Genomic DNA, 115343 nt, shown 5'->3' with positions numbered 1-115343 from the left:
TGCTGGGCTCGGCCCTGATCATGGTGGCCTTGCTGCTGCTGGTGCACAAGACCCGCCTGGGCATGGCCATGCGCGCCACGGCACAGAACCGTGAAGTCGCAGGCCTGATGGGCGTGAACATCAACACCGTCATCTCGGCCGCCTTCCTGATCGGCTCGGCCCTGGCCGCCGTCGCCGGCGTGATGATCACCAGCTATTACGGCGTGGCACAGTACACCATGGGCTTCATGCTGGGCCTCAAGGCCTTCACGGCCGCGGTGCTGGGCGGCATTGGCAACCTAGGCGGCGCCATGCTGGGCGGCCTGCTGCTGGGCCTGATCGAGGCCCTGGGCTCCGGCTATGTCGGCAACCTGACCAATGGCGTCTTCGGCAGTCACTACCAGGACGTCTTCAGCTTCATCGTGCTGGTCGTGGTGCTGATCTTCCGCCCCTCGGGCCTGCTGGGCGAACGTTCGGGAGACCGCGCATGAACCACGCACTTGCTGCTTCCAAAGACCGCACGCCGGTCAAAGTCTGGTTGGGGGCCTTCGCCATCGGTGCTGTGCTGCTGATGCTGCCCTTCCTGCTGGGCGCGACCGCCGGCCAGGGCTGGATCCGCATCCTGAACTTTGCCCTGCTGTATGTGATGCTGGCCCTGGGCCTGAACATCGTGGTGGGGTTTGCCGGCCTGCTCGACCTGGGCTACATCGCCTTCTACGCCGTGGGCGCCTATGCCTGGGCCCTGCTGGCCTCGCCCCACTTCGATTTGCACCTGCCGTTCTGGGTGGTCCTGCCGATCGGTGTGGCGCTGGCAGCGATGGCCGGGATTGCGCTGGGCTTTCCCGTGCTCAAGCTGCGCGGGGATTACCTGGCCATCGTGACGCTGGGCTTCGGTGAAATCATCCGCATCTTCATGAACAACCTGGATGCGCCGGTCAACATCACCAACGGCCCGCAAGGCATCAACCGCATCGACACCATCAAGGTGGGTGAATGGGCGCTGGGCCGCCCGGAGACCATCCTCGGGTTCCGCATCACCGGCCCCGAGAAGTACTACTACCTGCTGATGGCGCTGGTGATTCTGATCATCTTCGTGTGCATCCGCCTGCAGAACTCGCGCGTTGGCCGCGCCTGGGAAGCCGTGCGCGAAGACGAAATCGCCGCCAAGGCGATGGGCATCAACACCCGCAACATCAAGCTCATGGCATTTGGCATGGGCGCCAGCTTTGGCGGTGTGGCCGGTTGCCTGTTTGCCTCGATGCAGGGTTTTGTCAGTCCCGAGAGCTTCGGCCTGAGCGAATCCATCGCCATCCTGTGCATGGTGGTGCTGGGCGGCATGGGCCATGTGCCTGGCGTGGTCGCCGGCGCCCTGCTGCTGTCGATCTTTCCCGAAATCCTGCGCAATGTGGTGGTGCCGATTCAGCAGACCCTGTTTGGCGATGTGCTCGTGGACCCCGATGCCATCCGCATGCTGCTGTTCGGTATCGCGCTGGTGGCCGTGATGATTTTCCGCCCCGAAGGTCTGTGGCCCTCGCAGGTGCGCAAACGTGAACTCAACCGTGGCAAGGAGCAGAAAGCATGAGTGCAGTGCCACCCACTTCCAGCACAACCCCGCGAGAGCCCTTGCTCGTCGCCAAGGGGCTGAGCAAACGCTTTGGCGGCCTGCAGGCCCTCAAGGACGTGAGCTTCGAGATCCGCAAGGGTGAAATCTTCGGCCTGATCGGCCCGAACGGTGCCGGCAAGACCACGCTGTTCAACGTGATGACGGCGCTCTACATCCCGGAGTCGGGCAGCTGCCTGTTCAACGGTGTCGAGCTCACCCGCCTCAAGCCCTACCAGATTGCCGCGCAAGGCATGGCCCGCACCTTCCAGAACATCCGTTTGTTCGCCTCGCTCACGGCGCTGGAGAACGTGATGATCGGCCAGCACCTGCGCACCAAGGCCGGCCTGTGGGGCGCGGTCACGCGCAACCAGGCCACCCGCGCCGAAGAGGCACGCACGGAAGCGCGCGCGCTGGAGCTGCTGAACTACGTGGGAATTGGCCATGTGGCCAACGAAGTGGCGTCCTCGCTGTCGTACGGTGACCAACGCCGCCTGGAAATTGCCCGCGCCCTGGCCACCGGTCCCTCGCTGCTGGCACTGGACGAGCCTGCTGCCGGCATGAACCCGTCGGAAACCGTGGTGCTGCGCGCGCTGATCGAAAAGATCCGTGATGACGGCATCACCGTGCTGCTGATCGAGCACGACATGAAGCTGGTCATGAACATGTGCGACCGCGTGCTGGTGCTGGAATACGGCCAGGTCCTGTCCTATGGGCAGCCCCATGACGTGCAGCACGACCCGCGCGTGATCGAAGCCTACCTGGGCAAGGGCGCCGCGCAGGATCCGCTGCTACACCCCCCAGCCACCCCACAGAACCCGTCCACCCATGACTGAAGCCACATCCTCGACCCCTTTGCTGGATGTGCGCGGCATTGATGTTGCCTACGGCGGCATCCGCGCCGTGCGCCAGCTGAATCTGCATGTCCACCCTGGCGAGCTGGTGGCACTGATCGGCGCCAACGGCGCCGGCAAAAGCACCACGCTGCGCGCCATCTGCGGGCTGGTCCCGCTGGCGGCTGGCAGCATCCATTACCAGGGCCAAAGCTTGGCGGGCCAGCCCGTGCACAGCATGGTGCGCCAAGGCCTGGTCATGGTGCCCGAAGGGCGCGGCATCTTCCCGCAGCTGACGATCGAAGAAAACCTGTACATGGGGGCCTACACCCGCACGGACAAGGACGGTGTGGCCCAGGACCTGGAGGGCGTCTTCACACGCTTTCCGCGCCTGGCCGAGCGCCGCAAGCAAACCGCGGGCACCCTCTCGGGCGGCGAGCAGCAGATGCTGGCCATGGGCCGGGCCATCCTGTCCCAGCCCAAGCTGCTGTTGCTGGACGAGCCGACCATGGGCCTGGCACCGATCATGGTGGACAAGATCTTCGAGGTGATTGCCGACATTTCGCAACGCGGCGTGACCATCTTGCTGATTGAGCAGAACGCCCGCCTGGCGCTGGAAGTGAGCCAGCGCGGCTATGTGCTGGAGTCGGGGGAGCTCACCCTGCAGGGCCCGGCGCACGATCTGCTGCACGACCCCAAGGTGCGCGCCGCCTACCTGGGCGAATAAACGCCCTCCACGGCACGACCACAGGCTTCCCGACGGAAGCCTGTTTTTCATTCACGGTCTTGTTGGTGGGGCCTTGGTCCGTCGCTCCAACCGCCACTGCCCGAGATTCAAAGCCTGGGCGCTTGCGGCGCTGGCGCAGTTACCGTGTGGCGCAACTGCTGTTCCAGTTGGCCCACGTAGGCCGCCGTGCTGTTGTCGCTTTCCTGCGCACGGGCCTGCAGGTGGGCCTCCAGCGTGTCCATGCGGTCCATCAAGCGCCGCTCTTCCTCCTGGTGCAGGCTCTCTATCGCCGCCCGCAGCTCGGTGAACCGTGAGGCTTCCGCCTTGTCGGCCAGCTCACGCTGGGCGTGCATTTCCTTGGCGTGCGCACGCGCCTCCAGCAACCATGCCCCCTGCATTGCGATCACATAGGCAATGAAGACGATGGTCATCAGGGCTGTTAAACCCATCAGGATCAAGCCCAAGGGGAGGTCCACCGTGGTGAAGCCCAGGGATGTGGGTACGGTTTGTGCCAGGTACGGAAAGTTGAAGAAGCCCAGAAAGCCGATGATCAGAATGATCAAGGTCAGCAGTGCAATGCGAGATTTCATGAGTGTTACCTTTGCGCTGTTTGGCCTGTGTTTGTACCGCAACTGGCCGCACCTGTTCGCCAGCGTGCGGCACATTCAGGCTCAGCTCTGCTCCTACACACCGGCATAAAAAAAGCCACCCGAAGGTGGCTGGCAGGCGCACAGCGCCCACCGGGCAGCAAGCCCGGACCATCAATTGGTCTTGGCCAGCTGCTCCAGGATGGCGGGATTTTCCAGCGTGCTGGTGTCCTGGGTGATCGACTCGCCCTTGGCGATCGAGCGCAACAGTCGGCGCATGATCTTGCCGCTGCGGGTCTTGGGCAGGTTCTCGCCAAAGCGGATGTCCTTGGGCTTGGCAATCGGACCGATTTCCTTGGCCACCCAGTTGCGCAGCTCGTTGGCCAGGGCCTTGGCTTCTTCGCCGGTGGGCACGGGGCGCTTGAGCACCACGAAGGCGCAGATGGCTTCCCCGGTCAGATCGTCCGGACGCCCCACCACTGCGGCTTCGGCCACCAGATCGGTCTTGGCCACCAGAGCAGATTCGATCTCCATGGTCCCCATGCGGTGGCCAGAGACGTTCAACACGTCGTCGATACGGCCGGTGATGCGGAAGTAGCCTCGGTCTTCGCTGCGTACCGCACCATCGCCGGCCAGGTAATAGCCCTTGAGTTCTTCAGGGAAGTAGCTCTTCTTGAAGCGCTCGGGGTCGCCCCAGATGTTGCGGATCATTGACGGCCAGGGCTTCTTCACCACCAGGATGCCGCCGGCACCGTTGGGCATGTCGTTGCCGGATTCATCAACGATGGCAGCGGTGATGCCGGGCAGCGGCAGCGTGCACGAGCCAGGCACCAGCGGCGTGGCACCGGGCAGCGGCGTGACCATGTGGCCGCCGTTTTCGGTCTGCCAGAAGGTGTCCACAATCGGGCAACGCTCGCCGCCGATGTTCTTGTAGTACCACATCCAGGCTTCGGGGTTGATGGGCTCGCCCACGCTGCCCAGGATGCGCAGCGACGACAGGTTCCAGTTCTTGGGGTGCACCTTCTCGTCGGACTCGGCAGCCTTGATCAGCGAGCGGATGGCCGTGGGCGCGGTGTAGAACACGGTGCAGCCATGGCGCTCGATCATCTGCCAGAAGCGGCCGGCGTTCGGGAAGGTGGGCACGCCTTCGAACACGATCTGTGTGGCACCCGCCGCCAGCGGTCCATAGGCCACATAGGTATGCCCGGTGATCCAGCCGATGTCGGCCGTGCACCAGAACACGTCCGAAGCCTGCATGTCGAAGGTCCATTCGACCGTCTGCTTGGCCCACAGCATGTAGCCACCCGTGGAGTGCTGCACGCCCTTGGGCTTGCCAGTGGAGCCGCTGGTGTAGAGGATGAACAGCGGGTGCTCGGCCCCCACGGCCACAGGGGGACACTCGGTGCTTTGGCCATTCAGCAAGGCCGTGAAGGTGATGTCACGGCCCGCCACCATCTTGCAGGCCGTCGCCGTGCGCTCATACACCAGCACATGCTTGACGGCTTCGCAGCCGCCCATGGCCAGGGCCTCATCCACAATCGCCTTGAGCGGCAGCTCCTTGCCACCACGCATCTGGAAGTTGGAGGTGATCACGGCCGACGCACCGACGTCCACAATCCGTTCCTGGACGGCCTTGGCCGAGAAGCCGCCGAACACCACGCTGTGCGTCGCACCGATGCGGGCACAGGCCTGCATGGCCACCACGCCCTCGATCGTCATGGGCATGTAGATCAGGACGCGGTCGCCCTTCTGGATGCCCAGGGACTTCAGTCCATTAGCGAATTGCGCCACGCGCTGCAGCAGTTCGCGGTAGGTGACCTTGGTGACCTGGCCGTCATCCGCCTCGAAAATGATGGCGGTCTTGTGCTCGACCGCAGTGCCCATGTGCTTGTCCAGGCAGTTCGCGCTGGCATTCAGTTCGCCATCGGCAAACCAGCGATAGAACGGCGGGTTGCTTTCGTCGAGCACCTGGGTGAACGGCTTGCTCCACACCACGTTCTCGCGCGCCAGACGGGCCCAGTAGCCCTCGTAATCCTTCTGGGCCTCGGCACACAAGGCCTCATAGGCCGGCATGCCGGAGATACGGGCATTCTTTTGGACCGCCTCCGAAGGAGGAAACACGCGGTTTTCCACCAATACGGACTCGATCGCAGAGCTGGGTGCATTCATGGTTTTGTCTCCTTGCTATCTGGTGATTGTTGGGGCAAATGTCGGGTTCAGCACTTACATACCACTGACGCCCCCCAGTCGATTAGTCAAGCAAAAATAATGGCTTAGCTAGGGTTTCCCCTTGAAGTCAGCGCATACAATTCCTGCCCGGCGCCTTGGCGCCTTTTTTGCGTCTTTTCCTTCAACCACCCACCATCATGGCCTCCTTAGACCCTCATTCTGAGTCGCCTGTCTCCACCCCACCCAACTCGCCCATGCGCCCCCTGCCCAGTCTGATCTTTGCCAGCCGCTGGCTGCAATTGCCCCTGTACCTTGGACTGATCGCAGCCCAAGGCGTGTACGTCTGGCACTTCCTGGTGGAGTTGTGGCACCTGATTGAGGCCGCCTTTGGCAGCCAAACGGCGCTGCAGGCCCTGATCCACAACATCGGCTACAAGCCCGAGGCCCCGATGACGGGCCTGAACGAGACCATCATCATGCTGGTGGTCCTGGCCCTGATCGATGTGGTCATGATCTCCAACCTGCTGATCATGGTGATCGTCGGCGGCTACGAAACCTTTGTGAGCCGCCTGGGCCTGGACAGCCACCCGGACCAGCCAGAATGGCTGGACCACGTGAATGCCTCCGTGCTGAAGGTCAAACTGGCCCTGTCCATCATTGGCATCAGCTCCATCCACCTGCTCAAGACCTTCATCAACGCCGGCAACTACGATGTCAAGGTGCTGATGTGGCAGACCATCATCCATGCAGTGTTCCTGCTCAGCGCTTTGGCGATTGCCTACACCGACAAGCTGATCCACAGCAACCACCACCCCAGCCACTGAGGCATTTCCCCCTCGATCCCGCCAAGCCCGGAGCCTCCACTCCGGGCTTTTTGTTTTTATCGGCTGTTGACACCGGCTCGGAGCCGCTTGCCACCAATTGCCAACGGATATCGCCAGGGCTTTCGTCAAGGCATGTGGACACTCTTGACATCCATATGCCGAATAGTTAGAATAAGCAGCTTATTAACAACCTGCCATGCAGGTAATCCGAATCTTGATGGCTCGGATTAACCCGGCAGTTGCCTGTTTCCGCAACGGTGCAACTGCCACAGCGCCGAACTTTCGGCCCTGATGCACGGACATGTTTGGATCATGTGGCGCGCCTGTCGGTGCGCGGCCTCTGCCCTCTCTTGCGGCCCTTGCGCACTTTTCAGCGTGCCATTCGGGCCCAGTCTAAAACCCTTCATGACGGCCAGGTTGCTGCAACCCGGCCCGTGCATCGGTCGGCATGACTTTCGGCTTCGCGTGTAGGCCGTCCAAGCCTCGCTTGTGACGCGGCTGCACTGTGTGTAACCCCCAAGAACAACTCAAGGGAGGACAACCAGTGGCCAAACAAATTCGCATCGAAAACGTCTTCAAGGTCTTTGGCGATCAGCCAAAACAGGCCTTGGACCTGGTGCGCCAAGGGCTTTCCAAGCAACAAATCCTCGAACGTACCGGTCAATCGATCGGCGTGTTCGACGCCGACTTCACCATCGAAGCCGGGGAGATCTTCGTCGTCATGGGCCTGTCCGGCTCCGGCAAGTCGACCCTGGTGCGCATGCTCAACCGTTTGATCGAGCCCACCAGCGGCCGCATCGTGGTGGACGGGCAGGACATCAATGGGCTGAACGACCAGGACCTGCGCGCGCTGCGCCGCAAGGACATCTCTATGGTGTTCCAGTCCTTCGCCCTGATGCCGCACATGACCGTGCTGGACAACACGGCCTTCGGCCTGGAGATGGCCGGCGTCGACAAGGGCACGCGCCAGAAGGCCGCCCAGGAAGCCCTGGAGCAGGTTGGCCTGGGCGCCTGGGGTGCCAGCTACCCGGACGAGCTGTCCGGCGGCATGCAGCAGCGCGTGGGCCTGGCCCGCGCCTTGGCCTCCGACCCCAGCATCCTGCTGATGGACGAGGCGTTCTCCGCCCTGGACCCCATCATCCGCACCGAGATGCAGTCCGAGTTGCTGCGCCTGCAGGAATCCAAGCGCCGCACCATCGTCTTCATCTCGCACGATCTGGACGAGGCCATGCGCATCGGTGACCGCATTGCCATCATGAAGGACGGCCAGGTCATCCAGGTCGGCACGCCCGACGAGATCCTGCGCAGCCCGGCCAACGACTACGTGCGCAGCTTCATCAAGGGCGTGGATGCCGCCGCCGTGTTCAAGGCGTCGGACATTGCGCGCCAGGCCCTGACCATCGTGTCCGAACACAACGATCGCGGGTGCCGCGCGGCGTTGCGCCTGATCGAGGACTCGGACCGCGACCACGCCTACGTGCTCAACGCGCGCCGGCGCCTGCTGGGGGTGGTCTCCGCCCAGTCGCTGCGCGACGCCCTGCATGGCCGCGAGGGCATGCTGGGCCTGCAGCACGCCTTCATCGACAACGTGGTGCCGATCGATGCCGCCACGCCGGTGGCGGACCTGTTCGGCCCCATGGCCTCCGCGCCCTGCCCGCTGCCGGTGCTGGGCGAGGACCGCAAATTCCTGGGCGTCATCAGCCGCACCACCATGATGCGCTTCCTGGACCGCGACACCCCGCCGGTGCCACCGCCACAACCGGTGCAGCCGCCCGTCACGCTCAACCCCATGTTCCCCACGGGGGAGGCGGACACCCCCGCGATGCTGCACGAGCATTCGGACGCGCCCGCCACCGACAAGGAGAACAAGCATGAGTGAAGTGAACCCAAACACCGCCGCCACCCAGGACCCCTGGAGCACCAGCGCCGCACCCGCCGCCGATCCCTGGTCGGCCGCCAGCACCCCGGCCGCCGCCACCGATCCCTGGGGCGCCGCATCCGCTGCGCCCGATGCTGCTGTGCCCGCCACCGACTGGCTGACCAGCCCGGCCAGCACCACGCCTGATGCACCGCTGTCCCTGTGGGAGCAGCTGCAGACCGATGGGCTGCCGATCGAGGCCTGGATCAACCAGGGCCTGGGCTGGGTGGTGGACAACTTCCGCCCCTTCTTCCAGGCCGTGCGCGCCCCGATCGATGCCACCCTGTCGGGGGTGGAACAACTGATGCTGGCCCTGCCCTGGCCGCTGCTGACCCTGTTCGTGGCCCTGGTGGCCTGGCAGTTTGCCGGGCGCGGCCTGGCGATCGGCACCGCGCTGTCGCTGATTGCGATTGCAGCCCTGGGCATCTGGCCCGAGGCCATGGTCACCCTGTCGCTGGTGCTGACCTCACTGGCCTTCTGCATCGTGATTGGCCTGCCGCTGGGCGTGCTGATTGCCGCCAGCGACCGCGCCCAGCGCTGGACGCGCCCGGTGCTGGACGCCATGCAGACCACGCCCGCCTTCGTCTACCTGGTGCCGGTGGTGATGCTGTTTGGCATCGGCAACGTGCCCGGGGTCATCGTGACCATCATCTTCGCGCTGCCACCGCTGGTGCGCCTGACCAACCTGGGCATTCGCCAGGTCCGCCCCGACCTGATCGAGGCCAGCCGCGCCTACGGTGCCTCACCCTGGCAGTTGCTGTGGAAGGTGCAACTGCCGCTGGCCATGCCCAACATCATGGCCGGCATCAACCAGGCGCTGATGCTGTCGCTGTCCATGGTGGTGATCGCTTCCATGATCGCCGTCGGCGGCCTGGGCCAGATGGTGCTGCGCGGCATCGGCCGCCTGGACATGGGCCTGGCCACCGTCGGCGGCCTGGGCATCGTGCTGCTGGCCATCGTGCTGGACCGCATCACCCAGGCCATGGGCGAACCCCAGCGTGGCGGCCTGCGCTGGTGGCACCGCGGCCCGCTGGGCTGGTTGCTCAAGCTCCGCAAAAATTCCTGAAACGATAGCTGCCTGCGCTTATTCCATGAGCGCAAGCAGCACTTTTTACCTATTTTTCAACCAGGAGGACGAGACCATGACATCCATCACCCACGCCACGCGCACCCTGGCTGCTGTCGCTGCCAGCACCCTGGCCCTGAGCTGCCTGAGCGTCCAGGCCAATGAACGACCCGGCCAAGGCGTAAAGGTGCAGCCCCTGAAGAGCTCCATCGCCGAAGAAACCTTCCAGACCCTGCTGGTCATGAAAGCCCTGGAACAGCTGGGCTACGACGTGCAGCCGATCAAGGAAGTCGAGTACCCCACGGCCCACCTGGCCATCGGCAATGGTGACGCCACCTTCATCGCCTCGCACTGGAACCCCCTGCACGCGGATTACTACAAGAACGCCGGCGGCGATGCCAAGCTGTACCGCAAGGGCGTGTACTCCGACAATGCCGCCCAGGGCTACCTGATCGACAAGAAGACCGCCGACGCCTACAAGATCACCAACGTGGAACAGCTCAAGGATCCCAAGATCGCCAAGCTGTTCGATGCCGACGGTGACGGCAAGGCCGACCTGACCGGCTGCAACCCCGGCTGGGGCTGCGAAGCCATGATCGAGCACCACCTCGACGCCTACAAGCTGCGCGACACGGTCACCCACCAGCAGGGCACCTACTCGGCCCTGATCGCCAACACCATCACGCGCTACAAGGCCGGCCACCCCATCCTGTACTACGCCTGGACCCCTTACTGGGTCAGCAACGTGCTGCAGCCCGGCAAGGACGTGGTCTGGCTGGAGGTGCCCTTCTCCTCGGCCCCGGGTGCGCAAAAGGACGTGGACACCAAGCTGCCCAACGGCAAGAACTACGGCTTCGTGGTGAACAAGCAGCACATCGTGGCCAACAAGGCCTGGGCCGAGCAGAACCCTGCCGCGGCCAAGCTGTTCGAGGTCATGCAAGTGCCCGTGGGCGACATCAATGCCCAGAACCACATGATGAACCAGGGCCAGAACAAGCCCGCAGACATTGAGCGCCATGTCAACGGCTGGATCAAGGCCCACCAGTCCACCTTCGACGGCTGGCTGCAACAGGCCCGTGCCGCAGCACGCTGATTTCAGGAGGCTTCGGCCTCCTTTTTTGATGCACCCCACCTGCGTCGTCCGCGGGTGTGGGCAGCCGGGAAGAATGCGCCCATAATCGGTCACCCTCTGTTACTCAGCCTCCCTTCACATCCCCATGAGCGACACCCCTTCCCTGGTGCAAGGCACTGACGAACTTCTGGTCAGCCTGTGCAACTCCGTCACACGCGTCCTGAACGTCGCCACCACCTGCCACATCCAGTATTCCGGCATGGTGCAACGCATCAAGAAAACCTACCTCAAGCCCGATATCGGCTGCTTCGTGCTGTTCGACGGGGGGTTCTCAGGCCTGGTGATCATCAACTTCTCGGCCGCGGCCGCCATGGAGCTGTACCGCAGCTACCTGCTGAACATGGGCATGTCGGAAAGCGATCTGGCCAGCTCCCACACCTCGGATGAAGTCAGCAATGTGATGGGCGAGCTGATGAACCAGGTGGTGGGCGACTTCACGGGCAAGGTGCGCCGCGAGCTGCAGACCCACATCACGCAGAACCAGCCCAAGATGCTGGTGCTCAACAAACAGGTGCAGCTGAGCGTGGATGCCAATCTGGACAACCCGGAAGCCCGCCGCGTCACCTTCTACACCGCCAGCAACAACATCTTCTATCTGGAACTGGCCGTGGACAGCACCGAATTCATCAAGCTGCACGACTTTGATGCCGCAGAGGTGGTCGATCCCGACGCCATCATTGCCCAGGCCGCACAGCCCCGCCGCACTGACAGCAGCGCCGCCGCCGATACCGCCGACGTGGAAACCGAGGCCTTGCTCAAATCCCTGGGCATGTAAGCTGCCATCTGGCCCCGTGCCCAGCCCCGCCATGCGGGGCTTTTTGATGCATGGGCCGTGAACATCCACGCTGCAGGCCCCAGGTTTGCATTTGCGCAAACACCACACACGGCCAATTTGCAATAATTTGTGTCGGTTCTTTTTCCATCTCCTCTCTGCGTCTGCCATGTCACTGACCTTGGATGCGGTCCAGCAAAGCTCCAGACTTGCGACCGCACATGCCGATCTCGAGCGCTTATTGCGCGAGCAGCAGACCTTGCTGGACAGCGCGGGTGTTGGCATTGCCTTCATCAAGCACCGTGTGGTGGCCCGTTGCAACCACCATTTCGCCAAGATTTTTGGCTTTGCGCACTCGCAGCAAGCGATCGGCATCAGCAGCACCACCCTGCATGCCTCGCGGGAAGACTTCAAGGCCCTGGGGCGTGCCGCCGTAGACAGCCTGATCGATGGAAAAACCTTCAAGACCGAACGCCGGCTGCGACGCCGCAGCGGTCACCTGTTCTGGGCCAGCCTGACCGGCCACCTCATCAACCCAACGGCCCCGCAGGAAGGCTCCATCTGGATCATTGACGACATCGATGAAGAATGCCGTCGCAAGGCCCTGCTGACCGCCACCCTGCGCGAGAAGCAGTTGCTGTTCGAGACCGCGGCCGTCGGCATCGTGTACTGGCGCCGCGGCACCCCCAGCCGCTGCAACCCGCACCTGGCCAGCATGCTGGGCTACGAGGCCGAAGAGCTGATCCAGCTCGCGAATGTGCCGGCGACCCTGCGCCATGCCACCTCGCCCCTGGAAGTCTTGAGCGAGGTGGCCGCCAGCAGCCACGGCAACTTCGAAGGGGAAATCACCCTGCGCCACAAGCAGGGGCAGCTCATCGAATGCGAGGCACGCAGCCGCTGGGTGGACCCGTTGGACCACAGCCAGGGCGAAGTCTGGATCCTGGTGGACATCACCGAACGCAAGCACATCCAGGCCATCCTCACACAGACGCAGGCCGAGCTGGAAAGCCTGGTGCACGAACGCACCAACGAGCTCAGCGTCACCATCCAGACCTTGCACCAGGAGGTGGAGGACCGCAAGCGTGTGCAGGAGCGCATCCACTGGATGGCGCACTATGACCCGCTGACCGGCCTGCCCAACCGGGCACTGCTGGCAGAGCGCAGCAAGGCCGCAATCGCCACGGCCCAGGCCAACAGCAGCCCCCTGGCAGTGATCTTTCTGGACCTGGACCGCTTCAAGCACGTCAATGACTCGCTGGGCCACAAGGTGGGCGACGCCCTGCTCGAGCAGATCGCCAAGCGCCTGCGGGCCGTGGTGCGCGAAAAAGACACCGTGGCCCGCCTGGGCGGCGATGAGTTCGTGCTGTTGCTGCCCGGCGCCAACGCCCAGGGGGCAGCCCGCGTGGCTGGGAAGTTGCAGGAAGCCTCGCGCCAGCCCTACCAGATCGGCCACCACGAACTCAGCATGGCCCCCTCCATGGGCATCGCGCTGTTTCCGCAGGATGGGCAGGACATCGACAGCCTGACGCAATCTGCCGATGTCGCGATGTACCACGCAAAACTAGAGGGGCGCAACACCTACCGCTTCTTCACGCCGCAGATGCATGCCAAATCGGTGCGCGCCCTGCAGCTGGAAAACGCCATGCGCCGGGCGCTGGAGCGCAATGAGTTCACCCTGCACTACCAGCCGCAAATCTGCCTGCACACCGGGGAGATACGCAGTGTCGAAGCCCTGCTGCGCTGGCAACAGGCCGAGCTGGGCGCCATTTCCCCGGCCGAATTCATTCCGGTGGCAGAAGACAGTGGCCAGATTCTGCAGATCGGGGAATGGGTCCTCAAGAATGCCATAGCGCAATTGCAAGCCTGGCACCAGGCAGGCTTCCCGCACCTGAAAGTGGCGGTCAACCTGTCGGCCATCCAGTTCCACCAGCCCCAGTTGCCAGAGCTGGTGGGGCGCATCCTGCAGGAGTCCGACATTCCCGCCACCGCCCTGGAGCTGGAACTAACCGAGGGCGTTGCCGTGCACGACCCCCAGGCGGCCACCCAGACCATGGACGCCCTGCGGGAGCGAGGCGTCTGGCTGTCGATGGACGACTTCGGTACCGGTTATTCATCACTGAGCCAGCTCAAACGCTTCCAGATCTACAAGCTCAAGATCGACCAGTCGTTCGTGCACGACCTGGACCATGACAGCAACGATCGCGCCATCGTGAGCGCCATCATCCGCATGGCACAGGCACTGGGCATGCAGACCACAGCGGAAGGCGTGGAAACCGCGGCCCAGCTGGAGTTCCTGCGCGAACAAGGCTGTGATGAGGCCCAGGGCTACCTGTTCAGCCGCCCCCTGCCAGCGCCGCAGATTCACGCGCTGCTGAGCTCCTACCAGCCCTGGATCACACCCCAAGCGTCGAACACACAGGCGCGTTGAACGCCGTCTGCCCCTAACAGCACAGGCACCCCATGCCCTTGCAGGCCGGACTGGCAGTCGACGGACAGAGCGGTCAGGGGCTGGCTTCCAGCGGCGCCCATAGGCGCGGACCGCCGGCATCCAGGTGCGTCAGGTACACCCGCACCTCGAATTCCAGCTGGTGGTACTCAGGCTCCAGGTGGCAGCACAAGGCATAAAAATTCTTGTCGTGATCCGACTCACGCAAATGCGCCAACTCATGGGCCACGATCATTTTGAGGAACGGCTCGGGCATCTGCTTGAACAGCGATGCGATCCGGATCTCGTGCCGCGCATTCAAGCGCCCGCCCTGCACCACCGCCTTGCGGGTGTGCAGGCCCAAGGCATTGCGCATCACGTGCAGCTTGTTGTCATACGCCACGCTGTGCAGCACGCCCGCCTTGCGCAGGCGTGAGGTCTTCAGCGCATCCACATAGGCATACAGCGCCTTATCCGAGCGCAATGCATGGGCCTGCGGATGGCGACGCAGCAACCACTGCTCAATGCCCTGCGGCACAGCCAGCAACTGGGCCACCTGCTGCTGCAGCCCCGCAGGGTAGGCCTGCAGATAGGGCAATGAAGATGCCACCAAAGTGCCTCAAGAAAAAACCCGGCACAGCCGGGTTGGGTGGGTCAGGGGAAGGATCAATGCAAGTGGCGCGGACGACGACCACCGCTGCCCCCGCCATTGCGGGGACCGTTGTTGCCGCCGCGGGGAGGCAGCTTGCCGATCTCCAGCGAGCTGATCAGGCTGTCGAAGCGCTGCATGAACAGCTTGTCGATTTCGGCCACAACACCCACCAGCTCGGAGGCATCGAAGTGGCGCTCCATGGTGTGAATCACGTCCTGCACCAGCATGTCACGCTGAACTTTCATGATGGCAGCAGGATTGGGCCCCACAAACAGCATCACGAAGTCATCGCGGGCCTCGTCGGAGCGGTCGCCATCCTCCTCGTCAAACTCAGCATCGTAGAAGGTCACTTCAATGGCTGCACCCGTTTCGGCCAACTCGTTCAGCCCCATGCACATGTCGTCCAGGGACTGTCGGAAGTCCTCGTCACCAGACACCGTCCAGCACATTTGCAAGAGCGCATCCTTGGTGTTGAACTGGATGCCCGGCTCTTCTTCATACGCACTGGCCGCGCCAGCCGCCAAAGAGCGTGCCCCGGCATACGACCACAGCGGCTTGAGCGCTTCCTGCAACTGATCAAACGTCACATCTGCACGCAGTTGCACCTGTCCATGCACATGGATTTCAAAGGGCGCGTTATAGCTTGGCATTGTTTTCTTCACACGAGCGTGCGCCTGCAAGACGCGGACGCACAAAATAATCTGTGGAGGATTGTCGCACGCCTACCCACCCTCACCGAGCGATCTGCAGATTGCCCGCAATTTCCACCTGCACACCACGAGCCACCACATGGTCAAGATGCCGTGACACGCAAAACGCTCCCATCTTGCATGGAAGCAGCAAGGCCTCATGGCGATGCGGCCAGCGTGTCGGCATCACTCGGTGAGCGCCACCTCCTTCAAATACACCAGGTTCTCGCCACCATTTAAGGCAGCCCTAAATTGAGAAGGGCAAATGGGAAATGGGGACGCACACCAGCGTCTGCAGCGACCGTTGACGCAAAAAAAGACCCCTACTGGGGCCTTGGCTGGTTTGGCTTGTGCAGATTGCCGCACAGCTTTGCATGTTCATGGTGCCCCGGGCCGGAATCGAACCGGCACGCCGTTTTAATAGGCGGCGGATTTTAAGTCCGATGTGTCTACCAATTTCACCACCGGGGCACTGTTGCAAGCCCGCGAGCATAACCGATCTTCTAGCCATGCTTCGGACTGCACACACATGAAAAAAGGGAAGCTGTTGCTTCCCTTTTTGAATTGGAGCGGGAAATCGGGTTCGAACCGACGACCTATACCTTGGCAAGGTATCGCTCTACCAACTGAGCTATTCCCGCATTTTGGAGGCGCGATCCGGAGTCGAACCGGACTAGACGGATTTGCAATCCGTTGCATAACCGCTTTGCTATCGCGCCTGAACTGGAGCGGGAAATCGGGTTCGAACCGACGACCTATACCTTGGCAAGGTATCGCTCTACCAACTGAGCTATTCCCGCAAATCTTTCAATTACTTGAAAGAGCCAAAAAACCTGGAGCGGGAAATCGGGTTCGAACCGACGACCTATACCTTGGCAAGGTATCGCTCTACCAACTGAGCTATTCCCGCGAATCTTTCAATTGCTTGAAAGAGACAAAAACCTGGAGCGGGAAATCGGGTTCGAACCGACGACCTATACCTTGGCAAGGTATCGCTCTACCAACTGAGCTATTCCCGCTTATCAACGAAGCCCTAAATTCTACAACAGAAACTCAAGCACCGATGCGATGGAATGAATTGTAGCGCAATTTTTTGACACTCCAGAAAACAGCGCTACAAAATTTCATCAATGCTTCACCGCTCGCGTCTTCTTGGCCGCAGGCTTGCGCACCACAGACTTGGTGGCAGCCACGCCAGCCGGCGGGACAGCTGCTACGTCCTCATCCAATGCGACGGGCATGCGCTCCAGGGCGACCCTGAGCACCTCATCGATCCAGCGCACAGGAATGATTTCCAGCTCGGTCTTGACGTTCGCAGGTATCTCTTGCAGGTCTTTCACATTCTCCTGGGGGATGAGGACCGTTTTGATGCCACCGCGCAATGCGGCCAGCAGCTTTTCCTTCAAGCCGCCAATCGCGGTCACTTCCCCTCGCAAAGTGATTTCACCGGTCATTGCCACATCGGCCCGCACCGGAATGCCCGTCAATGCCGACACGAAGGCAGTCGTCATGGCAGCACCTGCGCTGGGACCATCCTTGGGGGTTGCGCCATCGGGCACATGCACATGGATGTCGCGCTTTTCAAAAGCAGCGTCTTCAATCCCTAGCATGCGGGCACGGCTGCGCACCACGGTTCGTGCAGCCTCGACCGACTCTTTCATGACATCGCCCAGCGAGCCCGTACGCAGGATGTTGCCTTTCCCCGGCATGGTAGCCGCCTCAATGGTCAGCAAATCACCCCCCACCTCGGTCCAGGCCAGCCCCACCACCTGCCCCACTTGATTGAGCTGCTCGGCACGTCCGTAGGTGAATTTGTGGACACCCAAATAGTCATCAAGATTTGCCGCCTTGACAATCACCTTGGGCTTGAGCTGCTTCAGCTGCAAGCCCTTGACGACCTTACGGCAGATTTTCGACAGCTCGCGTTCCAAAGAGCGTACCCCCGCTTCACGCGTGTAGTAGCGAACGATGTCACGGATGGCATCGTCCTTGACCTCGAGCTCACCTTCTTTCAGGCCATTGTTGGAGATCTGCTTGGGCAGGAGGTACCGCTTGGCAATATTGAGCTTTTCGTCTTCCGTGTAGCCAGACAGACGAATCACTTCCATGCGATCCAGCAGCGCTGGAGGAATATTCATGGAATTGGACGTTGCCACGAACATCACGTCGCTCAGGTCGAAATTGACCTCCACGTAGTGATCACCAAAGGCATTGTTTTGCTCCGGGTCCAACACCTCCAGCAAAGCGCTGGAGGGGTCCCCGCGGAAGTCCATGCCCAGCTTGTCGATCTCGTCGAGCAAGAACAGCGGATTGCGTGTTCCGACCTTCTCTAAGCTTTGCAAGACTTTGCCGGGCATCGCACCGATGTAGGTGCGGCGGTGCCCACGAATTTCCGCCTCGTCGCGCATGCCGCCCAGAGCCATGCGCACATACTTGCGCCCCGTCGCCTTGGCAATCGACTGCCCCAGCGAGGTCTTGCCCACACCGGGCGGCCCGACCAGGCACAAAATGGGCGCCTTGACCTTGTCCACACGCTGCTGCACGGCAAGATATTCCAGAATGCGATCCTTGACCTTTTCCAGGCCAAAGTGGTCAGCGTTCAGCACCTCTTCAGCATTCGCCAGATCATGCTTGATCTTGGTTTTTTTCGACCAAGGCAAGCCCGTCAACACATCGATGTAGTTGCGCACCACCGTGGCTTCGGCAGACATGGGCGACATCAGCTTGAGCTTCTTGAACTCCGCTTCGGCTTTCTTGCGCGCCTCTGCAGGCATCCTGGCAGCCTTGATCTTCTTCTCGATCTCCTCGAGATCGGCGCCATCCTCGCCCTCCCCCAACTCCTTCTGAATCGCTTTGACCTGCTCGTTCAAATAAAAATCGCGCTGGTTCTTCTCCATCTGGCGCTTGACGCGACCGCGAATCTTCTTATCGACATTCAGGATATCGACTTCGCGCTCCAGTTGCTCGAAGAGATTCTCCAGCCGCTCTTTCACGTTTGCCAGATTCAGAACCAACTGCTTGTGGTCCAGTTTCAAAGGCAAATGCGCCGCAATCGTGTCGGCCAAACGACCCGCATCATCAATCCCGGCAATCGATGTCAGGATTTCAGAGGGAATCTTCTTGTTCAGCTTGACGTACTGATCGAACTGCTGCGACACCGCGCGGCGCAACGCCTCCACTTCACTCGCATCCGCCACAGGCTCGCCAGCATCCATGGGCACACAAGCAGCCACAAAATGCGTCTCCTGATCCTGCACATCCAACAACTTGGCGCGCTGCTGCCCCTCCACCAGCACCTTGACCGTGCCGTCGGGCAGCTTGAGCATTTGCAAAATGGTTGAAATGCTTCCGACCTCGAACAGATCGGAGACTGCGGGCTCATCCTTGGACGCTGTTTTCTGCGCCACCAGCATGATGCGACGATCCGCCTCCATGGCCAGCTCCAGAGCTTTGATGCTCTTGGCACGACCCACAAACAGCGGAATCACCATATGCGGGAACACCACCACATCGCGCAAAGGCAACAGTGGCAGTTGCGCACGCTCGGTGACTGACAACTCCGTTGATCCAGACATGGAACTCCTTACTCGCCAGCGCCGCATTGCGGACGCTGACTAATCAATTGCACTGCTGCAGGCAGCTTGCACCTGCCAGCTTGAGCCACGGCACGAACACCCGTACGCACCAGTAGCTCTATCCGATTTCACTCAAGCTTTCTTCGCGGCTTCTCGGTACACCAGCAAAGGCGTCTTGCCTTCAGCGATGGTGGACTCCTCCACCACCACCTTCTCTACATTTTCAAGATTCGGCAACTCGAACATGGTGCTCAGCAAGGACTGCTCAAGAATGGAGCGCAGTCCACGTGCACCGGTCTTGCGGGCGATCGCCTTGCGCGCAATCGCACCGAGCGCGGCAGGACGCACTTCCAGTTCCACACCTTCCATGGCCAGCAGCTTGCTGAATTGCTTGACCAGCGCATTCTTGGGCTCGGTCAAGATGCGCACCAAAGCTTCTTCATTCAATTCGGTCAGCGCCGTCACAACCGGCATACGCCCCACGAGTTCGGGGATGATGCCGAACTTGATCAGGTCTTCCGGCTCAATCTCGCGGAACAGCTCGGTCAACGAACGATTGGCCTTGCTGCGCACGGCGGCGCCGAAACCGATCCCCGATGCCTCGGTTCGGTTTTCAATCACCTTTTCCAGGCCTTGGAACGCACCGCCGCAAATGAACAGGATGTTGGTGGTATCAACCTGCAGAAAGTCTTGGTTGGGGTGCTTGCGCCCACCTTGGGGGGGCACACTGGCCATGGTGCCCTCGATCAGCTTCAGCAATGCTTGCTGTACGCCTTCACCCGACACATCCCGAGTGATGCTGGGGTTGTCGGACTTGCGCGAGATCTTGTCGATTTCATCGATGTAGACGATGCCGCGCTGGGCGCGCTCAATGTTGTAGTCGCAGCTTTGCAGCAGCTTCTGAACGATGTTTTCAACGTCCTCACCCACGTAGCCTGCCTCGGTCAAGGTCGTTGCATCGGCCATGACGAAAGGCACATCCAACTGCCGCGCCAAGGTTTGCGCGAGCAAGGTCTTGCCCGAACCCGTGGGACCGATCAGCAAAATATTGCTTTTCGACAGCTCCACATCGTCCTTGCCGGCCTTGTCCTTGTGATTCAGACGCTTGTAGTGGTTGTAGACCGCCACCGCCAACGTGCGCTTGGCCTGCTCCTGGTCGATCACATAGTTGTCGAGATTGGCCTTGATTTCTGCAGGCGTAGGCAGATCTCCACGCGCTTCGCGTGGGCTATTGCCCGGCACTTCATCGCGGATGATTTCATTGCACAAGTCAATGCATTCATCGCAGATGAAGACGGACGGACCAGCAATCAGCTTTTTGACCTCGTGCTGGCTCTTGCCGCAGAAGGTGCAATAGAGGTTCTTTTCGCTGGATGTGCCTTTTTTCTCGGCCATGGGGGCTACGCCTTGTTTACGTCAATAGAGAGAGGATGATAGCAATGAAAAAACGGCGCTATCCGAAGGGGAAAGCGCCGCCTGCTGCCTAGCAGCGCCGTGTGTTACACGCGCTTTTCGATCACGCTGTCGACCAAGCCATAGTCTTTGGCTTCGTGCGCTGACAGGAAGTAGTCACGCTCGGTGTCGTGCTGGATTTTTTCCAGTGGCTGGCCAGTCTGCTCGGCCAAGAGTTTGTTCAGACGCTCGCGTGTCTTCAGAATTTCGCGGGCATGGATCTCGATTTCCGTGGCCTGGCCCTGGGCACCACCCAATGGCTGGTGGATCATGACTTGCGAGTTGGGCAAGGCGAATCGCTTCCCCTTGGCGCCCGCGGACAGCAAGAAAGCGCCCATGCTGGCGGCCATACCGCAGCACAGCGTGGACACATCGGGCTTGATGAAATTCATGGTGTCAAAAATCGCCATGCCTGCACTGACCGAACCGCCGGGGCTGTTGATGTAGAAGGAAATATCCTTGTCAGGATTCTCGCTCTCCAGGAACAGCAACTGCGCCACCACCAGATTGGCCGTCTGGTCATTCACCGGACCCACCAAAAAAATCACGCGCTCTTTGAGCAAGCGGGAATAGATGTCATAGGACCGCTCACCACGGCCTGACTGCTCAATCACCATGGGCACCATACCCAAACCTTGCATATCCAATGCGCTCATGTTTTCTCCATACGATGGAACAGAACAAATACTGTAACCAAGAAATGAAATGGGGCCTGCACTCGAAAGCACAAGCCCCGGAATCAGAACTTTTTAGGCCACACCCACCTTCTCAAGGCAGATGTGGCAGCAAGCCAGCTTGATTACGCTTGACCCATCAGTTCTTCAAACGACACAGCCTTGTCGCTGACCTTGGCCTTGCCCAGCACAAATTCGGTCACGTTGTTTTCAATCACAACAGCTTCCACTTCCGCCAGACGTTGGCGATCACCGAAGTACCAACGCACCACCTCTTCAGGCTTCTCATAGGAAGCAGCCAGCTCGTCCACGTGGGCCTTCAGTTGCTCAGGAGTGGCTTCCAGCTTGTTGGTCTTGACCAGTTCAGCCACCACCAAGCCCAGGCGCACACGGCGCTCAGCTTGGGGCAGGAAGATGTCTTCAGGAATTTCAGCCTTGTCCGCATCCTTGATGCCGCGTTGCTTCAGGTCAGCGCGCGCGCCTTCCATCAGACGGGCCACTTCAGCTTGCACAGACGCCTTGGGCAGATCCAGCTCGGCAACCGACACCAGGGCATCCATCACAGCTTGCTTGTTGCGGGCCTGCAGGCGGAACTTCACTTCACGTTCCAGGTTCTTCTTGATGTCTGCGCGCAGAGCTTCCACGCTGCCATCAGCAATGCCCAGCGACTTCACCAGCGCCTCGTTGACTTCGGGCAGGTGCGCAGCTTCCAGCTTGTTCACAGTCACCAGGAAGTCGGCCGTCTTGCCAGCCACATCCTTGCCATGGTAGTCCTCAGGGAATGCCAGAGGAAAAGTCTTGGACTCGCCCGCCTTCATGCCACGCACAGCGTCTTCAAACTCCTTGAGCATCTGGCCTTCGCCCACCAGGAACTGGAAGCCTTCAGCCTTGCCGCCGGCAAATGCTTCGCCATCGATCTTGCCTTCGAAATCCACGGTCACGCGGTCGCCATCCACAGCGGCTTCGTCGGCTGCACGCTGGGCGAAAGTGCGGCGCTGCTTGCGCAGGATGTCCAGGGTCTTCTCGATGGCAGCATCATCCACCTCAGCGGTCAGCTTTTCCACTGCTGCGCCGGCCAGATCACCGATCTTCACTTCAGGAAACACTTCGAACACGGCTTCGAAATCGGCATGACCTTCGGCAGCGCCTTCCTTTTCGGAAATACGAGGCTGACCTGCCACGCGCAGACCGGTTTCGGCCACAGCCTGGGCAAAAGCTTCGCCCACCTTGTCGTTCAGCACTTCATACTGAACGGAGTAGCCATAACGCTGCGCAACCACATTCATGGGCACCTTGCCAGGACGGAAACCGTCCATCTTCACAGTGCGTGCAACCTTCTTCAGACGCGCTTCAACTTCGGTCTGGATCGCAGCGAGGGGCAGGCTCAGCGTGATTTTGCGCTCAAGCTTCTCGAGAGTTTCAACTGTAACGGCCATGGTGATTCCTAATTCGGGGAAAGTAGTGGACCGAGCCGGCTGCAGTTCACAGCCTGCACCGTATTCCGCATAGTCTCACTGGAATGTGGTGCGCGGGGCGGGACTCGAACCCGCACAGTGTTGCCACCGTCAGGACCTAAACCTGGTGCGTCTACCAATTTCGCCACCCGCGCGGTCTGGATAACAACGGACCGGCATACACCGACCCGCGTCATAGGTCAATCGGCGATTTTAACCGCTAAAACTTCGCAGCAGAACGACAGCGCCCATCATTTTTCAGGGAAAAAGTGGACATCCGGGCGTTTTACGCGGAACCACGCCGCATACATTGCCGGCAGGGCGAACAGCGTCAGGACCGTCGCCACGATCAGACCGCCCATGATGGCCACCGCCATCGGCCCCCAGAACACGCTGCGTGACAGCGGGATCATGGCCAGGACCGCAGCGGCGGCCGTCAGCACGATGGGGCGCAAGCGCCGCACCGCGGCTTCCACGATGGCATCCCAGGCCGGCACGCCCCGCTCGCGGTCCGATTCAATCTGATCGATCAGGATGACCGAATTGCGCTGAATCATCCCCATCAGGGCGATCACACCCAACAGGGCCACGAAACCAAACGGGCGGTTGAGCAGCAGCAAGGCAGCCGCCACACCCGCAATCCCCAGCGGGCCGGTCATGAACACCAGCAAGGCACGGCTGAAGCTGTGCAATTGCAGCATCAGCAAGGTGAACACCAGGAACAGCATGACAGGAATGCCGGCTGCAATCGAGGAAGCCCCCTTGGCACTTTCCTCCACCGCACCGGCCACGACGATGCGATAGTCCCCCCAGCCTTCCGCCGTCCACTGCACCTGCAAACGGTCCAGCTGCGGCTTTAGCGCCTGTGTCAGCGTCGCGCCCTGCAGCCCCTCGCGGACATCGCCCTGCACCGTGATGGCATAGCTGCGCGCATCCCGCCACAGCACCCCCGGCTCCCAGGCAAACACCGGCTGGGCAATCTGCAGCAAAGGGATCGACTTGCCCGATGCCGTGGGCACATAGGCCGCCGCCAGGTCCGACAACGCATCGCGCTCTTCGAGCGGCTGGCGCAAGACGATGTTGATGAGCTTGTCGCCCTCGCGATACTGGCCGATCGTGGTGCCCGAGAACATGGTCTGCATGGCCTGGGCGATCGACTGGCTGCTGACACCCAGGGCACGCGCCTTGTCTTGGTCGATCTCAAGGCGCATGGCCTTGACCGACTCGTTCCAGTTGTCGTTGACCCCACGCAGATCGGGGTGCTGCTGCATCACGGCCTTCACGCGGTCCGCCAGCACACGCAGCTGCTGCGCATCCGGCCCCACCACCCGGAACTGCACAGGATAGGGCACGGGCGGCCCACTGGGTAGCAGCTTGGCGCGCGACCGCACCTCGGGAAATGCCTGCGCCAGCTCTGCCGGCAAAGCCCGCATCAAATGGTTGCGCGCCGCCAGGTCATCCATCATCACGATGAATTGCGAGACATTGGTTTGCGGGAACACCTGGTCCAGCGGCAGATAGAAACGCGGCACACCCGAGCCCACCCACACCGTCACGCTCTGCACCCCGGTCTGTGCCCGCAGGAAGGTCTCCATGCGCTGGGCCACCTGCTCATTGCCGGCAAACGAAGTCCCCTCGGGGAACCAGGCGTCCACCAGGATCTCCGGCCGGTTGGAATCCGGAAAGAACTGTTGCTGCACCCGCGTCATGCCGAACAACCCCAGGCCAAACACCGCTGCCGTGACCGCGATCGTCAGCCAGCGGTGCCCGACACACCATGTCACCGCCGCACGAAACCATTCATAGAAGGCACTGTCGAACACCTCGTGCGGATCCTGGGCAAATCCGGCCTGCACCGTCCGCTGCGGCTCTTTGAGGAACAGGCTGCCCAGGTAGGGCACGAAATACACCGAGGCCACCCAGCTGATCACCAGGGCGATCACGGTGACCGCGAAGATGGCAAAAGTGTACTCCCCGGTCATGGACTGGGCCATGCCGATCGGCAGGAAGCCGGCCGCCGTGATCAGGGTCCCGGTCAGCATCGGCTTGGCTGTGATGTCATACGCGAAGGTGGCCGAGCGCAGCTTGTCATAACCCTCTTCCAGCTTGCGCACCATCATCTCGACCGCAATGATGGCGTCGTCCACCAGCAAGCCCAGGGCGATGATCAGCGAGCCCAGGGACACCTTGTGCAAGCCGATCTTCCAGTACCACATGGCCAGAAAGGTCGCTGCCAGCACCAGGGGAATGGTGACCGCCACCACCAGCCCCGGCCGTGGATCGATGTACCAGCGGCGCCACCACACGGTGGCCTCCGCACGTTTGTGCAGCCCCAGGCTGACAAAGCTCACCGCCAGCACCACCACCACCGCCTCGACCAGCACCTTGATGAACTCATTGACCGATTCGGTCACTGCCCTCGGCTGGTCCTGGATGTTGACCAGCTCCACCCCGACCGGCAGCTTGGGGCCGATCTGCGCCACCGCCTGACGCAGGGCGTGGCCCAGGCCCACGATGTCTCCACCCTTGGTCATCGAAATGCCCAGGGCGATCACTTCGCGCCCTTCGTGACGCACCTTGACACTGGGTGGGTCCTCGTAGCCGCGCGTCACACTGGCAATGTCACCCAGCTTCAGCAGCACACCGGACGGCGCACGCACCGGCATGGACCGCACCTGCTCCAGCGCATCAAACTGACCGGCCACGCGGATCTGCACCTGCTCCTGCGGCAGCTGCAGCACGCCGGACCCCTCGATGGCGTTTTGCTGGTTCAACTGCCCCACCACCTGATTGACGTCCAGCCCCATGGGCGCCAGGCGCTTCTGGGACAGCTCAACGAAGATGCGTTCGTTCTGCACGCCGAACAGCTCGACCTTGGCCACATCCTTGACCCGCAGCAACTGCTGGCGCACGTCATCGGCAAAGGTCTTCAGCTCGGCGTAGCTGTAACCCTCGCCCGACAGGCCATAGATGACCCCGTAGACATCCCCGAACTCGTCGTTGAAAAACGGCCCCTGCACCCCCTGCGGCAGGGTGTAGCGCATGTCACCGACCTTCTTGCGCACGGTGTACCAGAGGTTGGCCACATCCTGGGGGCGCGAGTTGTCCCGCAGCTGGAAGATGACCTGGGACTCCCCGGGTTTGGAGTAGCTGCTGATCTTGTCGGCGTAGGGCACCTCCTGCAGGGTGCGCTCGATCTTGTCGGTCACCTGCTCCGCCACCTGCTGGGCCGATGCCCCAGGCCAGTAGGTGCGCACCACCATCGCACGGAAGGTGAACGGCGGGTCTTCATCCTGCCCCAGCTGGAAATAGGCGGCCCCGCCCAGCAGCAGGATCACCACCATCAGGTAACGCGTCAGCGGGATGTGCTGCAGCGCCCAGCGCGACAGATTGAAGCCCTGCTTGTCCGGCGCCGGTTGCGGCGCTTGGTCTTGGTCACTCATGGTTGGCTCCAGGCTCAGTGCGCGGCTTCAGGGTGGCGTGGCTGGTAGACGCTGACCTTCTGGCCCTGCGTCAACACGTGGGTGCCCGTCACCACCACCTGCATGCCCGGCTCCAGGCCCGAGGCAATCACCACCTCGCTGCCCTCGACGCTGCCCACCTCCACACGCTGCGCTTGCACGGTGGCACTGGCAGGATCGAAGCGCCAGACCATGGACGCACCCTGCTGCTGCCACAACGCCGTGGTCGGCAGCTTCAAGGCGACCTGGGCTGCCGCCGCCCCGGAATCCATGGACACATAGGCCGTCGCGCCCAGGTCCGGCTGGGGCTGGCCTTGCAGGCCCACCTTCACGCTGTAGGTGCGTGTGACCGGGTCGGCGCTGGCGGCCATCTCGCGCACCGTGGCCGACAGTCTCTCGGCCGTGGACCAGATGCGTACCTGCACTGCCTGTCCCACTGCGATCTGACCGCGCGCACCTTCGGGCACGGCGATCACCGCATCGCGCGGCCCATCGTGGGCCAGTTGCAGCACCGCGGTGCCCGCGGACACCACCTGCCCCGGCTCGGCACTCACCGCAGTGATCACCCCGGCGGCCGGCGCCAGCAACCGGGCATAGCTGCTCTGGTTGCTCTGGGCTGCAGCCTGGGCCTGGGCCTGCTCCAGCTGCGCCTGGGCCGATTGCAGGCTGGCGCGGCGGCGATCCAGCTCCACCCCGCTGATGAAGCCCTTCTCCTTCAGGGCCGAGAAGCGCTGCCAGTCCGCCTGCGCCAGGTCCCGCTGCGTCCGTGCGGCGGCCACCTGGGCCTGCGCGGCCTGGGCGGCCAGCGCATAGTCCTGGCCGTCGATTTCGGCCAGCACCTGCCCCTGGCGCACCACATCACCGACATTCACGGCACGCCGCACCAGCTTGCCCGCCACCTGAAAGCCCAGGCGCGATTCGGTCTGTGCCCGCACATCCCCGGCATATTCCACCCGGGTCTGCAGCGGGCTGGCCCCCACCTCCAGCAACTTCACCGCACGCACCGGCTCAGGCGCCGGCGCCTGGCGCGAACAGGCCGACAACGTCAACGCCACCAGCGCGACAACGCAAAGGCCCAGGCTGGGCCGCAACCGAAGAGTAGAAACCATGGAGGGGGAAAAGATAAGTTACTGACTGATTGGTTAGCAATCTAGGAGAGCCCCCGCAACCTGTCAAGCGACAATCACGGCGTGAACACGCCCGCCCCCTCCTCCAGCCCGCAAGCCGCCCCGGTCACGCACTACGAGAACTTCCCCGTCGCGTCCTGGCTGTGCCCGGCCCCGCTGCGCCAGCCGATTGCCGCAATCTACGCGTTTGCGCGTGCGGCCGACGATCTGGCCGACGAAGGCACGGCCACGCCCGCCCAGCGTTTGCAGCAGCTGCAGGCCTACCGCAGCGAACTGCACGCCACGGCCGGCGGCCAGCCCCCGGCGCCGCACTGGGCGCACATTTTTGCGCCGCTGCAACACCAGCTGCAACAGCGGCAACTACCGGTCGGGCTGCTGGACGATCTGCTCAGCGCCTTCATCCAGGACATCGAGAAGACGCGCGATGGCGCCACCTACGCCGACCGGGAGGCACTGCTGGACTATTGCCGCCGCTCCGCCAATCCGGTGGGCCGCCTGCTGCTGCACCTGTATGGCGTGCACGATGCGCAGGCCCTGGCGCACAGCGACGCCATCTGCACGGCGCTGCAGCTGATCAACTTCTGGCAGGACCTGAGCGAAGACATTCCGCGCCAGCGGCACTACCTGACCGATGCCGACTGCCAACGCTGGGACGTCACCCGGCAGGACCTGGCACGGCAACAGCTCACCCCGTCCATACAAAAACTCATAGCTGACAACGCAGCATGGGCAAGGGCCAGCATGCAAAAAGGCTTGCCACTTGTGCACCGCCTGCCCGGGCGCATCGGCTGGGAGCTGCGCCTGGTGGTGCAAGGCGGCTTGCGCGTGCTGGACCGGGTGGAGGCACAACAAGGCGCCAGCCTGCACACGCGCCGTACCCTGGGCAAGGTCGACCTGCCGCGCATGCTCTGGCGTGCGCTGTGGATGTGATCGCACGCCCCATGCAAAAGGCCGGTGCATGCACCGGCCTGGAACTTCAGAGGGGCCGCGGTTTTACGCGGCTTCGTTCACCGACTCGGCCGGCGCCAGCACAGGCGAAGCCAGCGTGCGCTGCCCCTGGGACACCGCAGGCCTGGCCGTGGCCGCGGACGCACCGGGGCGGCTGTAGCTGCTGATGTACGGCGTGCCCGTGGTGGCGCCGGCTTCCAGCACAAACTGGGTCGACATTTCCGCCATCTGGCGCGCCTGCTCCTGCAACGCGCTCGAGGCGGCCGAGGTTTCCTCCACCAGGGCGGCGTTCTGCTGGGTCACGTCGTCCAGGTTCGAGACCGCATCGTTGATCTGCGCCAGGCCCTTGGACTGCTCGCGGCTGGCATCGGCAATCTCGTGCACGATGCTGGACACCCGCGCAATGCTCTGCACGATGTCCTCCATGGTCTTGCCGGTGCGGTGCACCTGGTCGCTGCCCACACGCACGCGGTTGACCGAGTCGTTGATCAGCACCTTGATTTCCTTGGCCGCCTCGGCCGAGCGGCCCGCCAGCGAACGCACCTCGCTGGCCACCACGGCAAAGCCACGACCTTGTTCACCGGCGCGTGCGGCTTCCACGGCCGCGTTCAGCGCCAGGATGTTGGTCTGGAAGGCAATGCTGTCGATGACCCCGATGATGGCCTCGATCTTCTTGGCCGAGGTGTTGATGTCCTCCATGGTCGCCACCACCTGCGACACCATCTCGCCGCCACGCTGCGCCACCTCGGTGGCCCCCGAGGCCAGCTCGCTGGCGCGCGAGGCGCTGTCCGCGTTCTGCTGCACCGTGCTCGACAACTCCTCGGTGGCCGAGGCCGTCTGCTGCAGCGAGGCCGCCTGCTGCTCGGTGCGCATCGACAGGTCACCCGTGCCCGCCGCCACCTGGGTCGAGGCGCCGGCAATCGCATCGGCACCGCTGCGCACCTTGTAGATGATGTCGTGCAGGTGCGTGCGCATGTCTTCCATCTGCACCAGCAGTTCGGTGATTTCATCCTTGCCGCTGACCGCCACGCGCTGAGAGATGTCGCCCGCCGCAATCGCCTGGGCGGTGTGGTGTGCGGACTTGAAGCCGTGGCTCATGCGGCGCAGCAGCGACACCGACAGCAGCGTGGCCGGCAGACCGCCCAGCAGCACGCACAGCACGAACACCAGGATGCTGAAGTGGTAGCGCTCGGACGCCGCCTGGTAGGCCACGTCCGCCTGGGTGATCTGCAGGCCCTTGAAGGCGCCGACCAGGGCCACCAGCATGTCACCCTCCTCGCGCCCCAGGGCCAGGAAGCGCGACATCTGCTCGCTGCTGAAGTCGCCGCTCTCCATGCCACGCACAATCTCGCCCAGCTTGGCGTTCCAGGCGTTCTGCGCACGGATGGCCTCCGCGAACATTTCCTTTTCCATGGGCTCGGTGACGATCTTGGCCAGTTGCTGCTGCCACTCCACGCCCTTGTCGAGGTTGTGTCGGATCAGCTCCAGGTGACTGGACGTGGGGTGGTCGTGCAGGGCCGACAGGGGGTTGTCGGGGGCGTGCTGGAACGACAACAGGGTCTGCATGCGCATCTGCGACACGCTTTCGTTGATCGAGTCGGCCAGCAAGATGCGCTGCAGCGACTCGTCGTGCAAGGAACGCAGGCTATCCCGAGAGCTCATCAAGCCATACCAGCTCATGCCGATGACCACCGCCATCGATGCGAAGTAACCGAAAAAGACCAGCATGTACCGCTGTGTCAGACGCAGGGAATTGAAGCTCGGCATCTCGTATGCTTGTATCAAATTGCAACCCTATGATCTTAGGGGCTTGCCTGAAAAATAAGCACACCCTTCCATTGATGCAGATCAAGCCGCACACTAATCCAGCGCACAGCGCCGCGGCCCTGCCCAAGCATGTGACAATCGCCCGCCATATGAATCCGGAAACCTACGTCCAAGAAAAAGCCGCCGCCTCGGGCAGCAGCTTTTATTACGCCTTCCTCTTTCTGCCAGCCAATCGCCGGGCCGCGATCACCGCGTTCTATGCGTTCTGCCGCGAAGTGGACGATGTCGTGGACGAGGTGCAGGACGTGGGCGTGGCCGCCCAGAAGCTGGCCTGGTGGCAGCAGGAAGTGGCCCAGGCCTTTGGCGGACAGCCCAGCCACCCGGTGACACTGGCCCTGATGCCGCACGTGGCCGAGTTCGGGATCGAGCAGCGCCACCTGCAGGCGGTGATCGAGGGCTGTCAGATGGACCTGGAGCAGACCCGCTACCTCGACTTTGCCGGCCTGCAGCGCTATTGCCACCTGGTCGCCGGCGTCGTCGGCGAAGTGGCAGCCCGTATCTTCGGCCAGACCGACCCGGCCACCACCGCCTACGCCCACAAGCTGGGCCTGGCCTTCCAGCTCACCAACATCATCCGCGACGTGGGCGAAGACGCCATGCGCGGGCGCATCTACCTGCCCATCAGCGAGCTGCAGCAGTTCGACGTCAAGGCCCACGAGATCACCAAGCGCGAATACTCGGACCGCTTCACGGCCCTGATGCGCTTCCAGGCGCAACGCGCCCACCAGCTCTACGACGAAGCCCTGGCGCTGCTGCCGGCGGCCGACCGCCGCACCCAGAAGCCTGGGCTGATGATGGCCAGCATCTACCGCACCCTGCTGCGCGAGATCGAAGCCGGCCAGTTCCAGGTGCTGCACCAGCGCATTGGCCTGACGCCGCTGCGCAAGCTGTGGCTGGCGTGGAAGATGCAGGCCCTGGGCCGCATGTAAGGGCCATGCCCCAGCCGCAGCGCATCGCCATCGTGGGCGGCGGCTGGGCCGGCATGGCCGCCGCCGTCGCCCTGCAGCAGCAGGGCCACCAGGTGCAGGTCTGGGAAGCCAGCCGCCAATGGGGCGGCCGTGCCCGCGCCCTGGACATTCCCGCACCCGACGGTGGCCACTGCACGGTCGACAACGGCCAGCACATCCTGATCGGCGCCTACCAGGCCTGCCTGCAGCTGATGCGCACCGTCGGCGTGCCGGCCGCAGCCCTGCAGCGCCTGCCGCTGGATCTGCGCTACGCCGATGGCCAGGGGCTGCACCTGCCCGACTGGGCCCCGCCCTGGGACGCGGCCTGGGGCATTGCCCGCGCCCGCGGCTGGCACTGGCGTGAGAAGCTGGCCCTGCTGCGCACGGCCCAGCGCTGGCAGCGCCAGCAGTTCCAGTGCCCGGCCAGCGCCAGCGTGGCCGACCTGTGCCAGGGCCTGCCGGCGCGCCTGCTGCAGGACTTTGTCGATCCCCTGTGCATTTCGGCCCTGAACCTGCCGGCCAGCGCCGCCAGCGGGCAGATTTTCTTGCGGGTGCTGCAGGATGGGCTGTTCAGCGGACGGGGCGGCTCCAACCTGCTGATTCCGCGCACCGACCTGTCCACCCTGTTCCCGGCCACAGCCGCCGCCTGGCTGCAGCAACATGGCGCCCGGCTGCGCCTGGGTGAGCGCGTGCAGGCCCTCAGCCCCCCGACAGACCATGGCGCCGCCTGGCAGGTGGAGGGCGAAAGCATGGATGCCGTGGTACTGGCCACGCCCTGCGCCGAGGCGGCACGCCTGGTGCAAGGCCTGCAGGGGGTGCCCGCGCCGCTGTCCGGGCGCACCACCGCCTGGGCCAGCGGCGCACAGGCGCTGCCGCACACGGCGATCGCCACGGTCTATGCCCACACGGCGCAGGGCCCTGGCCTGCCGGCGCCCATGGTGGCCCTGCGCAGCCAGGCGGACGCCCCCGCGCAGTTCGCCTTCGACAAGGGACAACTGGGAGGGCCGGCCGGCCTGCTGGCCCTGGTGGTCAGCGCCAGCCAGGGCGACAAGGCACTGCTGCAGTCGCAGGTGCTGGCGCAGGCCCGCACGCAGCTGCGCCTGCCCGATCTGCAGCCGCTGAAAACCGTGGTCGACAAGCGCGCCACCTTTGCCTGCACGCCCGGCGTGCAGCGCCCCGCTGCCGACATCCTGCCGGGCCTGTGGGCCTGCGGCGACTATGTGCAAGGCCCCTACCCCGCGACGCTGGAAGGTGCGGTGCGCAGCGGCCTGCAGGCGGCTGCGGCGGTGAGCAATTTTCTAAAAACATAGCTGGCAGCGCGCAAAGACAAAGCACTTCAGGCCTTTTATGGCCCAAAGTGCTTGATTTGCATGCGCTGACAGCTATGGTTTGAGAAGCGATCATTTTTCCAGGTACCACTGGATCACGACCTTCGCCAGAAAGCCGATGAAGCCCACGGACAGGCCCAGGAACAGCACAAAGGTGCCGAACTTGCCGGCCTTGGACTGCCAGGCCAGGTGACCAATGATGAACAGCATGAAGAGGATGAAGGCCCCCACGCCGTAGGTCAGGAAAAATTCCGAAATTTGTTGTTCTGTAAAACCGAAGATCACAACACAGGTCCTAGAAACCTCTCCGCCCTGGCACGCCGTGCGCCGCCTCCCGCAGCGCAAAGTCGGAGGCATCCACCAGATCGCGGTAGGCATGCCAGCTTGCATGGCCCAGCATGGGCATCACAAACACCAACCCCAGCAGCAACGACGCCAGGCCCAGCAAGGTAAACATCAAAATCAACCCCGCCCACACGGCCATGGGAATGGGGTTTTGCAAAATCACCAGCCAGCTAGTGAGCACCGCCTGCGGCAAAGAAACCTTGCGATCAAGCAACAAAGGCATAGAAACCACGCTGGAAGCGAAGATGGGGGCCGCCAGCAGGCTGCCCAGCGCCAGCCACAGATGGAACAGGCTGCCATCCGCCGCCAGCACCACGTGCTGCATGAAGTCCAGCGGTGTGGCGATGCGCACGGGGGACATCAGCGTGATCAGCGAGGCCGACACCAGCACCCAGCCCGTGGCCGAGATGGACAGCAAGACACCGAACTGCACCAGGCACCAGTAGTCGTTGCCGAGCTTGCTGTGCCCCTGTTGCCAGTGGGACCAAGTATGCCGCACCAGGCGCCAGCCCACCGGCTCGCCACGCTCCAGGGCACGGCTGATGGCGTACAGGCTGGTGGCCACCACCGGCCCCATGACCAGAAAACCCGACAAGGCGCCGGCCATCAGCCAGAAGCGGTCATGCCCGATCCACAGGATCAACAGACCGAACAGCGTCAGGCACAGGCCATGCGCCAGGCTCAGTGCCGGGGCACGGCACATGTCCTTCCAGCCCAGGGCCAGCCAGTTCAGGGGCTGCATCAGGCCGACGGACAGGGGGACGGGCAGATCCATGCTGGGGTTGCGCGACAAAGTGCTGGGCATACGCTGGCTCCTGCGCCCCGCTGGGGGCAAAACCCTCAGGCAGCCAGCATGTCACACAGCGCTTGCAAGCTGGCCACCGTGGTGGGTGGGTGCTCTTTCTCTATTGGCCAATCTAAGCCGCTGCGGTTCAGCCAAACAGCGTGCATACCCGCATCCCGGGCCGCCACGGCATCCAGTTTGGCGTCGTCTCCTACATGCAGCACGGCCGAAGGCGGCACATCAACGGCCGCCGCCGCCAGGTGAAAGATGCGCGCATCGGGTTTGGCAAAGCCGGTGCGCATGACGTTGAAACTGTCGCGAAAGAAGCGGCCGATCCCGATGTGGTGGATGTCGGCATTGCCATTCGTCACGGCCACCACGGGCCAGCGTTGAGCGAGGAACTGCAGCGCCGGCAAAGCGTCGTCAAACAGCTGCACGCGCTGGCGCTCGGCAAAAAAAAGATCAAACGCGGGGGTCGCCAAATCCTCATCGTCGCCGGCCTGGCGCAGCGCCAGCCGGATGGACTCGCGGCGCATCGCGCTCAGGTCGTGGCGCAGGTCGGGGCGCTCCTGCTCCACGCGCTCGCGGATGGCACGCAGGGCCTTGGGGGTGTCAAACAGTTGTGCCGTCTTGGCTGCACGCTCTTTCAACCATAGCAACAGCACTTCTTCAGCGCGGTGGATGGTGGGCCAGATCGGCCACAGCGTGTCGTCCAGATCCAGGGTGATGGCGCGGATTTGCGATGGGTCAAGCATGGGCCGAGGTTACTGCAAGCCGCCACACGCAACAGCCCCCGCGGTGCGGAGCCCACCCGGGTTTTGCGACAATCACTGCATGCTCTCCCGCTTTGCCCCCGAACCCCAGCTCCCTTCCGGCCAGCCTGAACGCACGGGCGTGCTGCTGTGCAACCTTGGCACCCCCGATGCCGCCACCGCCCCGGCGGTGCGCCGCTACCTGGCGCAATTCCTCAGCGATGACCGCGTGGTGGAAATTCCCAAGCTGCTGTGGTGGCCCATCCTGCACGGCATCATCCTGCGATTGCGCCCTAAGGCCTCGGCCGCCAAGTACGCCACCGTCTGGGACCAGGGTGGTGCCACGGGCTCGCCGCTGCTGTACTTCACCGAGCGCCAGGCCACCCTGCTGCGCGGCTGGCTGGGCGAAGCCGGCGCGAATGTGCTGGTGGCACCGGCCATGCGCTATGGCAATCCGTCCATCCCGGCGCAGCTCGACGCCCTCAAGGCCCAGGGCGCCACCCGCATCCTGATCCTGCCGCTGTACCCCCAGTACTCCGGCACCACCACGGCAAGCGTGTGCGATGCGGTCTACGACTGGGCCAAGACCCAGCGCCACATCCCCGAGCTGCGCTTCGTGCACCGCTACCACGAGCACCCGGGCTACATCGAAGCGCTGGCACAGACCGTGGAGCAGCACTGGCGCGAGAACGGCCGGGCGCAGAAACTGTTCCTGAGCTTCCACGGCGTACCCGAGCGCACCTGGCAGCTGGGCGACCCCTACCGCGACGAGTGCTATGCCACCGGCCGGCTGCTGGCCGCGCGCCTGGGGCTGGACGAGAGCCAGTATGTGCTGACCTTCCAGTCGCGCTTTGGCAAGGCCAAGTGGCTGGAGCCCTACACCGAGCCGACCTTGGTTGCGATGGCCCGCCAGGGCCTGGAGAGCGTGGACATCATGTGCCCCGGCTTCACCAGCGACTGCATCGAGACCCTGGAGGAAATCAACCAGGAAGCGCGCGAAGCCTTTGTGCACGCAGGTGGCAAGGACTACCGCTTCATCCCCTGCCTGAACGACCACGCCACCTGGATCGGTGCGCTGCGCGACGTGGCACGCCAGCACCTGCAGGGCTGGCCGGTGCAACCGGTGCCCCCCACAGCCCCCAGGACCTGAGGAGACCCCAGGCCCCGAGCATGCCAGGGCGGCGGGCGTGCACGCTAATTGCTTGCATGGCGGTACACACTTTCTGTACCCATGACTGCCACACCCCACCCCTTGCCCGCCCAGGGCCTTGCCCCGACGCACGAGCAACTGTGCCGCCACCTGCGCCACACCCAGCGGGTGGCCGAGCGGGCCATGGCCCTGGGCCACCACCCGTTTGGCGCCATCCTGGTCGGCCCGGACCAGGAGACGGTGCTGATGGAGCAATGCAACATCGACACCGTCAACCACGCCGAGTCCACCCTGGCGCGCATGGCGGCCACCAACTTCACGCCCGAATACCTGTGGAGCTGCACGCTCTACACGAACGTCGAACCCTGCTGCATGTGCGCCGGCACGGCCTACTGGGCCAACATCGGGCGCGTGGTGTTCGGCATGACCGAGCACGCGCTGCTGCAATGCACCGGCAACCACGGCGAGAACCCGACGATGAGCGTGCCCGCACGCTACATCTTTGACCACTGCCAAAAGCCCGTGGCGCTGATCGGCCCGGTGCCCGAGCTGGCCGCGGAGATCGCCGCCCAGCAGCAGCGCTTCTGGTCCCGCCGCTGACCGCGCGCGGTCATCCCCGGCCTGCGCCCTGCATGGCACATTCCGACATTTTTTGCAGGAGCGCCGAATTAAGCTGGTGCAGTTGCGGGCCTGTTGCACCGGTGCGGTGCAGACCACGCGATTGCCCCTAGAATCACGCTCCGAATCCACGGCCTGCACTTTCCTGCAGGCCTTTTGCTGCGCCCCATCCAGCGGCGCCGGCATCTTTCGGTGATTGCTTTTGCCCCCATGGCCTGCGCGCCCTGGGGTTTGGCCTGTTGGGGGCACATGCCCGTGCCCCAGCAAAAAACAGGACAACAACAGCCATGACCTCCCCCTCTTCGACTGCAAGCGGCCAGCCCACGGCCGTCAACAGCTACAGCTGGAAAGCCCTGTGCGGCTCTGCCGTTGGCTACGCCATGGACGGCTTTGACCTGCTGATCCTGGGCTTCATGCTCACAGCGATTTCGGCCGAGCTGAACCTCACCCCCGGCCAGGCCGGCTCCCTGGTCACCTGGACCCTGATCGGTGCCGTGTTCGGCGGCATCGTGTTTGGCGCGCTGTCGGACCGCTATGGCCGCATCCGCGTGCTGACCTGGACCATCGTGCTGTTTGCCGTGTTCACCGGGTTGTGCGCCTTCGCCACCGGCTACTGGGACCTGCTGGTCTACCGCACCATCGCCGGCATCGGCCTGGGCGGTGAATTCGGCATCGGCATGGCCCTGGCGGCCGAGGCCTGGCCGGCCCGCCACCGTGCGCGCGTGTCGTCCTATGTGGCCCTGGGCTGGCAGGTGGGCGTGCTGGGCGCCGCCTTGCTGACCCCGCTGCTGCTGCCACTGATCGGCTGGCGCGGCATGTTTCTGGTCGGCGTGATTCCCGCGCTGGTGGCTTGGTTCATCCGCCACAAGATCCACGAACCCGAAGTCTTTGTGCGCAAGCCTGCTGCCCCGAAAGCGTCGCGTTTCGAAGCCTTCCGCCTGCTGGTCAAGGACAAGGCCACCGCCAAGGTCAGCCTGGGCGTGATCGTGCTGACCTCGGTACAGAACTTCGGCTACTACGGCATCATGATCTGGATGCCCAGCTTCCTGTCCAAGCAGTTGGGCTTCAGCCTGACCAAGTCCTCGATGTGGACCGCCGTCACCATCGTCGGGATGATGGCCGGCATCTGGATTTTTGGCCAGCTGGCCGACCGCATCGGCCGCAAGCCCAGCTTCCTGCTGTTCCAGCTGGGCGCCGTCATCATGGTGCTGACCTATGCGCAGCTGTCCGACCCCATCGCCATGCTCTGGGCCGGGGCCGTGCTCGGCATGTTCGTGAACGGCATGATGGGCGGCTATGGGGCCGTGATGAGCGAGGCCTACCCCACCGAGGCCCGCGCCACGGCGCAGAACGTGCTGTTCAACATCGGCCGCGGCGTTGGCGGTCTGGGACCGGTGGTGGTGGGGGCGGTGGCCATGGGCTACGGCTTCCAGATGGCGATCGCCCTGCTGGCCGCCATCTATGTGATCGACATGATTGCCACGGCACTGCTGATTCCCGAGCTCAAGGGCAAGGAACTGCACTGAGCCCTACGGCGTCATCCCACAAAAAAGGGCATCCTCGGATGCCCTTTTTTCATCATCGGCGGGTCACCCAGGCCATCAATCGGCCTTGATGTTGGCAGCCTTGACCACCTTGCCCCACAGGTCCCAGTCGCGCTTGACCATGGCCCCCAGGGCCTTGCTGTCCATGAAGTCGGCCGTGGCCCCCTGGTCCAGCGCCTTTTTCTGGAACGCCGGGTCGTTGAGCATGGCGCGCACATCGCCTTCCAGCTTGCGCACGATGGCCTCGGGCGTCTTGGCCGGCGCAAACAGCGCAAACCAGGACGTGGCATTCACCCCGGGCAGACCGGCTTCGGCCGTGGTGGGTACCGACGCCAGGCTGGGCAGGCGCGCCTGGCTGGTCACGGCCAGCACCTTCAGCTTGCCGGCCTGGATGTGGGGCATGAAGGGCGGCGCCGTGCCGAAGGTCAGGTCCACCTGGCCGCCCAGCAGGTCCTGCAGCGCCGGGCCGGTGCCCTTGTAGGGCACGTGCACCATCTGGATGCCGGCGGCCTGCTCCAGCTGCACGCCGGTGACGTGCTGCAGCGAGCCGTTGCCCGAGGAGGCGTAGTTCAGCTTCATCGGGTGGGCCTTGGCATAGGCTACCAGCTCCTGCAGGGTGTTGACCGGCAGGTCCCCGCGCACCACCACGATCTGCGGGGCCGACAGCACGTTGGCCACAGGCACGAAATCGTCACGTTCCCAGCTGGACTTGCCCAGGTGGGGCGAGATCACGTGGAAGCCCGAGTACTGCATCAGCAGGGTGTAGCCATCGGCCTCGGCGCGCTTGACCTGCGCGGCCGCGATGTTGCCGTTGCCACCCCCCTTGTTTTCGACCACCAGGGTCTGGCCCAGCATGGGCCCCAGCGCCTGGGCGGCCATGCGTGCGGCCAGGTCGGTGGTGCCGCCTGCCGCGGCCGGCACGACCATGGTGATCGGCTTGTGGGGGTAGGCCGTCTGCGCCAGGGCCGTGCCAGCCACGGTCGTGGCCAGTACCGAGGCCAGCGCCAGGCGTCCAAATTGCTTGCGAGTCATCGACATGGTTTCATCTCCTTCTTTGTTGTCATACGCCTGGGCAGGAGTGGCCTGCCCAGGCTGCTAGCGCGCCATAGCCCGGGCGCGAATTTCTGGCAGGGACGCCGGTGCCGGGTGCAGCTGGTGCGCCGGCCCGGCCTTGACGATGGGGCTGGGGATGTCGTGGCCCAGCAAGCCCGGCAGCCCGGCAGCGATCTGCGTCAGCGCCGCCAGGTCCACCCCGGTGTCATAGCCCATCAGTTGCAGGGCATGCACCAGCTCCTCGGTGCAGGCGTTGCCGCTGGCGCCAGGGGCATAGGGGCAACCGCCCAGGCCACCGACCGAGGCATCGAAGCGGTCGGCCCCGGCGTCGATCGCGGCCAGCACATTGGCCAGCGCCATGCCCCGCGTGTCGTGGAAATGCAGGGTCAGCGTGGTGGCCGGCCAGCGCGCCTTGAAGGCCTGGACCATGGCATGCACCTGGCGCGGATGGGCCATGCCCGTGGTGTCGCACAAGGTGATGCCCTGCACGCCAGCCGCCACGAAACGCTGCACCCAGGCGAACACCTCGTCCACCGGTACATCGCCCTCCATCGGGCAGCCAAAGCTGCACGACAGCGACACATTGACGGCCACGCCCGCCTGCTGGGCGGTGGCGATCACGGCCTGCAGCCCGACCCAGGACTGCTCGCGCAGCATGCGCAGGTTGCACAGGTTGTGGGTTTCGCTGGCCGACATGACCAGGTTCAGTTCGTCGGCGCCGGCGGCGATCGCGCGCTCCGCGCCCTTGACGTTTGGCACCAGGCAGGTCAGCACAGTGCCCGGACAGCGCGTGGTGCGGGCCAGCACCTCCTGTGCATCGGCCAGGGCCGGGATCGCCTGGGGCGAGACAAAGGCGGTCACCTCCACCTTGGCCATGCCGGTGGCCACCAGCGCATTGACCAGCGCGATCTTGTGTTCCGTGGGCACGAACACCGACTCCATCTGCAGGCCATCGCGCGGCCCGACCTCCTGGATGAACAGGCGCCGCCCGGCCCCTTGCCACACGCTGGGGGCGCTCATTGGATCACCCCCTGGCTGCGCAACTGCGCAATCTGCGCGGCGTTCAGGCCCATGCTGGCCAGCACGGCATCCGTGTCATCGCCCAGGTGCGGCGCACTGCTGCGCACCGTGCCCGGGGTGGCCGACAGCTTGGGCACGACACCCGGCACCTCCACGGTGTAGCCGTCGCGCGTGGCCTGCTGCAGGATCATGTCGCGCGCACGGTAGTGCGGGTCCTCGCAGATGTCCTTGGCGGTGTAGACCCGGCCAGCCGGCACACGGGCCTGGGCCAAGACGTCCAGCACCTCGGTGATGCTGCGGCTGCGGGTCCAGTCGCCGATGGCGGCATCGATCTCCTGCACCCGCGCCACCCGGCCGGCGTTGTTGGCCAGGTCGGGGGCCTGGCCCAGGTCCTCGCGGCCAATCGCCTGCATCAGGCGCTTGAAGATGCTGTCGCCGTTGCCGGCCACCAGCACCCAGCCGTCGGCGCAGGGGTAGGCATTCGACGGCGCGATCCCCGGCAGGGCGCTGCCGGCGGACTCGCGCACGGCACCGAAGGCGCTGTACTCGGGCACCAGGCTTTCCATGACGTTGAACACCGCCTCGTGCAGGGCCACGTCGATCACCTGGCCCTGGCCGCCGTTGACCTTGCGGTGATACAGCGCCGTCAGCACGCCGATCGTGCCGTGCAGCGCGGCCAGCGTATCGCCGATGGACACGCCGACACGCACCGGCACCCGCCCGGGCTCGCCGGTCAGGTGGCGCAGGCCGCCCATGGCCTCGCCCACCACGCCAAAGCCCGGCAGGTCACGGTAGGGCCCGGTCTGGCCATAGCCGGAAATGCGCAGGATCACCAGCCCGGGGTTGATGGCATGCAGCGCCTCGGGCGACATGCCCCAGCCCTCGAGCGTGCCGGGGCGGAAGTTCTCGATCAGCACGTCGGCTTCGCGCAGCAGCTGGCGCGCCAGGTCCTGGCCCTGCGGCTGGCGCAGGTCCAGCGCCACCGACTTCTTGTTGCGCGACTGCACCTGCCACCACACGGAGGTACCGTCCTTGATCATGCGCCAGTTGCGCAAGGGATCGCCCGCGCCGGGCGCCTCGATCTTGATGACCTCGGCGCCGAATTCGCCCAAGGTCTTGCCGGCAAACGGGCCGGCAATCAGTTGTCCCATCTCCACCACGCGCACCCCGGCCAGGGCGCCTGGCTGGAGGGTGGTGGGGGCCATCGTGCTGTCTTGCATCTGCTTTCTCCGTGCTGGCAGCCCTGCACCGTGTGCGGGCTGCCGTCGCATGATGCAAAAGTCCAGGCCCGGCGCAAAACGCTGATTGGCGAAGCTGCCATCGCATTTCAGCAAAGCAACACTCCATACTGGTAATTACCCTTAATAGAAATCACCACATTGGCCATCGGCAATGCCCATACAGCAAAGCAAAATGTAGGAATGCGCCTAGACCCCACCTCCCTGCGTCTGTTTGTGGCCGTGATGGAAGAGCAGGCCATCGCCCGGGCCGCCGTCCGCGAGCACATCGCCACCTCGGCCGCCAGCCGCCGCCTGGCCGAGCTGGAAAACCAGCTCAAGGTGCGCCTGTTCGAGCGCAGCAACCGCGGCATCGCCCCCACCCCGGCGGCCTACACCCTGCTGGACCTGGCGCGCAGCGTGCTGGGCGAGATGGACGGCATCGCCCGCCAGATGCGCGAGTATGGCAGCGGCATGCGCGGCCACGTGCGCATGGTGGCCAACATCTCGGCCATCACGCAGTTCCTGCCGGCCCAGCTCAAGGGCTTTCTGGCCCAGCACCCCGAGGTGCAGGTCCACCTGCAGGAAAAAATCTCCACCGACATCGCCCTGGCCGTGGCCCAGAACACGGCGGACTTCGGCATCCTCAACGCCGGGCGCTATGGCGGCGAGCTGACCTACATGCCCTACCGCCGGGACGAGCTGATCCTGATCGCCCCCCAGGGCCACCCGCTGACGGCCCAGACCCGCGTGCGCATGCGCGAAGCGCTGGCCTACGACTTTGTGGGCGCCCACACTGGCAGCGCCATCAACGGCGTGCTGACCCGCAGCGCGGCGCAGCTGGACCTGCCGCTCAAGCTGCGCATCCAGGTGACCAGCTACGACGCGCTGTGCCTGATGGTCGCCGCCGGCCTGGGCGTGGGCGTGCTGCCGCGCCAGAGCGCGGCGCTCTACCAGGGTAGCCTGCCGATCCAGGCCCTGCGCCTGGACGAGCCCTGGGCCCAGCGCGAACTGGTGCTGTGCCTGCGCCATTACGCCTCGCTGCCGCCGGTGGCGCGGGCCCTGGTGGACCACCTGGTCGCACCGGCTTCGGGCGCACCGCAGGGGCCCGGCCTTATTCCCTGACGGCATAAGTTTGAAAGCGATGGTTCGTTCAAGCAACCTGTCGCTGGCACGACAATAAGGCCCTTCGTCACTTCCGTGGGTGCCTGCTGCGCCAGGCACACATGCCATGACCTCTTCCAAGCTGATTGCCTTCTCCCTGTGCCTGGGTGCCAGCGGCTGGGCGCTGGCCGCTGAGCCACTGCTCACCCCCCAAGCCCTGTCGCCCCTGCTGCAACAACCCGGCGTGCGCGTGATCGACATCCGCGATCCCAAAGCCTTTGCTGCCCAGCACATTCCCGGCGCCGTGAACGCGCCCTACGGCCAGTGGCGCGGCCCGGCCACCAACCCGGGCGAGCTGCCCGACCACGACAAGCTGGTCGCCCTGGTGCAAAAACTGGGGCTGACCGCCGCCACCCATGCCGTGGTGGTCTCCACCGGCAAGGACGCCACCGACTTCGGCGCCATGGCCCGCGTGTACTGGACGCTCAAGTCCCTGGGGCTGACCGAGCTGTCCATCGTCAACGGCGGTATGCAGGCCTGGCAGCAGGCCCAGTTGCCGCTGTCGACCACCCCGGTGCAGGTGGCGCCCAGCACCTACGCCCCCACGTTCGACGCCACCTGGCTGTCGACGCGCGAGGACGTGCAGCAAAGCCTCAAGCTGAGCAACGCCGTGCTGGTCGATTCGCGCCCCGACGCCTTCTACCAGGGCAAGACCCAGGCGCCCGCCGCCAAGCTGGCCGGCACCCTGCCCGGCGCCGTGCAGCTGGACTTCAACCAGTGGTTCGAGCCCAAGACCGCACTGTTCGTCGACAAGGCCAAGGCCCAGGCGATTGCCGCACAGATCCAGGTGCCCAGCGGCCAGGGCGCCGTGGCCTTTTGCAACACCGGCCACTGGGCCGCGACCGACTGGTTCGGCATGAGCGAAGTGGCCGGCATGCCGCACGTCAAGCTGTACGCCGGCTCCATGGTCGACTGGACCCAGCAGCCCGATTACCCGGCCCTGCAGAACGCCCCCGGCCGTGGCGAGCAGCTGATGCGCGCCACCCAGCAGTGGTGGCAACGCAAGTTCAACTGATTCCACACCACATAAAAAGAGAGCAGTTGGCGCTGGCTCCACAAGCACCTCCGGTATCAACCAGCGGAAAGTGCAAGCGCAGCGCACGCTAACCGCTCCTGTTTTTTCAAGAGAGGCTGTCTTCGAATGAAGCGATTACCCTTGGCCATCCTCATGGCCGTGTTCTTTGGCTGGCTGCTGTGGTCGGTGTCCGTGCGCCAGGCCGCGCTGTTTGCCGTCGGCATCGGCCTGGGGGCCGTGCTGGCCGGCAAGCGCTTTGGCTTCACCACCGGTTGGCGCATGCTGGTCGAGGACAAGGACCCGTCCGGCGTCTTCGGCCAGCTGCTGCTGCTGGCCCTGGCCGCCATCCTGGCCATGCCGCTGCTGGGCCACTTTCCCGAGCTGACCGCCGCCCTGGGCCCACCCAGCGTGAGCCTGATCGTCGGCGCCTTCGTCTTCGGCCTGTGCATGCAGATTGCCGACGGCTGCGGCAGCGGCACGCTGTACAAGGCCGGCCTGGGCATCCCCATGAACGCCGCCATCCTGCCCGTGTTTGCCATCGGCAGCTTCCTGGGCAGCCTGCACCTGGGCTGGTGGCTGGACCTGGGCCGCGCCCAGCCCGTGGGCCTCGTGAGTGCCTGGGGCTGGCCCACCGCCCTGCTGGCCACCCTGGCCGGCCTGGCCGCCGTGGCCGCCGGCGTGAGCGCGTACTGCAAGCGCGCCAACCACCGCGCCGGGCGTGAGTACAAGCCGCTGTTCGTGCGCAAATGGGTGGTCGGCGCCGTGCTGCTGGCCGTGCTGGCCACGCTGAACCTGGTCATCGCCGGCCAGCCCTGGGGCGTGGTCTACGGCTTTGGCCTGTGGGCCGCCAAGGTCGCCAACGCCACCGGCGCGGTCGACGTGGGCAGCAGCTGGTTCTGGAGCCAGCCTGGCAACGCCCTGCGCCTGCAGGAGACGGTGCTGCTGGACGTGACCAGCATCACCAACATCGGCATCCTGGCAGGTGCCCTGTGGATCAGCGCCGGCACACCGGCCAGCGCCAAGCCGCTGACGGGCACGCAGTGGGCCGTGGCCCTGGTCGCCGGCCTGGTGCTGGGCTACAGCTCGCGCCTGGCCTTTGGCTGCAACGTGGGGGCCATGTTCTCGGGCATCTCCACGGGCTCCATCCACGGCTGGATCTGGGTGCCACTGGCGTTTGCCGGCACCATCTTCGGCCTGCGCATCCGCCGCCATTTCGGCTTCTGACCCCGGAGGACAAGACCATGAGCCAATCGACCGTGCTGCGCACTGCGTTCTGGGTGATCCTGGTGGCCTTTTTGGCCTGGGACTACACCCACTCCCAACCCGTGGACCTGCGCTTCGAAGCCCCGCTGATCGCAGCCGGCTCCGGCGTTGCCGTGCAAGGCGGCCACTGCTCCATGCCGGATTGAACGCCGCACGCCCACCCTGCCCAAGGCCGCTGCATGCGGCCTTTTTTCATACCTTGATGGCCGGACAGACCGGGGCCATCGGCGCCAGCGCCACCGGGCACCACCGGTTGAACACCCCCAAATCGGGCCGAAAAAAAACCATGCAAATTACTTGGTCTTACCCGATTTGCAACCACGCCGCCACACCATCGCCAATTTCGATTTCACACCCCGCGCAAAAGAAGACGGAAATGCCCAGCCCGTGCGCGCCAGCGGATATAAGCGAAAAGTTACAAATAGGAGCACCCCGGGCGCGACAGCGCGTGCGTTGCGTCATGTGAGCGTCTCCTCATCCATTAACAATCTGCCACAATTTGTCACACAGAACCCGCAGGGCACAGTCTTTGCATCAGGTTCCATGGTGCACATCAAGGAATGTGCAGTTTCTGGAAGACCTTGGTTAGGAACACGTAAGCAATGAGAAATATGAGTATTCGGGGCAAGCTGTGGTCACTCGTCGCGGGCCTTTTGCTGTTGACAGCGGCCATGACCGGCATGCTGGGCTATCAGCTCTTCAAGAGCAATCAACACCTGTCCAGCATCTACAGCAACGAGGTTGTGCCGATGAAGGAGCTCAAGCAGATCTCGGACGGCTATGGCATCAAGCTGGTGGAAATCACCAACAAGGTCTACAACCAGCAGATCCTGGCCGATTCGGGCAAGGAACAGCTGACCGAGGTGAAGAAGAACGCCGAGGCGGCCTGGCAGGCCTACCTGTCCACGGTGCTCACCCCCGAGGAAAAGGAACTGTCCGACCGCGTGGGCGTGCTGCTGGACGCCATCACCCCGCGCATTGACGACGTGCTGCGCCTGTTCGAGCGCCAAGACCACGACTCGCTGGGCTCCTTCATCGAATACCGCCTGTTCCCCAGCGTGAGCCCCTTGGCCGCGGCCTTGCAGCAGCTGTCGGCGATGCAGGAAGCGCAGGCCCAGAGCGCCTACAACGAGGCCCAGTCCAGCCTGCGCCAGGCCGTGATTGCCGCCGGCGTGACGGCCGCCATCGTGCTGGTGCTGGCCCTGGCCGGCGCCACACTGCTGATCCGCACCATCACCCGCAGCCTGGACCGCGCCGTGCAAGTGGCCGAGACCGTGGCCCAGGGCGATCTGAGCTCCAGCATCCAGGTCACGTCCAAGGACGAGCTGGGCCGCCTGATGCTGGCCCTGCAGACCATGAACGGCAACCTGATCGGCATCGTGAACCGCATCCGCGAAAGCAGCGAATCGATTGCCACCGGCGCCAACCAGATCTCCACCGGCAACAACGACCTGTCGCAGCGCACCGAAGAGCAGGCCAGCAACCTGCAGCAGACTGCCGCCAGCATGGAAGAGCTGACCTCCACCGTGCGCCACAACACCGACAACGCCCAGCAGGCCACCCAGCTGGCGCGCGGTGCCGCACAAAGCGCCAACGCCGGTGGCCAGGCCATGGAACAGGTCACCCAGACCATGGAAACCATCGCGGCCAGCTCGCGCAAGATTGCCGACATCATCGGCGTGATCGACGGCATCGCCTTCCAGACCAACATCCTGGCGCTGAACGCCGCGGTGGAAGCTGCGCGTGCTGGCGAACAAGGCCGTGGCTTTGCCGTGGTGGCCGGCGAGGTGCGCTCCCTGGCCGGCCGCAGCGCCGAAGCCGCCAAGGAAATCAAGCAGCTGATCCAGCAAAGCGTGAACCAGGTCAACGAAGGCACGCGCCTGGTGGACACTACGGGCCAGACCATCAACGAGGTCGTTCGCCAGGTGCAAAGCGTGGCCACGCTGATCCAGGAAATCAGCAACGCCAGCAACGAGCAAAGCCAGGGCACCAGCCAGGTCAGCGATGCGATTGCCCAGCTGGACCAGGTGACCCAGCAGAACGCCGCCCTGGTCGAGGAAAGCGCCGCCGCCGCCAGCAGCCTGAACATGCAGGCGGCCGAGCTGAACCAGCTGGTGGCCGTCTTCAAGACCGGCACCGGCACCTCGGCGCGCTTCGCGGCTGTGGCGCCCAAGCTGGCCCCCGCCGGCAGCGCGGCCCCTGCCCGTCAGGTGGCTGCCACTTCGCAGGCCGGCAACGAGCCCGCCCTGCTGAACTGAGCCCCGGCACAGTCCAGCCTTTCCCGCACGGCCACCCGGCTGTGCGGGCCTCCGCCCCACCCGCCACCCCTGCCGTGTTGCGCAGGCACCGCGCCCACCAGGCCACAGCCTGCGCGCAGCTTCAGCACCCAAAGTGCCAATGACGCTGGTGCAGCAAGCGCTGACAGCTCTCAATTTCAAAGCACATCCGGCCGCTGCTGTGCACGCACCGCTGGCGGCATAAGCACATCACGGATGCGTAGTTGGCGCAGCCAGGGTTCTTCTCCACAATCGTTGCACCTTCTACAACGATTGAACCCGGAGACCCTTGTCATGCGCATTGAAACCCTGGCCGTCCATGCCGGCTACAGCCCCGACCCCACCACCAAGGCCGTGGCCGTCCCCATCTACCAGACGGTGGCTTATGCCTTCGACAGCGCGCAGCATGGCGCCGACCTGTTCGACCTGAAGGTGCCGGGCAACATCTACACCCGCATCATGAACCCCACCACCGACGTGCTGGAAAAGCGCGTCGCGGCGCTGGAAGGCGGCATTGCCGCGCTGGCCGTGGCCTCGGGCATGGCCGCCATCACCGCCGCCATCCAGACCCTGGCCGAAGCGGGCGACAACATCGTCAGCGCCAGCACGCTCTACGGCGGCACCTACAACCTGTTTGCCCACACCTTCCCGCAGCAGGGCATCGAGGTGCGCTTTGCCGATCCGCGCGACCCGGCCAGCTTTGGCGCGCTGATCGATGCCAAGACCAAGGCGGTGTTCATCGAGTCCATCGGCAACCCGCTGGGCAATGTCACCGACATCCGCGCGCTGGCCGATGTGGCCCATGCGCATGGCGTGCCGCTGATCGTGGACAACACCGTGCCCAGCCCCTACCTGCTGCGCCCGTTTGAATTTGGTGCCGACATCGTCGTGCACTCGCTGACCAAGTACCTGGGCGGCCACGGCACCAGCGTGGGCGGCGCCATCGTGGACAGCGGCAAGTTCCCCTGGGCCGAGCACAAGGCCCGTTTCAAGCGCCTGAACGAGCCCGACGTCAGCTACCACGGCGTGGTCTACACCGAAGCCCTGGGCCCTGCGGCCTTCATCGGCCGCGCGCGCGTGGTGCCGCTGCGCAACATGGGCGCGGCCATCTCGCCGCAAAACGCTTTCCAGATCCTGCAAGGCATTGAAACCCTGGCCCTGCGCATGGACCGCATCTGCGAGAACACGCAAAAGATTGCCGAAACCCTGCAAAACCATCCCAAGGTGGAATGGGTGCGCTATGCCGGCCTCAAGGACCACCCGGACCACGCCATCGTGCAAAAGCAGTCGGGCGGCCGCGCCTCGGGCATTCTGTCGTTCAGCCTCAAGGGCGCAGAAGGCCGCGCGGCCGGTGCGCGCTTCCTCGATGCCCTGCAGCTGTTCACGCGCCTGGTGAACATTGGCGATGCCAAGTCGCTGGCCACGCACCCGGCTTCCACCACGCACCGCCAGTTGGACGCGGCCGAACTGGCCAAGGCCGGTGTGACCGAAGGCATGGTGCGCCTGTCCGTGGGCATCGAGCACATCGACGACCTGCTGGCCGACCTGGACCAGGCCCTGGCCCAGGTCTGAGGACTGGGGCTCAGGCCTCAGGCACCTGTGCAGGGCCCTTGGCCTGTGCGCAGGTGGGCGGCGGCAGGCATTGCGCCAGGATGAGCTCCTTGAGCCGCTCTGCCGCCGGGGGCAGCGCATGGCCGCGCGGCCAGATCATGTTCAGGTGCGTGCGCAGCTTGGCATCGGCCAGCGGCACCAGCACAGGCAGGCCCTGCACGCCCAACTGGGCAAAGCTGTCGGGGGCAAAGGCCACGCCCAGGCCTTTTTGCACCATCAGCAGCATGGGCAAGGTTTCCACCCCCCAGTAGGCCACTTCCGGCGTGAACCCGGCTTCCTGGCAGGCGCGCAGCAACATGTCCGAAATGCCGGTGCCCAGCAGCGAGCTGTGCAGCAAAAAGCGCTCTGCGCGCAACGCCCCCAAGGCAATCTGGGCCTGCCCGCACAAGGGATGCTGCGGCGGCAAGGCCACCCGCAAGGGTTCGTTCATCACCTCCTGGTTCTGCAGCTCCGGCGCCGCAAATTGGCTGCGGCAGATGACCAGGTCCAGGCTGCGCTCGCGCAGACGCTGGAGCAGATAGCCGGTTTCCCCCTCGTGCACATGGACCGTGATCTTCATCGCACTGGCCAGCAATTGCTCCATCACGCGTGGCATGATGAACAGACTGGCCGCCGTGGCGCAGCCAATGTGCACCGTGCCACGCGATCCCTGCGCGGTTTCGCGCAACTCGCGCCGCATGGCCTGCAGATTGGCTTGCAGCGCCTTGGCACGCAGGTAAAACAGCTCACCCGTGGCGGTGGGCACCAGCCGGTGGCCACTGCGGTCGAACAGGTTCACCCCCAACTCATCTTCCAGCTTGCGCAGCAGGATGCTCAAGGGCGGCTGGGTCATGTGCAAACGCTCGGCGGCGGCAGACACGCTGCCTTGCTCGTAGACGGCGACAAAGCATTTCAGGCGGTGCTCATCCATATCTTTTATATATAAACAATAGATTCAATATATATTAGACCTTATCGACATGCGTTCCTATACTCCGCCGCGTTGCCTGCCTTGCATCCAGGCGACACATACAACAAGGAGACACGCATGCACCCGAACCGCCGCCAGATCATTGGCTGGACCCTCGCCGCCAGCCTGGCCCCCATGCTGGGCCTGTCCACCGCCCACGCACAGGCCGATTGGCCACGCCGCACCCTGAAAGTGGTGGTGCCCTACCCCGCCGGCGGCACCGCCGACGCCATGGGACGCCTCGTAGCCCACAAGCTGGGCAAGGCCTTCCCCAAGGTCAGCGTGGTGGTCGAGAACATTTCCGGAGGCGCCACCGTGCCCGGCGCCCTGGCCGTGATGCGCGAGCCCGCGGACGGCCACACCGTGTTCCTTGCCAGCGACAACACACTCAACATCAACCACTGGCTGCTGAAAGACCCGCGTTACGACGGTGACAAGGACTTCACGCCCATCACCGTACTCAACACCTACCCGCACTGGCTGATCGTCAACGGCCAGGGGCCCTACAAACAGCTCAACGACCTGGTGCAAGCCATCCGCGCCAAACCCGGCCGGGTCTCCATCAGCGTCAACACCATTGGCGGCGCGGCCTACCTGGCGCTGGACAACTGGCGCCGCGAGAACGGCCTGAACTTCGAGATCGTGCCCTACCGTGGCTCGCCCCCTGCTGTGGCCGACCTGATTGGCGGCCATATCGATGCGCACGTGGACGTGGTGGGCTCCTCGGTGGCCCACGCCCGCAGCGGTCGCGTGCTGCCCGTCGCCGTGCTGCAAACCAGCCCGCTCAAGGAGTTCCCCAAGGCCGTGCCACAAAGCGACCTGGACCCCAAGGCCTTGCACGTGCAATCCAATCTGTCCGTGGTCGTGCGCAGCGGCACCCCGCAGCCCATCATCGACAGGATCTATGAGGTCCTCAAGGCCGGCGCCAGGGACGAGGACTTCACCAAGACCATGCAGCTACTGAGCCTGGACACCGTGCTGCTGGAGCCCGCCAAGGCCAAGGAATTCCTGCTGCAGGAAACCCGGCGCTACGGCGCACTGGTGGACAAGTCGGGCCTGGAAAAACAGTAAGCAGGGTGCACCATGAAATTTGTTGTTGCCCTGATTCGCCACGAGACCAATACGTTCTCCCCTGTCCCCACCGAGTTGAGCGATTTCCGCCGAGGCACCACCACCCACGGACCCGCCTATGGCGAAGCTGCCCGCCAGGCATGTGAGGGCACGAACAGTGCCGCCGCTGCCTACCTGGACCTGGCCCGTGGCATGGGCGCCGAGGTGGACTTTGCCGTCTGCGCCAACGCCGTGCCCAGCGGGCTGGTGACGCGCGCAGCCTTTGAAAGCCTGTGCGATACCGTGGTGCACAGCGCCCGCCAAGGCTGCGACGCCATCCTGCTGGACCTGCACGGCGCCATGGTGGTCGAGGGCTATCCCGACGCCGAGGGGGAGCTGCTGCGCCGCCTGCGCGCCAGCACCCCGGCAGGCCTGCCGATCGGCGTAGCCCTGGATTTCCACGCCAACTTCAGCCGCGAGCTGATCCGCCACGCCACCGTGGTGGCCGGCTACTGCACCTACCCCCACGTGGACGTGTATGAAACCGGCGCCCGCGTGGGCCGCAGCATCCGCGCCCTGCTGGAGCAGCGCAGTGCGCCGGTGCTGCTGTGGCGGCGGCTGCCGATGCTGACGCACATGCTGCGCCAGACCCCGGCGATGCAACCCATGAAGGACATCATGGACCGTGCCATGCAGGCCGAGCGCGACGGCGAGGTGCTCAATGCCTCGGTGTTTGGGGGTTTTCCGCTGTCAGACATTCCCTGCGCCGGCTTGTCGGTGGTGGTGGTGGCCGAGCGTGAACGCCTGGACGCCGGCGAGAAACTGCTGGACGAGCTGTGTGCCCTGGCCTGGTCGCGGCGGGCAGACTTTGTCTTCCCAGCCACCCCGGTGGCCGAGTCGATTGCATACGCTAAAACGCTGGAGCAAGGCCCGGTGATCCTGGTGGACCACGGTGACAACTGCGGCGCTGGCGGCACCACCGACATCATGATCGTGCTGCAGGAAGTGCTGGCCCAAGGGCTGGAAGACGTGGTGGCCGGCCCCTTCTGCGACCCTGCCACGGTGGCCCTGCTGTTTGAACACGGTGTGGGTGCCGAGGTGACCGTGGATGTGGGCGGTAAGACCGACATGCCCGCACTGAACCTGACCGGGCAGCCGCTGCGCCTGACCGGGATGGTGGAACGCCTGACCGATGGCAACTACACCGTGACCGGCCCCATGTACACCGGCATGCGTCTGAGCCTGGGTCGCACCGCCGTACTGCGCGTGGGGACGGTACGCATCTTCATCTCGGAACGCCCCCAGGAGCCCTACGACACCGGCGTGTTCACGCATGCCGGCGTGGACCCTGCGCACTCCAAGTATGTGCTGCTCAAATCACGCCAACACTTCCGCGCAGGCTTCGAGCCTTTTGCCCGGCACATCGTGCTGGTCAGCGGCCCCGGTGTGTGCAGCTCGGACTACAGCCTGTTTCCCTTCAAGCACCTGCCCCGCCCCATGTACCCACTGGACGCCGACGCCTCGTTGGCCGACTCCGAGAGCTGGTGCACTGCCAGCGTCGCATGATGTGGGATCTGCTCTACCCGGCCTGCACGGTGCTGGCAGGCTATGTGGTGCTGGGCATCACCGGTTTTGGATCGGCCTTGGTCATCGTGCCCCTGCTGGCCTGGCACTGGCCGTTGCCCGAAGTGGTGGCGCTCACCCTGCTGATGGATGTGCCCGCGTCCTTGCTGCATGGCGGGCTCAACCTGCGCCAGGTGCAGTTGACCGAACTGCGCCGCCTGCTGCCCGGCATGGTCGCCGGAGCCATGGCAGGCCTGTGGCTCAGCCAGGTGTTGGCCGCCAGCTGGCCCTTGCTGGTGCTGGGCCTGTATGTGGCAGCCGTGGGCTGGCAATCGCTGCGCCCATTTGCAGCGCAGCGCCAGCCGCTGGGTCCCCGCTGGGCACCGGTCATGGGAATAGCCATCGGCAGCGTGGAAATGCTGTTCGGCACGGCCGGCCCCCTGGTCGTGACCTGGCTGAGCCGCCGCCTGCCCGATGTGCAGGTGCTGCGCGCCACCGCCCCCGTGGTGATCGCCGTCAGCGCGTGCGCCGTGCTGCTCACCCTCGGGGTTTCCGGGCGCCTGTCCCAGCCCGGGCTGTGGCTGCGCTGGATCGCGCTCCTGGGCGTCGCCGGGATTGGCGTGTTGCTGGGCAACCGCCTGGCACGGCGGGTGTCGCCCCTGGCCTTGCGCCGGCACATTTGCGGCCTGCTGGTGCTCAGCGGTTTGAGCCTAATGGCCCACGCCCTGCTGGAATCAATCTAGTGCCGCACGGTTGCAGGCATAAAAAAACCGCTGCCATGGCAGCGGTTGGAAGCCCTTGGAGAGAGCTGGAAATTTAGAAGCGGTAGCCGACGCCCACGCCAAGCAGGATGGGGTCGATCTTGAACTTGCCGATGCCGTTGTTGATGGTCGTGTCGATATACACCTTCTTCACGTCGAAGTTCAGCGACCAGTTCTTGTCCAGCGCATAGTCAAAACCGACTTGCAGAGCACCACCCCAGCTGTTGCGCTTCACATCCAGACCGGCGGGCAGGTCAACATTCGAGAAGCGTGTGTAGTTGATACCAGCACCCACGTAAGGCTTGAAAGCACCAAAGTTGGTGAAGTGGTACTGGGCCATCAGGCTGGGAGGCAGGTGCTTCAGCGAACCAATCTTGGCGCCATTCAGTCGCACGTCCTGCTTTTGAGGGTAGGTCAGGACCAGTTCAGCGGCGAAGTTGGGGGTGAAGTAGTAGCTGATGTCCAGCTCAGGAATCACCTTGTCGTTGATGCTAACGCCAGCAGCACCGGCAGCACCGCCGTTGTCGCTTTCCAGGTGCACCGCGCGCACGCGCACTTGCCACTTGCCATCTTGCTGCTGCGCCATGGCAGCACCGGAAGTCATTGCACACAGAGCGGCCACGGCCAGCAGAGTCTTTTTCATAGTAGGTGTTTGGTCAAAGTCCGGGGACAACCCCCGTGACAGCCATTGCATCACTGCGCCCCACCCTGGGGTTTGCCTTAGGTCAACCCGGTCACCAGCGCGATTTCAGAGTTTGCAGAAATGTTGGAATTAAGCAACAACCCCTGCCACAGCAACACCCCCACTTCTATACCCATGCGCAGGGCTAGTGCGTATCCGCGGTGCCGCGTAGGCGCTGTACCGCTTGCACCAGCACCACGATCACCCCACCAATGAGGGCCCCCACCCCGACATGGACCAGCAGCGGCACCAGCAAGGCCACGACGCCACCCAGCGGGGCAATGCTGGCATCCAGCCAGGTCTGGATCGGCCGCAGGCCGTGCACCAGCAGGCTGCCTCCCACCAGGAACATGGCCGCCGTGCCCACGATCGACAGGCCCTTCATCAGCCAGGGGGTGAAGGCAATCAGGCCGCGGCCCAGGGCCTGCAGGCTGGCACGGTCCTTGGACATCCAGGCGTTGCCAACATCGTCCATGCGCACAATACAGGCCACAAGGCCATACACGAACACGGTGATGGCCAGGGACACTGCCACCAGCACGCTGAACTGCTTGACCAGCGGTTCGTTGGCCACGGTGCTCAGCGCAATCGCCAGGATTTCGGCCGAGAGGATGAAGTCCGTGCGGATGGCACCCTTGATCTTTTGCTGTTCATAGGCCGCGGCATCCATGCCACGCTGCTTGGCCTCACGCACCGAGGACTGCGCCACGCCCTGGGCCTGGGCTTCCTGGGCCTCCTGCACGGGATCGTGGCCGTTGCGGCGCTGGTGCAGGGTGTGCAAGATCTTCTCCACCCCTTCGAAGCACAGGAAGGCGCCGCCCACCATCAGCAACGGGGTGATCAGCCAGGGCATGAAGGCGCTGATCAGCAAGAAGGCCGGCACCAGGATCACCTTGTTGAGCAGCGATCCCTTGGCCACGCCCCAGACCACGGGCAGTTCGCGGTGGGTGCGCACGCCGGTCACCTGCTCGGCGTTCAGGGCCAGGTCATCACCCAGCACGCCCGCGGTCTTTTGCATGGCCACCTTGGTCATGCCCGCCACGTCGTCGGCCATGGCGGCCGATTTGCGCGCGGCCACCTTGCTCATCAGGGCCACGTCGTCCAACACGGCGGCAATGTCATCCAACAGCATCAACAGTCCAGCACCGGCCATCTCGACTCCTTGGTGAATGTCCGCCGCACGCTTGCTTGCGCGGCATGACGTGAATCTTCAAAACATGGCAGCCGCCCCGCCACAGCCGGGCGGCTGCGGGACTCAGGGCTTGTCGTAATACGCCTGGGCCGCGTCGCTCAGCAGGTTGGGATGCATGCTGACCGCATACGGCAGGCCCAGGAAGTTGCGCCAACCGCCCCGGTCGGCCTCGGTGAGCTTGCCGTCCTTGTTGACGTCCAGCGCCACCGGCACCACGCCGTAGAAGCTGCCGCCCACGCCGTCCAGCTTGAGCTTGTCGCCCTTCTTGTCCGTGCTGAGCACGCGGCCACTAGTGGCATCCACGGCCACCAGCGGTTCGCCGACAAAGCCTTCGCGGATCACATACACCTCGGTATAGCCCTGGCCGGCCCAGCGCTGATCGACCAGCAGGTCGGGCCGCGCTAGCACATTGGCCGCCTCGGCCGCGCAGGCGCCCGTGCGGCACAGCACGGCCACCGGGGCATCCTTGTACGGCAGCACCGCCTGCACGGCCTGCCAGAAGTCCGCCGCGCTGACGCGCACCTCGGTGCCCGGCACCGCGCCATAGCGGCATTGGCTGCCATCGTCCAAACGGATCTGTGCCTCGGCCGCCCCAAACGGGTGGGGCTGGCACTGCTGGTACAGGCGCGGAAACGGCAGGTGGCGCGCCCCCTCGGGGTGGCCCAGGCGGTATTCCGTGGCATCGCGCACATCGATCAGCGCCATGCGCTGGCTGGCCGGCAGTTGCGTGCCCACATAGGCCCGGGCCGCGCTGATGTCACCCGCGTAATGGCGCACGGGGGCGTACAGGGGCTGCGCCGGTGCCGCCTTGGCCACGGTGGTGGTGGCCGTGCTCTTGCCGCCGCCATACCAGCCTTGGACATAGGCACAGCCTGAAGTGAGCAGCACGGACGACAAGGCCAACGCCTTCAGGACCCAGGAAGAAGAGGTTTGCATACACATGGTGAAAGAAGAACCCGCGGACACGAAGACTGTGCCTGCGCTGTGGCCGCCATCATAGAGGGGCGCCGGGCCTGCGCCACCGCATCGCCGCCGTGGGCATGGCTGGGCCTGCACCAGGCCGCCACCCCGTGCTGCGCCGCCGGCACCCCGCCCACCGATGTATTGGCAGCCATGCTGGCCCTGCTGCGCTGGCTGGATCCGGTGTTGCCCAGGTTGCAATTTAAAAAAAAGAGAGCAGCTTGCGCTGCCCCAATCTGCTGTTCAACGCCATTCAGGCTTGAAGTGCTTGAATGACCAGCGCAGCACGCTCTCTTTTTGATTCAGTGGCCATAAAAAAAAGGCCCTGCCAGCGGCAGAGCCTTGTGTGCCAAGCGAGCAAGCTGCCTAGCAGCTTGCGGTGGCCATCAACCCAACCACTTGCGGGCGTTGCGCCACACGCGCATCCAGGGGCTGAAGGCGGACTTGTCGCCCGAGGTCCAGCTCATCTGCACGTTGCGGAACACGCGCTCGGGGTGCGGCATCATGGCGGTAAAGCGCCCGTCGGCCGTGGTCACGGCGGTCAGGCCACCGGCCGAGCCGTTGGGATTGAAGGGGTACTGCTCGGTCGGCTGGCCGTGGTTGTCCACATAGCGCATGGCCTTCACGACTTGGTCTGCATTCCCACGGAACTGGAAGTTGGCGTAGCCCTCGCCATGCGCCACGGCGATCGGCAGGCGCGAACCGGCCATGCCCTGCAGGAAGATGGAGGGCGACTCCAGCACTTCCACCATGCTCAAACGCGCCTCGAAGCGGTTGCTCTGGTTTTGTGTGAAGCGTGGCCAGTCCTGTGCGCCGGGGATGATGTCTGCCAGCTCGGCAAACATCTGGCAGCCGTTGCACACGCCCAGACCGAAGGTGTCCTGGCGGCCAAAGAAGGCCTGGAACTGCTCGGACAGGCGGTCGTTGAAGGTGATGGAACGCGCCCAGCCAATGCCCGCACCCAGGGTGTCGCCGTAGCTGAAGCCGCCACAGGCGACCACACCGGCAAAGTTCTTCAACTCTGCGCGGCCAGCTTGCAGGTCGCTCATGTGCACGTCGAAGGCGTCAAAACCGGCTTCGGTGAAGGCGTAGGCCATTTCCACATGGGAGTTCACGCCCTGCTCGCGCAGCACAGCCACGCGGGGCTTGGCAGCCACGTTGATGAAGGGCGCCGCCACGTTGTCCTGGGGGTCGAACGTCAGGTGCACGTGCATGCCGGGGTCGGTGGGCTCACCGGCGGCGGCGTGTTCGCTGTCGGCACACACGGGGTTGTCGCGCTGCTGGCAGATCTTCCAGCTCACGGCATCCCAGACCTGGTGCAGGTCGGAGAGTGTGGCGCCAAACACCTTCTGCGCATCGCGCCAGACCTGCAGCTCGCCCTTGCCGGCGTCCACGGGGGACGATGCGGGGCGGGTCTTGCCGATGGTGTGGCTGCACTGGATCAGGCCGTGCTCGCGCAGCACGTGCATGACTTCGGCGCGGTCGGCGGTGCGGATCTGCAGCACCACGCCCAGCTCTTCGTTGAACAGGGCGCGCAGCGTCAGGTCCTCGCGGCGGCCGGCCACCTGCTTGCCCCAGTTTTTGCCCTCGCCGCTGTCCATGCGGCTGTCGCTGATGCCGTCGCCTTCGGTGATCAGCATGTCCACGTTCAGCGCCACGCCCACATGGCCGGCAAAGGCCATCTCGGCCACGGTGGCCAGCAGGCCGCCGTCGCCCTTGTCGTGGTAGGCCAGGATCAGGCCCTTGGCGCGCAGTGCGTTCACCGCATCGACCAGGGCGATCAGGTCCTTGGCGTCGTCCAGGTCGGGCGTCTCGTTGCCCGACTGGTTCAGCACCTGGCCGATGATGGAGCCGCCCATGCGCATCTTGCCGCGGCCCAGGTCGATCAGCACCAGGGTGCTGTCCTCCACCTCGGCGTCCAGCTGCGGGGTCAGCGTGGTGCGCACGTCGTCGATGGCGGCAAAGCCGGTGATGATCAGGCTCACGGGCGAGGTGACCTTCTTGGTCTGGCCGTTCTCGTTCCACTGTGTGCGCATGGACAGGGAGTCCTTGCCCACGGGGATGGAGATGTTCAGCGCGGGACACAGCTCCATGCCCACGGCCTTGACGGTGGCATACAGCGCGGCGTCTTCGCCGGCTTCACCGCAGGCGGCCATCCAGTTGGCCGACATCTTGACCTTGGGCAGCGCGATAGGCGCGGCCAGCATGTTGGTGATGGCTTCGGCCACGGCCATGCGCCCCGAGGCCGGGGCGTTGATGGCCGCCAGCGGCGTGCGCTCGCCCATGGCCATGGCTTCACCCTTGAAGCCCTGGTAATCGGCCAGGGTCACGGCCACGTCGGCCACCGGCACCTGCCAGGGGCCGACCATCTGGTCGCGGTGGGTCAGGCCGCCCACGGCGCGGTCGCCGATGGTGATCAGGAAGCGCTTGGACGCCACGGTGGGGTGGGCCAGCACGTCGATCACGGCCTGCTCCAGCGCCACGCCGGTCAAGTCGATGGCGGGCAGCGTGCGTTCCACGCTGGTCACGTCCTTGTGCATCTTGGGCGGCTTGCCCAGCAGCACGTTCATGGGCATGTCCACGGGGAACTTCTGGTCGCCCGCGGCGACGGCCGTGTCTTCCAGCACAAGCTGGCGCTCTTCGGTGGCCACACCGATCACGGCGAACGGGCAGCGCTCGCGCTCGCAGAAGGCCGTGAACTGCGCCAGCGATTCGGGCGCGATGGCCAGGACGTAGCGCTCTTGCGATTCGTTGGACCAGATTTCCTTGGGCGACAGGCCCGACTCTTCCAGCTTGACGGCACGCAGGTCAAAGCGCGCGCCACGGCCGGCGTCGTTGGTCAGCTCGGGGAAGGCGTTGGAGATACCGCCGGCGCCCACGTCGTGGATGGCCAGGATGGGGTTCTCCGTGCCCTGCGCCCAGCAGTGGTTGATGACTTCCTGCGCCCGGCGCTCGATCTCGGGGTTGCCGCGCTGCACCGAGTCGAAGTCCAGTTCCGCCGCGTTCGTGCCCGAAGCCATGGAGCTGGCCGCACCGCCGCCCATGCCGATGCGCATGCCGGGGCCGCCCAGCTGGATCAGCAGCGTGCCAGCGGGGAATTCGATCTTCTTGGTCAGCTCGGCGTCGATCACGCCCAGGCCGCCGGCAATCATGATGGGCTTGTGGTAGCCGCGGGTGATGTCACCGACCTGCTGTTCGTACTCGCGGAAATAGCCGGTCAGGTTGGGGCGACCAAACTCGTTGTTGAACGCCGCGCCGCCCAGGGGGCCTTCGATCATGATCTGCAGCGGGCTGGCGATGTGCTCGGGCTTGCCGACTTCGCTGCCCCACAGCTTGGAGACGGTGAAGCCGGTCAGGCCGGCCTTGGGCTTGGAGCCCCGGCCGGTCGCGCCTTCGTCACGGATTTCGCCGCCGGCGCCGGTCGAGGCACCGGGGAAAGGCGAGATGGCCGTGGGGTGGTTGTGCGTCTCCACCTTCATCAGCACATGGTGGGTGGCAGTCTTCTTTTGATAGCTGGGAGCGCTGACTGTGCCTGCCTTGGCATCGAATTGGGCCACGAAACGCTCGACCGCATGGCCTTCCATGATGGAGGCGTTGTCGGAGTACGCCACCACGGTGTGCTGGGGCGAGACGGCTTCGGTGTTGCGGATCATGCCGAACAGCGACTTGTCCTGCTCCACGCCGTCGATGGTGAACTTGGCGTTGAAGATCTTGTGGCGGCAGTGCTCGGAGTTGGCCTGCGCAAACATCATCAGTTCCACGTCCGTGGGATTGCGCTTCAGGTCATTGAAAGCGTTGACCAGGTACTCGATCTCGTCGTCGGCCAGGGCCAGGCCCCACTGCTTGTTCGCGGTTTCCAGCGCCGCGCGGCCACCGCCCAGCACGTCCACAAACTCCATGGGCTGGGCCTGCAGGGTGGAGAACAGCTGCTCGGCTTCGGCACGGGTGGCGAAGACCGATTCGGTCATGCGGTCGTGCAGCAAGGCCGCGATCTGCGCGGTCTGCGCTTGCGACAGCTCGGGCTTGCCACCCAGCAGGCCGGACTTCACTTCCACGCGGTACTCGGTCATGCGTTCGACGCGGAACACCTCCAGGCCGCAGTTGCGCGCGATGTCGGTGGCCTTGGAGGCCCAGGGCGAGATGGTGCCCAGGCGCGGGGTGACGACCAGGGCCACACCGTCGCTCCCGCCGACATACGGGTCGCCATACGTCAACAAGGCCGCCAGACGCTGAGCTTGCTCGGCAGTCGGGGCGGCCTCGGTGGCAACCAGGTGCACAAATCGGGCGCTGATGCCCGTGATCTTGGGGTGGATGGCGACCAGATCGGTCAGGAGTTGCTGGGCGCGGAACGAGCTCAGGGCGTTTCCACCCTCAAACTGAGTCAAATGCAAGGTCACGAGGCGGCCTGTTTATGTGAAGGCTGGTCAAAAGCGTCCCGCCCTGAGGACAAGCACCAAGGCAGGGACGCTGAATTGAGAGAGCTGCGATTTTACCGGGTCGAATACCCTATATATGGAAAGCAATATGAGCAGGGGGAATAGGCGCAGGCTTTGCACGCAATCGCCAACACCCTGCTAGCAACTTCCCCAAGCAGGCCTGCGCCGCCACCGAAAGCCGGCCGATGGAATAATCCAGGGCATGAGCATCACCATCAAAACCCCGCAAGACATCGAGCGCATGCGCGTTGCAGGCCGACTGGCTTCGGAAGTGCTGGACTACATCACCCCCCACATCAAGCCCGGCATCACCACCGCAGAGATCGACCGCCTGGGCGCTGAGTGCATGGCCCAGCAGGGCACCCGGTCCGCCACCATCGGCTACCAGCCCCCGGGCTACCCGCCCTACCCCGGCCACCTGTGCACCTCGCCCAACCACGTGGTGTGCCACGGCATCCCGAACGACAAGCCGCTGAAGAAGGGCGACATCATCAACGTGGACGTCACCGTCATCACCGAAGACGGCTGGTACGGCGACAACAGCCGCATGTTCATGATCGGCGAGGGCACCATCGCCGGCAAGCGCCTGTCCAAGCTGACCTTTGAAGCCATGTGGCTGGGCATCCAGCAGGTCAAGCCCGGCGCCACGCTGGGCGACATCGGCCACGCCATCCAGACCTACGCCGAAAAGCACAACCTGTCGGTGGTGCGCGAATACTGCGGCCACGGCATCGGCCAGAAATTCCACGAAGAACCCCAGGTGCTGCACTACGGCAAGCCCGGCACGGGCACGGTGCTGGAAGAAGGCATGGTCTTCACCATCGAGCCCATGCTGAACCTGGGCAAGCGCGAGGTGAAGGAACTGGGCAACGACGGCTGGACCATCATCACCAAGGACCGCAGCCTGTCGGCCCAGTGGGAGCTGATGCTGGCCGTGACCAAGACCGGCTACGACATCCTGACCTGGTCCGAGGGCTCGCCCACGCCACCCGACTTCATCACCGGCATCCGCACCTGATGCGGCCCCGGCCCTGGCGCCCTGTGACAAGGCAGTCCCGCTGCAGGCGGACTGCCTTTTTTCATGGCGGGATCGTGCACACTCGGGTTCCAGGTCCATGCCGCCGCCACGCCTTGCATATTTCTTGCTTGCCTGTGGTCCAGTTTTTGCCTGACAGGTCTTTCTTGCCATGAACATCGAACTCGGCGCCCTGCGCACTGCCTACCGCCAGGACAAGGCGGCCCTCACCGACGCCTTGCGCACCCCTGCCAGCAGCACCCGGGGCATCCGCAGCGTGCTGCAAAAGCTCTCACGGCTGACCGACCAGCACCTGTGTGCCATCCGCGCGGCCAGCGGGCTGCCGGCCGAGGTGGCCCTGGTGGCCGTGGGCGGCTATGGCCGCGAGCAGCTGTTCCCCGCCTCCGACGTGGACGTGCTGTTGCTGCTGCCCGGCCACAGCACCGAGGGGCACGCCCTGCTGAAGGAGGACCTGGAGCGCTTCATCGGCGCCTGCTGGGATGCGGGCCTGGAAATCGGCTCCAGCGTGCGCACCACCAGCGAATGCGTGGCCGAGGCCCAGAACGACGTGACCGTGCAGACCTCGCTGCTGGAAGCCCGGCTGATCGACGGCGATGCGGCACTGTTTGCCGAGTTCCAGCGCCAGTACCGCGCCTCGCTCAACCCCAAGGCCTTCTTCACCGCCAAGACGCTGGAGCTGCGCCAGCGCCACATCAAGCACGAGGGCACGCCCTATTCGCTGGAGCCCAACTGCAAGGAATCACCCGGCGGCCTGCGCGACCTGCACACCATCCTGTGGGTGGCGCAGGCGGCCGGCCTGGGCAGCAACTGGCGCGAACTGGCGGCCAGCGGCATTGCCACCGAGTTCGAGGCCACGCAGCTGGAGCGCAACGAGGCCACGCTGAGCCTGATCCGCGCCAAGCTGCACGCCCTGTCGGGCCGGCACGAGGACCGGCTGATCTTCGATTTGCAGACCGCCGTGGCCGAGTCCTTCGGCATCCAGAGCCACACGCCCGTGGGCGAGACCATGCCCGTGCGCGCCAGCGAGGTGCTGATGCGCCGCTACTACTGGGCGGCCAAGGCGGTGATGCAGCTGCAGCAGATCCTGCTGCTGAACATTGAGGAGCACCTGTACCCGAACAACGCCGAGCTCAAGCGCATCGACGACCGTTTCTTCGACAAGGACGGGCTGATCGAGGTGGCCAGCGACGACCTGTACCAGAAGGACCCGCAGGCCATCCTGGCCACCTTCCTGACCTACCAGAAGTCGCCCGGCCTGCGCGACCTGTCGGCGCGCACGCTGCGCGCCCTGTACAGCGCGCGCGACCTGATGGACAACACCTTCCGCCAGGATCCGGTGAACCGCGATACCTTCATGCAGATCCTGCAGGAACCGCGCGGCCAGACCCATGCCTTCCGGCTGATGAACGCCACCTCGGTGCTGGGGCGCTACCTGTGGTCCTTCCGCCGCATCGTGGGCCAGATGCAGCACGACCTGTTCCACGTCTACACCGTGGACCAACACACGCTGATGGTGCTGCGCAACATGCGGCGCTTCTTCATGGCCGAGCACGTGCACGAGTACCCGCTGTGCTCGCAACTGGCCAGCGGCTGGGACAAGCCCTGGCTGCTGTACCTGGCAGCGCTGTTCCACGACATCGGCAAGGGCCGTGGCGGCGACCACTCTGAGATCGGCGCCATCGAGGTGCGGCGCTTTGCCCGCCAGCACAACATGGCCGCCGAGGACGCCGAGCTGGTCGAATTCCTGGTGCGCGAGCACCTGCAGATGAGCACCGTGGCGCAAAAGCAGGACACCAGCGACCCGGACGTGATCCGCGCCTTTGCCGAGCGCGTGGGCACCGAGCGCCGCCTGACGGCGCTGTACCTGCTGACCGTGGCCGACATCCGCGGCACCAGCCCCAAGGTCTGGAACGCCTGGAAGGGCAAGCTGCTGGAAGACCTGTACCACGCCACGCTGCGCGTGCTGGGCGGGCGCGCGCCCGATGCCGCCGCCCTGGTGGAGGCGCGCAAGCGCGAGGCCCAGGTGGCCCTGGCCCTGACGGCCCAGCCCTACGAGTCGCACAAGGCGCTGTGGGACACGCTGGATGTGAGCTACTTCATGCGCCACGAGCCGGCCGACATCGCCTGGCATGCGCGCCAGCTGTCGCGCCACGTGGGCAGCCCCGTGCCCGTGGTGCGCGCGCGCCAGTCCCTGGTGGGCGAAGGCGTGCAGGTGCTGGTGTACGCCCCGGACCAGTCCGACCTGTTCGCCCGCATCTGCGGCTACTTCGACAACGCCGGCCTGATGGTGGTGGACGCCCGCATCCACACGGCGCGCAATGGCTATGCGCTGGACACCTTCCAGATCGCCTCCGAGCAGCTGCAGATGCACTACCGCGAGCTGACGACGCTGATCGAAAACGGCCTGCCCCAGGCCATCCTCAGCAAGGAGCCGCTGCCCGAGCCCGGCAAGCGCCGCCTGTCGCGGCGCGTGCGCAGCTTCCCCATGGTGCCGCGCGTCACGCTCACGCCGGACGACAAGGCGCAGAACTGGCTGCTCAACATCTCGGCCAGCGACCGCGCCGGCCTGCTGTATTCCGTGGCGCGCATCCTGGCGGCGCACGGCCTGAGCGTGCAGCTGGCCAAGGTCTCCACCCTGGGCGAGCGCGTGGAAGACAGCTTCCTGGTGCAAGGCCCGCGGCTGAACAGCAACGCCCAGCAGTTGCTGATCGAAACCCAGCTGGTGCAGATGCTGCAGGAGTGAGCCACGGACCGCACGCGACCCGAAGAAAAAAAGAGCGCCTGGCGCAGTCTTGACAAGGATTTCGGAGGATTTTGATTCTGAAAGCCTTACAGGACGTGCGCCAGGCGCTCTGTGATTGGAAGTGACTCCACCGGCACCGGGCCCCTGCAGGCCCGTGCGTCACACCACTCAATAGTGCGGTGGCAGCTCGTCGCGCAGGTTGCGTGGCGCGCCCTGCCCGCCTTCCGGCACCTGCTGGCGCAGCTGCCGCACCTCGTTGATCAGCGCGTCGATCTGCTGCTGCTGGCGGTAGATGGTCATGTTCAGCTGCTCCAACAGATCGTCGGTGTAGCTGGCCTTGACCTCCAGGTCCATGATGCGCGCCTCCAGCGCCTCGGGCGTGGGCTGCTCACTCATGCCCGCAGCGCCTTGGCCAGGCGTGCCACGCCTTCGCGGATCTTGTCCTCGTCCGCCGTCGCAAACGACAGGCGGAAGGTGGACAGGTCGGGGTGCTGGCTGAAGAACGGGGCGCCCGGCACAAAGGCCACGCCCTGCGCGATGGCCTGCTTGGCCAGCACGTTCGCATCGGCCAGCGCACCGTGCGCGCCGGTCAGGCGCACCCACAGGAACAGGCCGCCCTGCGGCTCGGTGAATGCCACGGCATCGCCCAGTTCGCTGCGCAGCGCCGCAATCATGGTCTGGGCACGCTGGGCGTAAACCTTGCGCACCTTGGCCAGCGTAGCCGGCATGTGGCCGGCCAGCAGGTAGTGCGCCGCGGTGGCCTGGGCAAAGGTGCTGGTGTGGGCGTCGCTGAACTGCTTGCACATCACGGCCTTGGCCAGCAGCTCGGGCGGTGCGATCAGCCAGCCGATGCGCAGGCCGGGGCTGAGCACCTTGGACAGCGAGCCGCAGTGCGCCAGCCAGTCGCGGCTGCCGGGCACCTCACTGGACAGCGCCAGCAGGCTGGCGGGCGGGGGGGCGTCGAAGTACAGGTCGCCATACGGGTCGTCCTCGACCACCAGGGTCTGGTACTTCACGGCCAGCTCCAGCACGCGCTGGCGACGCTCCAGGCTCAGCGTGGCACCGCTGGGGTTGCCGAAGGTGGGGATCAGGTAGACCAGCTTGGGCTGGTGCTCGGCGATCAGCTTTTCCAGCTCGTCCACGATCACGCCCTGGCTGTCGATGGGCGCGCTGATCACTTCAGCGCCGTACAGGCGGAAGCACTGGATGGTGGCCAGGAAGGTCGGGCCTTCGACGATCACCTTGTCGCCGGGCGAGATCATGCACTTGCCCAGCAGGTCCAGCGCCTGCTGGCTGCCCGTGGTCACGACCAGGTTGTCGGCGTACACATCCTTGGCGCCCTTGGCCGCGGTGAAGGCGGCCAGCTGTTCGCGCAGCGGCATGAAGCCTTCGGTCGCGCCGTACTGCAGGGCCAGGCCGGCGTCCTGGGCCAGGGCCTTCTGCGCGGCGTCCTGGATGCCCGCCACGTCGAACATGGCGCTGTCGGGAAAGCCCCCGGCAAAACTGATGATCCCGGGCTTGCCCAGCAGCTTGAATAATTCACGGATCGCGGATGTTTCTACGTTGTCCAAACGTTGTGCAAACTGCATGGAGCATGTCCTCTCGGTAAAAATCCAGTGCCTGGTGCCGGGGCTGTGCACCAGGCCGGCGGCGGCCTGCCGCCTATGCGCTGCATTATCGCGCCTGCCACAGGCCGCGCCGCGCCATGGCCGGCCACCGCCGCCCGGCGCTTGAAGGAAAATCCGCAGTTGCCATCCCCACCGAGCGCCATGAAAAAATCCGAGATCGTTCCCTTCTTCACCCTGCTGCGCGACGCCAACCCCAGCCCGCAGACCGAGCTGGAATACACCACCGTCTTCGAGCTGCTGGCGGCCGTGCTGCTGTCGGCCCAGGCCACGGACGTGGGCGTCAACAAGGCCACGCGCAAGCTGTTTCCGGTGGCCAACACGCCGCAGGCCATCCTGGACCTGGGCCTGGAGGGGCTGGAGGGCTACATCAAGACCATCGGCCTGTACCGCAGCAAGGCCAAGCACCTGATGGCCGCCTGCCGCATCCTGGTTGACCAGCATGGCGGCCAGGTGCCCGCCACGCGCGAAGCCCTGGAGGCCCTGCCCGGCGTGGGCCGCAAGACGGCCAACGTGGTCCTGAACGTGGCCTTCGGCCAGCCGACGATGGCGGTGGACACGCACATCTTCCGCGTCAGCAACCGCACCGGTCTGGCCCCCGGCAAGACCCCGCTGGAGGTGGAAAAACAGCTGCTCAAGCGGGTGCCGGACGAATTTGCCGTGGACTCGCACCACTGGCTGATCCTGCTGGGACGCTACGTCTGCCAGGCGCGCAAGCCCAAGTGCTGGGAATGCCTGGTCGCGGCGCACTGCGACTTCAAACCCAAGACCGCCGCGCCCACCGGACGCGCCTAGGCCCGGGCCCGCAACGCCTGAACGCCCTCCGCACCACGGGCCCAGTGCTGCGGGTCCAGCCCATGAAAAAAGCCCCGCACAGCGGGGCTTGGAGGGGTCGACGGCAGGCCGTTCAGTGGGCCGCGAAATCGTGGCGTTGCACGGCACGGCGGGCCGCCCAGTACTGCAGCGCACGCGGCACGATCAGCACCAGCAGCACGATCACCACCAGCGTCAGCGACATGGGGCGCTGCAGGAAGATCCAGAAGCTGCCCTCGCCGATCGACACGGCGTTGCGCATCTGCGCTTCGGCCAGCGGGCCCAGGATCATGCCGACCACCACGGGGGCCGTGGGGAAGTCGAAGCGGCGCATCAGCACACCCAGCAGACCGATGCCATACAGCAGGAACAGGTCGAACGTGCTCTGGCGCATGCCATAGGCACCGACGGTGGCGAAAATCAGAATCCCGGCGTACAGCTGGGGGCGGGGAATCTTCAGCAGCTTCACCCACAGGCCCACCATGGGCAGGTTCAGCACCAGCAGCATCAGGTTGCCGATGTACAGCGAGGCGATCAGCGCCCACACCAGGGCACCGGCGCTGCTGAACAGCTGGGGCCCGGGGTTGATACCGTAGTTCTGGAACGCGCCCAGCAGCACTGCCGTGGTGTTGCTGGTGGGAATGCCCAGGGTCAGCAGCGGAATCAGCGCCGCCGTCACCGTGGCGTTGTTGGCCGCCTCGGGACCGGCCACGCCTTCGATGGCGCCCTTGCCGCCGAACTCGGCCTTGTCCTCGCCTTTGGCCAGCTTCTTCTCGGTGGCGTAGCTCAGGAAGGTCGGGATCTCCGTCCCGCCGGCGGGAATGCAGCCAAACGGCGTGCCGATGATGGTGCCGCGCAGCCAGGCCGGCACGGAACGCTTCCAGTCACGGCGCGTCATGTGCACGCGCGTCACCTTGTTCTGCGACTGGTCGACCTTGCCTTCGTACAGGGCGGCGTACAGCACCTCAGCCACGGCGAACAGGCCCACGGCCACCAGCACGATGTCCACGCCGTCCATCAGTTCCATCTTGCCGCCGGTGTAACGGGCCGAACCGGTGATCTGGTCCATGCCCACGCACCCCAGGGCCAGGCCGACGAACAAGGCCGTCATGCCGCGCAGGCTGCTTTGCCCCAGCACCGCGCTCACGGTGGTGAAGGCCAGCACCATCAGCATGAAGTACTCGGGCGGGCCCAGGCGCACGGCAAAGTCCGCCACAGTGGGCGCGAACAGCGTCACCACCACGGTGGCCACCGTGCCCGCCACGAAGGAGCCGATGGCCGCCGTGGCCAGCGCCGCGCCGGCGCGGCCACTCTTGGCCATCTTGTTGCCCTCCATGGCCGTGACCATGCTGGCGGTTTCCCCCGGCGTGTTCAGCAAGATGGAGGTGGTCGAGCCCCCGTACATGGCACCGTAGTAGATGCCCGAGAAGAAGATCATGGAGGCGGTGATTTCCACCTTGGCCGTGATTGGCAGCAGCATGGCCACGGCCACGGCGGGGCCAATGCCCGGCAGCACGCCCACGGCCGTGCCCAGGGCGCAGCCCAGCAGCGCCCACAGCAGATTGATCGGAGTGGCCGCCGTGGCAAACCCTTGCATCAGTGCGTCGAACATGTCCATCACAGCCACCCTGTTTCCGTCAGACCTGGCAGGTTGATGGCCAGGAACTGTGTGAAGGCCCAGAACACCGGGGCCGCAATCGTGAAGCCCACCAGCACGTCCTTGAGCAGGGCCTTGCCGCTCAGGGTGCCCGTCTGGCCCTGGGCCCGGCGCAGGCCTTGCACGGCCAGGGTGAAGCACAGCGTGCAGCTGATGATGAAGCCCAGGTGCTCGATCAGTCCGGCATTGAGCAGCAGACCCGCAGAGACCCAGACGAAGGGGCCGACATCGGCCTTGGCACTGCCGCCGGGCTCACCTGCCTTGCGGTAACCCCCAGTCAGGGCCTCCCACACCAGCCAGACGCCGCACAGGGCCAGCACTGCGGCACACAACCAGGGCAGAAAACTGGGGCCTACGCCGCCGTAGCCGGCGTCGCCGGCAATCTGGCTGGCACCGACGCCCATGCCAACGGCGACCAGCACCACCCCCACGCCCACGGCGGCTTGCCAGCGCGCGGACGGAATTGCACTGTGCCAGGCCGGCTCGGCGGGCACAGGGTTCAAGCTCTCAGACATGCAGAGCTCCTTTAAGAGAGAAATCAGGCTCTAGCGCTTCAACAGCAAGCGCTTTCAGCTATCAAATCCTGCAGCACGGCGCACGCAGCGTGCCGCAGGACCGCGCGTTACACCATGCCGGCGCGGGTCATGGTGTCTTGCAGGCTGCTGAACTCCTTGTCCACAAAGGTGGCGAAGGCATCGCCGGCCAGCCATGCCGGGGTCCAGTCGTTCTTCTTCAGGGCTTCCTGCCAGGCCGCGCTCTTGGTGGCCTTTTCCAGCTTGGCGATCAGCTCGTCGCGCTGCTGCTTGCTGATGCCGGGGGCGCCGTAGACACCGCGCCAGTTGCCGATTTCCACGTCAATGCCCTGCTCCTTCAGCGTGGGCACGTCCAGCGACGGCAGGCGCTCGGCCGAAGTCACGCCCACGGGCTTCATCTTGCCGCTGGCGATGTACTCGGCAAACTCGCTGTAGCCGCTGCCGCCGATGGTGACGTTGCCACCCAGGATGGCCGAGATCGCCTCGCCGCCCCCACGGAAAGCCACGTAGTTGATCTTGGCGGGGTCCACGCCCACGGCCTTGGCAATCATTGCAGCCGCAATGTGCTCGGTCGATCCGCGCGAGCCACCACCCCACTTCACACTGCCGGGGTCTTTCTTGAGCTGGGCGATCACCTCGCCCATGTTCTTGAACGGCGAATTGGCGGGCAGCACGAACACGTTGTATTCGCTGGTCAGTCGCGCCAGGGGCGTCACCTGCTTGAGGGTCACCGGGGGCTTGCCGGTGATGATGCCGCCCAGCATGACCGCGCCCATCACCATCAGGGCGTTCGCATCGTTCTTGCTGCCGTTGACGAACTGCGCCAGGCCGATGGCACCGGCCGCGCCGCCCTTGTTGTCATAGGTCACCGACGAGGCCACACCCGCATCCTGCAAGGCCTTGCCCAGAGCACGGCCCGTGGTGTCCCAGCCGCCACCGGGATTGGCGGGCAGCATCATCTTCATGGCCGCAGCCTGGGCCCAGCTGGTGGGGACAGTGCCGGCCACCGCCAGGGCAGCCATGCTCTTCAAGAAAGTATCGCGTCGCATCATCTTGTCTCCTGTTTATAGGTTCGTCGTCAGGAAAAGCAGCACCAGCCGCAACCTGCACTGCTTGGGCAGCATGATGCGGCGACTGCCTGTCAAATGGCTGTCCTGCAGGGGCCGTGAAAACCCCAAGCTGCACAGCAACAAAACCCGGTCGCCGCAGTGCTAACGTGCCGCCCATGCACATTCTCCTGGTCGAAGACGATCCCGCGATGCAAACCAGCCTGCAGCGCGCCCTGGCGCGCCGCGGCATCCATGTCAGCCTGTGCGCGGACGGGCTGCAGGCCATCCCGCAGTGGCAGGCCCTGCAACCCGACGTGGTGGTGCTGGACCTGACGCTGCCCGGCCAGGATGGCCTGCAGGTGCTGGAGCACCTGCGCGCGCTGCGCGCCACCACGCCGGTGCTGATCCTGACCGCGCGCAGCACCGTGGGTGACCGCGTGCTGGGCCTGAACGCCGGGGCCGACGACTACCTGGCCAAGCCCTTCGACCTGGACGAACTGGAAGCACGCCTGCGTGCCCTGGAGCGGCGCGCCCAGGGTGCGGGTGGTGCCTCCGCCCCGACCGACCATGACAGCTTCGGCACCCTGCGCCTGGACCGCGCCAGCGGCGCCATCTACCACCTGGGCCTGCCCATGGACTTCACGCCGCGCGAGCGCGCGCTGATGCTGGCCTTGCTGGCACGCCCGGGCCAGGCCATCGCCAAGGAGCGCCTGTACGAGCTGGTGTTTCCCGGCGAGGTCGACGTCAAGTACGAAGCCATCGAGGTGGTGGTCTACCGCCTGCGCAAGAAGCTGTCCGGCACCGGCATGGACCTGGTCACGCTGCGCGGCCTGGGCTACCTGCTCAAGCCCACGCCCTCGGGGGCTGCGGCATGAGCGAGCCCCAGCACCGCGGCATCTGGTCCTTGCGCAGCCAGTTGCTGGTGGGCATCTTGCTGCCGGTGATTGCCTGCATCGCGCTGAACATGCTGTGGTCCTACCGTGCCTCGCTGCAGGCGCTGCACACGGCCTACGACCGCACGCTGCTGGCCTCGGCCAAGACCATCGGCGAGCAGCTGGACGTGGACGGCTACGACGAGCACGCCCGCATCCACGCGCTGGTGCCCTACTCGGCGCTGGAGGCCTTCGAGGCCGACACCCACACGCGCCTGTACTACCGCGTGTCCAGCCTGGATGGGCAGCTGATCTCCGGCTTTGACGACCTGCCCTTCTGGCGCGGCACCATCCCGGCCCAGCCGCCCTACGCGGCGCTGGTGGACTTCTACGACAGCAGCTACCGCGACCAGCCGGTGCGCATCGCCGTGCTGCTGCAACCTGTGGCCAGTGCCACAGGGCGCAGCATGGCCGTGATCCAGGTGGCCGAAACCCTGCAACTGCGCCACAACCTGGCCTGGAACCTGCTGATTGAAACCCTGTGGCAGAACGCCGTGCTGCTGGGCCTGCTGGTGCTGACCATCATGATCGTCGTGCAGCGCGTCACGCGCGCGGTGCGCGAGGTCGGCCACGCCATCGGCCAGCGGCCACGCCATGATTTCCACCCCCTGCACCGCGACGCCGTGCCGCGCGAGCTGCAGCCCTGGATCGACGGCATGAACCAGGCCATCGAGCGCCTGCGCGAACTGCTCAGCCACCAAAAGCGCTTCGTGCGCGATGCCTCGCACCAGCTGCGCACCCCGCTGGCGGTGCTGAAGGTGCAGGTGCAGTCGGCCCGCCAGGGCGACATGCCGCCCGCCACGGCCTTGCAGGAAATCGAGGCCACCGTGGACCGTGCCACGCAGCTGGCCAACCAGATGCTGTCACTGGCCAAGGTGGAACAGCTGCGCCAACAGCCGCAGGCCGCCACCGCCACCGGCTGGGATGCCATCGTGCGCGAGGTGGCGCTGGACCTGGCCCCGCTGATCGCCGACAAGCTGCTGGACTTCGAGCTGCGCGCCGACACCCCCGTGCCGCTGTCCGCGCACGAATGGATGCTGCGCGAGCTGGTGCGCAACCTGCTGCACAACGCCATCCGCCACGCACCACCGGGCAGCGCCCTGCTGGTCACGCTGACCCCGCAGGCCGACAGGCAGCACGCCTGCCTGCACATCATCGACCAGGGCCCGGGCCTGTCCGAAGAGCTGCTGCAGCGCCTGTACCAGCCGTTCTCGGCCGGGGACACGCGCAACGGCTCCGGCCTGGGGCTGGCCATCTGCCTGGAAATCGTCCAGGCGCTGCACGGTCGCCTGGAGCTGCACAACCGCCAGCAGGGCGCGCGCATCCTGGGCCTGGAGGCCGTGGCCTGCCTGCCCATGGCCCCGACCGAAGGCGTCTGAGGGCGGCCGCCCGCGCCCGCAATACCCTCGCACTCTGAGCGGTTATCCCCCAATTTTTGCGGGCTGGGGGAACGGTGGCCCCAACGCCCGCGCGGCCCACGGGCCTGCAGCGCTATGCATTGCGAAGCACTCTGCTGTAAGACATAAATCCCAAGAAATCCCAAGCCCATCCTACGCATCGCGCTATCAAAAATATCAGCAGAATGCCTGTTTCGCCGCGCAGGCCGAATGCATGCGCGCAGCCTCAACAACATTCGATAGCACAGGCAGGAAACAGCAATGGGTGAAGCGCAGCAGGACAAGGCAGCACGGGTCGTGGTCGTGGGGGGCGGGGTCGCGGGGCTGGAAATCGCCTCGGCACTGGGCAAGCTGCGCGACCCGCACACCGCCTCGGTGACCCTGGTCGATGCCGATTCCGCCCACGTCTGGAAGCCCATGCTGCACACCATTGCCGCCGGCACGCGCGATCTGGCGCAGCAGCAGACCACCTACCTGGCCCAGGCCACGGACGCCCGCTTCGCCTACCAGCCCGGCGCCATGGAAGGCCTGGACCGCGCAAGCAAGGAAATCATCCTGTCCGCCATCTGTGCCCCCGACGGGCGTGAAATGGTGCCCGCGCGCCGCATCGGCTACGACAAGCTGGTCATCGCCGTCGGCAGCGGGGCCAACGACTTCGGCACGCCCGGCGTGCTGGAGCATTGCTACATGATTGATTCGCGCCGCAAGGCCGATGACTTCAACCGTGAAATCCGCCTGCGCATGGTGCGCGGCATGACCGAGGGCGAAACCCTGCAGGTGGCCATCGTCGGCGCCGGCGCCACCGGCGTGGAGCTGGCGGCCGAGTTGGTGCAGCTGTCCGAAAGCGCCGAAGCCTATGGCGCGCTGGGGCGGGCCGCCAAGTTCCGCATCGTGCTGATCGAGGCCGGGCCGCGCATCCTGCCCAGCTTCCCCGAGGAGATCTCCCAGGCCACCCAGCAGCGCCTGGAGCACCTGGGCGTGCGGGTGCTGGTCGGCCGCCGCGTGCAGGCAGCGCTGGCCAACGGCCTGCTGCTGGATGGCGACGAGGTCATCCCCGCCGGGCTCAGCGTCTGGGCTGCTGGCGTGAAGGCGCCCAATTTCCTGGCCCAGCTGGGCCTGCCCGTCACGCGCGGCAACCAGCTGATCGTGAACGACGATCTGCAGACCGCCGACCCCGACATCTACGCCGTGGGCGACTGCGCCAGCTACACCCTGCCTGGCCAGAGCACGCCGCTGCCGCCCACCGCCCAGGTGGCCCACCAGCAGGCACGCTACCTGATCGAGCTGCTGCCCAAGGTGCTGGCCAGCCGCCAGCCGTACGCCGGCCAGGGCTTTGCCTACCGCGACTTTGGGGCGCTGGTCTCGCTGGCCAACTACGACGCCTACGGCTCGCTGGGCAAGTTCGGGCTGTTCAACGGCGGCATGATCAAGGGCCGGCTGGCCATGCTCAGCCACATCTGGCTGTACCGCTCGCACCAGGCGCGCCTGTACGGCTTCTGGCGCGGCGGCCTGCTGTGGCTGGTGGATTTGATGAACTCCCGCCTGCGCCCCACCATCCGGCTGGATTGATCCCAAACGCCCCTACCCCCCAGCACATCGAAGATTGGCGTCCGTGACACAACGTAAAGCCGCAGGCAGTCCCCGCGTACGACCAGGCCCAGCAGCGACGTATCAGGGGTCACGCTAGCGGGTATAAAAAAAGGAGCTGACCGCGCAGCCCCTGCGGGCCTTGCAGAACGATTCGTTCTGAAAGGCAGGCGGGAGGCGCGCAGTCAGCTCCCTTTTTTGAAAAAGCTTCAGCCGGCCTTGGTAGCCACGCCGGCCGAGGTGAAGCTGGCCATCTCGCGCAGGATGGCACAAGCCGCCGGCAGCAGCGGCCAGGCCGCCGCGGCCCCGGAACCCTCGCCCAGGCGCAACTGCCAGTCCAGCAAGGGCCGCGCGCCCAGCGCCTGCAGCAGCAGGGTGTGGCCGGGCTCGCCCGAGCGGTGGGCGTACACGCAGCGCTGCAGCACCGCAGGCTGCAGGCGGCTGGCCACCAGCACCGCCGCCGTGGTGATGAAGCCATCGACCACAATCACGCGCCGCTCGGCCGCGGCCTGCAGCACGGCACCGACCATGGTCGCCACCTCCAGCCCGCCCATGGCGGCCAGCACCGGCAGCGGCTCGGTCACGGCGGCATGCGTCTGCAGCACCTGCTGCAGCACGGCGATCTTGCGTTCCACACCCTGCGGATCCAGGCCCGTGCCCATGCCCGTGACCTCCGCCACGGACACACCGCACAGCCGCGACAGCAGCAGCGAGGCGGTGGAGGTGTTGCCAATCCCCATCTCGCCCAGCAGCAAGGCATTGCCCGGCAGGCGCTTGACCAGTTCCACCCCGTTGCGGATGGCCAGCGCGCATTCCTGTTCGGTCATGGCCGGGCCCTGGCTGCAGTCCTGCGTGCCATAGGCCACCTTGCGGCGCCACAGGCGCGGCTGGCCGGCCTTGGGCAGCTTGTCCTCGGGGTCCTGCTCGCGGGCGGCAAAGTCGCGCGCCACGCCGCAGTCCACCACATTCAGGGCAATCCCATGCTGGCGCGCCAGCACGCTCACGGCCGCGCCGCCGGCCATGAAGTTCTCCACCATCTGCCAGGTCACGTCCACGGGGTAGGCCGACACCCCGCGCGCCGCCAGGCCATGGTCGGCCGCAAACACCACCATCTGCGGCGCCTCCAGCACCGGGGCATCGCTACCCAAGATGCAGGCCAAGCGGTGCGCCAGTTGCTCCAGCACGCCCAGGGAGCCCACGGGCTTGGTCTTCACGTCCAGCAAGCCCTGCACATGGGCGGCAAATGTGGCGTCCTCGATCGAAGCCACGTCAGGAATCACGGTCGACATTTCCATCCCTCATCACACACAAAAAAGGCGCTCCAGCGCCCGGGCCCAAGTATGCGCCTGCGCCCATGGCCTTGCCCCGCACCACATCAATCGCGGGCAAGAAAAAACCCGGCCAGGCCGGGTTGGGGGTGCTGGGCAGCGCAGGCGCTTACTTGCGCATCGGCTCCATGGGCTGGGGCATCGGCTGCTGCATCATGGGTGCGTGCGGCATGGGCTGCTGCATCATGGGAGGATGCTGGGCGGGCGGTGCGGCGGGCACCTCGATGGTCTGGGTGTATTCGCGGATCACCCCTCCCCCCTCGACGCTGCCGGAGAGCTGTGGCTGCTGCACGCGTGCCACGCAGGCGCTGCGGTCCAGCTCGGTCTTGAAGATGTCGCAGCGGCGCAAGGCGTTGCGCTGCAGGTCATCCATGCCCATGCCCGGCGGGTTGACCGGCCCCTGCCCGCGGCGCTGTTCCGCCGCGACGGCCGCGGCCTCGCGCTGCTGCGGGCTCATGGCCGCACCCTGCCCCCCGTGCGGCTTGGCGCCATGGTGCGGCATCTTGGCCGGGTGGTGGGGCATGGCGGGGTGCTGCGCCCCAGGTGCGGCCGGTGTCGCGGTTTGCGCCTGGGCCAAGCTTGCACCAGCCAGTGCCACCACGCACAGTCCCAGACGCCAGGAAGGGGTCCATTGCAACTTCATCAAAGCATTCTCCTTGGATGACAAACAATGCCAACAGCATGCCTGCCATGGCCCGGCATGGACTATCAGCCCAACCCGCCCAGCCTTGCAGGCACAAGCCTACAGCCGTAGCACCCGCTTACACCTCTTGCGCAAACCAGGTCTGCACGCCCTCCGCCAGGCGGGCAAACACCACCTCCAGCGACGGGGCCTGGGCGCCGAACAAGGCCTGGACAAAGGCCGTGTTCTCCAGCATGCCGTGCCAGTAGGTGCCCCAGATGTGGCCGGGGCCGTTCTGCCAGACCAGGCCCGGCACCACCTCCCGGGAACGCTGCGGCTGGCCGGCCTCCATGTCGGTGCGCAGCTGCGTCTGGCCGTGGTGGATTTCATAGACGTCCAAATCCATGCCCGCCAGGGACGACCAGGGCCCGTGCAGCGCCGGCAGGTGCACGCGCACGCGGCGCACGGTCTTGTCCGGCGCAAACAGCGTGACCAGGGGCAGCAGGCCCAGGCCGGCGGCGTTGCCGTCCACACCGTGCAGGTCAATCAGGGCCTCGCCCAGCATCTGCAGGCCCCCGCAGATGCCCAGCACCCGGCGCCCGGCATGGGCATGGGCAACCACGGCGGCGTCCAGCCCCTGGCCGCGCATCCAGTCCAGGTCGGCCGCCGTGGCCTTGGAGCCCGGCAGGATCACCCAGTCCGCGCCCTGCAACTGAGCCGGGCTGCGCGCCCAGACCACGCGCACGCCGGGCAGGTTCAGCAACGGCTGGAATTCATCGTGGTTGCTCATGCGCGGATAGGCCACGATGGCCACCGTGGTGTGGATGGCCCCGGCGCCCGTGCTGCGGGCATCGAACACGCCGTCCTCCTCGGGCAGGCCATGGTTCCACTGCATGGGGATGGTGGCCACCGTGGGCACGCCGGTGCGCTCCTGCAGCATCTGCGGCGCCGGGGCCAGCAGGCGTGCATCGCCCCGGAACTTGTTGAGCACGAAGCCGCGCAGCAGGGCCTGCTCCTCGGGCGGCAGCAGGGCCCAGGTGCCGTACAGGTGGGCGAAGGCGCCGCCCCGGTCGATGTCCGCCACCAGCAGGCAGTGCGCCTGACCGTGCCGGGCCACGCGCATGTTGACCACATCGCTGCTGTGCAGGTTGATCTCGGCCGGGGAACCGGCCCCCTCGATCACCACCACATCGTTCTCGGCCCGCAGGCTGTCCAGGGCCTGGGCGATCTGCGGCCACACGTGCTGGCTGCGACCACGCCAGGGCATGGCCGACAGCGCGGCATCCACCTGGCCCAGCAGCACCACCTGGCTGCGCGTGTCGGCCTCGGGCTTGAGCAGCAGCGGGTTCATGCGCACATCGGGCACGCAGCCCGCGGCCAGGGCCTGCAGGTACTGGGCCGTGCCGATCTCGCCCCACTGCCCATCCGGCGTGGCCACCACGCGGGCGTTGTTGCTCATGTTCTGCGCCTTGAAGGGCGCCACCTTGTAGCCCTGGGCGCGGTACCAGGCACACAGGGCCGTGGCCACCCAGCTCTTGCCGGCGTTGCTGCTGGTGCCCAGCACCATGACACACAGGGCCTGGGTCTGCCCGGGCTGCGGCCGCGGCAGGCGGACGGGATCGAATGCGGTCGGACTCATGCCAATTCCTTGAGGTTCATCGCCGCCCAGGCCTGTGCCAGGGCCTGCTGGGAGGCCGGCGGCAGCACGCCCAGGCGCACGCAGCCGGGCAGGCCAAAGCTGTGGGCATCGCGCAGCTTGATGCCTTGCGCGCGCAGCACGGCCAGGGCCTGCGCCATGCGCGCCTGCCCGTCCTGGGGCCAGTGCGCCACGAAATAATTGGCCCGGTGGCCCGGCAGCACCTGCCAGCCCAGCCGGGCGCACAGCTGCACTTGCTGCGCCTTCCAAGCCCGCAGCTGCACCAGGCTGGCCTGCAGCCAGGCCTGCACCTGCGGGGTGGTCCAGGCCTGCAGCATGGCCACGCCGTGGGCCCCCACCACCCAGGAGGGGGCCAGGTCGCGCAGCGCCGCCAGCTCCTGCTGCGTGGCCTGCACGGGCGCAATCGCGTAGGCGGCGCGCACCCCGGTCATGCCCAGGGCCTTGTTGGGGGTCCACATCTGCCACACGTGGTCCAGGTTTGGTCGCACAACGGCCGGCTCCAGCTGCAGCGGGGCATAGGCACAGTCCAGCACGCGCCAGGCCCCCGCCGGATCCGGCGACGACCACAGCGGCCAGACGTCCTCGTCCAGGCCCAGGGGGCTGGACGGGGCACAGGCCCAGTGCAGCCCGGGGCCACCCGCATGCGGGCTGCGCGGCACCACCGGCAATTGCCACAGGCGCGCGGCATGCGGGTAGTCGCCATAGTGGTGCGGCGGCAGGCTGACCTGGCGGGCCCCGCTGCGCACGGCATGCAAGGTCAGGCGGTGGATGCATTCGCTGGCACTGCCGGCCAGCAGCACGCGCGCCGGGTCCACGCCGTGGAAAGCCGCCAGGGCCGCGCGCAGGTCGGTGTAGGCCGGGTCCGGGTACTGGGCCACGTGCGCGGCCTGCAGCGCCGCCACGGCCTGCGGGCACGGGCCGCAGGCATTGCGGTTGGTGGAAAAATCGTGCGCCGGCACGCCCAGTGCGTCGGTGCCCCCGTGGATCAGCGCCTCAGCCATGGACGATCCCCCCCAGGCCCAGCAGCACCACCAGCGCGGCGATCGCGCAGGCCCCGACCACGCGCGCGGCCAGGCCCACGGCCTGCTGCACCTGCGCAGCCTGGGGCACCTGGCCCTGCGGGTTCAGCACATAGACGCCGGGCTTGCCCAGGCGCACGCCCAGGGCCAATGCCATGCAGCCCATGGGCCAGCCGCCATTGGGCGAAGGCGTGATGGCCGCATCGCGGCGCAGCGCGGACCAGGCCACGCCATGCGCCACGCCGGCCAGCAGCAGGGCCGTCAGGCGCGCGGGCAACCAGTTGAGCACATCGTCCGCACGCGCCGCCCATTTGCCGGCCCACTGCCAGTGGCGGCGCTGGGCGCCCTGCCCGCGCCAGCCCGGGTAACCCCACATGGCATCGGCGGTGTTGGCCAACCGGTACAGCGCCGCGCCCGGCAGGCCGGCCAGCAGGAACCAGAACAAGGGGGCGATGACGGAGTCGTTAAGGTTCTCGGCCAGGGTTTCGATCACGCTCTCGCGCACCGTGCCCGCGTCCAGCTGCGTGGTGTCGCGGCTGACCAGCCAGGACAGGCGCTCGCGCCCTGCGGGCAGCGACTGCTGTAGGGCGGCTTCGACGGCCAGCACCTCGTCCTGGAGCATGCGCCACGCCAGCAGCGGCTTGAGCAGCACGCCCAGCACCAGGCCCTGCCCCCACCAGGCCTGCGGTGGCAGCAGCCACTGGCACAGGGCATAGACCACAAAAAAGAGAGCTGCCAGCGCGCACCACGCGGTCATTCCCAGCACAAAAGCACCGTAATCCCTGGTTCTTTCAGCGCGGGGCGCTATCCATTTACCCAAGGCCCCCAGCAGCTTGCCCATCAGCACCACGGGGTGCAGCCACACGGGCGGCTCGCCCCACAGGCGGTCCAGCAGCAGGGCCACCAGCACCGCCAGCGCGGCCGACATGAGTTGCTGCGCCCAGAAAAGCTGCGAGGCGCCCTCGGCGCCCCACAGTTGCCAGGCCCAGGCCAGCGGGCTCAGGGCCACGGCCAGCACGGCCGTCACATCCATAGCGATCATTCCATCTCGGCCGGTGGCGGGGTCTGCGGCGCCTGCCCCCAGCGTTCTTCAAACAGCATGTCCTGCAGGGGCGCGCGGGCGGCCCATTTTTCCTGCTGCAGCATGGGTTCGGCGTAATAGGCCTGCACCGGCCCCAGGCACAGCACGGCCAGCGGATAGCTGCCGGCCGGCATCTCCAGCAGCTGGGCCAGGGCCTGCGGGTCGTAGATCGACACCCAGCCCATGCCCAGCCCTTCGGCACGCGCGGCCAGCCACAGGTTCTGGATGGCGCAGGCGGCCGAGGCCAGGTCCATCTCGGGCATGGTGCGGCGACCGAACACATGGGCCTCGCGCCCGGGCGGCAGGGCCACCACCAGCAGCTCGGCGGCGTCCAGCACGCCCTGCACCTTGAGCTGCATGAAATCTTCCTCGCGCTCGCCCAGGGCCTGGGCGGTGAGCACGCGCTCCTGCTCCACCAGCGTGTGGATGCCTTCGCGCAGCGCGCGCTCCCGCACGCGGATGAAGCGCCACGGCTGCATGAAGCCCACGCTGGGCGCATGGTGGGCGGCGCGCAGCAGGCGCAGCAGCACCTCGTCACTGACCGTGCCGCCGGCAAAGTGGCGCATGTCGCGCCGCTCGTGGATGGCGCGGTAGACGGCCGCCCGCTCGCTGTCCGTGAACGCGGTGGCGGCAATCGTGCGGTAGTGGTCGAGGTCGTGGGTGTCGTTCATGCTGCGATTGTCAGTCTTCGATGCCGCGCTGCGCAGGGACCCCCGCCTGGAAGGCGTGCTTGATCATCTGCATCTCGGTCACGGTATCGGCCATATCGATGATTTCCTGCGGACAGCGGCGGCCCGTCAGGCAGACGTGCACGTCCTTGGGGCGCGCACGCAGAGTGTCGAGCACCTCCTGCAGGGGCAACCAGCCATAGATCAAGGGATACGTCACTTCGTCCAGCACCACCAGGAAATAGTCACCCGACAGGATGTCGGCCTTGGCCTTGTCCCAGCCTTCACGGGCCAGCTGCGCCGACTGCTCCAGGTCCTTGCTCTTCCAGCTGAAGCCATCACCCAGGCCCTGCACCGGCAGGCCCACCTGGTCGGCCAGGCGGTGCTCGCCAAAGCGTGCCGTGGGCACCTTCATGAACTGGTAGACCTTGACGGCCTTGCCACGGCCCGTGGCACGGAAGGCCAGGCCAAAGGCCGCCGTGGTCTTGCCCTTGCCATTGCCGGTGTTGACGATGACCAGGCCGCGGCGCTCGCCATCGGGCTTCTCGTAGGGTTTGGTGGAAGGTGGGGTTTCGATTTGCATAACGGAAGGGTCCCCGCGTGCAGCGCACGCCGGGTGAACAAGGCCCTGGCATCCAGGGGAAAAGCAGGGCACGGTGTGCCCTGCGCGGGTCACTGGGGTCCACCGGCCGCGCGCAGGGCGCCGCACCGGTGGAACGGGGCACGGACGCACAAGATCTGTGCGCCCGCCGGCTTCAGGCGGCTTGGTAGACGCGGCGCTCCAGCACGGCGCTGCCCTGCAGGCGGCGCCAGGACTTGGCGGCGGCCAGCACGGCCAGATCGATCAGGGGCTCGAGCAGTACCACGGTCATGTAGGCCGCGCCAAAGCTGCCGATGCTGGCGAGGTTCTCTGCGCCCACGCCATGGCCGTAGATCGCCCAGAAGCCCACCCACAGCACGATGCCGCCCTGGTAGGCCACCGACAGCTTGAAGGTCTGGGCATAGCTCAGGTCCACATAGGCCATGTCGGCCGGAATCACCCGGCGCGCCAGCACGGCCGTGGCGAACAGCGGCACCAGCAAGGTGGTCACGTTCATGCCGTACTGCGGCAGATCCTGCGGCGCGAAGAACAGGCTTTGCACCAGCAGGCCGGCCGCCAGGCCGATGGCCGCCGGCGCTGCGCCGAAGATGAGCAGCAGCGTGGTGCCCAGGATCAGGTGCACCTCGGACACCCCGACCGGGTGGTGCGGAAACACTTCAAAGAAGGCAAACACCAGGGCCGTGGCCACCACCGAGCGCAGCAACAGGGCCTGCACGCTGTTGCTGCGCACCATGTCCCAGGCCAGCTTGGCGGTATAGGCCAACGCCGCCGTGGCCGTGGCATAGCTCAGCAGAATCTTGGTTCCATCGACGAGACCGGGTTCGATATGCATCGCAGATTTCCTTTCAGAGTGGGTGCTTGCGAAGAAGCGGGAGGGACGAAAAAAACAGGGTTCAGCCGGGCAGTGCCATCCACATGTCCTCGACCTGGCGGATGCGGATGCGGTGGTCGAACACCGCCTCCAGCGCGGCATGCGTGGCCGCATCGTGCGTGGCGCCCTGGTGCAGCACCCGCCCGGTCTGCATGACCAGCATGTGGTCGGACTGCAGGGCAATGCCCAGCTCGTGCAGCACGCTGACCACGGTGTGGCCTTGGCGCACCAGTTGCTGCACGGTCTGCATCCAGTCGCTCTGGTGCGGCGGGTCCAGGTTGGCCAGGGGCTCATCCATCAGCACCACCTGCGCCTGCACAGCCAGGGTGCGGGCCAGCAGCACGCGCTGGCGCTCGCCCCCGGACAGTTCGGCCAGCGGGCGATGGCGCCAGCCCCAGGCCTGCGTCATCTCCAGGCACTGCCGCACCACGGCGTGGTCGTGGGCACTGGGGGGGGCCAGCCAGGCCTGGTGGGGCAGGCGCCCCAGCATGACCACGTCATAGCTGCACAGCTCCTGCGCCACCGCCTCGTTCTGCCCCATCCAGGACAGGGTGCGCGCACGCTGCCGGCCCGACCATGCGGCCAAGGGGCGACCCAGCAAGTCCAGCTGGCCCTGCCAGGCCTTGCGCGGCTGCAAACCCGCCAGGGCACGCAGCAGCGTGGACTTGCCGGCGCCGTTCGGGCCGACCACGGCGGTCCAGCGCTGGGCCGGCACCTGCACCTGCACACCGTGCAGCAGCGGCTGGGCACCGGCGGACACCCGCAGGTCGCGCGCCTGCAGGGCGGGGGATGGCGTCAAGATGGGCTCCTCGGTCATGGTCTAGCCCCGCACCTGCCGGGCCGCATGGCCCCGGTGCATCAGCCACAGCAGGTAGCTGCCGCCCAGCAAGGCAGTCAGCACGCCCACGGGCAATTCCTCGGGCGCAATCACCCAACGCGCCAGAATGTCGGCCACCAGCAGCACCACGCCGCCCATCAGGCTGGCCAGCCAGATGCTGCGGGCATGGCCCACGCGCACCATGCTGCGCACCAGGTGGGGCGCGGCCAGGCCCACGAAGGCGATCAATCCGGTCTGCGCCACCGCCGTGCCCGTGGCCAGCGCCATCACGGCGATCAGGCCGGCACGCATGGGCGCCAGCGGCAGGCCCAGGCTGGCGGCAGTGGATTCGCCCAGCGTCAGCGCATCCAGCACCCGGGACAAGGCCCAGGCCACACCGCTGCACAGGACCCAGGCCCCGAGCAGCAGTGCGCAGGCCGGCCAGCCGATGAAGGCCGTGCTGCCCAGGCCAAAGGCCTTCATGGGCTGCAGGATGTCGGGGTAGCGCAGCTCCAGCATGTCGCGCACGGCGCCCAGCACCACGCCCACCACCACCCCGGCCAGCAGCATGCGCAGGCTGTTTTGCACACCCTGCGCCAGCACCAGCGTCAGCACCACCGCTGCGGCCGCGCCGGCAAAGGCCATGCCGGTCATGCCCAGGCGCTGCATCCAGGCCATGCCGATGGCCGCGGTACCGCTGAGCACCATGGCCAGCGCACCGCCCAGGGCCGCGCCCGAGGCGCTGCCCAGCAGGTACGGGTCGGCCAGCGGATTGCGGAACAAGCCCTGGGCCACGGCCCCGGCCAGGCCCAGCAAGGCCCCGGCCAGCCAGGCGCCCAGGGTGCGCGGCAGGCGGATGTCCCAGACGATCTGCTGCACCACCGGGTCGTCCCGCAGCGACCACATGCTTTCCCAGCCGGTGCTGCCCACGCTGGCGCCCAGCAGCAGCAGCACGGCGGTCAGCGCCAGCAGGCCCACGGCCAGCCAGCGGCTGCGCGCAGCTTCGTGCGACAGGGCGCCCTGTGGCGGGTTACGGTGCATGGCGGGGGGCCTTGTCACGCAGGCAGCGGGCGATGATGCGCGCGGCCTCGTCCATGCGGGGGCCGGGGCGCACGACGATGCTGGACTCGCGGGCATCGAAGGCGCAGATGCGCTGCTGCCGCACCGCCTCCAGCGTGGTCCAGCCCGGGTAGGTGTGCGCCAGCTGCATGCTGTGGTTGCCCATCATGATCACGTCGGGGCGGGCGCGCACAATGAATTCGGGATTCAGGCGCGGAAACGGCCCCATCGCATCGGGCACCACGTTGCGCATGCCCAGGCGCGTCAGCAGCTCGCCGATGAAGGACGACGGCCCGGCCGCAAACGGGCCGCGGCTGACCTCGAAGTACACCCGCCCGCCCTGCACGCCGGCAGGCAACGTGCGGGCCGCGGCATCGATGCCGTCCTGCATGCGTTGCCACTGCTGCTGCACCTGCGCCGGCGGCAGGCGCAGCAGGTGGCCCACGCTGTGCAGCACGCGCTGCACATCGGCTTGGGTGCGCGGCTCCAGCGCCACGGTGCGCAGGCCCAGGGCCTCCAGGCGCTCCACCACGCGGGCCGAGTTGGACAGCAGCACTACATCGGGCTTGAGGGCGACGATGGCCTCGACGTTCGGGTCCAGGCCGCCGCCCAGCACGGGCAGCCTGCGCTGCAGGTCTTCGGGCCAGTTGGAATAGCGGTCCACGCCCACCAAACGGTCGCAGGCGCCCAGGGCGCAGACGGTTTCCGTCAGCGACGGCAGCAGGCTGACGATGCGCTGCGGCGCCTGCACGCGCGCCACCGGGCGGCCGCGATCATCCTGGGCCCCCAACGCGGCCAGGTCGGTCGCCGGATCGGCGGCCTGGACCTGGCCCAGGCTGGCCGCCCACAGGCCCAGCGCCAGCCACAGGCTGCGGCGTGACAGCCGGATCATTTGAGCTGCAGCGGCAAGCCGGCCGCCATCAAGGTGACGTGGCGGCACACCTGCGCCACGTCCTGGTTCAGGCTGCCCAGGGCATCCACGAAGGCACGCACTTCGCGCCCCATGGGAATCACCCCCAGGCCAATTTCGTTGCCCACCACCACCACCGGGCCGGGGCAGGTGGCCAGCACTTCCAAAAACAAAGCACGCTGCGCGCTCCAGTCCTGGGCTGGAGCCTGATCAGACCCAAAATCCACGCCCTCCATGGGCATCATCCAGTGCGTCAGCCACAGGGTCAGGCAATCGACCACCACCAGGGTCTGTGGCTGGCTGCAGGCCCGCAGTGCCTGGGCCAGGGCCCGCGGGGCCTCCTGGGTGCGCATGCCGGGCACGCGGGCGGCACGGTCGTCCTGGTGGCGCTGGATGCGCTGGCGCATCTCGGCATCCCAGGCCTGGCCCGTGGCCAGGTAGACGGCCTCGCGCCCCGGGGCGCCGTCCAGCCAGGTGCGCGCCGCCTGCTCGGCCCGGCGGGTCTTGCCGCTTTTCTGGCCGCCCAGGATCAATTCCTGCCAGGGCAGCGCGGGGGTGGAGGGTTGCATCGGAGAAGTCATGGTGTGGAGCGCAAATTATGGCTGTGCGGCCGTGTCCCATTGCACGGGCTCGGCCCCCAGCAAGGCGGCCACGGCACGCGGGTGCGAGGGAAACCAGGCATGGAAATAACTGGCATGGACGCTGCCGTGCTGGTAGATGGCCTCGCCCTTGTCGGGCGCCACCGGCTGCCGGGGGCGGCTGGTGCGCGCCACCTCGGCCGCCTGGCAGGTGAAGCGCGAGTAATGGAAGGTGTGCCCACGCAGCACCCCACCCTGCAGCGCGCACTGCTGCATGCCCAGGCCGGCCAGGCGTTCCTGCATCCGCGCCTCGCCCGGCAGGATGCCCCACAGCGGCTGGCTTTGGTCCTGGGTATCGGTCATGCGCTGGCCCAGGGCCAGCATGCCGCCACATTCGGCCCACACGGGCTTGCCGGCCTGCACGTGCTGCTGCAGGTCGGCCTGCAGCCCGGTGTTGGCCGCCAGGGTGGCGGCGTGCAATTCGGGGTAGCCACCGGGCAGCCAGACGGCATCGCACACCGGCAGGCGCTCGCCCGCCAGGGGCGAGAAGAAGGCCAGGTTGGCGCCCATGGCCTGCAGGCAGTCCAGGTTGGCGGGGTAGATGAAGCTGAACGCCGCATCGCTGGCCACGGCCACGGTGTGCCCGCGCAGCCAGGGCTGGGGGGCTGCCACGGGCTGCGCCGGGGCTGCAAACGCCACCGACCAGCGCTGCCAGTCCTGCCAGTCCATGCGCCCCAGGGGCGTGTCGGCCAGGGCATCGGCCGCGGCATTCAGGCGCGCCATGGCATCGGGCAGCTCGTGGGCTGCCACCAGGCCCAGGTGGCGCTCGGGCAGCAGCTGCGCGTCCTTGCCCGGGCCCATGCGCTGCAAGCCGCCCAGCCACAGCTGCGGGTCGCGCAGGCTGCTTTGCAGCATCTGCGTGTGCATGCCGGTGGCCACGCGGTTGGCCAGCACGCCGGCCCAGGGCACGCCCGGCTGGTACTGCTGCATGCCCAGCACCAACGCGCCAAAGCTGCCTGCCATGGCCGAGGCATCGACCACCAGCAGCACCGGCACGCCCAGCTGGGTGGCCAGATCGGCCGCGGTGGGGCTGCCGTCAAACAGGCCCATCACGCCTTCGATCAGGATCACATCGGCCTGCGCGGCCGCGGCATGCAGGCGCGCGCGCACCTCGTCCATGCCCACCATCCAGCCATCGAGGTTGTGCACCGTGGCCCCGCTGGCCAGTTGGTGCCAGTACGGGTCCAGGTAATCCGGCCCGCACTTGAAGACCCGCACGCGGCGCCCCTGGCGGGCATGCCAGCGCGCCAGCGCCGCGGTGATGGTGGTCTTGCCCTGGCCCGAAGCGGGGGCGGCAATCAGCACCGCCACGCAGTGGTGCACGGGAGGGGATGGAGGAGTGATCAGTGGTGACATGCAAGCTCTCGGGGGTGCCCGCCAGGGCCACGGCGGGCAGATACAGCGTCGGCGGTTACCAGGGCATCCATTTCACGCCCAGCCACAGCGTACGCCCGGCGGTGGCGTAGTCCTTGACCAGGGTGTAGTCACGGTCCAGCGCATTGTCGATGCGCGCGGTCAGCGTGAAGTCCCTGGCCAGCTGGCGCGAGGCGGACAGGTTCACCAGGGTGTAGCCACCCAGGGACTTGACGGCCTCCGCATCGTCGTTGAAGCGGCGGCTGGCCGCCTGCAGCTCGGTGCCCAGGGTCCAGCCCGCCAGGGTGCCCTCAACCCCCAGGGTCGCATAGCGCTGCGAGCGGCGCTGCAGCAAGCGGCCGGTCTGGGCGTTGCGCGGGTTCTGGAAATCCACCGACGCATACCACTTCACCACACCCGCGCGCCAGTTGCCGGCCAGGGTGATGCCTTCCAGCTGGGCCTCGTCCACGTTCAGGTAGCAGCCCTGGCTGAGCGCCACCGGGCAGGTGCCCTGCTTGGCGGCATAGACCACCAGGTTTTCAATCTTGTTGCGGTAGGCCGTGGCGCTGAACGCGCGGTCCTTGTCGCCCCAGCGCAGCCCCAGTTCCATGTTGCGGCTTTCCTCGGGCTTCAGGCTGGCATCGCCGTTCTGCGAGAAGCGCTGGAACAGCGTGGGCACGCGAAAGCCGGTGCCCACCGAGGCCGTGGCCTTCCAGTGCGGGGCGAAGTCCCAGCCATAGGCCAGTGTGGCCGTGCGCTTGCCGCCAAAGTCGCTGTCCCGGTCATGGCGCAGGTTCAGTTGCACGGCGTGCTGCTGCCAGTGCAGGCCATAGCCCAGGCCCAGCGCGTTCTGGTGGCGCGAGCGCGCGTCACCGCCCACCAGGCTGGTATTCTCCAGCGTGTCCTCGCGCCGCTCGGCCAGCACCGAGAAAGTGCCCACGCGGCTGCGCCATTCGTTGTGCACCAGGTAGTTGCGCAGCAGGGTTTCGGTGCGGTAGTGCGTGGCCGTCCAGGTGTCGTAGCCGTGGCGCGACTGGCTCACGGCCACACGCGTGCGCCACGCGGGCGTCCAGTCACCCTGCCAGTTCAGGCCATAGGCATCCAGGGTGCGGACCGCACGGTCGTTGCCCTGGGCGCGGCTGTCGTAGCCAGCGTTCGAATCGCTGGTCAGGGCAGTGACGTCCAGGCGCTGGCCCGCGCTGAGCTGCAGGCCCACGCGCGCATTCGCCGATTTGCGCACGTAGCCGTCCTTGTCCACGTTGCGGCGGGTGCCCCCGGTCTTGGCATCGAAGCCCTCGCTGTCGGCATAGGACAGGCCCAGGGCATAGTCCCAGGCGCCCTGCCCGCCGCTGAATCCGGCCGTGCCCTTCTTGGTGCCGTACGAGCCCGCGCCCACGGACACATGGGGCTTGAAGCCGGTCTCGCCACGGCGGGTGAAGATCTGCACCGTGCCCGCCATGGCATCCGAGCCATACAGCGCACCGACCGCGCCGCGCAGCACCTCGATGCGCTCGATCGATTCCAGCGGCAGCGTCTCCCAGGGGGCGCCGCCGGAGCCATTCTGGGCATCGATGCGGATGCCGTCGACATACACCGCCGTGTGCTGCTTGTGCGCCCCGCGCAGGAACAGGTTGGTGTCCGAACCCGGGCCACCGGTGCGGGTGATCTGGATGCCCGGCACCTTGGCCATGACATCTTCCAGCGCCAGGGCGCCGCTGCGCTCCAGGGCCTCCCCGTCCAGCACCGTCACATCCGCCAGCACTTCGCTCAGGCGCTGCTCGGAGCGCGTGGCCGAGACCACCACCTCATCCAGGGCCGCCGCGGCCGCCGGCAGCACCAGGCCCGCCAGACAGACCACCGCCAGAGAGACCGGGCGCCACGCCATCGCCGGCATCCAGGCACGCTGACGCCGTTGTTCGAACACATTCATTGGAAACATCACCAGATTCCACCCGTGTCAGCCTCCCCGCCGACAATGGGCAAACATGCCTGCCCTGGGGGCAGACACACGAATGTTGGCCGGTATCCGGGCTGGTCCCTCAGTCCATCGCCTTCCCACGTGCTTGTTCAAGGCACCCAGTGGCTGTGTTGATGGAGGGGCGCTATGACGGGCGCCAGGGACTCACCGTTGCGGGGGCAGCGCAGGCTAGGTCAGGTCGAAGGCCGACCCACCATCCTGCTTCCCGTTGAACTGCAATCTTGCGAACCAAGTTGCGAGCACCAACAATGCAAGCTGGCGATTCTAACTGGACGTGACGGGCCATGGTGCACCGCACAGCAGTGCCGCAGCCAGGCGCAGGGCTGCACAAAAAATGAGCAGCATCCGCACAAAAACAAAGGGCTTCAGATACAAACCTATCTGAAGCCCTTATTCATTCAGCGCCAGGCGCTATCTTTTCAAATCCTGCCCAGCGCCCGGTCCACGCCCAGGTTGGCCAGGGCATCGGCCCGCTCGTTGCCCGGATCGCCCGCATGGCCCTTGACCCAGCGCCACTCGATGCGGTGTCCCGCACCGCTGACCAGCGCATCCAGCGCCTGCCACAGCTCGACGTTCTTCACCGGCTGCTTGGTCGAGGTCTTCCAGCCCTTGGCTTTCCAGCCGTGGATCCATTCCGTGATGCCCTTTCGCACGTACTCGCTGTCCAGGAACAGCGTCACATCGCAGGGGCGCTTGAGGGCGCGCAACGCTTCGATCACGGCGGTCAGCTCCATGCGGTTGTTGGTGGTCTCGCGCTCGCCGCCAAACAACTCCTTGGTGTGCGGCCCGGCCTGCATCAGCACGCCCCAGCCGCCCGGCCCCGGGTTGCCCTTGCAGGCCCCGTCCGTGTAAATCACTACTTGGTTCAAATTTCTTTCCTTTGTGGTGCTTGCTGGCACGCGGCCGCCGGGCGGGCCTGCGCCGCGGGCGCACGTTTGCGCCACGCAGGCTCCAGCAGGCGCATGCCATGCACCTTTTTCACAGCCAGCACGCAGTATGCACCGCCCAGCACCGGCCAGGCCTTGTTGCCCAGCCTATCCATCCAGCGCCAGCGCTGCAGCCAGGCTGGCGCCTCCAGCGCCGGGGCGTGGCAACCGAAATCGGCGGCCACCACGTCCATGGCCAGCACCTGCAGCCAATCGCGCACGCGCCAGTACGGCAGGCCGCGCCAGGCGTTCAACCCAGGCTCCGGCACACGCTCCAGCCCATGCTGAAGCCCCCACAGGCTATAGGGGTTGAGCCCAAACAGCAGCAGCCGCCCTTCGGGCACCAGCACGCGCACCGCTTCGCGCAAGGCAGCATGCGGGTCCTGGCAATGTTCGAGGGTGTGGGGCAGGACCAGCAGGTCGACGCTGGACTCGGCGAACGGCAGTGCCTCGGGGGCGCACAACAGTTGTACACCTTCAGGGACTTGGCAAGCCCCGGGTTCAAGGTTCCAATCGGTGCTTTGCGCGGCCACCCAGCGGTTGGGCATGCGGTTGTGGCGCAGCGCTTGCAGCAGGGGCCAGCCCAGTTGCACGCTGTGATAGCCGAAAATATCCGCCACCGCCTCATCACACCGCTGCTGCTCCCAGTCGAGCAGATAGCGGCCAAATGCCTTGGCCATCCACGGATGGCCCTCTTGCTTTGCATCGTTCATGAACCTGTTGCCGTTGCCTGCGTTTTCTGACAATTACATCTGGCTGCTGCACGACGGCCAGCACGCCGTGGTGGTGGACCCTGGCGACGCCGGGCCCGTTCAAGCGGCGCTGCACGCCCAGGGCCTGCAGCTGCAAGCCATTCTAGTGACCCACCACCATGCCGACCATGTCGGCGGCGTGGACGCGCTGTGCCGCGCCACCGGCGCCACGGTCTACGGCCCGGCCTACGAGCCCCTGCCCGAGCCCGTGGTGCGCGTCGACGCGCACAGCCGCATCCGCCTGCTGGGGCAGGACTGGCAGGTGCTGGAAGTGCCCGGCCACACCGCCGGCCACATCGCCTGGTACTGCGCCCCCGCGGATGCGGCCCCGCTGCTGTTTTGCGGCGACACGCTGTTCTCCGGCGGCTGTGGCCGCCTGTTCGAGGGCACGGCGCAGCAGATGTACGACTCGCTGCAGACGCTGGCGGCTTTGCCACACGACACCCGTGTGTTTTGCGCCCATGAATACACTCTGAGCAATCTGAAATTTGCCTGCGCGGTGGAACCAAGCAACCCGGCCCTGCTCCAATATCGCGCGCGTTGCGAGGCACTGCGCCAGCAACAGCAGCCCACCCTGCCCTCGACGCTGGGGCAGGAGCTGGCAATCAACCCTTTTCTACGTTGCGACGTTACAGAGGTTGCGCACAGCGCACACCACTTTTGCTCCACCGTAGACCCTACACAACCCGCCAGCGTGTTCGCAGCGCTGCGTGAATGGAAAAACGCATTCCGATGAATTTGCGCCATCTTTTAGTCCTCGCCAGCGTGGTTTGGCTCGCTGGTTGCGCGACCGCCCCCTCCACCTCCTCGTACGACGGTCCGCTCAAGCCCATCACCCGCGCCTCCCCCGGCACCTCCAAGGTCACCTCGCTGGAATACAACAGCGACCTGTGGGAACGCATCCGCCGCGGCTTTGCCATGCCCGACCTGGAGCACGAGCTGGTCGGCAGCCAGGAGCAGTGGTACGGCAGCCGCCCCGACTACATCGAGCGCATGACCACACGCTCCAGCAAGTACCTCTTCCACATCGTGGAGGAGCTGGAGCAGCGCAACATGCCGATGGAGCTGGCCCTGCTGCCCTACATCGAGAGCGCCTTCAATCCCCAGGCCGTGTCCAGCGCCAAGGCCGCCGGCATGTGGCAGTTCATGCCGGCCACGGGTTCGTACTTCGAGCTGACCCAGAACGCGTTCCGGGACGACCGCCGCGATGTGCTGGCCTCCACCCGCGCGGCCCTGGACTACCTGGAAAAGCTGCACCGCATGTTCGGCGACTGGCACCTGGCCCTGGCCGCCTACAACTGGGGCGAAGGCAGCGTCGGGCGCGCCATCAAACGCAATGAACGCATGGGCCTGGAGACCAGCTACACCGACCTGAACATGCCCGGCGAAACGCGTAACTATGTGCCCAAGCTGCAAGCGGTGAAGAACATCATTGCCCACCCGGAAAAGTTCAACATCGAGCTGCCCAACATCGAGAACCACCCCTACTTCCAGGCGGTGGAGATCAAGCGCGACATGGACATCGAGTTGGTCGCCCGCCTGGCCGACGTGCGCCTGGAGGACTTCAAGGCACTCAACCCCTCCTTCAGCCGCCCGACGATCTTTGCCGCCGGCACCACCCAGATCCTGCTGCCCTGGGACAACGCCAAGGTGTTCCAGCGCAACCTGGCCGCCTACGATGACGACCAGTACGCCAGCTGGACCGTCTGGGTCGCTCCCAGCACCATGACGGTAGCCAATGCCGCCCAGCGGGTCGGCATGAGCGAGACCGACCTGCGCAGCGTCAACCGCATTCCGCCGCGCATGATGATCAAGGCCGGATCGGCCCTGATGGTGCCGCGCTCGCCCCAGCACCGCCAGGACGTGTCCACGCACATCGCCGACCACGGTACCCTGGCCTTTGCGCCGGAGATTACCGAAGTGACGCGCCGCACCGCAGTCAAGGTGCTGCGTGGCGACAACATGGCCAAGGTGGCCAGCCGCCATGGCGTGACCGTGGCCAACCTGGCGCGCTGGAACGACATGAAGCCCACGGCCGCGCTGCGTGCCGGCCAGTCGCTGGAGGTGTACAAGACCGTACGCGTCAGCGCCGCTCCCACCCGCACCGCACAGGTCAGCAAGAGCACCAAGGCAAGCAACACCTCCAAGCGCCCGCGTGCCACCGGAACCGCGAAAGAGAAACCCGTGGTCACCAAGGTGGCACAGCAAACGCGCGGCGACACGCCGACCAAGCGCAAGCGCTGAGCGCAGACGACCAAAAGGTCCCTGGAAAACCAGGGCCCTTTTTGTTTTGGGGAGGGTGTGCTGGAGCCATTCACAACCATCAGCCCCGCGGAGATGGGCGCTTGGGACGGGGCGCGAAACTGCAGGCAGCACGGGTGTACACCAAGCACAGCAACGCTGCATCAAGGCAGTGTCAACGGCTCCTAGCGGCGCTCGACCAGGGCGTGGGCGATCGTGCCCAGGTCCACATACTCCAGCTCGCTGCCTACCGGCACGCCGCGCGCCAGCCGCGTCACCTGCACCTGGCGACCCTGCATCAACTCGGTCACGGCATGCGCTGTGGCCTCACCCTCGGTGGTGAAGCTGGTGGCCAGAATCACCTCCTGCACCACGCCATCGGCCACGCGCTCGAGCAGCCGTGGCAAGCCGATGTCCTTGGCACCCACACCGTCCATCGGGGAGATGCGTCCCATCAGCACAAAGTAGTAACCGCTGTAGGCGCCGGTGCGCTCCATCGCGGCCAGATCGGCCGGGGTCTCCACCACGCACAGGCGCGCGGCATCGCGCCCGGCATCGCGGCAGATCGGGCAAACGGCATCGTGCGTGAAGGTGTTGCAACGGCTGCAGTGCTGCACCGAATCCACGGCCTCCTGCAGGGCGCGCGAGAGCACGCGCGCGCCATCCTGGTCGCGCTGCATCAGGTGGAACGCCATGCGCTGGGCCGACTTCACCCCCACACCAGGCAAGCGGCGCAGGGCCTGGATCAGCGGGTCCAGCGGTTGAAGGTCAGACATGTCTCAAACCCATGTGCCAAGAAAAAGGGGAAGCACCATGGCTTTCCCCTGGGGTCCTGCGGCGCAACGCGCTCAGAAAGGGAACTTCATGCCACCGGGCAGACCGGGCATGCCCGCGGTCAGCTTGGACATCTTTTCGTTCGAGGTTTCCTCGGCCTTGCGCACGGCGGCGTTGAACGCAGCGGCCACCAGGTCTTCCAGCATGTCCTTGTCGTCCTGCAGCAGGCTGGGGTCAATGGTCACGCGCTTGACGTCGTGCTTGCAGGTCATCACCACCTTGACCAGACCCGCGCCAGATTCACCTTCCACTTCGATGTTGCCCAGCTCGTCCTGCGCCTTCTTCAGGTTGTCCTGCATGGTCTGGGCTTGCTTCATCAAACCGGCGAGTTGTCCTTTGTTGAACATGGTTGGTTTCCTTTATTTGTCACTCAAAAAATCAGATGCTGCGATGGTGCCATGACTTGGCATGCCCCAGTCCCGGCGCCTGCTATACCGGGCGGATGCTGCCCGGCACGATGGTCGCGCCAAACGTGTTTTGCAGGAACTGCACGTTCGGGTCATTGGCCACCACCGCCTCGGCCTGCAACTGGCGTGCCTGGGCGCGCGCCTTGTTGCGCAAGGCCGGGGTATCGGTCACCTTGCCGCTTTCCAGCTGCAGGCTGGTGCAGTCGGTGACCTGGGCCAGGGCCTTGGCCAGGCGCTCGCGCGCCACCGCCTGGTTCAGTGACGCCCGCTCCACGCGCAGCGTCCACACACCGGCCTCCTGGGCGATCAATTGCGACTGCAAGGCCAGCTCACGCACCAAGGCCGTGATTGCTTGCGCCGCATCCAGCTGTGTGACCACGGCGTGCCAGACGTCGCCCAACGGCGTGACTTCCACCGCGATGGCCGCGGCCGGTGGCGCCACCGGCTCTGCCACGGCTTCGACAGGCTCCCTCTCGGCCGCAATGCCCTCCCAGGGGGCCGCCTCCATGGGCACATCGTCCCATACCGGGGGTTCTGGCTCCTGCGGCTCCACGGCCAGCTCTGGCTCATCATCCCAGGGCGGCGACAGGTCGTCGCCCGCAGAGGTCGCATCATCCATCGCCACGGCTTCAGGTGGCACCACCACCGGCTCAGCAGCGACTGCCTGCTCGGCGGGTTGGGCAGCCTCCAGCCGCGTGGCTGCGACGGCCGGCTGTGGCTGTGGCTGTGGCTGTGGCTGTGGCTGTGGCTGTGGCTGTGGCTGTGGCTGTGGCTGTGGCTGTGGCTGTGCAGCTTCAGCCTGCGGCGCTGCGCGGTCAGCGAGTTTCAGTGTTTTTTTTTCAGCCGGGGGCGCTGCAGCGCTGGTGGCTGGCCCGTTCTGGGGCTTGAAGGCCAGCAGGCGCAGCAAGGCCATGGTCAAGGCCGCGTACTCATCCGGCGCCAGGCCCAGCTCCTGCCGGCCGTGCAAACAGATGCTGTAGAGCAGCTGTGTTTCGTCCGCGGGCATCAACTGCGCCAGGCGCACCATCTCCTGCGCATCGGGGTCGGCAGCATCGCCGGCCGCGGCCATGTCGGGCACGGCCTGCAGCACCGCCATGCGTTGCAGGATGCTGGACATTTCCTCCAGGGTCGAGCCCGCCGACACGCCGTTGTAGCGCAGCGTGTCCACCGTTTCCACCACCGTGCGGCCATCACCCTGGGCCAGGGCTTCAATCAGGCGGAACACATAGCTGCGGTCCACGCTGCCCAGCATCTGCCGCACCGACGCTTCCTGCAACTGGCCGCAGCCAAAGGCGATCGCCTGGTCCGTCAGCGACAGCGCATCGCGCATGGAGCCGCGCGCACCGCGCGCCAGCAGTTTCAGGGCCTGGGGCTCGGCCGCAATGTGTTCCTGGGCCAGCACCTGCGTCAGGTGCTCGAACACCGTATCCGGCGCCATGGGCCGCAGGTTGAACTGCAGACAGCGCGACAGCACGGTCACCGGCACCTTCTGCGGATCGGTGGTGGCCAGCACAAACTTGAGGTACTCCGGCGGCTCCTCCAGGGTCTTCAACATCGCGTTGAAGGCCGTGTTGGTCAGCATGTGCACTTCGTCGATCATGAAGACCTTGAAGCGCCCCTGCACCGGCTTGTACACCGCCTGCTCCAGCAGGCTTTGGACCTCGTCCACCCCCCGGTTGGAGGCCGCGTCCAGCTCGATGTAGTCAGGAAAGCGGCCGCTATCGATTTCCGTGCACGCAGGGCAGACGCCACAAGGCGTGGCGGTGATACCACCCTGGCCATCGGCGCCCGTGCAATTGAGCGACTTGGCCAGAATGCGCGACACCGTGGTCTTGCCCACGCCGCGCGTACCGGTGAACAAATAGGCATGGTGCAGACGCTGCTGCGTCAGCGCGTTGCCCAGGGCCTGCACGACATGCTCCTGCCCCACCATTTCGGCGAAGTTGCGGGGACGGTATTTGCGGGCGAGCACGAGATAAGACATGGGGCCGGATTCTACGGGTTGCACGCCGGACACCACCAACACCGGCGGTTTATCTTCGCGCCGGCCTGCAGGGGGCCGCAACAGGCCCTATAATCCGTCCCTGACAGGCCCCCTCGCATGGGGAAGCAGCCAACCGGGTCAGGTGGGGAACCAAGCAGCCCTAACTGTGAAACCAGTGCCGAGGTAAGGCTTGTCAACTTCGCTTCCGACTCCGCTTGCTTGACAAGAGGCCTTGCTCCGAAGCGCACCACTCCCCAGACCATTGCATTCCCACAAGATTGCGCCGCACAGCGCGCCGTCTCGGGCAGTTTTGCGCCTGCATGGTTCTGGCATGCTGCCGAACATGCCCTGCCAATCCGGCACCGCGACCGCACTGCGGCACGGCCCGTGGCCCCACAGCGCCAGCGCACGCTCGCCCCCTACTCCATAAAAAAGAGAGCTGATCGCGCAAGGAATAAGCCCGTTTGCACGACAAAAACAGTGCAAATTCCGAATCCACGAGCGCCAACAGCTCTCTTTTTTATTTACTCCGCCAGGTAGCGCTGGATACCGCGCGCCGCCCGCACGCCCGTTGCGAAACAGGCAGTCAGCAGGTAGCCGCCGGTGGGTGCCTCCCAGTCGATCATTTCGCCGGCACAGAACACCCCAGGCAGCGCCTGGCACATCAGGTCCTCGGACAAAGCCGCCCAGGCCACGCCGCCGGCCGTGCTGATGGCCTCATCCATCGGGCGCGCCGCCACCACGGTGATGGGCAACGCCTTGATGGCATGGGCCAGGCGCACGGGATCGTGCATGTCTTCCTTGGACAGCAGCTCGTACAGCAAGGCGGCCTTGACGCCGTCCAGGCCCAGCCGCCCCTTCAAGTGGCTGGACAGGCTGCGCGAGCCGCGCGGGTGGCGCACCTGCTCCAGCACCTTGTCCGCGCTGAAGGCGGGCAGCAGATCGAGCTGGAACGTGGCGGCGCCATGGCGTTCGATCTCGTCACGCAGCAGGTGCGAGACGGCATAGACCAGGCTGCCTTCCACCCCGGTGGCCGTGGCCACAAACTCGCCGCGACGATCGAAACTGCGCCCCAGGCTGTCGGTGAAACGGATGGCCACCGACTTCAGCGGCGCGCCGGCAAAGCGCTGGCGGAAGTGCTCGCTCCATCCCGGCGTGTTCGCGGACGGCTGCCCCAGCAGCTCCTGCAGGAAAGCGCGGCGGGTTTCGTCCAGCGGCAGCGGCGCCGCCGTGCGTCCCACATCAAAACCACAGTTGGCCGACTTCAGCGCGTGCACCTGCACACCCTGAGCCTGCAGCAGGGGCACCCAGGCGCCATCCGATCCCAGGCGCGCCCAGCTGCCGCCCCCCAGGGCCAGCAAGGTGGCCCGGGCCTGGACCGGCTGCACGCCGTCGGGCGTGTCCATCACTAGGGTCCGCTCGGCACCCCAGCCCTTCCACAGGTGGCGCATGTGGAACACCACGCCCTGCGCGCGCAAACGCGCCAGCCAGGCGCGCAGCAAGGGGGCGGCCTTCATGTCGGTCGGAAAAACGCGGCCCGACGTACCCACAAACGTCCCGATGCCCAAGCCCTCGGCCCAGGCACGCAGCTGGTCGGCGCCAAAGTCCTGCAGCAGCGGCTGCAGCAGGGGCTGCGCATCGCCATAGCGCTCCACAAAGCGCTCGAAGGCCTCGGCATGCGTCAGGTTCAAGCCACCCTTGCCCGCCAGCAGGAACTTGCGCCCCACCGAGGCCTTGCCGTCAAACACATGCACCTTGGCCCCCTGGGCCGACAACAGCTGCGCCGCCATCAGCCCTGCAGGGCCCGCCCCCACAATCGCGACATCGCAGTTCAAAACCGGCAGCATGGCGGCAGCTGGCATAGGCATCCTTCTTTCTTCTCATCACCGGCGCGCAGCGCCAAAGGGCAGGCAGCATAACGCCATGGGGAAGACCTGGGGTCGCCCCAGCCATCCGCAGATTGCCTGCCGCTATGGCTTTCATAGGCGTTTTTAGCCAGCCATGCTGCACGTCCGGACATTCGTTTCTGTCACAATTATCGACAGCATTTTTCTCTGCGCACGCCCGTGCGCAACCGCCCCAACACTCACAACAAGGAACAACTCCATGGCAAGCGAACTCATCAAGCATGTCACTGACGCCAGCTTTGAATCGGACGTGCTGCAACCCGGCAGTACCGTGCTGGTGGACTACTGGGCCGAATGGTGCGGCCCCTGCAAGATGATTGCCCCGATCCTCGACGACGTGGCCAAGAACTACGAAGGCAAGATCACCGTCGCCAAGATGAACGTGGACGAAAACCGCGAAGTGCCCGCCAAGTTCGGCATTCGCGGCATCCCCACGCTGATGATCTTCAAGAACGGCGAGCTGGTGGCCACCAAGGTCGGCGCCCTGGCCAAGCCCCAGCTGACGGCGTTCATCGACCAGCACGTCGCCTGATCCCCGCTTTGCGCAGCCGTGCACACGGCTGCGCACCTCGCGTGCAGGCCCGTGTCACCCTGCCGCGCGTCCCACTTGTGCGACTGCATGACACAAACTCGTGTGCAGTTCGCTTTCTTTTCCTGTCATAATCAAAACCTGATCACGGCCCAGCGCATTGGCGGCCGTTTCCGATCATCCAGGCAAGCCATCGACGTACTGCGCTCTTCGCCGATTACTCTGGCATTCGCCACCTCCCCAGATTTCTTTGAACTCCGCCAAGGAGTAACTCCAGATGCACCTTAACGAACTCAAGGCACTGCACGTGTCTGAAGTCTTGAAGCAGGCCGAAGCGCTTGAGATTGAAAACGTCGGCCGCATGCGCAAGCAGGAACTGATGTTCGCCATCATCAAGAAGCGCGCCAAAGCTGGCGAACAAGTGTTCGCCGACGGCGTGCTGGAAATCCTGCCCGACGGGTTTGGCTTCCTGCGCAGCCCGGACACCAGCTACACCGCCAGCACCGACGACATCTACATCTCGCCCAGCCAGGTGCGCCGCTTCAACCTGCACACCGGCGACATGATCGAAGGCGAAGTGCGCACGCCCAAGGACGGCGAGCGTTACTTTGCATTGACCAAGCTGGACAAGGTCAACGGCAACTCGCCCGAATCGAACAAGCACAAGGTGATGTTCGAAAACCTCACGCCCCTGTTCCCCAAGGAACAGATGAAGCTGGAGCGCGAGATCAAGAGCGAAGAGAACATCACCGGCCGCATCATCGACATCATTGCCCCGATTGGTCGTGGCCAGCGCGCACTGATCGTGGCCCCGCCCAAGAGCGGCAAGACTGTGATGATGCAGCACATTGCCCACGCCATCACGGCCAACAACCCCGACGTGCACCTGATGGTGCTGCTGGTGGACGAGCGCCCTGAAGAAGTGACGGAGATGCAGCGCTCGGTCAAGGGCGAAATCATCGCCTCGACCTTCGACGAGCCCGCCACCCGCCACGTGCACGTAGCCGAGATGGTGATCGAGCGCGCCAAGCGTCTGGTCGAGCTGAAGAAGGACGTGGTGATCCTGCTGGACTCCATTACCCGTCTGGCCCGCGCCTACAACAACGTCGTGCCCTCGTCGGGCAAGGTGCTGTCGGGTGGTGTGGACTCCAACGCCCTGCAGCGCCCCAAGCGCTTCTTCGGCGCAGCCCGCAATGTGGAAGAAGGCGGCTCGCTGACCATCATCGCCACCGCGCTGGTCGACACCGGCTCGCGCATGGACGAAGTGATCTTTGAAGAGTTCAAGGGCACCGGCAACAGTGAAATCCACCTCAGCCGCCGCCTGTACGAAAAGCGCGTATTCCCTGCGATCGAGCTGTCCAAGAGCGGCACCCGCCGCGAAGAATTGCTGCTGCCGCCCGAAGTGCTGCAAAAGACACGCATCCTGCGCCAGTTCATGTACAACATGGACGAAATCGAGTCCATGGAAATGGTGCTCAAGAGCATGAAGGCCACGAAGAACAACAGCGAATTCTTCGACATGATGCGCCGCGGTGGCTGATACACGCAGCCCCTGAGCACAAGCCTCGCCCTTCAGGTTATACTGAGGGGCTTTTTCTTGCGGTAAGTATGTGGGATGCATTTTCGAAACAGAGGTTGTTTCGGGTCCGACACGGCTGCCGCAGTTGACTAAAGGAAGATCATGAAAGAAGGCATCCACCCCAATTACCGCGAAGTTCTGTTCGTTGACCTGTCCAACGGCTTCAAGTTCGTGACACGCTCCTGCGCGAACACCAAGGAAACAGAAACTTTCGAAGGCAAGGAATATCCGCTGTTCAAGCTGGACACCTCCTCGGAATCGCACCCCTTCTACACCGGCACCCAAAAGTCGGTGGACAACATGGGCGGCCGTGTGGAGCGTTTCCGCAACCGCTTCGGCAAGAAGTAATTTTTTACTTCCCCTGCCAAAAGGCAGCCTGGGCAACCGGGCTGCCTTTTTTCTTTGTACGCACCATGGCTGCGCGCCCGCAGCAGTCGTGGCATGCTTGGGCACCCAAGTGACCGCACCGATTCATCGCCCCTGATCCGGGGGCGCCGTTTTTTCGCTTTCCATGAACCCACCCTCGCCCGCCATCGTTGCCCAGAATGCCGTTCGCAGCCTCCCGCGCTGGATCATGCTGCTGCTGTGTGCCGCCTACGTGCTGGCCGGCTTTGTGGGCCGCGAACCCTGGCGTGACGTGGACATGGCAGCCTTTGGCTACATGCAGACCCTGGCACACGGCGAGGCGTCGTGGACCCTGCCCCTGCTCGATGGCCTGCGCCCGGAGGCCCCCGGCCTGCTGCAGTACTGGCTGGGCGCTGTGGCCTTGAAGCTGCTGCCAGCCGGCATGCCGGCGGACCTGGTGGTGCGCCTGCCCTTCATACTGCTGCTGGGTCTGGCCTTACTGTGCACCTGGCAGGCCGTCTTCAGCCTGGCGCGCACGCCCGGGGCGCAGCCTGTGGCCTTCGCGTTTGGTGGTGAGGCCTCGCCCACCGACTATGCACGCGCCCTCGCCGATGGGGGCCTGCTGGCCTTGCTGGCCTGCCTGGGGCTGGCCCAGCTGGCACACGAGACCAGCCACACCCTGGTGCAGCTGAGTGCCGTGTGCGCCGTGTTCTTTGCCGCCGCCGCCATGGCCTGGCAACCCAAACTGGCCGCCGTGGCGGCCCTGCTGGGCCTGCTGGCGATGGCCCTCGGCGGGGCGCCCGCCATGGCCATGCTGCTGGGCGCAGGCGCCATCACCGTCGCCCTGTCGGCCAGCCAGCCCAGGCTGCCCCACCGCTACAGCTGGGCCGCGTGGTGGCTGCTGTGCATGGCGATTGCAGCGCTCAGCGCCTGGATGCTGGGGCAATGGGGCTACCGCCTGATCAACCCCTGGCAGCAGGGCAAGGATTGGCAGAGCACAGCGCGCATGCTGATGTGGTTCAGCTGGCCCGCCTGGCTGCTGGCCGTGTGGGCCTTGTGGCGCTGGCGCCTGCAGTTGCGCCAGCCGGCACGCCACCCCCACCTGGCCTGGCCGCTGTGGCTGTGGGCCGTGGCCCTGTTCTGCACCATTTTCACCCTCGAAGGTGACCGGGCGCTGATCCTGAGCCTGCCCGCAGTGGCCGCGCTGGCGGCCTTCGCCCTGCCCACGTTCAAGCGCAGCCTGGGCGCCCTGATCGACTGGCTCACACTGTTCTTCTTCACCATCTCCGCCATCACCATCTGGGTGGTCTGGATTTCCGTGCAGACCGGCTTCCCGGCCAAACCGGCAGAGAACGTGCAGCGACTGGCCGTCGGCTTTGAACCGAGCTTTGCCCTGTTCCCCTTCAGCGTGGCCGTGGCTGCGACCATTGCCTGGCTGCTGCTGGTGACCTGGCGCACCCGCCGCCACCGCGCCGCCATCTGGAAGAGCCTGGCCGTCCCCGCCGGGGGTACCGTGCTGGGTTGGGTGCTGCTGATGACGCTGTGGCTGCCCATGCTGGACTATGCACGCAGCTACGCGCCGCATGTGGCGGCCGTGGCCCACTGGGTGCCCCGCGACGTGCAGTGCGTGGGCACGCTGGGCTTCAGCCAGGCGCAGACCGCGGCCTTCCGCTTCCACACCGGCTGGCACCTGGAGCGCGGCCTGCCGCGTGCCAGCTCCGCAGGTTGCCAGTGGCTGGTGGCCACGCCGGCGGCGTGGTCGGCCATCGACACCGCCCCGGCTGCGCAGTGGGAGCTGGTGCAAGCCGTCGCCCGACCGACCGATCGCAAGGACCACCTGCTGGTACTGCGCCAGCGTCCTTGATGCGAGGCGCCCATGCGTGAACTTGCCACCATTGCGCGGCATGCGGGCACCGTGCTGGCCGGACAGCTGGCGGTCATGGCGTTTGGCGTCACCGACACCATCGTCGCCGGCCGCTACTCTTCCGAGGCACTGGCCGCGCTGTCCGTGGCCTCGGCCGTGTTTGTCAGCGTCTACGTCTCGCTGATGGGCGTGCTGCAGGCACTGCTGCCGATCTGGGCTGAACAGCATGGCCGCGGCGACACCACCGCCATCGGCGCGTCATTCCGCCAGTCGCTGTACCTGGCGCTCGGCTTCACGCTGCTGGGCATGCTGGTGCTGGTCTTTCCCGACCCCATCCTGGCCTGGACCGAAGTGCCTGCCGCGATGCAGGCCGATGTGCGCGCCTACCTCATCATCGTCGGCTGGGCCTTGCCTTCGGCAATGTTCTTTCGCCTCTACACCACCCTCAACCAGGCGCTGGGCCATCCCCAGCTGGTGACCTGGCTGCAGGTCGGCGCACTGGTGCTGAAGGTGCCACTGTCCATCTGGTTCACCTTTGGCGGCTGGGGCATCGGGGCGCAGGGTGCGGCCGGCTGCGCCTGGGCCACGCTGCTGGTGGACTACGCGATTGCCGTGATTGCCGTGGTGCTGATGCGCCGGCAGGCCCTGTACGCCCCGCTGCAGCTGTGGCAGCGCATGGAAGCGCCCGACTGGGCGCGCCTAGCGGCCTTCCTGCGCCTGGGTGTGCCGGCCGGCCTGTCCATCCTGGTGGAGGTCACCTCCTTCACGCTGGTGGCCCTGTTCGTGGCGCGCCAGGGCGCGCTGGCGGCCGCCAGCCACCAGATTGCGGCCAACCTGGCGGCCGTGTGCTACATGGTGCCGCTGTCGCTGGGGATTGCCATCAGCGCCCGCGTCAGCTGGTGGCGCGGCACGGGCAACGAGGCCCAGGCGCAGCGGCTGGCCTGGCTGGGGCTGCGCATCGCCCTGGTCAGCGGCGCGCTGCTGTCGGGCAGCCTGCTGCTGCTGCGCCACCACCTGCCCCAGGTGTACACCGCCGACCCGGCGGTGATCGCCCTGACGGCCACGCTGCTGGCCTGGGTGGCGCTGTACCACGCCGCCGACAGCCTGCAGTGCGTGTGCATTTTCCTGATGCGCTGCTGGCGCGTGACCGTGGCGCCGCTGGTGGTGTATTGCAGCCTGCTGTGGGGCGGTGGCCTGGGCGGCGGCTACTGGCTGGCTTACAAAAATGAAGCAACCAGCGCTTATTGGTCCATGAATCCAACACCATTTTGGATTGGAAGTGCCTCAGCACTTGCGCTGGTAGCTATTATTTTCATTTATCTGCTGTACCGGGTGCTGCGCGCCCACAAGTAAAAAAGCGGCCCACAGGCCGCTTTCCATCCCGCCGCCAGCAGTTGGCGGACGGCCAGCTCACTTGGGCAGGCGTTCCGGTTCCGCATGCACGCGGCCGCTGTGGCGCAGGCGATGGGCCGGGAACACGGCGCTGAAGGTTGCGCCGGCCCCCAGCTGGCTGTGGATTTCCAGCTTGGCGCCATGGCGCTGCAGCGCATGCTTGACGATGGCCAGCCCCAGGCCGGTGCCACCGGTGTCGCGCGAACGGCTGCGGTCCACGCGGTAAAAGCGCTCCGTCAGGCGGCCGATGTGGGCCGGGTCAATCCCGGGGCCGGAGTCCTTGACCGAAAAGCGCGCGCCGCCGTCCAGCAGCCCTTCCCAGCGCACCTCCACACTGCCCCCGGCCGGGGTGTAGCGCAGCGCATTGCTGATGAGGTTGGAGAAGGCGCTGATCAGCTCGGCCTGCACCCCGGCAATCTCCCAGTCCATGGCCGGGGCCTCGGGCTCGGGAAAGCTCAGGGCGTGGCCCACATTCGCGCCCTTGGTCAGCAGCTTGGACAGGGCGTGGGCCTCCACCGCGCACTGGCGCAGCATCTGACCGACCGGGAACCAGTCGTTGTAGGTTGGCGGGGGGCTGCCCTCCAGGCGCGACAGCGTCAGCAGGTCCTGCACCAGGTTCTGCATGCGGCCCGCCTGCTGGGCCATCAGCGCCAGGTAATGCTTGTGCTCCTCGGGCGACAGGTCCAGCGTCTGCAGGGTTTCGACAAAACCCACCAGCACCGTCAGGGGCGTGCGGATTTCGTGCGAGACGTTGGCCACGAAGTCGCGGCGCATGGCCTCGGCCTGCTCCAGCGCCGTGATGTCGCGCGCCAGCAGCAGGTGCCGCCCCACCCCGTAGGGGTAGATGTGCACCGACAGCATGACGGGCCGCGAGGGCGAGCTGTCGCGCCCCGCCATCAGCACCGGGTAGGTGAAGTCCTGATGCGCCCAGTAGCTGCTGAAGGCCGGGTCGCGCACCAGGTTGCCGATCGACTGCTGGATGTCGCGCTGGGCATCAAAGCCGAAATGGCGCTCGGCCATGCGGTTGCACCACTCGATGTGGCCTTCGGCATCCATCAGCACCAGCCCGTTGGGGCTGGCCTGCAGCGCCGCCAGGATGTCTTGCACGCGCTGCTCGGCCGCGGCGGCGGCCTGTTCGCGCGTGCGCACGGCGCGGCGGACGTAGGTGGCCACCATGCTCCAGACGCCCTTGAGCGCCGGGAACGCCGCCAGCTCTCCGGCCATCAGCCACTGGCGCAGTCGTTCGACCTGCCAGTGGTCCCAGAGCATCCACAGCCAGGTGGCCAGCAAAGCGCCCGCCAGGGCGGCCCAGGGGCCCCACAGCCAGCCCGCCGTGCCAGCCAGCACGGCCTGCAGCACCAGCACTTCCATCCAACGCCATGCCAACATCACGAATCCTCAGCTTGCCTGGCGCGACGACAAGCGATAGCCCGCGCCGCGCACGGTTTCCACCAGCCCGCCCGCGTCGCCCAGGGCCTCGCGCAGGCGCTTGATGTGCACATCCACCGTGCGCTCCTCGATGAACACATGGTCGCCCCACACCTTGTCCAGCAACTGGGCGCGGCTGTGCACGCGCTCGGGGTTGTGCATCAGGTGGTTGAGCAGCTTGAACTCCGTGGGGCCCAGCTTCAGCGGCTGCTCCCGGAAGCTCACGCGGTGGGTTTCCCCGTCCAGCACCAGCTCGCCCACCTGCACGCGTTCGCCCGCCTGCTCGGGCGTGCGACGGCGCAGCACGGCGCGTATGCGCGCCAGCAGCTCCTGCGTGGAAAACGGCTTGGTGATGTAGTCGTCCGCCCCGGCATCCAGCCCGGCGATCTTGTCGGGCTCGTCCCCGCGTGCCGTCAGCATCAGGATGGGCACATGCTTGCTGCGGGGGTCGGCCCGCCACTTGCGCGCCAGGTTCAGGCCGCTGGAGCCGCCGGGCAGCATCCAGTCCAGCAAGATGACATCGGGCAGGGCCGCATCCAGTTCGCGCTGGGCACTCACGCCGTCTTCGGCCCACAACGGCGCAAAGCCGTTGTGGCGCAGATTCACGGCAATCAGCTCGGCAATGGCTGGCTCGTCTTCGACGATCAGTACTTGCGGCAGTTTCTTCATGCTTGTTTACCTGAGCTTGTTTAACGCACGGTGGACTCGATCACCGCCATGGACTGGTGGCGGATGTCCTTGCCTTCCACCAGATAGATGATGAGTTCGGCCACATTCTTGGAATGGTCGCCGATGCGCTCGATCGCCTTGGCCAGGAACAGCAGGTCCAGGCTGGGGGAGATGGTGCGCGGGTCTTCCATCATGTAGGTGACCAGTTTGCGCACGAAGCCATCAAACTCGTTGTCGATCAGGTCATCTTCCTTCAGGATGGCCAGGGCCGCCTTGGTGTCCAGCCGCGCCAGTGCATCCAGGGCCTTGCGCAGCAGGCCCGAGGCCATCTCGGCGGCCACGCGCAGCTCACTGGTGGGCAGGGTGCGGGCCGCGCCGCTCTCGATGATGGACTTGACCATGCGCGCCATCTTGTGCGCCTCGTCGCCCATGCGCTCCAGGTTGGCGGTGACCTTGGAAAAGGCCATCAGCATGCGTAGGTCGCGTGCCGTGGGCTGGCGGCGGCCGATGATGGAGGACAGCTCGTAGTCGATCTCCACCTCCATGGCATTCACGCGCTCTTCCAGCGCGGCGACCTGCTCCACGGCCTCCAGGTTGAACTGGGTCAGGGCAAAGATGGCCTGGCTGATCTGGCGCTCGACGATCCCGCCCAGCTCCATCACCCGGGTGGAAATACGATTGAGTTCGCTGTCGAACTGGGTCGACAAGTGCTTGTCTGGCATGTCTGTCTCCTCTGGGATCAGCCGAATCGGCCGGTGATGTAGTCTTCGGTTTCGCGGCGCTGGGGCTTGAAGAACATTTGTTCGGTCTCACCGAACTCCACCAGATCGCCCAGGTACATGTAGGCGGTGTAGTCGCTGCAACGCGCAGCCTGCTGCATGTTGTGCGTCACGATGACCACGGTGTAGTCGTCCTTGAGTTCGGCGATCAGCTCTTCCACCTTGGCGGTGGAAATCGGATCCAGCGCCGAGCAGGGTTCGTCCAGCAAGAGCACCTCGGGCTTGATGGCGATGCCGCGCGCAATGCACAGGCGCTGCTGCTGGCCGCCGGACAGGCTGGCGCCGCTTTGGTGCAGCTTGTCCTTGACCTCGGTCCACAGTGCCGCCTTGCGCAGGGCCCACTCCACGCGCTCGTCCATGTCGGCCGCATCCAGGCTTTCGAACAGCTTCACGCCGAACGCGATGTTGTCGTAGATGGACATGGGGAACGGCGTCGGCTTCTGGAACACCATGCCGACCTTGGCGCGGATCAGCGCTACGTCCTGCTTGCTGGTCAGCAGGTTCTCGCCGTCCAGCAGGATCTGGCCTTCGGCACGCTGCTCGGGGTACAGCTCATACATGCGGTTGAAGGTGCGCAGCAGCGTGGACTTGCCGCAGCCCGAAGGGCCGATGAAGGCCGTGACCTTCTTTTCCGGAATTTCCAGGTTGATGTTCTTCAGTGCGTGGAACTTGCCGTAGTAGAAGTTCAGGTCACGCACCGACAGCTTGGCGCGACCCGCGATCGGCGCAATGGCCGGGGCCATCAGAGGGGTTGTAGACATCGTGAAATCCTTGCGGTTTTATTTCTGGCGCGTGAGCACGCGGGCCAGGATATTCAGGCCCAGCACGGCCAAGGTGATCAGGAAAACGCCGGCCCATGCCAACTGCTGCCAGTTTTCATAGGGGCTCATGGCAAACTTGAAGATGGTCACGGGCAGGCTGGCCATGGGCTTGGACAGATCGCCGTTCCAGAACTGGTTGTTCAGCGCCGTGAACAGCAGCGGTGCGGTCTCGCCCGCAATGCGCGCCACCGCCAGCAGCACGCCAGTGATGACCCCGGCCCGCGCGGCGCGCAGCGTGATGGCACTGATCACCTTCCACTTGGGCGTGCCCAGGGCATAGGCCGCTTCGCGCAGCGCCGATGGCACCAGGGTGAGCATGTTCTCGGTGGTACGGATCACCACCGGAATCACGATCAGCGCCAGCGCCACGATGCCGGCATAGGCCGAGAAGCTGCGGAACTTGGCCACCACCACGGCATACACGAACAGGCCGATCACGATGGAGGGTGCCGACAGCAGGATGTCGTTCACAAAGCGCGTGGTGCTGGCCAGCCAGCTACGCTTGTCATATTCGGCCAGGTAGACCCCGGCCATCACCCCGATGGGGGTGCCCACGCCCGTGGCCAGCGCCACCATGACGAAGGAGCCGAAGATGGCGTTGGCCAGGCCCCCGGCCTCGTTGGGCGGCGGCGTCATCTCGGAGAACAGCGTCAGGCTCAGCCCGCCCAGACCCAGGCGGATGGTTTCCCACAGGATCCAGATCAGCCAGAACACACCAAAGGCCATGGCCCCCAGGGACAGCCCCAGGGCGATCTGGTTCACGCGCTTGCGCACCGCGTAGCGGGCCTGGCGCTCGGCGGTCTTTTGCTCCGCGGCGATCAATTTTTGACTGGAGGAACTCATGTGCGTGCCCCTTCGTTCTTTTGCAGGCGGTTGAGCAGCATCTTCGACAGCGCCAGCACGATAAAGGTGATGAAGAACAGGGCCAGGCCCAGATAGATCAGCGAGGCCTGGTGCAGGCCCTCGCCGGCTTCGGCGAACTCGTTGGCCAGGGCCGAGGTGATGCTGTTGGCCGCCTCGAACATGGACACCGAATTGAGCTGGTTCATGTTGCCGATCACGAAGGTCACGGCCATGGTCTCACCCAACGCACGACCCAGACCCAGCATGACGCCGCCCAGCACACCGGCCTTGGTATAGGGCAGCACCACCTTCCAGACCACCTCCCAGGTGGTGGAGCCCAGGCCATAGGCCGACTCCTTGAGCAGCGCGGGCGTCACCTCAAACACATCGCGCATCACCGAAGCGATGAAGGGGATGATCATGATGGCCAGGATGATGCCGGCCGAGAGGATACCGATGCCCACGGGCGGACCGGACACCAGCGCGCCCAGGTAGGGCATGCCGTCAAACAATGCCTGCAGCGGCTGCTGCACATAGGTGGCCAGCACCGGGCCGAACACCATCAGGCCCCACATGCCGTAGACGATGGAGGGCACGGCGGCCAGCAGCTCGATGGCCGTGCCCAGGGGGCGCTTGAGCCAGTTGGGGGCCAGTTCGGTCAGGAACAGGGCAATCCCGAAGCTCACGGGCACGGCGATGATCAGCGCAATCAGCGAAGTCATCAAGGTGCCATAAATCATGACCAAACCGCCGTACTGGTCCTGCACGGGGTCCCATTCGGTGCGGGTGAAAAAGCCCAGGCCGTATTCGCTGATAGCCGGCCAGGCGCCCACCAGCAGCGACCCCATGATGGCCAGCAACAGGCCCAGCGTGAGCAGGGCCGCGCCCTTGGCCAGCCAGGCGAACAAACGGTCTGCAAAGCTGGAGGGCAGCCATGCGTTCTTGCGTGGAGCTGGCGACGGCTGGGCGATCGACCGGGGGCGGTCCGCCGACTCGGCAGCTGCGGAAGACATGATGGAGGACACGGGGGTCACCTCTTTACAAAAAACAAGACCTGCCAGACGCAAGGGCTGCGTCCGGCAGGAAGCGACTGTTCAAGTCAGCCGTTTACTTCCAAGCCACAGGCTTACCGGAAGCATCCTTGATCTCCCCCCAGGCCTTGAACACTTGCGTCTTCACCGAGTCGGGCATGGGCACATAGTCCAGACCGCTGGCGGTGGCGTCGCCGCTCTTGTAGGCCCAGTCGAAGAACTTCAGGGCGGTGGCAGCCTGGGCGGGCTTGTCCTGGCTCTTGTGCATCAGGATGAAGGTGGCGCTGGTGATGGGCCATGCGTCCTTGCCAGGCTGGTTGGTCAGGATCTGGTAGAAGCTCTTGCTCCAGTCCGCACCCGCAGCAGCGGCCTTGAAGGACGCTTCGTTGGGGGCCACGAAGTTGCCTTCGCTGTTTTGCAGCTGTGCAAACACCAGGTTGTTTTGCTTGACGTACGCGTACTCCACGTAGCCGATGGAGTTGGCCAGGCGGCCCACGAACGCGGCCACGCCTTCGTTGCCCTTGCCACCGGCACCTGTGGGCCAGTTCACGGCCTTGCCCTCACCCACTTTGTCCTTCCACTCGGCGTTCACCTTGCTCAGGTAGTTGGTGAAACCGAAGGTGGTGCCAGAGCCATCGGCGCGGCGCACGGGGGAGATCTTGGCATCGGGCAGGGGCACGCCAGGGTTCAGGGCCACGATGGCGGGGTCGTTCCAGTTGCTGATCTTGCCCAGGTAAATGTCACCCAGGATCTGGCCGTTCAGCTTCAGCTGGCCGGGCTTCAGGCCCTTGATGTTGACCACGGGCACGATGCCACCGATCACGGTGGGGAACTGCACCAGACCCTTGGCCTGCAGATCCGCATCCTTCAGGGGTTCGTCCGAAGCGCCGAAGTCCACGGTCTTGGCTTCGATCTGCTTCAAGCCGGCGCTGGAGCCCACGGACTGGTAGTTGATCTTCACACCGGTGGCCTTGTTGTAGTCGGCTGCCCACTTGGAGTACAGGGGTGCGGGGAAGCTGGCGCCAGCACCGGTGGATTCTTGTGCAGCAGCCACGTTGAGCAAACCGCCCGATACCAGGGCACCGGTCACCAAAACACGCATCATGGACATTTTCATGTAAGCACCTCTCTAGGTTGCAGAACAAGGTTGAAGAAAGCTCGATGACGTGAATGTAAGAATCCTTTGTGACATGTCTGTGACATGCATAAATTTATGTCCGCAGGCCAAAAAACCACAACGCGGGGTTTCAAAAACCCGTCACAGTCGCGTCACATCCGCGCCATAGCATGCCAGCCCTGCTGCATGCTTGGACATGTCTCCACCCCCTTCGTCCCACCCTTCATGGCTGCTAAGCTGCACCCTTTGCGCCGCCAGCTGACATCTCCCTCATGAACAACGCGATTGCACTTGCCGCCGTAGATCTTGGCTCCAACAGTTTCCGCCTGGAAATCGGCAGCTACGAACACCTCCAGATCCACCGTCTGGAGTACCTGAAGGAAACCGTGCGCCAGGGCAATGGCCTGGACAGCAATCGCAACCTGACGCAGGAGTCCATGGAGCGCGGCTGGGCCTGCCTGGCACGCTTTGGCGAACGCCTGCGCGGGTTTGACCCGCAGCACGTGCGCGCCGTGGCCACGCAGACCCTGCGTGAAGCCCGCAACCGCGATGAATTCATCGACAAGGGCAGCGAGCTGCTGGGCTTTCCGATCGAAATCATCACCGGCGAGGAAGAAGCCGCGCTGATCTACCGCGGCGTGGTCAGCCAGCTGCCGGCCACGGACGAACGCCGCCTGGTGATCGACATCGGCGGGCGCTCCACCGAATTCGTGCTCGGCCAGGGCAGCGTGGCCCAATCCGTGGCCTCCTACCGCATCGGCAGCGTGGCCTGGACCTCGCGCTACTTCCCCACCGGCGCGATCACGGCCGAAGCCTTCCAGACAGCGGAAATCGCTGCCCGTGCCGTGCTGGACGAGGCCCTGGACACCTTCCGCCCCGGCAGCTGGGACGTGGCCTACGCCTCCGCCGGCACGGCCAACGCGGTGGGCGAAACCCTGGCCGCCAATGGCCAGGGCCAGGGCGTCATCACCCGCGCCGGGCTGGACTGGCTGCAGCAGCAACTGCTGCGTGCCCAGCACCTAGACCGCGTCAAGCTGGAAGGCCTGAAGGAAGACCGCCGCCCCGTGGTGGCCGGCGGCCTGGCGGTACTGCGCGCCGTGTTCGACCTGCTGGGCCTGGAAAGCATGCAGGTGGCCCAGGGCGCGCTGCGCCTGGGCGTGCTGTATGGCCTGGTGGACGATGAGCAGATCGGCGACATCCACACCGCCAGTGTGCTGGGGCTGATGCAACGCTTTGGCGTCAACAGCGTGCACGCGCGCCACGTGGCCGAAACGGCGCAACAGCTGTGGCTGCAGCTGCACCCCGGCGAGGCCCATGCCCCGGCCAGCCTGGCCTGGGCCGGCCTGCTGCACGAGGTGGGCTGCCGCATCTCGCGCAGCAACTACCACCGCCACAGCGCCTACATCCTGGAGCACAGCAACGCCCCGGGCTTCACCCCAGCCGAGCTGGAGCACCTGGGCCAGCTGGTGCTGGGCCACCGCGGCAAGATCAAGAAAATGGAAGCCTTCATGCACCGCCCGGACCACGCGCTGCAACTGCTGTGCCTGCGCCTGGCCACGGTGCTGTGCAACTCGCGCCGCGCACCCGACCTGCACGGTGTGGAACTGCAGCGCGATGGCCAGCAATTGCGGCTGCACACGCCTGCGGGCTGGGCCCAACGCTTCCCGCTCAGCGCCCAGCTGCTGCGCGAAGAGGCCGAGGCCATCAGCAAGAGCGACTGGCAGTTGCTGCTGCAACTGGACTGAAACAGGAGCTGGCAGCGCTTGCCAAGCAAGGTTTTGCGATGCTTTTCAAAAGGAAAGCATTGCACAGCAGGCGCCCACAGCTATGGTTTTACAAGCCAGACAAAAAAAGGATGCCCAGGCATCCTTTTTTGTTGCAGGCCACCGCGTGCAGCCAGCGGCGTGGCGGTGCCGGCGTCAGGCGCCGTACAGCTGCATCAAGGCGGTCTGCGCACCATGCCCGGTCTGCGGGTGCGCTGCGGGCAGGTAGCTGCCATCGGGCTGCTGGATCCACGCGTCGCGGTCGTCGTGCAGATAGGCCACCAGGCACTCGTCGATCACGCGCTGGCGCAGACGCGGCTCGGTCACCGGCCAGGCCAGTTCCACCCGACGCGTCATGTTGCGGCGCATCCAGTCGGCGCTCGACAGCAGCAGGTGCTCGTGCTGCGTGCCCCAGGCGAAATAGAACACGCGCGAGTGCTCCAGGAAGCGGCCGATGATGGAGCGCACGCGGATGTTGTCCGTCGCCCCCGGCACCTGCGGCGGGAGCATGCAGGCGCCGCGCACGATCAGATCAATCTGCACGCCGGCCTGCCCGGCCTCCACCAGCGCCTGGATCAGGACCTCGTCCGTCATGGCGTTGCTCTTGATCACCACCCGCGCATACTCGCCCTTGAGGGCCGCTTTCTTGCACGACTCCAGGTGCGCCCGCATGGTCTGCTGCAGCATGAAGGGCGCCATCACCAGCTTGTTCAGCTGCGGGCGGGTGTTGGGGCTGGCCAGGTGGCGGAAGACCGCGTCCATGTCCGCCGTCAGCACCGGGTCACAGGTCAGGTAGCTCAGGTCGGTGTACAGGCGTGCCGTCTTGGGGTTGTAGTTGCCGGTGGACAGGTGGCCGTAGCGGCGCAGGCCCCGGCCCTCGCGGCGCGTGATCAGCAGCATCTTGGCGTGGGTCTTGAGGCCCACCACGCCATACACCACCTGGGCGCCCACCGCTTCCAGCGCATCGGCCCAGTTGATGTTGGCCTCTTCGTCAAAGCGCGCCTTCAGCTCCACCACCGCCATGACTTCCTTGCCCAGGCGCACCGCCTTGTCCAGCAGGTCCATCAGCTCGGATTTGGCCCCGGTGCGGTAAATCGTCTGCTTGATCGCCACCACGTCGGGGTCGTGCACGGCTTCGCGCAGCAGCTCCAGCACGGCATCGAACTGCTCGAACGGCTGGTGGATCAGCACATCCTGCTTGCGCATCTGTGCCATGACCTTGGTCGTAGGCTTGAGCTGGCGCGGCCAGCTGGCCTGCCAGGGCTGGAACAGCATGCCGGGCGCGTTGACCAGGTCGATCAGCTCCGACAGGCGCACCAGGTTCACCGGCCCCGGCACGCGGAACAGCGCCTGCGGCGGCAGGTCGAACTCCTGCAGCAACGTGCCGGCCAGAAAATCCGAACAGCGATCACTGACTTCCAGCCGCACCGCCTGGCCGAACTGGCGGTAGGCCAGCTCCTGGCGCAGCGCCGTGCGCAGGTCGTCCACCTCGTCCTCTTCCACCAGCAACTCGGTGTTGCGCGTCACGCGGAACTGCACCGCCTCGACCACCTCGCGACCATCGAACAGCTCGGGCAGGTGGGCGCGCACCATGCTGGACAGGCTAACAAACAAGCGCTGCTTGCCCGAAATGCTGGCGGGCAAGGCCATCAACCGCGGCAAGGCGCGCGGCAGTTTCACGATGGCCACCTCGTTGGCGCGACCAAAGGCATCGCCGCCCTTGAGGCGCACCACCATGTTCAGGGATTTGTTGGCCACCTGCGGAAACGGGTGGGCCGGGTCCAGCGCCACGGGCACCAGCAAGGGCTTGACCGCCTGCAGGAAGTGCCGGTGCACCCACTTGCGCTGCGCAGCCGTGCGCTCGTGGTGGTGCACGATGCGGATCCCAGCCGCATGGAAGGCCGGCAGCAGGGATTGGTTGTACAGCGCGTACTGGCGGGCCACCAGATCCTGGGCCTTGCGCAACAGCTCCAGGCCATCGGCGGCGTTGTACACGCCTTGCGCCATGGTCTTGACGGCGACGATCTGCGGGGCCGCCCGCACCTCGAAAAACTCATCCAGATTGGACGAGACGATGCACAGATAGCGCAGGCGCTCCAGCAGCGGCACATCCTCGCGCCGCGCCCAGTCCATGACCCGTTCGTTGAACGCCAGAATGCAGTGGTCGCGTGGCAGCAGGGCCAAACCCGCCGTCGCAGCGGCTTCGCCCGCAGGGGTCACATCGTCAACCACGCCGGCTTCGGCTGCCTTGGGAACCTCGGCAGGCAGTGTCATGAATGCAGGAAGCGGGGCAATAGTCGGTTCTGTTCTGGATGGCATGGAAACTCTTTGGCTACGCCAATTCAGTATCCGCAAGATATGTGACGAAACCATGACAGTCACATGACTGTTTGATGCACACCAAACACAGGCGGTTCTCCGGAAGGCACTGTGCTGATGGTAATCTGGCGGGCTGCGCGTTTCTCCCTGCCCCATGAAAGCTCCCCTGCTCGCCACCATCGACATCGGCTCGAACAGCATCCTGCTGCTGATGGGCCGCATCGTCAACGGCAGGCTGCAGATCGAACACCAGCGCAAGGAGACCATTCGCCTGGGAGGCGCCCTGGACCCCAGCGGCAATCTGCAACCGCAGGCCCTGGAGCGCGGCCTGGATTGCCTGCGCCGCTATGCCGGCCTGATGGCCCAGGTGGCGCCCGAACACCGCCGTGCCGTGGCCACCCAGACCCTGCGCGAAGCCCACAATCGCGACATCTTCCTGTCACAGGCCCGCACAATCCTGGGCTGTGCGGTGGAGCTGATCTCTGGCGAGCGTGAAGCCACACTCATTTACCAGGGTGTCAGCAGCTTGCTGCCCGATAGTGTGGCGCCACGCCTGGTGATCGACATTGGCGGGCGCTCCACCGAGATCTGCATCGGCCGCCACCACACGCTGCAGGCCGCCATCTCTTGCCCCATCGGCAGCGTGGCCTGGGCCCAGCGCTTTTTTGACCAGGGCACTCTGGCCGCCTCCTGCTTTGAAGCCGCCCAGGCGGCAGCCCAGGCGGCCCTGCAGCCTCATGTGGCGCCATTGCAGGCGCTGCCCTGGCAGCAGGTGTTCGGTTCTTCCGGCACCGCGGGGGCGATTGGCAAGGCCCTGCACCAGATGGGCCACCCCGCTGGCGAAATCAGCCGCACCGCGCTGCACCAGCTGCGCGCGCAGTTGATACAGGCCGGGCATATCCAGCACCTGCCCTTGCCCGGTGTGCGCGAGGAACTGCGCCCGGTGATTGGCGGGGGCGTCAGCATCATGTGCGCCGTCTTCGATGCGCTGCAGCTGCAGCACATGCGGGTGGCCCAGGGGGCCCTGCGCCATGGACTGATGTTCGAGCTGCACCAATCCCTGCCACTTCACGCCTGAACCATCCTGCCCAATCCTTGGGGAAACGACTTTCAGGTTGCCCGGGTTGGCAAGCTGCCATATGGATTGACCGCTCCTGCAGCGGCCAGTCCACGCTCACCTGCGGGATCAGCATCATCAAAGTTGAAACTGCACCACCCGGACATGGCGCAGGGCAATGCCGTCGCCCCGATTAACGCAGCAAGGCCAGATCGGCGGCGTGCAGCCACCGCCACTCGCCAGGCTGCATGCCTGCGGGCAGCTCCAGTCCGCCAATCTTCCAGCGGTGCAGGCCCTCCACCCGGTTGCCCACGGCGGCCAGCATGCGTTTGACCTGGTGGTATTTGCCTTCAGTCAGGGTCAAATCCAGCACCAGTTCCGACACTTGCACGCACGCGGCGGCCTTCACCGGCTTGGGGTCGTCATCGAGCACCACGCCCGCCAGCAACTTGTCCACCATCGCCTGCGTGATCGGGTGCTTGGTGGTCACGCGGTAAACCTTGGGCACATGCTTCTTGGGCGAGCTCATGCGGTGGATGAACTGCCCGTCATCGCTGAGCAGCAACAAGCCCGTCGTATCCTGGTCCAGGCGCCCCACGGCCTGCAGCCCCTGCACCGCGCCCTTGTTCGGGCGCTGGCGCAACGGTGCGGGCAGCAAGGTATAGATGCTGGGGTGGGCCGACGGTTTTTGCGAACACTCCGTGCCCTCGGGCTTGTACAGCAGGACATAGCCTTTCTCGTGGTATTCCCAGTCGACACCCTGGACCCGGAAGCGCAGCCCTTCAGGCTCATAGTCCGCTGTCGAGTCCTTGATCTGCACGGGTTGCTCCGCACCGGGGGCGTAGACCTCCACCCAACCCTGCTGGATCAGCCCCGAGCACACACGGCGAATACCGAAACCTTGCGAATAAAGAATGTCCTGCAACTGCATTTACATCACCTTGGCCGCGGATGGCGGCATCAAAAACCAGAGCTGCTTGCGTACAAGCACAGCCACTATCCCAATATTTCAATCCTCAAAGCACCGTTCACTCGGCGCGGGCAGCTATCGCTTGAATGATAAATTCGCAAAAACAAAACCCCCTGCCTCGTTGGAGGTCAGGGGGTTTGTCGCTGTAAGAGCCTGGCGATGACCTACTTTCACACGGGAATCCGCACTATCATCGGCGCAAAGTCGTTTCACTGTCCTGTTCGGGATGGGAAGGAGTGGG

General features: G+C 65.7%; 96 protein-coding genes, 7 tRNA genes, 1 rRNA gene, 1 other RNA gene and 1 riboswitch (1 of these 106 running past the window's edge). Of the genes, 41 read left to right on the top strand and 64 right to left on the bottom strand.

The window, feature by feature from the left end; genetic code table 11:
- The 4 genes in view from FYM52_RS05680 to FYM52_RS05665 are tightly spaced (each overlapping or abutting the next) and all read left to right on the top strand, a layout consistent with a single transcriptional unit that may run on beyond the window.
- Nucleotides 1-470, top strand: the 3' portion of a protein-coding gene (locus FYM52_RS05680; RefSeq protein WP_043387266.1) for a branched-chain amino acid ABC transporter permease. The gene continues 460 nt to the left of window position 1, outside the view; the window shows 470 of its 930 coding nt (coding positions 461-930); its start codon lies off the left edge, out of view; the stop codon is at nt 468-470.
- Entirely contained in the window at nt 467-1561 is a 1095-nt protein-coding gene (locus FYM52_RS05675) for an ABC transporter ATP-binding protein (RefSeq protein ID WP_154163387.1), read from the top strand. The genes FYM52_RS05680 and FYM52_RS05675 overlap by 4 nt, the downstream gene beginning before the upstream one ends.
- Nucleotides 1558-2415, top strand: coding sequence for an ABC transporter ATP-binding protein (locus FYM52_RS05670; RefSeq protein WP_045267026.1), 858 nt, complete (start codon nt 1558-1560; stop codon nt 2413-2415). The genes FYM52_RS05675 and FYM52_RS05670 overlap by 4 nt, the downstream gene beginning before the upstream one ends.
- Nucleotides 2408-3139 (top strand): ABC transporter ATP-binding protein, encoded by a 732-nt coding sequence (locus FYM52_RS05665; protein ID WP_043387262.1) that lies wholly within the window; start codon nt 2408-2410, stop codon nt 3137-3139. Before FYM52_RS05670 ends, FYM52_RS05665 begins: the two co-directional genes overlap by 8 nt.
- 107 nt (nt 3140-3246) lie before the next feature.
- On the opposite strand, the gene FYM52_RS05660 is transcribed toward FYM52_RS05665, so the two are convergent.
- Nucleotides 3247-3729, bottom strand: coding sequence for a LapA family protein (locus FYM52_RS05660; protein WP_154163386.1), 483 nt, complete (start codon nt 3727-3729; stop codon nt 3247-3249).
- Between the two features lie 171 nt (nt 3730-3900).
- Entirely contained in the window at nt 3901-5895 is a 1995-nt protein-coding gene (acs, locus tag FYM52_RS05655; RefSeq protein WP_154163385.1) for an acetate--CoA ligase, read from the bottom strand.
- 197 nt (nt 5896-6092) lie between these two features.
- Between acs and FYM52_RS05650 the strand changes: the two genes are divergently transcribed.
- The 6 genes from FYM52_RS05650 (at nt 6093) to FYM52_RS05625 (ending at nt 14035) form a co-directional block, all read left to right on the top strand.
- A complete protein-coding gene (locus tag FYM52_RS05650) occupies nt 6093-6719 on the top strand; it encodes a TIGR00645 family protein (RefSeq protein WP_043387258.1) in 627 nt (208 codons plus the stop codon).
- 544 nt (nt 6720-7263) lie between these two features.
- Nucleotides 7264-8598, top strand: a complete 1335-nt coding sequence (gene proV, locus FYM52_RS05645; RefSeq protein WP_162524657.1) for a glycine betaine/L-proline ABC transporter ATP-binding protein ProV — start codon at nt 7264-7266, stop codon at nt 8596-8598.
- Complete coding sequence (gene proW, locus FYM52_RS05640) at nt 8591-9703, top strand: glycine betaine/L-proline ABC transporter permease ProW (RefSeq protein ID WP_154163384.1); 1113 nt, start codon at nt 8591-8593, stop codon at nt 9701-9703. The genes proV and proW overlap by 8 nt, the downstream gene beginning before the upstream one ends.
- Nucleotides 9704-9779: 76 nt before the next feature.
- Nucleotides 9780-10796 (top strand): glycine betaine/L-proline ABC transporter substrate-binding protein ProX, encoded by a 1017-nt coding sequence (gene proX, locus FYM52_RS05635; protein ID WP_154163383.1) that lies wholly within the window; start codon nt 9780-9782, stop codon nt 10794-10796.
- Between the two features lie 124 nt (nt 10797-10920).
- The gene (locus FYM52_RS05630) at nt 10921-11610 is read left to right on the top strand and encodes a DUF3334 family protein (protein ID WP_154163382.1); all 690 of its coding nucleotides are present in this window, start codon (nt 10921-10923) and stop codon (nt 11608-11610) included.
- Nucleotides 11611-11776: 166 nt separating this feature from the next.
- On the top strand, nt 11777-14035 hold the full coding sequence (locus tag FYM52_RS05625; protein ID WP_154163381.1) for an EAL domain-containing protein: 2259 nt from the start codon (nt 11777-11779) through the stop codon (nt 14033-14035).
- A 73-nt stretch (nt 14036-14108) separates the two neighbouring features.
- On the opposite strand, the gene FYM52_RS05620 is transcribed toward FYM52_RS05625, so the two are convergent.
- The 15 genes from FYM52_RS05620 to FYM52_RS05550 form a co-directional block, all read right to left on the bottom strand.
- On the bottom strand, nt 14109-14642 hold the full coding sequence (locus FYM52_RS05620; protein ID WP_162524656.1) for a YgjP-like metallopeptidase domain-containing protein: 534 nt from the start codon (nt 14640-14642) through the stop codon (nt 14109-14111).
- Between the two features lie 56 nt (nt 14643-14698).
- Nucleotides 14699-15334, bottom strand: a complete 636-nt coding sequence (locus tag FYM52_RS05615; RefSeq protein WP_045267032.1) for a DUF6806 family protein — start codon at nt 15332-15334, stop codon at nt 14699-14701.
- Between the two features lie 420 nt (nt 15335-15754).
- Nucleotides 15755-15844, bottom strand: a tRNA-Leu gene (locus FYM52_RS05610).
- Nucleotides 15845-15938: 94 nt separating this feature from the next.
- Nucleotides 15939-16014 (bottom strand) — tRNA-Gly (locus FYM52_RS05605).
- A gap of 4 nt (nt 16015-16018) precedes the next feature.
- Nucleotides 16019-16092, bottom strand: a tRNA-Cys gene (locus FYM52_RS05600).
- A gap of 5 nt (nt 16093-16097) precedes the next feature.
- Nucleotides 16098-16173, bottom strand: a tRNA-Gly gene (locus FYM52_RS05595).
- A gap of 34 nt (nt 16174-16207) precedes the next feature.
- A tRNA-Gly gene (locus FYM52_RS05590) sits at nt 16208-16283 on the bottom strand.
- Nucleotides 16284-16316: 33 nt separating this feature from the next.
- A tRNA-Gly gene (locus FYM52_RS05585) sits at nt 16317-16392 on the bottom strand.
- Between the two features lie 108 nt (nt 16393-16500).
- The gene (lon, locus tag FYM52_RS05580; protein WP_154163379.1) at nt 16501-18948 is read right to left on the bottom strand and encodes an endopeptidase La; all 2448 of its coding nucleotides are present in this window, start codon (nt 18946-18948) and stop codon (nt 16501-16503) included.
- A gap of 132 nt (nt 18949-19080) precedes the next feature.
- A complete protein-coding gene (gene clpX / locus FYM52_RS05575; RefSeq protein ID WP_043384832.1) occupies nt 19081-20343 on the bottom strand; it encodes an ATP-dependent Clp protease ATP-binding subunit ClpX in 1263 nt (420 codons plus the stop codon).
- Nucleotides 20344-20447: 104 nt separating this feature from the next.
- Entirely contained in the window at nt 20448-21056 is a 609-nt protein-coding gene (gene clpP / locus FYM52_RS05570) for an ATP-dependent Clp endopeptidase proteolytic subunit ClpP (RefSeq protein ID WP_042420295.1), read from the bottom strand.
- Between the two features lie 143 nt (nt 21057-21199).
- Entirely contained in the window at nt 21200-22510 is a 1311-nt protein-coding gene (gene tig, locus FYM52_RS05565; protein WP_043384835.1) for a trigger factor, read from the bottom strand.
- Between the two features lie 86 nt (nt 22511-22596).
- Nucleotides 22597-22683: transfer RNA gene (locus FYM52_RS05560), tRNA-Leu, on the bottom strand.
- Nucleotides 22684-22779: 96 nt separating this feature from the next.
- Nucleotides 22780-25971, bottom strand: a complete 3192-nt coding sequence (locus FYM52_RS05555; protein WP_154163378.1) for an efflux RND transporter permease subunit — start codon at nt 25969-25971, stop codon at nt 22780-22782.
- Nucleotides 25972-25985: 14 nt separating this feature from the next.
- Nucleotides 25986-27098, bottom strand: coding sequence for an efflux RND transporter periplasmic adaptor subunit (locus tag FYM52_RS05550; protein WP_154163377.1), 1113 nt, complete (start codon nt 27096-27098; stop codon nt 25986-25988).
- A gap of 81 nt (nt 27099-27179) precedes the next feature.
- Between FYM52_RS05550 and hpnC the strand changes: the two genes are divergently transcribed.
- Entirely contained in the window at nt 27180-28046 is an 867-nt protein-coding gene (hpnC, locus tag FYM52_RS05545) for a squalene synthase HpnC (protein ID WP_162524655.1), read from the top strand.
- A 63-nt stretch (nt 28047-28109) separates the two neighbouring features.
- Here hpnC and FYM52_RS05540 read toward each other — a convergent pair whose 3' ends face one another.
- Nucleotides 28110-29831: a methyl-accepting chemotaxis protein gene (locus tag FYM52_RS05540; protein WP_154163375.1), complete on the bottom strand. Its 1722-nt coding sequence runs from the start codon at nt 29829-29831 to the stop codon at nt 28110-28112.
- A gap of 149 nt (nt 29832-29980) precedes the next feature.
- Between FYM52_RS05540 and hpnD the strand changes: the two genes are divergently transcribed.
- Both hpnD and hpnE read left to right on the top strand, forming a co-directional pair.
- Nucleotides 29981-30820 (top strand): presqualene diphosphate synthase HpnD, encoded by an 840-nt coding sequence (hpnD, locus tag FYM52_RS05535; protein ID WP_154163374.1) that lies wholly within the window; start codon nt 29981-29983, stop codon nt 30818-30820.
- A 5-nt stretch (nt 30821-30825) separates the two neighbouring features.
- A complete protein-coding gene (hpnE, locus tag FYM52_RS05530) occupies nt 30826-32148 on the top strand; it encodes a hydroxysqualene dehydroxylase HpnE (RefSeq protein WP_154163373.1) in 1323 nt (440 codons plus the stop codon).
- A 90-nt stretch (nt 32149-32238) separates the two neighbouring features.
- Here hpnE and FYM52_RS18880 read toward each other — a convergent pair whose 3' ends face one another.
- The 3 genes from FYM52_RS18880 to FYM52_RS05515 are packed head-to-tail and all read right to left on the bottom strand — an operon-like array spanning nt 32239 to nt 34050.
- Complete coding sequence (locus FYM52_RS18880; RefSeq protein ID WP_162524654.1) at nt 32239-32451, bottom strand: DUF2788 domain-containing protein; 213 nt, start codon at nt 32449-32451, stop codon at nt 32239-32241.
- Nucleotides 32452-32461: 10 nt separating this feature from the next.
- Nucleotides 32462-33316 carry a DUF2189 domain-containing protein gene (locus FYM52_RS05520; protein WP_154163371.1) on the bottom strand — a complete coding sequence of 285 codons (855 nt, stop codon included), beginning with the start codon at nt 33314-33316 and terminating at the stop codon, nt 32462-32464.
- A 35-nt stretch (nt 33317-33351) separates the two neighbouring features.
- Nucleotides 33352-34050, bottom strand: coding sequence for an HAD family hydrolase (locus tag FYM52_RS05515; protein ID WP_042416049.1), 699 nt, complete (start codon nt 34048-34050; stop codon nt 33352-33354).
- A 79-nt stretch (nt 34051-34129) separates the two neighbouring features.
- On the opposite strand from FYM52_RS05515, the gene hemH reads away from it, so the two are divergent.
- The 3 genes from hemH (at nt 34130) to FYM52_RS05500 (ending at nt 37341) form a co-directional block, all read left to right on the top strand.
- Nucleotides 34130-35197, top strand: coding sequence for a ferrochelatase (hemH, locus tag FYM52_RS05510; protein WP_154163370.1), 1068 nt, complete (start codon nt 34130-34132; stop codon nt 35195-35197).
- A gap of 81 nt (nt 35198-35278) precedes the next feature.
- The gene (locus FYM52_RS05505; RefSeq protein ID WP_154163369.1) at nt 35279-35797 is read left to right on the top strand and encodes a nucleoside deaminase; all 519 of its coding nucleotides are present in this window, start codon (nt 35279-35281) and stop codon (nt 35795-35797) included.
- Between the two features lie 305 nt (nt 35798-36102).
- Nucleotides 36103-37341, top strand: coding sequence for an MFS transporter (locus tag FYM52_RS05500; RefSeq protein ID WP_154163368.1), 1239 nt, complete (start codon nt 36103-36105; stop codon nt 37339-37341).
- 75 nt (nt 37342-37416) lie between these two features.
- Here the strand turns inward: FYM52_RS05500 and FYM52_RS05495 are convergent, their stop codons facing one another.
- From FYM52_RS05495 to FYM52_RS05485, 3 genes are read right to left on the bottom strand one after another with little or no spacing between them, the layout of a single operon-like run.
- Nucleotides 37417-38397 carry a tripartite tricarboxylate transporter substrate binding protein gene (locus FYM52_RS05495; protein ID WP_043384861.1) on the bottom strand — a complete coding sequence of 327 codons (981 nt, stop codon included), beginning with the start codon at nt 38395-38397 and terminating at the stop codon, nt 37417-37419.
- A 57-nt stretch (nt 38398-38454) separates the two neighbouring features.
- A complete protein-coding gene (locus tag FYM52_RS05490) occupies nt 38455-39432 on the bottom strand; it encodes a hydroxymethylglutaryl-CoA lyase (protein ID WP_154163367.1) in 978 nt (325 codons plus the stop codon).
- Nucleotides 39429-40652 carry a CaiB/BaiF CoA-transferase family protein gene (locus FYM52_RS05485; protein ID WP_154163366.1) on the bottom strand — a complete coding sequence of 408 codons (1224 nt, stop codon included), beginning with the start codon at nt 40650-40652 and terminating at the stop codon, nt 39429-39431. The genes FYM52_RS05490 and FYM52_RS05485 overlap by 4 nt, the downstream gene beginning before the upstream one ends.
- Before the next feature lie 201 nt (nt 40653-40853).
- On the opposite strand from FYM52_RS05485, the gene FYM52_RS05480 reads away from it, so the two are divergent.
- From FYM52_RS05480 to FYM52_RS05460, 6 genes are all read left to right on the top strand, one after another.
- Nucleotides 40854-41774 (top strand): LysR family transcriptional regulator, encoded by a 921-nt coding sequence (locus tag FYM52_RS05480; protein WP_154163365.1) that lies wholly within the window; start codon nt 40854-40856, stop codon nt 41772-41774.
- Nucleotides 41775-41880: 106 nt separating this feature from the next.
- Entirely contained in the window at nt 41881-42828 is a 948-nt protein-coding gene (locus FYM52_RS05475; RefSeq protein WP_042416071.1) for a sulfurtransferase, read from the top strand.
- Between the two features lie 126 nt (nt 42829-42954).
- A complete protein-coding gene (locus tag FYM52_RS05470; RefSeq protein WP_043384872.1) occupies nt 42955-44052 on the top strand; it encodes a YeeE/YedE thiosulfate transporter family protein in 1098 nt (365 codons plus the stop codon).
- A 17-nt stretch (nt 44053-44069) separates the two neighbouring features.
- Entirely contained in the window at nt 44070-44237 is a 168-nt protein-coding gene (locus tag FYM52_RS18720) for a hypothetical protein (RefSeq protein WP_162858919.1), read from the top strand.
- 465 nt (nt 44238-44702) lie between these two features.
- Nucleotides 44703-46349, top strand: coding sequence for a methyl-accepting chemotaxis protein (locus FYM52_RS19110; RefSeq protein WP_304515526.1), 1647 nt, complete (start codon nt 44703-44705; stop codon nt 46347-46349).
- Between the two features lie 312 nt (nt 46350-46661).
- A complete protein-coding gene (locus FYM52_RS05460) occupies nt 46662-47939 on the top strand; it encodes an O-acetylhomoserine aminocarboxypropyltransferase/cysteine synthase family protein (protein ID WP_045267051.1) in 1278 nt (425 codons plus the stop codon).
- A 10-nt stretch (nt 47940-47949) separates the two neighbouring features.
- Here FYM52_RS05460 and FYM52_RS05455 read toward each other — a convergent pair whose 3' ends face one another.
- The gene (locus tag FYM52_RS05455; RefSeq protein ID WP_154163363.1) at nt 47950-48888 is read right to left on the bottom strand and encodes a LysR family transcriptional regulator; all 939 of its coding nucleotides are present in this window, start codon (nt 48886-48888) and stop codon (nt 47950-47952) included.
- Nucleotides 48889-49005: 117 nt separating this feature from the next.
- Between FYM52_RS05455 and FYM52_RS05450 the strand changes: the two genes are divergently transcribed.
- The 3 genes from FYM52_RS05450 to FYM52_RS05440 are packed head-to-tail and all read left to right on the top strand — an operon-like array spanning nt 49006 to nt 52283.
- Nucleotides 49006-49998: a tripartite tricarboxylate transporter substrate binding protein gene (locus FYM52_RS05450; RefSeq protein WP_043384875.1), complete on the top strand. Its 993-nt coding sequence runs from the start codon at nt 49006-49008 to the stop codon at nt 49996-49998.
- A gap of 12 nt (nt 49999-50010) precedes the next feature.
- The gene (locus tag FYM52_RS05445) at nt 50011-51543 is read left to right on the top strand and encodes a M81 family metallopeptidase (RefSeq protein WP_154163362.1); all 1533 of its coding nucleotides are present in this window, start codon (nt 50011-50013) and stop codon (nt 51541-51543) included.
- On the top strand, nt 51540-52283 hold the full coding sequence (locus FYM52_RS05440; protein WP_238826135.1) for a sulfite exporter TauE/SafE family protein: 744 nt from the start codon (nt 51540-51542) through the stop codon (nt 52281-52283). The genes FYM52_RS05445 and FYM52_RS05440 overlap by 4 nt, the downstream gene beginning before the upstream one ends.
- 73 nt (nt 52284-52356) lie before the next feature.
- On the opposite strand, the gene FYM52_RS05435 is transcribed toward FYM52_RS05440, so the two are convergent.
- The 4 genes from FYM52_RS05435 to purL form a co-directional block, all read right to left on the bottom strand.
- Complete coding sequence (locus FYM52_RS05435) at nt 52357-52944, bottom strand: OmpW family protein (protein WP_043384885.1); 588 nt, start codon at nt 52942-52944, stop codon at nt 52357-52359.
- A 184-nt stretch (nt 52945-53128) separates the two neighbouring features.
- Complete coding sequence (locus FYM52_RS05430; RefSeq protein ID WP_154163361.1) at nt 53129-54136, bottom strand: DUF808 domain-containing protein; 1008 nt, start codon at nt 54134-54136, stop codon at nt 53129-53131.
- A gap of 102 nt (nt 54137-54238) precedes the next feature.
- Nucleotides 54239-55111, bottom strand: a complete 873-nt coding sequence (locus FYM52_RS05425; RefSeq protein ID WP_154163360.1) for a rhodanese-like domain-containing protein — start codon at nt 55109-55111, stop codon at nt 54239-54241.
- A gap of 410 nt (nt 55112-55521) precedes the next feature.
- Complete coding sequence (gene purL / locus FYM52_RS05420) at nt 55522-59532, bottom strand: phosphoribosylformylglycinamidine synthase (protein WP_162524653.1); 4011 nt, start codon at nt 59530-59532, stop codon at nt 55522-55524.
- 241 nt (nt 59533-59773) lie between these two features.
- On the opposite strand from purL, the gene map reads away from it, so the two are divergent.
- Nucleotides 59774-60589, top strand: a complete 816-nt coding sequence (gene map, locus FYM52_RS05415; protein ID WP_045267056.1) for a type I methionyl aminopeptidase — start codon at nt 59774-59776, stop codon at nt 60587-60589.
- 169 nt (nt 60590-60758) lie between these two features.
- Nucleotides 60759-63350, top strand: coding sequence for a [protein-PII] uridylyltransferase (locus tag FYM52_RS05410; protein ID WP_154163359.1), 2592 nt, complete (start codon nt 60759-60761; stop codon nt 63348-63350).
- Between the two features lie 168 nt (nt 63351-63518).
- Here FYM52_RS05410 and FYM52_RS05405 read toward each other — a convergent pair whose 3' ends face one another.
- Nucleotides 63519-63746: a SlyX family protein gene (locus FYM52_RS05405; protein ID WP_043384903.1), complete on the bottom strand. Its 228-nt coding sequence runs from the start codon at nt 63744-63746 to the stop codon at nt 63519-63521.
- Complete coding sequence (locus tag FYM52_RS05400) at nt 63743-64939, bottom strand: PLP-dependent aminotransferase family protein (protein WP_154163358.1); 1197 nt, start codon at nt 64937-64939, stop codon at nt 63743-63745. The genes FYM52_RS05405 and FYM52_RS05400 overlap by 4 nt, the downstream gene beginning before the upstream one ends.
- A 180-nt stretch (nt 64940-65119) precedes the next feature.
- Between FYM52_RS05400 and nth the strand changes: the two genes are divergently transcribed.
- Nucleotides 65120-65770, top strand: a complete 651-nt coding sequence (nth, locus tag FYM52_RS05395; RefSeq protein WP_154163357.1) for an endonuclease III — start codon at nt 65120-65122, stop codon at nt 65768-65770.
- A gap of 112 nt (nt 65771-65882) precedes the next feature.
- On the opposite strand, the gene FYM52_RS05390 is transcribed toward nth, so the two are convergent.
- The 3 genes from FYM52_RS05390 to FYM52_RS05380 all read right to left on the bottom strand — a co-directional run bounded on the left by FYM52_RS05390 (nt 65883) and on the right by FYM52_RS05380 (nt 69027).
- Nucleotides 65883-67406 carry a tripartite tricarboxylate transporter permease gene (locus tag FYM52_RS05390; RefSeq protein ID WP_042416104.1) on the bottom strand — a complete coding sequence of 508 codons (1524 nt, stop codon included), beginning with the start codon at nt 67404-67406 and terminating at the stop codon, nt 65883-65885.
- Complete coding sequence (locus FYM52_RS05385; protein ID WP_042416107.1) at nt 67406-67960, bottom strand: tripartite tricarboxylate transporter TctB family protein; 555 nt, start codon at nt 67958-67960, stop codon at nt 67406-67408. Before FYM52_RS05385 ends, FYM52_RS05390 begins: the two co-directional genes overlap by 1 nt.
- 107 nt (nt 67961-68067) lie before the next feature.
- The gene (locus tag FYM52_RS05380) at nt 68068-69027 is read right to left on the bottom strand and encodes a tripartite tricarboxylate transporter substrate binding protein (RefSeq protein ID WP_043385000.1); all 960 of its coding nucleotides are present in this window, start codon (nt 69025-69027) and stop codon (nt 68068-68070) included.
- Between the two features lie 176 nt (nt 69028-69203).
- Here FYM52_RS05380 and FYM52_RS05375 point away from each other — a divergent pair, with 176 nt between their 5' ends.
- The 3 genes from FYM52_RS05375 to FYM52_RS05365 all read left to right on the top strand — a co-directional run bounded on the left by FYM52_RS05375 (nt 69204) and on the right by FYM52_RS05365 (nt 72925).
- Entirely contained in the window at nt 69204-69902 is a 699-nt protein-coding gene (locus tag FYM52_RS05375; RefSeq protein WP_154163356.1) for a response regulator transcription factor, read from the top strand.
- On the top strand, nt 69899-71338 hold the full coding sequence (locus FYM52_RS05370) for a sensor histidine kinase (RefSeq protein ID WP_154163355.1): 1440 nt from the start codon (nt 69899-69901) through the stop codon (nt 71336-71338). The genes FYM52_RS05375 and FYM52_RS05370 overlap by 4 nt, the downstream gene beginning before the upstream one ends.
- Nucleotides 71339-71617: 279 nt before the next feature.
- Nucleotides 71618-72925: an NAD(P)/FAD-dependent oxidoreductase gene (locus FYM52_RS05365; RefSeq protein ID WP_154163354.1), complete on the top strand. Its 1308-nt coding sequence runs from the start codon at nt 71618-71620 to the stop codon at nt 72923-72925.
- Between the two features lie 227 nt (nt 72926-73152).
- Here the strand turns inward: FYM52_RS05365 and cobT are convergent, their stop codons facing one another.
- The 16 genes from cobT to FYM52_RS05285 all read right to left on the bottom strand — a co-directional run bounded on the left by cobT (nt 73153) and on the right by FYM52_RS05285 (nt 89184).
- On the bottom strand, nt 73153-74232 hold the full coding sequence (gene cobT / locus FYM52_RS05360) for a nicotinate-nucleotide--dimethylbenzimidazole phosphoribosyltransferase (RefSeq protein WP_154163353.1): 1080 nt from the start codon (nt 74230-74232) through the stop codon (nt 73153-73155).
- A 148-nt stretch (nt 74233-74380) separates the two neighbouring features.
- Nucleotides 74381-74914, bottom strand: a complete 534-nt coding sequence (locus tag FYM52_RS05355; RefSeq protein WP_154163352.1) for a hypothetical protein — start codon at nt 74912-74914, stop codon at nt 74381-74383.
- A 118-nt stretch (nt 74915-75032) separates the two neighbouring features.
- Entirely contained in the window at nt 75033-76532 is a 1500-nt protein-coding gene (locus FYM52_RS05350) for a cobyric acid synthase (RefSeq protein WP_370513802.1), read from the bottom strand.
- The gene (locus tag FYM52_RS05345) at nt 76529-77551 is read right to left on the bottom strand and encodes an aminotransferase class I/II-fold pyridoxal phosphate-dependent enzyme (protein WP_154163351.1); all 1023 of its coding nucleotides are present in this window, start codon (nt 77549-77551) and stop codon (nt 76529-76531) included. The genes FYM52_RS05350 and FYM52_RS05345 overlap by 4 nt, the downstream gene beginning before the upstream one ends.
- On the bottom strand, nt 77544-78611 hold the full coding sequence (gene cbiB / locus FYM52_RS05340) for an adenosylcobinamide-phosphate synthase CbiB (RefSeq protein WP_154163350.1): 1068 nt from the start codon (nt 78609-78611) through the stop codon (nt 77544-77546). The genes FYM52_RS05345 and cbiB overlap by 8 nt, the downstream gene beginning before the upstream one ends.
- Entirely contained in the window at nt 78608-79321 is a 714-nt protein-coding gene (gene bluB, locus FYM52_RS05335; protein ID WP_042416121.1) for a 5,6-dimethylbenzimidazole synthase, read from the bottom strand. The genes cbiB and bluB overlap by 4 nt, the downstream gene beginning before the upstream one ends.
- 10 nt (nt 79322-79331) lie before the next feature.
- Nucleotides 79332-79901: a cob(I)yrinic acid a,c-diamide adenosyltransferase gene (gene cobO, locus FYM52_RS05330; protein ID WP_042416125.1), complete on the bottom strand. Its 570-nt coding sequence runs from the start codon at nt 79899-79901 to the stop codon at nt 79332-79334.
- A gap of 172 nt (nt 79902-80073) precedes the next feature.
- Nucleotides 80074-80751, bottom strand: coding sequence for an energy-coupling factor ABC transporter permease (locus tag FYM52_RS05325; protein WP_043384932.1), 678 nt, complete (start codon nt 80749-80751; stop codon nt 80074-80076).
- 61 nt (nt 80752-80812) lie between these two features.
- On the bottom strand, nt 80813-81607 hold the full coding sequence (locus FYM52_RS05320; protein ID WP_179954932.1) for an ABC transporter ATP-binding protein: 795 nt from the start codon (nt 81605-81607) through the stop codon (nt 80813-80815).
- 3 nt (nt 81608-81610) lie between these two features.
- Nucleotides 81611-82648: an iron ABC transporter permease gene (locus FYM52_RS05315; protein ID WP_154163348.1), complete on the bottom strand. Its 1038-nt coding sequence runs from the start codon at nt 82646-82648 to the stop codon at nt 81611-81613.
- Complete coding sequence (locus tag FYM52_RS05310; protein WP_154163347.1) at nt 82638-83558, bottom strand: ABC transporter substrate-binding protein; 921 nt, start codon at nt 83556-83558, stop codon at nt 82638-82640. The genes FYM52_RS05315 and FYM52_RS05310 overlap by 11 nt, the downstream gene beginning before the upstream one ends.
- Nucleotides 83555-84157, bottom strand: coding sequence for a bifunctional adenosylcobinamide kinase/adenosylcobinamide-phosphate guanylyltransferase (locus FYM52_RS05305; RefSeq protein ID WP_238826134.1), 603 nt, complete (start codon nt 84155-84157; stop codon nt 83555-83557). Before FYM52_RS05305 ends, FYM52_RS05310 begins: the two co-directional genes overlap by 4 nt.
- A 15-nt stretch (nt 84158-84172) precedes the next feature.
- Entirely contained in the window at nt 84173-85570 is a 1398-nt protein-coding gene (locus FYM52_RS05300; RefSeq protein WP_154163346.1) for a cobyrinate a,c-diamide synthase, read from the bottom strand.
- 55 nt (nt 85571-85625) lie between these two features.
- Nucleotides 85626-87506, bottom strand: a complete 1881-nt coding sequence (locus tag FYM52_RS05295; RefSeq protein ID WP_238826133.1) for a TonB-dependent receptor domain-containing protein — start codon at nt 87504-87506, stop codon at nt 85626-85628.
- A gap of 60 nt (nt 87507-87566) precedes the next feature.
- A riboswitch (cobalamin riboswitch) is annotated at nt 87567-87807 on the bottom strand.
- A gap of 157 nt (nt 87808-87964) precedes the next feature.
- Nucleotides 87965-88414: a ribonuclease HI gene (rnhA, locus tag FYM52_RS05290; RefSeq protein ID WP_042416145.1), complete on the bottom strand. Its 450-nt coding sequence runs from the start codon at nt 88412-88414 to the stop codon at nt 87965-87967.
- A complete protein-coding gene (locus FYM52_RS05285; protein WP_238826132.1) occupies nt 88411-89184 on the bottom strand; it encodes a class I SAM-dependent methyltransferase in 774 nt (257 codons plus the stop codon). The genes rnhA and FYM52_RS05285 overlap by 4 nt, the downstream gene beginning before the upstream one ends.
- On the opposite strand from FYM52_RS05285, the gene gloB reads away from it, so the two are divergent.
- Nucleotides 89183-89959, top strand: a complete 777-nt coding sequence (gene gloB, locus FYM52_RS05280; RefSeq protein WP_154163345.1) for a hydroxyacylglutathione hydrolase — start codon at nt 89183-89185, stop codon at nt 89957-89959. The genes FYM52_RS05285 and gloB overlap by 2 nt on opposite strands.
- Nucleotides 89956-91467, top strand: a complete 1512-nt coding sequence (locus tag FYM52_RS05275) for a transglycosylase SLT domain-containing protein (RefSeq protein WP_154163344.1) — start codon at nt 89956-89958, stop codon at nt 91465-91467. Before gloB ends, FYM52_RS05275 begins: the two co-directional genes overlap by 4 nt.
- Before the next feature lie 182 nt (nt 91468-91649).
- Here the strand turns inward: FYM52_RS05275 and recR are convergent, their stop codons facing one another.
- The 3 genes from recR to dnaX all read right to left on the bottom strand — a co-directional run bounded on the left by recR (nt 91650) and on the right by dnaX (nt 94689).
- On the bottom strand, nt 91650-92240 hold the full coding sequence (gene recR, locus FYM52_RS05270; RefSeq protein WP_042416154.1) for a recombination mediator RecR: 591 nt from the start codon (nt 92238-92240) through the stop codon (nt 91650-91652).
- A 72-nt stretch (nt 92241-92312) separates the two neighbouring features.
- Complete coding sequence (locus tag FYM52_RS05265) at nt 92313-92645, bottom strand: YbaB/EbfC family nucleoid-associated protein (protein ID WP_042416157.1); 333 nt, start codon at nt 92643-92645, stop codon at nt 92313-92315.
- Between the two features lie 82 nt (nt 92646-92727).
- Nucleotides 92728-94689, bottom strand: coding sequence for a DNA polymerase III subunit gamma/tau (gene dnaX, locus FYM52_RS05260; RefSeq protein ID WP_154163343.1), 1962 nt, complete (start codon nt 94687-94689; stop codon nt 92728-92730).
- 102 nt (nt 94690-94791) lie between these two features.
- Between dnaX and ffs the strand changes: the two genes are divergently transcribed.
- Nucleotides 94792-94887: signal recognition particle sRNA small type (gene ffs / locus FYM52_RS05255), an RNA gene on the top strand.
- Between the two features lie 326 nt (nt 94888-95213).
- On the opposite strand, the gene FYM52_RS05250 is transcribed toward ffs, so the two are convergent.
- The gene (locus FYM52_RS05250) at nt 95214-96551 is read right to left on the bottom strand and encodes a TIGR03862 family flavoprotein (protein WP_238826131.1); all 1338 of its coding nucleotides are present in this window, start codon (nt 96549-96551) and stop codon (nt 95214-95216) included.
- A 244-nt stretch (nt 96552-96795) separates the two neighbouring features.
- Between FYM52_RS05250 and trxA the strand changes: the two genes are divergently transcribed.
- The 5 genes from trxA to FYM52_RS05225 all read left to right on the top strand — a co-directional run bounded on the left by trxA (nt 96796) and on the right by FYM52_RS05225 (nt 102266).
- Nucleotides 96796-97128 (top strand): thioredoxin TrxA, encoded by a 333-nt coding sequence (gene trxA / locus FYM52_RS05245; protein ID WP_043384947.1) that lies wholly within the window; start codon nt 96796-96798, stop codon nt 97126-97128.
- A 274-nt stretch (nt 97129-97402) separates the two neighbouring features.
- Complete coding sequence (gene rho / locus FYM52_RS05240) at nt 97403-98665, top strand: transcription termination factor Rho (protein WP_042419847.1); 1263 nt, start codon at nt 97403-97405, stop codon at nt 98663-98665.
- Nucleotides 98666-98806: 141 nt separating this feature from the next.
- Entirely contained in the window at nt 98807-99052 is a 246-nt protein-coding gene (locus FYM52_RS05235) for a type B 50S ribosomal protein L31 (RefSeq protein WP_042419852.1), read from the top strand.
- A gap of 163 nt (nt 99053-99215) precedes the next feature.
- The gene (locus tag FYM52_RS05230) at nt 99216-100913 is read left to right on the top strand and encodes a hypothetical protein (protein WP_154163342.1); all 1698 of its coding nucleotides are present in this window, start codon (nt 99216-99218) and stop codon (nt 100911-100913) included.
- Between the two features lie 12 nt (nt 100914-100925).
- Nucleotides 100926-102266 (top strand): MATE family efflux transporter, encoded by a 1341-nt coding sequence (locus FYM52_RS05225; RefSeq protein WP_154163341.1) that lies wholly within the window; start codon nt 100926-100928, stop codon nt 102264-102266.
- Between the two features lie 57 nt (nt 102267-102323).
- Here FYM52_RS05225 and phoR read toward each other — a convergent pair whose 3' ends face one another.
- The 7 genes from phoR to pstS all read right to left on the bottom strand — a co-directional run bounded on the left by phoR (nt 102324) and on the right by pstS (nt 108993).
- On the bottom strand, nt 102324-103691 hold the full coding sequence (gene phoR, locus FYM52_RS05220) for a phosphate regulon sensor histidine kinase PhoR (protein WP_370513804.1): 1368 nt from the start codon (nt 103689-103691) through the stop codon (nt 102324-102326).
- A 12-nt stretch (nt 103692-103703) separates the two neighbouring features.
- Entirely contained in the window at nt 103704-104402 is a 699-nt protein-coding gene (gene phoB / locus FYM52_RS05215; protein ID WP_043384957.1) for a phosphate regulon transcriptional regulator PhoB, read from the bottom strand.
- A gap of 20 nt (nt 104403-104422) precedes the next feature.
- Nucleotides 104423-105124 carry a phosphate signaling complex protein PhoU gene (gene phoU / locus FYM52_RS05210; RefSeq protein ID WP_042419860.1) on the bottom strand — a complete coding sequence of 234 codons (702 nt, stop codon included), beginning with the start codon at nt 105122-105124 and terminating at the stop codon, nt 104423-104425.
- A gap of 17 nt (nt 105125-105141) precedes the next feature.
- The gene (gene pstB, locus FYM52_RS05205; RefSeq protein WP_045267077.1) at nt 105142-105942 is read right to left on the bottom strand and encodes a phosphate ABC transporter ATP-binding protein PstB; all 801 of its coding nucleotides are present in this window, start codon (nt 105940-105942) and stop codon (nt 105142-105144) included.
- A gap of 18 nt (nt 105943-105960) precedes the next feature.
- Nucleotides 105961-106845 (bottom strand): phosphate ABC transporter permease PstA, encoded by an 885-nt coding sequence (gene pstA, locus FYM52_RS05200; RefSeq protein ID WP_042419867.1) that lies wholly within the window; start codon nt 106843-106845, stop codon nt 105961-105963.
- A complete protein-coding gene (gene pstC / locus FYM52_RS05195) occupies nt 106842-107858 on the bottom strand; it encodes a phosphate ABC transporter permease PstC (RefSeq protein WP_238826129.1) in 1017 nt (338 codons plus the stop codon). Before pstC ends, pstA begins: the two co-directional genes overlap by 4 nt.
- A 94-nt stretch (nt 107859-107952) precedes the next feature.
- Nucleotides 107953-108993 carry a phosphate ABC transporter substrate-binding protein PstS gene (gene pstS / locus FYM52_RS05190; RefSeq protein ID WP_042419869.1) on the bottom strand — a complete coding sequence of 347 codons (1041 nt, stop codon included), beginning with the start codon at nt 108991-108993 and terminating at the stop codon, nt 107953-107955.
- Nucleotides 108994-109265: 272 nt separating this feature from the next.
- Between pstS and FYM52_RS05185 the strand changes: the two genes are divergently transcribed.
- Nucleotides 109266-110738, top strand: coding sequence for a Ppx/GppA phosphatase family protein (locus FYM52_RS05185; RefSeq protein ID WP_154163340.1), 1473 nt, complete (start codon nt 109266-109268; stop codon nt 110736-110738).
- Nucleotides 110739-110912: 174 nt separating this feature from the next.
- On the opposite strand, the gene ppk1 is transcribed toward FYM52_RS05185, so the two are convergent.
- Nucleotides 110913-113030, bottom strand: coding sequence for a polyphosphate kinase 1 (gene ppk1 / locus FYM52_RS05180; protein WP_238826128.1), 2118 nt, complete (start codon nt 113028-113030; stop codon nt 110913-110915).
- A 199-nt stretch (nt 113031-113229) separates the two neighbouring features.
- Between ppk1 and FYM52_RS05175 the strand changes: the two genes are divergently transcribed.
- On the top strand, nt 113230-114153 hold the full coding sequence (locus FYM52_RS05175; RefSeq protein WP_154163338.1) for a Ppx/GppA family phosphatase: 924 nt from the start codon (nt 113230-113232) through the stop codon (nt 114151-114153).
- A gap of 172 nt (nt 114154-114325) precedes the next feature.
- On the opposite strand, the gene FYM52_RS05170 is transcribed toward FYM52_RS05175, so the two are convergent.
- Both FYM52_RS05170 and rrf read right to left on the bottom strand, forming a co-directional pair.
- The gene (locus FYM52_RS05170; protein ID WP_154163337.1) at nt 114326-115063 is read right to left on the bottom strand and encodes a 16S rRNA pseudouridine(516) synthase; all 738 of its coding nucleotides are present in this window, start codon (nt 115061-115063) and stop codon (nt 114326-114328) included.
- A 190-nt stretch (nt 115064-115253) separates the two neighbouring features.
- A 5S ribosomal RNA gene (gene rrf, locus FYM52_RS05165) occupies nt 115254-115343 on the bottom strand; the annotation flags it as partial.

The organism is Comamonas sp. CAH-2 (genome assembly GCF_009668305.1).
GTDB lineage: Bacteria > Pseudomonadota > Gammaproteobacteria > Burkholderiales > Burkholderiaceae_C > Comamonas > Comamonas aquatica.
This window is presented reverse-complemented; position numbering and strand designations above follow the sequence as displayed.

Excerpts from the sequence above, each read along its gene's own strand:
- FYM52_RS05675 (WP_154163387.1), top strand. The coding sequence starts at position 467 with ATGAACCACGCACTTGCTGCTTCCAAAGACCGCACGCCGGTCAAAGTC.
- FYM52_RS05670 (WP_045267026.1), top strand. The coding sequence starts at position 1,558 with ATGAGTGCAGTGCCACCCACTTCCAGCACAACCCCGCGAGAGCCCTTG.
- FYM52_RS05665 (WP_043387262.1), top strand. The coding sequence starts at position 2,408 with ATGACTGAAGCCACATCCTCGACCCCTTTGCTGGATGTGCGCGGCATT.
- FYM52_RS05660 (WP_154163386.1), bottom strand. The coding sequence starts at position 3,729 with ATGAAATCTCGCATTGCACTGCTGACCTTGATCATTCTGATCATCGGC.
- acs (WP_154163385.1), bottom strand. The coding sequence starts at position 5,895 with ATGAATGCACCCAGCTCTGCGATCGAGTCCGTATTGGTGGAAAACCGC.
- FYM52_RS05650 (WP_043387258.1), top strand. The coding sequence starts at position 6,093 with ATGGCCTCCTTAGACCCTCATTCTGAGTCGCCTGTCTCCACCCCACCC.
- proW (WP_154163384.1), top strand. The coding sequence starts at position 8,591 with ATGAGTGAAGTGAACCCAAACACCGCCGCCACCCAGGACCCCTGGAGC.
- proX (WP_154163383.1), top strand. The coding sequence starts at position 9,780 with ATGACATCCATCACCCACGCCACGCGCACCCTGGCTGCTGTCGCTGCC.
- FYM52_RS05630 (WP_154163382.1), top strand. The coding sequence starts at position 10,921 with ATGAGCGACACCCCTTCCCTGGTGCAAGGCACTGACGAACTTCTGGTC.
- FYM52_RS05625 (WP_154163381.1), top strand. The coding sequence starts at position 11,777 with ATGTCACTGACCTTGGATGCGGTCCAGCAAAGCTCCAGACTTGCGACC.
- FYM52_RS05615 (WP_045267032.1), bottom strand. The coding sequence starts at position 15,334 with ATGCCAAGCTATAACGCGCCCTTTGAAATCCATGTGCATGGACAGGTG.
- lon (WP_154163379.1), bottom strand. The coding sequence starts at position 18,948 with ATGTCTGGATCAACGGAGTTGTCAGTCACCGAGCGTGCGCAACTGCCA.
- clpX (WP_043384832.1), bottom strand. The coding sequence starts at position 20,343 with ATGGCCGAGAAAAAAGGCACATCCAGCGAAAAGAACCTCTATTGCACC.
- clpP (WP_042420295.1), bottom strand. The coding sequence starts at position 21,056 with ATGAGCGCATTGGATATGCAAGGTTTGGGTATGGTGCCCATGGTGATT.
- tig (WP_043384835.1), bottom strand. The coding sequence starts at position 22,510 with ATGGCCGTTACAGTTGAAACTCTCGAGAAGCTTGAGCGCAAAATCACG.
- FYM52_RS05555 (WP_154163378.1), bottom strand. The coding sequence starts at position 25,971 with ATGAGTGACCAAGACCAAGCGCCGCAACCGGCGCCGGACAAGCAGGGC.
- FYM52_RS05550 (WP_154163377.1), bottom strand. The coding sequence starts at position 27,098 with ATGGTTTCTACTCTTCGGTTGCGGCCCAGCCTGGGCCTTTGCGTTGTC.
- FYM52_RS05540 (WP_154163375.1), bottom strand. The coding sequence starts at position 29,831 with ATGCCGAGCTTCAATTCCCTGCGTCTGACACAGCGGTACATGCTGGTC.
- hpnD (WP_154163374.1), top strand. The coding sequence starts at position 29,981 with ATGAATCCGGAAACCTACGTCCAAGAAAAAGCCGCCGCCTCGGGCAGC.
- hpnE (WP_154163373.1), top strand. The coding sequence starts at position 30,826 with ATGCCCCAGCCGCAGCGCATCGCCATCGTGGGCGGCGGCTGGGCCGGC.
- FYM52_RS05520 (WP_154163371.1), bottom strand. The coding sequence starts at position 33,316 with ATGCCCAGCACTTTGTCGCGCAACCCCAGCATGGATCTGCCCGTCCCC.
- FYM52_RS05515 (WP_042416049.1), bottom strand. The coding sequence starts at position 34,050 with ATGCTTGACCCATCGCAAATCCGCGCCATCACCCTGGATCTGGACGAC.
- hemH (WP_154163370.1), top strand. The coding sequence starts at position 34,130 with ATGCTCTCCCGCTTTGCCCCCGAACCCCAGCTCCCTTCCGGCCAGCCT.
- FYM52_RS05505 (WP_154163369.1), top strand. The coding sequence starts at position 35,279 with ATGACTGCCACACCCCACCCCTTGCCCGCCCAGGGCCTTGCCCCGACG.
- FYM52_RS05500 (WP_154163368.1), top strand. The coding sequence starts at position 36,103 with ATGACCTCCCCCTCTTCGACTGCAAGCGGCCAGCCCACGGCCGTCAAC.
- FYM52_RS05495 (WP_043384861.1), bottom strand. The coding sequence starts at position 38,397 with ATGTCGATGACTCGCAAGCAATTTGGACGCCTGGCGCTGGCCTCGGTA.
- FYM52_RS05490 (WP_154163367.1), bottom strand. The coding sequence starts at position 39,432 with ATGAGCGCCCCCAGCGTGTGGCAAGGGGCCGGGCGGCGCCTGTTCATC.
- FYM52_RS05485 (WP_154163366.1), bottom strand. The coding sequence starts at position 40,652 with ATGCAAGACAGCACGATGGCCCCCACCACCCTCCAGCCAGGCGCCCTG.
- FYM52_RS05480 (WP_154163365.1), top strand. The coding sequence starts at position 40,854 with ATGCGCCTAGACCCCACCTCCCTGCGTCTGTTTGTGGCCGTGATGGAA.
- FYM52_RS05475 (WP_042416071.1), top strand. The coding sequence starts at position 41,881 with ATGACCTCTTCCAAGCTGATTGCCTTCTCCCTGTGCCTGGGTGCCAGC.
- FYM52_RS05470 (WP_043384872.1), top strand. The coding sequence starts at position 42,955 with ATGAAGCGATTACCCTTGGCCATCCTCATGGCCGTGTTCTTTGGCTGG.
- FYM52_RS18720 (WP_162858919.1), top strand. The coding sequence starts at position 44,070 with ATGAGCCAATCGACCGTGCTGCGCACTGCGTTCTGGGTGATCCTGGTG.
- FYM52_RS19110 (WP_304515526.1), top strand. The coding sequence starts at position 44,703 with ATGAGTATTCGGGGCAAGCTGTGGTCACTCGTCGCGGGCCTTTTGCTG.
- FYM52_RS05460 (WP_045267051.1), top strand. The coding sequence starts at position 46,662 with ATGCGCATTGAAACCCTGGCCGTCCATGCCGGCTACAGCCCCGACCCC.
- FYM52_RS05455 (WP_154163363.1), bottom strand. The coding sequence starts at position 48,888 with ATGGATGAGCACCGCCTGAAATGCTTTGTCGCCGTCTACGAGCAAGGC.
- FYM52_RS05450 (WP_043384875.1), top strand. The coding sequence starts at position 49,006 with ATGCACCCGAACCGCCGCCAGATCATTGGCTGGACCCTCGCCGCCAGC.
- FYM52_RS05445 (WP_154163362.1), top strand. The coding sequence starts at position 50,011 with ATGAAATTTGTTGTTGCCCTGATTCGCCACGAGACCAATACGTTCTCC.
- FYM52_RS05440 (WP_238826135.1), top strand. The coding sequence starts at position 51,540 with ATGATGTGGGATCTGCTCTACCCGGCCTGCACGGTGCTGGCAGGCTAT.
- FYM52_RS05435 (WP_043384885.1), bottom strand. The coding sequence starts at position 52,944 with ATGAAAAAGACTCTGCTGGCCGTGGCCGCTCTGTGTGCAATGACTTCC.
- FYM52_RS05430 (WP_154163361.1), bottom strand. The coding sequence starts at position 54,136 with ATGGCCGGTGCTGGACTGTTGATGCTGTTGGATGACATTGCCGCCGTG.
- FYM52_RS05425 (WP_154163360.1), bottom strand. The coding sequence starts at position 55,111 with ATGCAAACCTCTTCTTCCTGGGTCCTGAAGGCGTTGGCCTTGTCGTCC.
- map (WP_045267056.1), top strand. The coding sequence starts at position 59,774 with ATGAGCATCACCATCAAAACCCCGCAAGACATCGAGCGCATGCGCGTT.
- FYM52_RS05410 (WP_154163359.1), top strand. The coding sequence starts at position 60,759 with ATGAACATCGAACTCGGCGCCCTGCGCACTGCCTACCGCCAGGACAAG.
- FYM52_RS05405 (WP_043384903.1), bottom strand. The coding sequence starts at position 63,746 with ATGAGTGAGCAGCCCACGCCCGAGGCGCTGGAGGCGCGCATCATGGAC.
- FYM52_RS05400 (WP_154163358.1), bottom strand. The coding sequence starts at position 64,939 with ATGCAGTTTGCACAACGTTTGGACAACGTAGAAACATCCGCGATCCGT.
- nth (WP_154163357.1), top strand. The coding sequence starts at position 65,120 with ATGAAAAAATCCGAGATCGTTCCCTTCTTCACCCTGCTGCGCGACGCC.
- FYM52_RS05390 (WP_042416104.1), bottom strand. The coding sequence starts at position 67,406 with ATGGACATGTTCGACGCACTGATGCAAGGGTTTGCCACGGCGGCCACT.
- FYM52_RS05385 (WP_042416107.1), bottom strand. The coding sequence starts at position 67,960 with ATGTCTGAGAGCTTGAACCCTGTGCCCGCCGAGCCGGCCTGGCACAGT.
- FYM52_RS05380 (WP_043385000.1), bottom strand. The coding sequence starts at position 69,027 with ATGCGACGCGATACTTTCTTGAAGAGCATGGCTGCCCTGGCGGTGGCC.
- FYM52_RS05375 (WP_154163356.1), top strand. The coding sequence starts at position 69,204 with ATGCACATTCTCCTGGTCGAAGACGATCCCGCGATGCAAACCAGCCTG.
- FYM52_RS05370 (WP_154163355.1), top strand. The coding sequence starts at position 69,899 with ATGAGCGAGCCCCAGCACCGCGGCATCTGGTCCTTGCGCAGCCAGTTG.
- FYM52_RS05365 (WP_154163354.1), top strand. The coding sequence starts at position 71,618 with ATGGGTGAAGCGCAGCAGGACAAGGCAGCACGGGTCGTGGTCGTGGGG.
- cobT (WP_154163353.1), bottom strand. The coding sequence starts at position 74,232 with ATGTCGACCGTGATTCCTGACGTGGCTTCGATCGAGGACGCCACATTT.
- FYM52_RS05355 (WP_154163352.1), bottom strand. The coding sequence starts at position 74,914 with ATGAAGTTGCAATGGACCCCTTCCTGGCGTCTGGGACTGTGCGTGGTG.
- FYM52_RS05350 (WP_370513802.1), bottom strand. The coding sequence starts at position 76,532 with ATGAGTCCGACCGCATTCGATCCCGTCCGCCTGCCGCGGCCGCAGCCC.
- FYM52_RS05345 (WP_154163351.1), bottom strand. The coding sequence starts at position 77,551 with ATGGCTGAGGCGCTGATCCACGGGGGCACCGACGCACTGGGCGTGCCG.
- cbiB (WP_154163350.1), bottom strand. The coding sequence starts at position 78,611 with ATGATCGCTATGGATGTGACGGCCGTGCTGGCCGTGGCCCTGAGCCCG.
- bluB (WP_042416121.1), bottom strand. The coding sequence starts at position 79,321 with ATGAACGACACCCACGACCTCGACCACTACCGCACGATTGCCGCCACC.
- cobO (WP_042416125.1), bottom strand. The coding sequence starts at position 79,901 with ATGCAAATCGAAACCCCACCTTCCACCAAACCCTACGAGAAGCCCGAT.
- FYM52_RS05325 (WP_043384932.1), bottom strand. The coding sequence starts at position 80,751 with ATGCATATCGAACCCGGTCTCGTCGATGGAACCAAGATTCTGCTGAGC.
- FYM52_RS05320 (WP_179954932.1), bottom strand. The coding sequence starts at position 81,607 with ATGACCGAGGAGCCCATCTTGACGCCATCCCCCGCCCTGCAGGCGCGC.
- FYM52_RS05315 (WP_154163348.1), bottom strand. The coding sequence starts at position 82,648 with ATGCACCGTAACCCGCCACAGGGCGCCCTGTCGCACGAAGCTGCGCGC.
- FYM52_RS05310 (WP_154163347.1), bottom strand. The coding sequence starts at position 83,558 with ATGATCCGGCTGTCACGCCGCAGCCTGTGGCTGGCGCTGGGCCTGTGG.
- FYM52_RS05305 (WP_238826134.1), bottom strand. The coding sequence starts at position 84,157 with ATGACTTCTCCGATGCAACCCTCCACCCCCGCGCTGCCCTGGCAGGAA.
- FYM52_RS05300 (WP_154163346.1), bottom strand. The coding sequence starts at position 85,570 with ATGTCACCACTGATCACTCCTCCATCCCCTCCCGTGCACCACTGCGTG.
- FYM52_RS05295 (WP_238826133.1), bottom strand. The coding sequence starts at position 87,506 with ATGTTTCCAATGAATGTGTTCGAACAACGGCGTCAGCGTGCCTGGATG.
- gloB (WP_154163345.1), top strand. The coding sequence starts at position 89,183 with ATGAACCTGTTGCCGTTGCCTGCGTTTTCTGACAATTACATCTGGCTG.
- FYM52_RS05285 (WP_238826132.1), bottom strand. The coding sequence starts at position 89,184 with ATGAACGATGCAAAGCAAGAGGGCCATCCGTGGATGGCCAAGGCATTT.
- FYM52_RS05275 (WP_154163344.1), top strand. The coding sequence starts at position 89,956 with ATGAATTTGCGCCATCTTTTAGTCCTCGCCAGCGTGGTTTGGCTCGCT.
- recR (WP_042416154.1), bottom strand. The coding sequence starts at position 92,240 with ATGTCTGACCTTCAACCGCTGGACCCGCTGATCCAGGCCCTGCGCCGC.
- FYM52_RS05265 (WP_042416157.1), bottom strand. The coding sequence starts at position 92,645 with ATGTTCAACAAAGGACAACTCGCCGGTTTGATGAAGCAAGCCCAGACC.
- dnaX (WP_154163343.1), bottom strand. The coding sequence starts at position 94,689 with ATGTCTTATCTCGTGCTCGCCCGCAAATACCGTCCCCGCAACTTCGCC.
- FYM52_RS05250 (WP_238826131.1), bottom strand. The coding sequence starts at position 96,551 with ATGCCAGCTGCCGCCATGCTGCCGGTTTTGAACTGCGATGTCGCGATT.
- trxA (WP_043384947.1), top strand. The coding sequence starts at position 96,796 with ATGGCAAGCGAACTCATCAAGCATGTCACTGACGCCAGCTTTGAATCG.
- rho (WP_042419847.1), top strand. The coding sequence starts at position 97,403 with ATGCACCTTAACGAACTCAAGGCACTGCACGTGTCTGAAGTCTTGAAG.
- FYM52_RS05235 (WP_042419852.1), top strand. The coding sequence starts at position 98,807 with ATGAAAGAAGGCATCCACCCCAATTACCGCGAAGTTCTGTTCGTTGAC.
- FYM52_RS05230 (WP_154163342.1), top strand. The coding sequence starts at position 99,216 with ATGAACCCACCCTCGCCCGCCATCGTTGCCCAGAATGCCGTTCGCAGC.
- FYM52_RS05225 (WP_154163341.1), top strand. The coding sequence starts at position 100,926 with ATGCGTGAACTTGCCACCATTGCGCGGCATGCGGGCACCGTGCTGGCC.
- phoB (WP_043384957.1), bottom strand. The coding sequence starts at position 104,402 with ATGAAGAAACTGCCGCAAGTACTGATCGTCGAAGACGAGCCAGCCATT.
- phoU (WP_042419860.1), bottom strand. The coding sequence starts at position 105,124 with ATGCCAGACAAGCACTTGTCGACCCAGTTCGACAGCGAACTCAATCGT.
- pstB (WP_045267077.1), bottom strand. The coding sequence starts at position 105,942 with ATGTCTACAACCCCTCTGATGGCCCCGGCCATTGCGCCGATCGCGGGT.
- pstA (WP_042419867.1), bottom strand. The coding sequence starts at position 106,845 with ATGAGTTCCTCCAGTCAAAAATTGATCGCCGCGGAGCAAAAGACCGCC.
- pstC (WP_238826129.1), bottom strand. The coding sequence starts at position 107,858 with ATGTCTTCCGCAGCTGCCGAGTCGGCGGACCGCCCCCGGTCGATCGCC.
- pstS (WP_042419869.1), bottom strand. The coding sequence starts at position 108,993 with ATGAAAATGTCCATGATGCGTGTTTTGGTGACCGGTGCCCTGGTATCG.
- FYM52_RS05185 (WP_154163340.1), top strand. The coding sequence starts at position 109,266 with ATGAACAACGCGATTGCACTTGCCGCCGTAGATCTTGGCTCCAACAGT.
- ppk1 (WP_238826128.1), bottom strand. The coding sequence starts at position 113,030 with ATGACACTGCCTGCCGAGGTTCCCAAGGCAGCCGAAGCCGGCGTGGTT.
- FYM52_RS05175 (WP_154163338.1), top strand. The coding sequence starts at position 113,230 with ATGAAAGCTCCCCTGCTCGCCACCATCGACATCGGCTCGAACAGCATC.
- FYM52_RS05170 (WP_154163337.1), bottom strand. The coding sequence starts at position 115,063 with ATGCAGTTGCAGGACATTCTTTATTCGCAAGGTTTCGGTATTCGCCGT.